The sequence below is a fragment of the Pseudochrobactrum albidum genome (assembly GCF_051851455.1).
In the GTDB taxonomy this organism is placed as follows: Bacteria; Pseudomonadota; Alphaproteobacteria; order Rhizobiales; family Rhizobiaceae; genus Pseudochrobactrum.
Genome location: NZ_JBPVTR010000020.1, coordinates 173,015 through 271,217 on the forward strand (window position 1 = coordinate 173,015; position 98,203 = coordinate 271,217).

83 protein-coding genes and 5 tRNA genes (1 of these 88 only partly in view) are annotated in these 98,203 nt (G+C 50.0%); 52 read left to right on the forward strand and 36 right to left on the reverse strand.

Annotated elements, in window-relative coordinates:
• Positions 1 to 851: the 3' portion of a DegQ family serine endoprotease gene (locus tag ACSTTO_RS05385; protein WP_439272192.1), read on the forward strand. The gene continues 631 nt to the left of window position 1, outside the view; the window shows 851 of its 1,482 coding nt (coding positions 632–1,482); the start codon falls outside the window, past its left edge; it ends in the stop codon at positions 849 to 851.
• Between the two features lie 83 nt (positions 852 to 934).
• On the opposite strand, the gene ACSTTO_RS05390 is transcribed toward ACSTTO_RS05385, so the two are convergent.
• Together ACSTTO_RS05390 and serB are read right to left on the reverse strand one after the other, a co-directional pair.
• Complete coding sequence (locus tag ACSTTO_RS05390) at positions 935 to 1,510, reverse strand: GNAT family N-acetyltransferase (protein ID WP_439272107.1); 576 nt, start codon at positions 1,508 to 1,510, stop codon at positions 935 to 937.
• A 31-nt stretch (positions 1,511 to 1,541) separates the two neighbouring features.
• Positions 1,542 to 2,444 (reverse strand): phosphoserine phosphatase SerB, encoded by a 903-nt coding sequence (gene serB, locus ACSTTO_RS05395; RefSeq protein ID WP_439272108.1) that lies wholly within the window; start codon positions 2,442 to 2,444, stop codon positions 1,542 to 1,544.
• A gap of 38 nt (positions 2,445 to 2,482) precedes the next feature.
• Between serB and miaA the strand changes: the two genes are divergently transcribed.
• The 13 genes from miaA (at position 2,483) to ACSTTO_RS05460 (ending at position 18,530) form a co-directional block, all read left to right on the forward strand.
• Complete coding sequence (miaA, locus tag ACSTTO_RS05400; RefSeq protein WP_439272109.1) at positions 2,483 to 3,406, forward strand: tRNA (adenosine(37)-N6)-dimethylallyltransferase MiaA; 924 nt, start codon at positions 2,483 to 2,485, stop codon at positions 3,404 to 3,406.
• A gap of 395 nt (positions 3,407 to 3,801) precedes the next feature.
• Entirely contained in the window at positions 3,802 to 5,556 is a 1,755-nt protein-coding gene (locus ACSTTO_RS05405; RefSeq protein WP_439272193.1) for an acetolactate synthase 3 large subunit, read from the forward strand.
• Between the two features lie 22 nt (positions 5,557 to 5,578).
• Entirely contained in the window at positions 5,579 to 6,151 is a 573-nt protein-coding gene (gene ilvN, locus ACSTTO_RS05410; RefSeq protein ID WP_439272194.1) for an acetolactate synthase small subunit, read from the forward strand.
• 213 nt (positions 6,152 to 6,364) lie between these two features.
• On the forward strand, positions 6,365 to 6,961 hold the full coding sequence (locus ACSTTO_RS05415; RefSeq protein ID WP_439272195.1) for a LysE family translocator: 597 nt from the start codon (positions 6,365 to 6,367) through the stop codon (positions 6,959 to 6,961).
• 43 nt (positions 6,962 to 7,004) lie between these two features.
• On the forward strand, positions 7,005 to 8,132 hold the full coding sequence (locus tag ACSTTO_RS05420; RefSeq protein ID WP_439272196.1) for an ATP-dependent DNA helicase: 1,128 nt from the start codon (positions 7,005 to 7,007) through the stop codon (positions 8,130 to 8,132).
• A gap of 34 nt (positions 8,133 to 8,166) precedes the next feature.
• Entirely contained in the window at positions 8,167 to 8,904 is a 738-nt protein-coding gene (locus ACSTTO_RS05425; protein ID WP_439272110.1) for a pyridoxine 5'-phosphate synthase, read from the forward strand.
• Between the two features lie 260 nt (positions 8,905 to 9,164).
• Complete coding sequence (locus tag ACSTTO_RS05430; protein WP_439272111.1) at positions 9,165 to 11,114, forward strand: potassium transporter Kup; 1,950 nt, start codon at positions 9,165 to 9,167, stop codon at positions 11,112 to 11,114.
• Positions 11,115 to 11,268: 154 nt separating this feature from the next.
• Positions 11,269 to 11,907 (forward strand): TetR/AcrR family transcriptional regulator, encoded by a 639-nt coding sequence (locus tag ACSTTO_RS05435; RefSeq protein WP_439272112.1) that lies wholly within the window; start codon positions 11,269 to 11,271, stop codon positions 11,905 to 11,907.
• A gap of 73 nt (positions 11,908 to 11,980) precedes the next feature.
• Positions 11,981 to 13,000: a ketol-acid reductoisomerase gene (ilvC, locus tag ACSTTO_RS05440; protein ID WP_439272113.1), complete on the forward strand. Its 1,020-nt coding sequence runs from the start codon at positions 11,981 to 11,983 to the stop codon at positions 12,998 to 13,000.
• 479 nt (positions 13,001 to 13,479) lie between these two features.
• Entirely contained in the window at positions 13,480 to 13,977 is a 498-nt protein-coding gene (locus ACSTTO_RS05445; RefSeq protein ID WP_439272114.1) for a GNAT family N-acetyltransferase, read from the forward strand.
• Positions 13,978 to 14,193: 216 nt separating this feature from the next.
• On the forward strand, positions 14,194 to 15,411 hold the full coding sequence (locus tag ACSTTO_RS05450; RefSeq protein ID WP_439272115.1) for an aminotransferase-like domain-containing protein: 1,218 nt from the start codon (positions 14,194 to 14,196) through the stop codon (positions 15,409 to 15,411).
• Positions 15,412 to 15,626: 215 nt separating this feature from the next.
• Positions 15,627 to 17,246 (forward strand): ABC transporter substrate-binding protein, encoded by a 1,620-nt coding sequence (locus tag ACSTTO_RS05455; protein WP_439272116.1) that lies wholly within the window; start codon positions 15,627 to 15,629, stop codon positions 17,244 to 17,246.
• A 333-nt stretch (positions 17,247 to 17,579) separates the two neighbouring features.
• Entirely contained in the window at positions 17,580 to 18,530 is a 951-nt protein-coding gene (locus ACSTTO_RS05460) for a PhzF family phenazine biosynthesis protein (protein WP_439272117.1), read from the forward strand.
• 142 nt (positions 18,531 to 18,672) lie between these two features.
• Here the strand turns inward: ACSTTO_RS05460 and ACSTTO_RS05465 are convergent.
• Positions 18,673 to 18,748, reverse strand: a tRNA-Lys gene (locus tag ACSTTO_RS05465).
• A gap of 493 nt (positions 18,749 to 19,241) precedes the next feature.
• Between ACSTTO_RS05465 and ACSTTO_RS05470 the strand changes: the two genes are divergently transcribed.
• The 4 genes from ACSTTO_RS05470 (at position 19,242) to ACSTTO_RS05485 (ending at position 23,305) form a co-directional block, all read left to right on the forward strand.
• The gene (locus ACSTTO_RS05470) at positions 19,242 to 19,919 is read left to right on the forward strand and encodes a DedA family protein (protein WP_439272118.1); all 678 of its coding nucleotides are present in this window, start codon (positions 19,242 to 19,244) and stop codon (positions 19,917 to 19,919) included.
• Between the two features lie 671 nt (positions 19,920 to 20,590).
• Positions 20,591 to 22,150 (forward strand): TerC family protein, encoded by a 1,560-nt coding sequence (locus ACSTTO_RS05475; RefSeq protein WP_439272119.1) that lies wholly within the window; start codon positions 20,591 to 20,593, stop codon positions 22,148 to 22,150.
• 275 nt (positions 22,151 to 22,425) lie between these two features.
• Positions 22,426 to 22,992, forward strand: a complete 567-nt coding sequence (locus ACSTTO_RS05480) for an NADPH-dependent FMN reductase (protein ID WP_439272120.1) — start codon at positions 22,426 to 22,428, stop codon at positions 22,990 to 22,992.
• A 151-nt stretch (positions 22,993 to 23,143) separates the two neighbouring features.
• A complete protein-coding gene (locus ACSTTO_RS05485; RefSeq protein WP_439272121.1) occupies positions 23,144 to 23,305 on the forward strand; it encodes a hypothetical protein in 162 nt (53 codons plus the stop codon).
• A gap of 55 nt (positions 23,306 to 23,360) precedes the next feature.
• Here the strand turns inward: ACSTTO_RS05485 and ACSTTO_RS05490 are convergent, their stop codons facing one another.
• From ACSTTO_RS05490 to ACSTTO_RS05505, 4 genes are all read right to left on the reverse strand, one after another.
• Positions 23,361 to 24,152 carry an ABC transporter permease gene (locus tag ACSTTO_RS05490; protein ID WP_439272122.1) on the reverse strand — a complete coding sequence of 264 codons (792 nt, stop codon included), beginning with the start codon at positions 24,150 to 24,152 and terminating at the stop codon, positions 23,361 to 23,363.
• The gene (locus ACSTTO_RS05495) at positions 24,149 to 25,342 is read right to left on the reverse strand and encodes an ABC transporter permease (RefSeq protein ID WP_439272123.1); all 1,194 of its coding nucleotides are present in this window, start codon (positions 25,340 to 25,342) and stop codon (positions 24,149 to 24,151) included. Before ACSTTO_RS05495 ends, ACSTTO_RS05490 begins: the two co-directional genes overlap by 4 nt.
• Positions 25,339 to 26,460: an ABC transporter ATP-binding protein gene (locus tag ACSTTO_RS05500; RefSeq protein ID WP_439272124.1), complete on the reverse strand. Its 1,122-nt coding sequence runs from the start codon at positions 26,458 to 26,460 to the stop codon at positions 25,339 to 25,341. Before ACSTTO_RS05500 ends, ACSTTO_RS05495 begins: the two co-directional genes overlap by 4 nt.
• A 249-nt stretch (positions 26,461 to 26,709) precedes the next feature.
• Positions 26,710 to 27,723 (reverse strand): ABC transporter substrate-binding protein, encoded by a 1,014-nt coding sequence (locus ACSTTO_RS05505; protein ID WP_439272197.1) that lies wholly within the window; start codon positions 27,721 to 27,723, stop codon positions 26,710 to 26,712.
• A 637-nt stretch (positions 27,724 to 28,360) separates the two neighbouring features.
• Here ACSTTO_RS05505 and ACSTTO_RS05510 point away from each other — a divergent pair.
• Together ACSTTO_RS05510 and ACSTTO_RS05515 are read left to right on the forward strand one after the other, a co-directional pair.
• Positions 28,361 to 29,215, forward strand: a complete 855-nt coding sequence (locus ACSTTO_RS05510) for a branched-chain amino acid aminotransferase (protein WP_439272125.1) — start codon at positions 28,361 to 28,363, stop codon at positions 29,213 to 29,215.
• A 197-nt stretch (positions 29,216 to 29,412) separates the two neighbouring features.
• The gene (locus tag ACSTTO_RS05515) at positions 29,413 to 29,772 is read left to right on the forward strand and encodes a NirD/YgiW/YdeI family stress tolerance protein (RefSeq protein WP_439272126.1); all 360 of its coding nucleotides are present in this window, start codon (positions 29,413 to 29,415) and stop codon (positions 29,770 to 29,772) included.
• A gap of 47 nt (positions 29,773 to 29,819) precedes the next feature.
• Here ACSTTO_RS05515 and ACSTTO_RS05520 read toward each other — a convergent pair whose 3' ends face one another.
• The 3 genes from ACSTTO_RS05520 to ACSTTO_RS05530 form a co-directional block, all read right to left on the reverse strand.
• On the reverse strand, positions 29,820 to 30,770 hold the full coding sequence (locus ACSTTO_RS05520) for a lysylphosphatidylglycerol synthase transmembrane domain-containing protein (RefSeq protein WP_439272127.1): 951 nt from the start codon (positions 30,768 to 30,770) through the stop codon (positions 29,820 to 29,822).
• A gap of 257 nt (positions 30,771 to 31,027) precedes the next feature.
• Positions 31,028 to 33,562, reverse strand: a complete 2,535-nt coding sequence (secD, locus tag ACSTTO_RS05525) for a protein translocase subunit SecD (RefSeq protein ID WP_439272128.1) — start codon at positions 33,560 to 33,562, stop codon at positions 31,028 to 31,030.
• A gap of 152 nt (positions 33,563 to 33,714) precedes the next feature.
• Positions 33,715 to 34,110: a hypothetical protein gene (locus ACSTTO_RS05530; protein WP_439272129.1), complete on the reverse strand. Its 396-nt coding sequence runs from the start codon at positions 34,108 to 34,110 to the stop codon at positions 33,715 to 33,717.
• Positions 34,111 to 34,601: 491 nt separating this feature from the next.
• On the opposite strand from ACSTTO_RS05530, the gene ACSTTO_RS05535 reads away from it, so the two are divergent.
• The 3 genes from ACSTTO_RS05535 (at position 34,602) to ACSTTO_RS05545 (ending at position 40,503) form a co-directional block, all read left to right on the forward strand.
• Positions 34,602 to 37,013, forward strand: a complete 2,412-nt coding sequence (locus tag ACSTTO_RS05535; RefSeq protein ID WP_439272130.1) for a mechanosensitive ion channel family protein — start codon at positions 34,602 to 34,604, stop codon at positions 37,011 to 37,013.
• Positions 37,014 to 37,294: 281 nt separating this feature from the next.
• On the forward strand, positions 37,295 to 37,579 hold the full coding sequence (locus tag ACSTTO_RS05540; RefSeq protein WP_439272131.1) for a hypothetical protein: 285 nt from the start codon (positions 37,295 to 37,297) through the stop codon (positions 37,577 to 37,579).
• A 413-nt stretch (positions 37,580 to 37,992) separates the two neighbouring features.
• Positions 37,993 to 40,503, forward strand: coding sequence for a GcvT family protein (locus tag ACSTTO_RS05545; RefSeq protein ID WP_439272132.1), 2,511 nt, complete (start codon positions 37,993 to 37,995; stop codon positions 40,501 to 40,503).
• Between the two features lie 138 nt (positions 40,504 to 40,641).
• Here ACSTTO_RS05545 and ACSTTO_RS05550 read toward each other — a convergent pair whose 3' ends face one another.
• Complete coding sequence (locus ACSTTO_RS05550) at positions 40,642 to 41,640, reverse strand: GlxA family transcriptional regulator (RefSeq protein ID WP_439272133.1); 999 nt, start codon at positions 41,638 to 41,640, stop codon at positions 40,642 to 40,644.
• Positions 41,641 to 42,104: 464 nt separating this feature from the next.
• Here ACSTTO_RS05550 and ACSTTO_RS05555 point away from each other — a divergent pair, with 464 nt between their 5' ends.
• Positions 42,105 to 42,239 (forward strand): entericidin A/B family lipoprotein, encoded by a 135-nt coding sequence (locus ACSTTO_RS05555; RefSeq protein ID WP_439272134.1) that lies wholly within the window; start codon positions 42,105 to 42,107, stop codon positions 42,237 to 42,239.
• Positions 42,240 to 42,304: 65 nt separating this feature from the next.
• On the opposite strand, the gene ACSTTO_RS05560 is transcribed toward ACSTTO_RS05555, so the two are convergent.
• The 3 genes from ACSTTO_RS05560 to ACSTTO_RS05570 all read right to left on the reverse strand — a co-directional run bounded on the left by ACSTTO_RS05560 (position 42,305) and on the right by ACSTTO_RS05570 (position 45,497).
• Positions 42,305 to 43,369 carry a quaternary amine ABC transporter ATP-binding protein gene (locus ACSTTO_RS05560; RefSeq protein ID WP_439272135.1) on the reverse strand — a complete coding sequence of 355 codons (1,065 nt, stop codon included), beginning with the start codon at positions 43,367 to 43,369 and terminating at the stop codon, positions 42,305 to 42,307.
• Positions 43,359 to 44,249: an ABC transporter permease gene (locus ACSTTO_RS05565; protein WP_439272136.1), complete on the reverse strand. Its 891-nt coding sequence runs from the start codon at positions 44,247 to 44,249 to the stop codon at positions 43,359 to 43,361. The genes ACSTTO_RS05560 and ACSTTO_RS05565 overlap by 11 nt, the downstream gene beginning before the upstream one ends.
• Positions 44,250 to 44,486: 237 nt before the next feature.
• Positions 44,487 to 45,497 (reverse strand): ABC transporter substrate-binding protein, encoded by a 1,011-nt coding sequence (locus ACSTTO_RS05570; RefSeq protein WP_439272137.1) that lies wholly within the window; start codon positions 45,495 to 45,497, stop codon positions 44,487 to 44,489.
• A 901-nt stretch (positions 45,498 to 46,398) separates the two neighbouring features.
• On the opposite strand from ACSTTO_RS05570, the gene ACSTTO_RS05575 reads away from it, so the two are divergent.
• Entirely contained in the window at positions 46,399 to 46,827 is a 429-nt protein-coding gene (locus ACSTTO_RS05575) for an EamA family transporter (protein WP_439272138.1), read from the forward strand.
• A 47-nt stretch (positions 46,828 to 46,874) separates the two neighbouring features.
• Here ACSTTO_RS05575 and ACSTTO_RS05580 read toward each other — a convergent pair whose 3' ends face one another.
• Entirely contained in the window at positions 46,875 to 47,660 is a 786-nt protein-coding gene (locus ACSTTO_RS05580; protein WP_439272139.1) for a TSUP family transporter, read from the reverse strand.
• Here ACSTTO_RS05580 and ACSTTO_RS05585 point away from each other — a divergent pair.
• Positions 47,659 to 47,811, forward strand: a complete 153-nt coding sequence (locus ACSTTO_RS05585; RefSeq protein ID WP_439272140.1) for a hypothetical protein — start codon at positions 47,659 to 47,661, stop codon at positions 47,809 to 47,811. The genes ACSTTO_RS05580 and ACSTTO_RS05585 overlap by 2 nt on opposite strands.
• A 69-nt stretch (positions 47,812 to 47,880) precedes the next feature.
• Positions 47,881 to 48,330: a tellurite resistance TerB family protein gene (locus ACSTTO_RS05590; RefSeq protein WP_439272141.1), complete on the forward strand. Its 450-nt coding sequence runs from the start codon at positions 47,881 to 47,883 to the stop codon at positions 48,328 to 48,330.
• 13 nt (positions 48,331 to 48,343) lie between these two features.
• Here ACSTTO_RS05590 and ACSTTO_RS05595 read toward each other — a convergent pair whose 3' ends face one another.
• Both ACSTTO_RS05595 and ACSTTO_RS05600 read right to left on the reverse strand, forming a co-directional pair.
• Positions 48,344 to 49,351 (reverse strand): P1 family peptidase, encoded by a 1,008-nt coding sequence (locus ACSTTO_RS05595; protein WP_439272142.1) that lies wholly within the window; start codon positions 49,349 to 49,351, stop codon positions 48,344 to 48,346.
• A gap of 48 nt (positions 49,352 to 49,399) precedes the next feature.
• Positions 49,400 to 50,500, reverse strand: a complete 1,101-nt coding sequence (locus ACSTTO_RS05600; protein ID WP_439272143.1) for an ABC transporter substrate-binding protein — start codon at positions 50,498 to 50,500, stop codon at positions 49,400 to 49,402.
• Positions 50,501 to 50,862: 362 nt separating this feature from the next.
• Here ACSTTO_RS05600 and ACSTTO_RS05605 point away from each other — a divergent pair, with 362 nt between their 5' ends.
• Both ACSTTO_RS05605 and ACSTTO_RS05610 read left to right on the forward strand, forming a co-directional pair.
• Entirely contained in the window at positions 50,863 to 51,405 is a 543-nt protein-coding gene (locus tag ACSTTO_RS05605; RefSeq protein WP_439272144.1) for a flavin reductase, read from the forward strand.
• A 219-nt stretch (positions 51,406 to 51,624) separates the two neighbouring features.
• A complete protein-coding gene (locus ACSTTO_RS05610; RefSeq protein WP_439272145.1) occupies positions 51,625 to 52,125 on the forward strand; it encodes a hypothetical protein in 501 nt (166 codons plus the stop codon).
• Between the two features lie 134 nt (positions 52,126 to 52,259).
• Here ACSTTO_RS05610 and ACSTTO_RS05615 read toward each other — a convergent pair whose 3' ends face one another.
• From ACSTTO_RS05615 to ACSTTO_RS05675, 13 genes are all read right to left on the reverse strand, one after another.
• On the reverse strand, positions 52,260 to 53,021 hold the full coding sequence (locus ACSTTO_RS05615) for an ABC transporter ATP-binding protein (RefSeq protein WP_439272146.1): 762 nt from the start codon (positions 53,019 to 53,021) through the stop codon (positions 52,260 to 52,262).
• The gene (locus ACSTTO_RS05620; protein ID WP_439272147.1) at positions 53,018 to 53,854 is read right to left on the reverse strand and encodes an ABC transporter ATP-binding protein; all 837 of its coding nucleotides are present in this window, start codon (positions 53,852 to 53,854) and stop codon (positions 53,018 to 53,020) included. The genes ACSTTO_RS05615 and ACSTTO_RS05620 overlap by 4 nt, the downstream gene beginning before the upstream one ends.
• A complete protein-coding gene (locus ACSTTO_RS05625) occupies positions 53,851 to 54,780 on the reverse strand; it encodes an ABC transporter permease (RefSeq protein ID WP_439272148.1) in 930 nt (309 codons plus the stop codon). The genes ACSTTO_RS05620 and ACSTTO_RS05625 overlap by 4 nt, the downstream gene beginning before the upstream one ends.
• Entirely contained in the window at positions 54,777 to 55,841 is a 1,065-nt protein-coding gene (locus tag ACSTTO_RS05630) for an ABC transporter permease (protein WP_439272149.1), read from the reverse strand. The genes ACSTTO_RS05625 and ACSTTO_RS05630 overlap by 4 nt, the downstream gene beginning before the upstream one ends.
• Before the next feature lie 6 nt (positions 55,842 to 55,847).
• Positions 55,848 to 57,473 (reverse strand): ABC transporter substrate-binding protein, encoded by a 1,626-nt coding sequence (locus ACSTTO_RS05635; RefSeq protein WP_439272198.1) that lies wholly within the window; start codon positions 57,471 to 57,473, stop codon positions 55,848 to 55,850.
• A 246-nt stretch (positions 57,474 to 57,719) separates the two neighbouring features.
• Positions 57,720 to 58,784: a dipeptidase gene (locus ACSTTO_RS05640; protein WP_439272150.1), complete on the reverse strand. Its 1,065-nt coding sequence runs from the start codon at positions 58,782 to 58,784 to the stop codon at positions 57,720 to 57,722.
• A 364-nt stretch (positions 58,785 to 59,148) separates the two neighbouring features.
• Complete coding sequence (locus tag ACSTTO_RS05645) at positions 59,149 to 59,793, reverse strand: outer membrane protein (protein ID WP_439272151.1); 645 nt, start codon at positions 59,791 to 59,793, stop codon at positions 59,149 to 59,151.
• 188 nt (positions 59,794 to 59,981) lie between these two features.
• On the reverse strand, positions 59,982 to 60,743 hold the full coding sequence (gene radC / locus ACSTTO_RS05650; RefSeq protein WP_439272199.1) for a RadC family protein: 762 nt from the start codon (positions 60,741 to 60,743) through the stop codon (positions 59,982 to 59,984).
• 371 nt (positions 60,744 to 61,114) lie between these two features.
• A complete protein-coding gene (map, locus tag ACSTTO_RS05655; RefSeq protein WP_439272152.1) occupies positions 61,115 to 61,948 on the reverse strand; it encodes a type I methionyl aminopeptidase in 834 nt (277 codons plus the stop codon).
• Between the two features lie 96 nt (positions 61,949 to 62,044).
• The gene (gene sfsA, locus ACSTTO_RS05660) at positions 62,045 to 62,749 is read right to left on the reverse strand and encodes a DNA/RNA nuclease SfsA (RefSeq protein ID WP_439272153.1); all 705 of its coding nucleotides are present in this window, start codon (positions 62,747 to 62,749) and stop codon (positions 62,045 to 62,047) included.
• Positions 62,750 to 62,854: 105 nt separating this feature from the next.
• A tRNA-Glu gene (locus ACSTTO_RS05665) sits at positions 62,855 to 62,929 on the reverse strand.
• A gap of 388 nt (positions 62,930 to 63,317) precedes the next feature.
• Positions 63,318 to 63,392, reverse strand: a tRNA-Glu gene (locus tag ACSTTO_RS05670).
• Between the two features lie 257 nt (positions 63,393 to 63,649).
• Entirely contained in the window at positions 63,650 to 64,879 is a 1,230-nt protein-coding gene (locus ACSTTO_RS05675; protein WP_439272154.1) for a YcbK family protein, read from the reverse strand.
• A 468-nt stretch (positions 64,880 to 65,347) separates the two neighbouring features.
• Here ACSTTO_RS05675 and ACSTTO_RS05680 point away from each other — a divergent pair, with 468 nt between their 5' ends.
• The 11 genes from ACSTTO_RS05680 (at position 65,348) to zigA (ending at position 77,440) form a co-directional block, all read left to right on the forward strand.
• Positions 65,348 to 65,692, forward strand: a complete 345-nt coding sequence (locus ACSTTO_RS05680; protein WP_439272155.1) for a hypothetical protein — start codon at positions 65,348 to 65,350, stop codon at positions 65,690 to 65,692.
• 188 nt (positions 65,693 to 65,880) lie between these two features.
• The gene (locus ACSTTO_RS05685; RefSeq protein ID WP_439272200.1) at positions 65,881 to 67,074 is read left to right on the forward strand and encodes an LL-diaminopimelate aminotransferase; all 1,194 of its coding nucleotides are present in this window, start codon (positions 65,881 to 65,883) and stop codon (positions 67,072 to 67,074) included.
• 94 nt (positions 67,075 to 67,168) lie between these two features.
• Positions 67,169 to 68,488, forward strand: a complete 1,320-nt coding sequence (locus tag ACSTTO_RS05690) for a homoserine dehydrogenase (protein ID WP_439272156.1) — start codon at positions 67,169 to 67,171, stop codon at positions 68,486 to 68,488.
• A gap of 380 nt (positions 68,489 to 68,868) precedes the next feature.
• Positions 68,869 to 69,858 (forward strand): class II fructose-bisphosphatase, encoded by a 990-nt coding sequence (gene glpX / locus ACSTTO_RS05695; RefSeq protein WP_439272157.1) that lies wholly within the window; start codon positions 68,869 to 68,871, stop codon positions 69,856 to 69,858.
• Between the two features lie 245 nt (positions 69,859 to 70,103).
• Positions 70,104 to 71,906 (forward strand): single-stranded-DNA-specific exonuclease RecJ, encoded by a 1,803-nt coding sequence (recJ, locus tag ACSTTO_RS05700; protein ID WP_439272201.1) that lies wholly within the window; start codon positions 70,104 to 70,106, stop codon positions 71,904 to 71,906.
• 352 nt (positions 71,907 to 72,258) lie between these two features.
• Positions 72,259 to 72,837, forward strand: coding sequence for a cold-shock protein (locus ACSTTO_RS05705; protein WP_439272158.1), 579 nt, complete (start codon positions 72,259 to 72,261; stop codon positions 72,835 to 72,837).
• 213 nt (positions 72,838 to 73,050) lie between these two features.
• Entirely contained in the window at positions 73,051 to 73,581 is a 531-nt protein-coding gene (locus ACSTTO_RS05710; RefSeq protein WP_439272159.1) for a DUF192 domain-containing protein, read from the forward strand.
• Between the two features lie 132 nt (positions 73,582 to 73,713).
• Positions 73,714 to 74,493 carry an alpha/beta fold hydrolase gene (locus ACSTTO_RS05715; protein ID WP_439272160.1) on the forward strand — a complete coding sequence of 260 codons (780 nt, stop codon included), beginning with the start codon at positions 73,714 to 73,716 and terminating at the stop codon, positions 74,491 to 74,493.
• A 279-nt stretch (positions 74,494 to 74,772) separates the two neighbouring features.
• Positions 74,773 to 75,597, forward strand: coding sequence for a serine O-acetyltransferase (gene cysE / locus ACSTTO_RS05720; protein ID WP_439272161.1), 825 nt, complete (start codon positions 74,773 to 74,775; stop codon positions 75,595 to 75,597).
• A gap of 178 nt (positions 75,598 to 75,775) precedes the next feature.
• Positions 75,776 to 75,982, forward strand: coding sequence for a DUF3126 family protein (locus ACSTTO_RS05725; RefSeq protein ID WP_439272162.1), 207 nt, complete (start codon positions 75,776 to 75,778; stop codon positions 75,980 to 75,982).
• Between the two features lie 255 nt (positions 75,983 to 76,237).
• On the forward strand, positions 76,238 to 77,440 hold the full coding sequence (gene zigA, locus ACSTTO_RS05730; RefSeq protein ID WP_439272163.1) for a zinc metallochaperone GTPase ZigA: 1,203 nt from the start codon (positions 76,238 to 76,240) through the stop codon (positions 77,438 to 77,440).
• Between the two features lie 80 nt (positions 77,441 to 77,520).
• On the opposite strand, the gene ACSTTO_RS05735 is transcribed toward zigA, so the two are convergent.
• Positions 77,521 to 77,982 (reverse strand): Lrp/AsnC ligand binding domain-containing protein, encoded by a 462-nt coding sequence (locus ACSTTO_RS05735; protein ID WP_439272164.1) that lies wholly within the window; start codon positions 77,980 to 77,982, stop codon positions 77,521 to 77,523.
• A 221-nt stretch (positions 77,983 to 78,203) separates the two neighbouring features.
• On the opposite strand from ACSTTO_RS05735, the gene putA reads away from it, so the two are divergent.
• Positions 78,204 to 81,350, forward strand: coding sequence for a bifunctional proline dehydrogenase/L-glutamate gamma-semialdehyde dehydrogenase PutA (putA, locus tag ACSTTO_RS05740; protein WP_439272165.1), 3,147 nt, complete (start codon positions 78,204 to 78,206; stop codon positions 81,348 to 81,350).
• Positions 81,351 to 82,255: 905 nt separating this feature from the next.
• On the forward strand, positions 82,256 to 84,427 hold the full coding sequence (locus ACSTTO_RS05745) for an anthranilate synthase (protein WP_439272202.1): 2,172 nt from the start codon (positions 82,256 to 82,258) through the stop codon (positions 84,425 to 84,427).
• A gap of 60 nt (positions 84,428 to 84,487) precedes the next feature.
• Here the strand turns inward: ACSTTO_RS05745 and ACSTTO_RS05750 are convergent, their stop codons facing one another.
• Positions 84,488 to 85,396, reverse strand: a complete 909-nt coding sequence (locus tag ACSTTO_RS05750) for a cation diffusion facilitator family transporter (protein WP_439272166.1) — start codon at positions 85,394 to 85,396, stop codon at positions 84,488 to 84,490.
• Between the two features lie 799 nt (positions 85,397 to 86,195).
• Between ACSTTO_RS05750 and ACSTTO_RS05755 the strand changes: the two genes are divergently transcribed.
• The 3 genes from ACSTTO_RS05755 to ACSTTO_RS05765 all read left to right on the forward strand — a co-directional run bounded on the left by ACSTTO_RS05755 (position 86,196) and on the right by ACSTTO_RS05765 (position 90,042).
• The gene (locus ACSTTO_RS05755) at positions 86,196 to 87,104 is read left to right on the forward strand and encodes a cation diffusion facilitator family transporter (RefSeq protein WP_439272167.1); all 909 of its coding nucleotides are present in this window, start codon (positions 86,196 to 86,198) and stop codon (positions 87,102 to 87,104) included.
• 447 nt (positions 87,105 to 87,551) lie between these two features.
• Complete coding sequence (gene leuA / locus ACSTTO_RS05760) at positions 87,552 to 89,258, forward strand: 2-isopropylmalate synthase (protein WP_439272168.1); 1,707 nt, start codon at positions 87,552 to 87,554, stop codon at positions 89,256 to 89,258.
• Positions 89,259 to 89,394: 136 nt separating this feature from the next.
• The gene (locus tag ACSTTO_RS05765) at positions 89,395 to 90,042 is read left to right on the forward strand and encodes a hypothetical protein (RefSeq protein WP_439272169.1); all 648 of its coding nucleotides are present in this window, start codon (positions 89,395 to 89,397) and stop codon (positions 90,040 to 90,042) included.
• Between the two features lie 6 nt (positions 90,043 to 90,048).
• On the opposite strand, the gene ACSTTO_RS05770 is transcribed toward ACSTTO_RS05765, so the two are convergent.
• The gene (locus ACSTTO_RS05770; protein WP_439272170.1) at positions 90,049 to 91,002 is read right to left on the reverse strand and encodes a metallophosphoesterase family protein; all 954 of its coding nucleotides are present in this window, start codon (positions 91,000 to 91,002) and stop codon (positions 90,049 to 90,051) included.
• A 115-nt stretch (positions 91,003 to 91,117) separates the two neighbouring features.
• Between ACSTTO_RS05770 and ACSTTO_RS05775 the strand changes: the two genes are divergently transcribed.
• Both ACSTTO_RS05775 and ACSTTO_RS05780 read left to right on the forward strand, forming a co-directional pair.
• A complete protein-coding gene (locus tag ACSTTO_RS05775) occupies positions 91,118 to 91,573 on the forward strand; it encodes an NUDIX domain-containing protein (protein ID WP_439272171.1) in 456 nt (151 codons plus the stop codon).
• Positions 91,574 to 91,612: 39 nt separating this feature from the next.
• Entirely contained in the window at positions 91,613 to 92,143 is a 531-nt protein-coding gene (locus tag ACSTTO_RS05780) for a gamma carbonic anhydrase family protein (RefSeq protein ID WP_439272172.1), read from the forward strand.
• Between the two features lie 110 nt (positions 92,144 to 92,253).
• On the opposite strand, the gene ACSTTO_RS05785 is transcribed toward ACSTTO_RS05780, so the two are convergent.
• Together ACSTTO_RS05785 and ACSTTO_RS05790 are read right to left on the reverse strand one after the other, a co-directional pair.
• On the reverse strand, positions 92,254 to 92,928 hold the full coding sequence (locus ACSTTO_RS05785; protein WP_439272173.1) for a transglutaminase-like cysteine peptidase: 675 nt from the start codon (positions 92,926 to 92,928) through the stop codon (positions 92,254 to 92,256).
• 555 nt (positions 92,929 to 93,483) lie between these two features.
• Entirely contained in the window at positions 93,484 to 94,512 is a 1,029-nt protein-coding gene (locus ACSTTO_RS05790) for a PAS domain-containing protein (RefSeq protein ID WP_439272174.1), read from the reverse strand.
• A 482-nt stretch (positions 94,513 to 94,994) separates the two neighbouring features.
• On the opposite strand from ACSTTO_RS05790, the gene ACSTTO_RS05795 reads away from it, so the two are divergent.
• Together ACSTTO_RS05795 and ACSTTO_RS05800 are read left to right on the forward strand one after the other, a co-directional pair.
• Entirely contained in the window at positions 94,995 to 95,726 is a 732-nt protein-coding gene (locus ACSTTO_RS05795; protein ID WP_439272175.1) for a rhomboid family intramembrane serine protease, read from the forward strand.
• A gap of 170 nt (positions 95,727 to 95,896) precedes the next feature.
• Complete coding sequence (locus tag ACSTTO_RS05800) at positions 95,897 to 96,331, forward strand: CBS domain-containing protein (RefSeq protein WP_439272176.1); 435 nt, start codon at positions 95,897 to 95,899, stop codon at positions 96,329 to 96,331.
• A 146-nt stretch (positions 96,332 to 96,477) separates the two neighbouring features.
• Here the strand turns inward: ACSTTO_RS05800 and ACSTTO_RS05805 are convergent, their stop codons facing one another.
• The gene (locus ACSTTO_RS05805) at positions 96,478 to 97,368 is read right to left on the reverse strand and encodes a TrmH family RNA methyltransferase (RefSeq protein WP_439272177.1); all 891 of its coding nucleotides are present in this window, start codon (positions 97,366 to 97,368) and stop codon (positions 96,478 to 96,480) included.
• A gap of 293 nt (positions 97,369 to 97,661) precedes the next feature.
• Between ACSTTO_RS05805 and ACSTTO_RS05810 the strand changes: the two genes are divergently transcribed.
• The 3 genes from ACSTTO_RS05810 to ACSTTO_RS05820 all read left to right on the forward strand — a co-directional run.
• Positions 97,662 to 97,746: transfer RNA gene (locus ACSTTO_RS05810), tRNA-Tyr, on the forward strand.
• A 26-nt stretch (positions 97,747 to 97,772) separates the two neighbouring features.
• Positions 97,773 to 97,846, forward strand: a tRNA-Gly gene (locus tag ACSTTO_RS05815).
• Positions 97,847 to 98,063: 217 nt separating this feature from the next.
• Positions 98,064 to 98,203, forward strand: a 140-nt coding sequence (locus ACSTTO_RS05820) for a GTP-binding protein (protein ID WP_439271153.1), incomplete at its 3' end; no start/stop codon positions are given.

Here is a 98,203-nt window from a genome sequence, read left to right on the forward strand (position 1 = left end):
AGACCGATGCTGCCATTAACCGCGGCAATTCCGGCGGCCCGCTTTTTGACATGCATGGCAAGGTGATCGGTATTAATACGGCGATTATCTCGCCAACCGGCGGTTCTATCGGTATTGGCTTTGCCATTCCGTCGGAACTTGCGGTTTCTGTTATCGATCAGCTTGAACAATTTGGCGAAACCCGCCGCGGCTGGCTTGGTGTGCGTATTCAGCCTGTTACGGATGATGTGGCGGAAAGTTTTGGCATGAAAGAGGCCAAAGGCGCATTGGTGGCGGGGCTTATTGCCAATAGCGGTGTTGATAATAAAGAGCTTAAGGCCGGCGATGTCATCCTTAAATTTGATGGCAAGGATGTGGAAAATGCCCGTGATCTGCCGCGCGTTGTGGCAGAAAGCCCTGTTGGGAAGGAAGTCAGTGTGGTGGTGTTGCGCAAGGGCAAGGAGCAGACTGTTAAAATCAAGCTCGGACGGCTGGAGGATTATGAGAATAAAGACAAGACCGCCGAGAGCAAGGCCGGTGACAAGGCTGGTGATAAGGGAAAGGCTCCTGATACTGTTGCCGTGCTTGGCATGTCGCTTGTTAAACTTGATGAAGCACAACGCGCAAAATATGAAATTGCTGATGAAGTGGACGGGGTGCTGATCAGTGCTGTTGCCGGGAAATCTGCTGCGGAAGAAAAGCGCATTCAGGCTGGTGATGTCATTGTGGAATTTGCGCAGGAGCAGGTTAAATCTCCGGCAGATATCCAGAAAAAGCTGGATAAATTGCGCCAGCAGGGGCGTAAAAATGCCTTGCTGATGCTGGCCGCGCCAAGTGGTGAATTGCGCTTTGTTACATTGCGTATTGATTAAGCTGATATTAAAAATGAAAAAGGCCGGAGGAGTATAAAAAGCTCCGGCCTTGGTATAAATAAAAACTTAATTAAATTAATAAATTAGTTATATATCTTGCCAAATTGATTCAACCATTGCTGCCTTGTTACGGAAAAGAGCACATGGCGTTTGAGATGCGGCTGGCTTTCCGGCACTTGCGGGTGGTCAAAATCCCGCTCCGGCTGGTGCATCATGCCAAGGCGGTGCATAACCGCTATTGAGCGGTGGTTGTTATGCACGGCAAAGGCAACCACTTCATCCTGATGGCACGTGTCAAAAGCATGGGCAAGGCAGGCTTGTGCTGCTTCTGTTACATAGCCTTGCCCCCAAAAGCGCCTTGCCAGCCGCCAGCCGATTTCCAGCGTATCTTTAGGGATAAAAGGTTCAAGATTTGTTTTTGCAAGGCCGGTAAAGCCGATTGTTTCGCCGTTTGCTTTGTCCTGTAAAGCATAGAAACCGAATCCGTCATCGCTGATCATTTTCTGAAGGCGATCCATCAGGGCATCAGATTCCTCACGGCTGCGCAGAGCCGGAAAGAACTCCATTACCACGGGATCAGAATTGATTTCGTGAAAAAACGGACGGTCATCCTCCTGCCAGTTGCGAATAATCAGGCGCGGTGTTTCCAATATTATCATAATCCTCTCCCATGCCTGATTATCTCAAAAATCAGGCTGTTATAAAATCTGTTTTCCGGTAGCCCTGAATATAGAGCAGGGCCGTAAGATCGCCATGATCTATGCGGATGCGCGCCTGTGCCGCTACTGACGGCTTGGCATGAAGCGCAACGCCGCTGCCGGCATGTTTGAGCATGGGCAGGTCATTAGCGCCATCGCCCACAGCCATAGCCTGTTGCGGGGTGATACCGCGCATGGTGCAGATTTCATCAAGGCTGGTTTTTTTGGCATCGGCGCCAAGAATTGGCTCTGCGACAAGGCCGCTAAGTTTGGTGCCGTCATCAAGCAGAATATTGGCGCGGTTTTCATCAAAGCCCAGTTTTGCAGCAATTTTTGCGGTAAAGCTGGTAAAACCTCCGGAGACAAGCGCAGTATAGGCACCGTGTTTTTTCATGGTGGCGATTAGCTCCTTGCCGCCCGGTGTCAGGGTAATGCGGCTGGCAATAACCTGGTCAATAATGCTGATTGGCAGACCTTTGAGCAGTGCCACACGTTCACGCAAAGCCGGTTCAAAGGCAATTTCGCCATTCATAGCGCGCGCGGTGATAGCGGCAATATGCTCACGCAGGCCAACCTCTTCTGCCAGTTCATCAATGCATTCCTGTTGAATCATGGTGGAGTCCATATCCGCAATCAGCAGTTTCTTGCGGCGGCTTTCCTGTTCCTGAATAACAATATCAACGGGTGCATCACCAAGTGCATTTCTGATTTTTTGTTCTGTTGCGGTATGATCTGTGCCGGTTTTCAATGGCAGATCACAGGCAATTCCGTCTGCCAGCCAGTAAAGGGCTTGCGTATCCGCTGCCGCGCAGGCTTTATGCCCCAATTCAGGAGTCAGAACCGGATTGGCAGGGTTGCAGATCAGTGTGGCAACATAGGATACAGGCTGGGACATGAAGGCGGGTTCCGCTTTGTATATTTGGAGAATGTTGAGTGGTAGAGCAGAGTGTTGAGCAAAAGGCAATTCTGATTGCAGGGCCGACTGCCAGCGGCAAATCGGCTTTGGCATTGCGCCTCGCACAACAATGCGGCGGCTATATCATAAACAGTGATTCCATGCAGGTCTATGATGTGCTGGAGCAATTAACCGCCCGCCCAACGGCACAGGATCTGTCTGTTGTGCCGCATTATCTTTATGGTCATATCTCTCCCTTGCAACATTATTCTGCAGGGCATTGGCTGGCAGAGGTGGAAAAATTGCTGGCACAACCCGCCTTGCAGGGGCGTGTTGCGGTTTTTACCGGCGGTACCGGGCTTTACTTCAAGGCGCTGCTTGGCGGGTTGTCGGCCATGCCGCAGGTTAAAGATGATGTGCGTGATTATTGGCGCCGATGTTTGAGCATAAAGGGCGCGCAATATCTGCATGAAGAGTTGCGGCAGCGTGATCCTGCAATGGCGCAACGCCTGAAGCCCGGTGACAGCCAGCGCATTGTGCGGGCATTGGAAGTGGTGGAGAGCACCGGCCGCTCCTTGCTGGAATGGCAGGCAGACAAGGGCAAGGCGCTGATTAATCCGCAAAATGCGCAAAAGCTGATTTTGGTGCCGGACAGACCATGGCTGCGTAAACGCATTGCGCAGCGTTTTGAACTGATGATGCAGGGCACTGCAATTGATGAGGTGAAGGCGTTGCTGGCCTTGCAGCCGGATGCGGCCTTGCCGGTGATGAAGGCTATTGGCGTGCGCGAGATTGAAAGTTGGCTGAAAGGCGGGATGACCCGCGAAGAGGCAATAGAGCGTGCGGTGATTGCCACATGCCAATATGCCAAGCGGCAGATGACGTGGTTTCGTAACCAGTTTGGCGATGACTGGCAGCGCCTGGAAATGCCGCAACAGGTCGAAAATGCTTCTTATGCATAATATTATGCGTTTTATGCAGGCAGGCAAAGAAAATAACAAGATTGCGTTTTTTGCCATTGACGGGAAAAAAACCGCTGTTTAATCTCACCCCATGCTTAAGAAAATTATTCTCGTGGTGGGTAAGCGTATGGGCAGGATGGTGTAACCATCCGGCATTAGCCACCCATGCGCGAAACACAGGCTCCTTCAGGGGGCCTTTTTTATTATCTTCACACGGAATAGAGCTAAACAATGCGAACCTTACAGTGATGACCGCAGATGAGCATCATAGATATGGATGTCAGGGGTTTTCATCAGTACAGCAGACGGGAAATCGGGAAACAATGAGTACAGACAGAAGCGGAACAGCCGGCAGCAAGGACACCGGAGCGCAGGGTGAAACCGGAAAATGGGAAATGACCGGTGCGGAAATGGTTGTGCAGGCGCTGATTGATCAGGGCGTGGAGCATATTTTTGGCTATCCGGGCGGTGCCGTGCTGCCGATTTATGACGAGTTGTTTCAACAGGACAAAGTGGAGCATATTCTGGTGCGCCATGAGCAGGGCGCAGGGCATGCGGCTGAAGGTTATGCCCGCTCCACAGGCAAAGTAGGCGTTATGCTGGTTACTTCCGGACCGGGCGCCACCAATGCGGTAACCCCTTTGCAGGATGCGCTGATGGATTCCATCCCGCTGGTATGCATCACCGGTCAGGTGCCAACCAGCCTTATTGGCACTGATGCCTTTCAGGAGGCAGACACGGTTGGCATTACCCGCCCTTGCACCAAGCATAACTGGCTGGTGAAAGATGTGAAGGATCTGGCGCGCATCCTGCATGAGGCATTTCATGTGGCGCGTACAGGCCGTCCGGGGCCAGTTGTTATTGATATTCCGAAAAATATCCAGTTTGCCACCGGCATTTATACACCACCGGCAACCAGTCCGCGCACCAGCTATAATCCGGTACTGAACGGCGATCAGAATGCTATCCGTGCGGCGGTTGAATTGTTGGCCGGTGCCAAAAAGCCGGTTATTTATTCTGGCGGCGGTGTTATCAATTCCGGTGTTGAGGCATCAAAATTATTGCGTGAACTGGTGGAGATTACCGGCTTTCCGATCACTTCCACATTGATGGGGCTTGGCGCTTATCCGGCATCGGGCAAAAACTGGCTGGGCATGCTTGGCATGCATGGCACATATGAAGCCAATATGACCATGCATGAATGTGATGTGATGTTGTGTATCGGTGCGCGTTTTGATGACCGTATCACCGGACGTCTGGATGGTTTTTCACCGCATTCCAAGAAGATTCATATTGATATTGATCCTTCATCCATCAACAAGACAGTGCGTGTTGATGTGCCGATTATTGGTGATGTTGCCCATGTTCTGGAAGATCTGGTGCGCCAGTATCGCGCTTCTTCCAAACGTCCTGAACAGGCTGATCTTGCCGCATGGTGGAACCAGATTGAAAAATGGCGCGCCCGCAATTCGCTGGCCTATAAGCACAGCCGCGATGTGATTATGCCGCAATATGCGCTGGAGCGTCTGCAGGAACTGACCAAAGACCGTGAAACTTATATTACCACGGAAGTGGGGCAGCATCAGATGTGGGCAGCCCAGTTTATGAAATTTGAAAAACCCAATCACTGGATGACTTCCGGCGGCCTTGGTACAATGGGCTATGGCCTGCCGGCGGCTCTGGGCGTGCAGATTGCGCATCCTGAGGCGCTGGTGATTGATATTGCCGGTGATGCCTCGGTGCAGATGTGTATTCAGGAAATGTCTGCGGCCATTCAGCATAATGCACCGATCAAGATTTTTATCCTCAATAATCAATATATGGGCATGGTGCGCCAGTGGCAGCAATTGCTGCATGGCAACCGTTTGTCGCATTCCTATACGGAAGCAATGCCGGATTTTGTTAAACTGGCAGAAGCCTATGGCGGTACCGGCATTCGTTGCTCAAAACCGGATGAGCTGGATGAGGCGATTATAAAAATGATTGAGACAGACGGGCCGGTTATTTTTGATTGCCATGTGGCCAATCTTACCAATTGCTTCCCGATGATTCCTTCCGGCAAGGCACATAATGAAATGTTGTTGCCGGATGAAGCAACGGATGAAGCTGTTGCCAATGCTATTGATGCCAAAGACCGCCATCTTGTCTAATACCGGAACAAGGATATTTATGATGAACGCACAAAATGCAGCTTCCGGTTCAGCCTATTTTCTGACCGAAGAAACTCAGCTCCCTGAAACCCACACTCTCTCTGTCTTGGTGGATAATGAGCCGGGGGTTCTTGCCCGCGTGATCGGCCTGTTTTCCGGCCGTGGCTATAATATCGAGAGCCTGACCGTCTCTGAAACCGAACATGAAAAGCACTTGTCGCGGATTACCATTGTGACGCGCGGTACGCCTAATGTGCTTGATCAGATCCGCCACTCTCTGGAGCGTATTGTGCCGGTGCACCGCGTGGTTGATCTGACCTATCATGCCCAGCAGCTTGGCCATGAACGGCCTGTGGAGCGGGAGCTGGCGCTGGTAAAAATGGCCGGAAAGGGCGAGGATCGCGCGGAAATGCTGCGCCTTGCGGATGCTTTTAAAGCAAAGGTGGTGGATGCAACGGTTGAGCATTTCATTTTCGAGATTACCGGCAAAGGTGCCAAGATTGATCAATTTATCGCGATCATGAAGCCTCTTGGCTTAATTGAGGTTTGCCGCACCGGTGTTGCTGCTATGATCCGCGGCGCGGAGGGGATGTGAATCCTGAATTTGAAATAGTGTTGAGCCGGCGCGGTTTACTGGCAATTTAACCGCAAATCGCTCCGGTTTTTGCATTTATCGCATTGCTGTGATTCTGGTTAAAACCGGTTACGCCAATGTAAGGCTCAACCAATGCTCAAGGCACCGCTGTTCTTTATTAAAAGACAGCGGTGTTTTTGATTGCCCAATAAAAAGCGGTTTGAAAAAATGTTGCTGTCCTATGATGTGTTTATGGCACTGGTGGTATTTGCCTTTGTAACCTCAATTACCCCGGGGCCGAATAATCTTATGCTGCTTGCCTCCGGCGTGAATTTTGGCTTCCGGCGCACAATCCCGCATATGCTGGGGATTGGTATGGGGTTTTTATCGCTGCTTCTGGGGGTGGGCTACGGGCTGGGTGCCGTTTTGGAGAGGGCGCCGCTGCTGTATCTGGCGCTAAAATTTGCCGGAGGCGCCTATATGCTCTATCTGGCCTATAAAATTGCCACATCCACTTCTGTCGGCACAGCGGATGATGAAAGTGCACGCCCGATGAGTTTTATGCAGGCTGTGCTTTTTCAATGGGTTAACCCGAAAGCCTGGGTCATGGCGGTTACGGCTATGGCCAGCTATACGGTGCATGATGCTTATGCGTTCTCTGTGTTGCTGATTGGCGGGGTTTTTGCAATTATCAATCTGCCAAGTGTTTCCACCTGGGCGGCTTTTGGCAGCCTTTTGCGCCAATGGCTGGAAGATCCGGTGCGGCTGAAATGGTTTAATCTGATAATGGCCGCCTTACTGATTGCCAGCCTGTGGCCGATGCTGAAGTGACAGACTTGCTCTTTGGCGGCGAATCCGGTCAATGGACATTATGATGGAATTTTCACCGGAACAGGAAAAGGCGCTGCAATCTGTAGCGCAATGGCTGAAACAAGGGCATTCGCCGATTTTTCGCCTTTTTGGTTATGCGGGAACGGGCAAGACAACGCTTGCCCGCTATTTTGCCGAACATGTGGATGGCGAGGTGCAGTTTGCCGCCTTTACCGGCAAGGCGGCACAGGTGCTGCGCTCCAAGGGTGCCAGCAATGCCCGCACATTGCACTCGCTGATCTACCGCCCGAAGGGGGAAGAGGCGATTGAGGATGAGGCAACCGGCAAGACCTCGATTTCGCCGACTTTTTCTCTCAACCGTCAGAGTCCGGTTGCAAGAGCCGCACTGATCATTGTGGATGAATGTTCCATGGTGGATGAGCAGCTTGGCCGTGATCTGATGACCTTTGGCACACCTATTCTGGTGTTGGGGGATCCGGGGCAATTGCCGCCGATCAGCGGCGGCGGTTTTTTTACTGAGCATGAGCCGGATTATCTTTTGACGGAAATTCATCGTCAGGCGCGTGATAATCCGATTATCCGGCTGGCGCTGGATGTGCGCGAGGGACGGGAGATCCCTTATGGTGATTTTGGTGCGGCGCGGGTGATCAGCAAGGCCGAAGTGACACAGGAGCTGGTGCTGGATGCTGATCAGGTATTGGTTGGCACCAATCGCACACGCCGGCGCTATAATCAGCGCCTGCGCGAGCTTAAAGGGTTTACCGCGGATTATCCGCAATCCGGTGACAAGCTGGTATGTTTGCGTAATGATCCGGCTAAAGGCCTGCTCAATGGCTCGCTGTGGAAGGTGATGACCTCATCCAGAGAAACGGTGAAGCCCGGCATTAATTTGCTGATTGCGCCGGAAGATGAAGAGCCCGGCCGCGGAGTTGCCAAGATCAAATTGCTCAAAGCCCAGTTTCAGGATCCGGACGCGGAAATTCCCTGGGCTACGAGAAAACGCTTTGACGATTTTGATTATGGCTATGCGCTGACCACCCATAAAGCACAGGGCTCACAATGGGATAATGTGGTATTGTTTGACGAGAGCTATGCTTTTCGCGATACGCGTGAACGCTGGCTTTATACGGCAATTACCCGTGCGGCGGAAAAACTGACTATTGTTCGTTAAAACAACGGAAAACAGGTTAAGGGAGTTTGGGATTATGGTTGCAACCTTGTCGGTCAATCTCAATGCTGTGGCTATGTTGCGCAACCGCCGTGATCTGCCCTGGCCAAGCGTGACAGGAATGGGGCGCATTGCCCTTGATGCCGGTGCCGCCGGCCTGACAGTGCATCCGCGCCCTGATCAGCGCCATATCCGGTTTTCTGATCTGGCGGATATTCGCGCCTTGATTGATGATGAGTTTCCGCAGGCTGAATTTAATATTGAAGGCTATCCGTCAGAAGCATTTTTGGCGCTGGTGGAGCGCCATGAACCCGAGCAGGTGACACTGGTGCCCGATGATCCGGCGCAAAATACTTCTGATCATGGCTGGGATTTTGGCAGGCATCGCGCAATGCTGACAGAGGTGGTCAAGCGCCTCAAAGGGCATGGTATGCGGGTCTCGCTGTTTGCAGATCCTGAAGCACAGGGGCTGGACATTGCCAAAGAGACCGGTGCAGACCGCGTGGAGTTTTTTACCGGGCCTTATGGCGGCGCCTATGCCGACCAGAAAGCACAGGCCTTTGAATTGGCGCGTTTGGAAAAAGCTGCTGCCAAAGCGGCAGAGCTCGGGCTTGGTATCAATGCGGGGCATGATCTTACAGTTGCCAATCTGCCGGCTTTGGTTAAGGTGATGCCAAATTTGTGTGAAGTTTCCATTGGTCACGGGCTTACGGCAGATGCGCTGGAATATGGAATGCGGCAGTCTGTTCAGCGGTTTATCAAGGCGCTTGGTTAATATGTATCTTTGTGCAATGATTTATTTTTGTTCTGTAAGTCTTTAATTTTTATATATTTTACCCGTTGAGCTATTTGAAATTCGTATGGCTTGGCGGGTTAGCTATGCAATCTTGTGCTCTTGTTTTTATAATAAATTGAGCATTTATATACGCCCCTCTATATTCGCCCTCCGGCCTTTTTTGCTGATTGATGCAGGGCATTGGCATCAGAAGAAAGGCCGGCTGACCGGCACAATATTTGTCATTAAAAAGGTTTTTTATGAACCAGGCGCAGCGTGAGGACAGTGTGGTGCAGGAAGCCCCTTTCAATACGGAAGAGGAGCTGAATGATCAGCAGCAGCAGGCTGGAAGCCTAAAATTGCTGATGCTTGGCGCGCTTGGTGTTGTTTATGGCGATATCGGCACCAGCCCGATCTATGCCTTTCGTGAGGCACTGCATGCGTCTGTAACTGACGGATCCTTGCTGCGCGGGGAAATTCTTGGTGTGATCTCGCTGATTGTCTGGGCGCTGGCGCTGATTGTAACCGTTAAATATGTGCTGTTTGTGTTACGCGCTGATAATAATGGCGAAGGGGGTATTTTATCCCTGATGGCGCTGGTGCGCTCCAGCTTTGCCAGCCGTCCGGATATTATTCTCGGTATCGGAATTATCGGCGCGTCGCTGTTTTTTGGCGATGCGGTGATTACGCCTGCGATTTCCGTGTTGTCGGCGGTTGAGGGGTTGGAAATTGTTGCCCCGCATATGACACCCTATGTAGTGCCGATCACAATTGCCATTCTTGTTGCGCTGTTTGTGGTGCAGCGCCATGGCACAGGACGCATGGCCAGTGTTTTCGGCCCTGTTATGCTGGTCTGGTTTCTGGCGCTCGGCCTGACCGGTTTTATCCATATTTTTGATGATCCGGGGATCTTGGCCGGCCTTAACCCTTATTATGCAATCGCATTTTTAAATGCCAATCCGGCGACATCCTTTGCAACAATCGGGGCTATTTTTCTGGCTGTTACCGGTGCCGAGGCGCTTTATGCCGATCTTGGCCATTTTGGCCGCACGCCGATTGTGCGCGCATGGTTGTGGATTGTGTTCCCAAGCCTGATCCTTAATTATTTCGGGCAGGGGGCGTTTATTCTCTCGCATAATATGGCGGGGAGCGCAGCGGTGCATAATCCGTTTTTTCAGATGATGCCGCAATGGGCGCTGCTGCCAATGGTGATTCTTGCAACCACAGCTACCGTTATCGCCAGTCAGGCCGTGTTAACGGGCACCTATTCACTGGCGCGGCAGGCTGTGCAGCTCAATATTCTGCCAAGGCTGGAAGTGCTGCACACATCCGAGACATTGCACGGGCAGATTTATATGCCGCGCATTAATATGTTGCTTGGCATTACAGTGATTTTGCTGGTGGTTACATTCCAGAAATCAAGCAATCTGGCTGCTGCTTATGGTATTGCCGTAACCGGTAATATGCTGGTGACAACGACATTGCTGTTTTTTGTGATGCATCGCTTGTGGAAATGGAGCCTGCCTGTGGTGATGGTGCCGGTGGCCGGTTTTGCCATTGTTGACCTGATGTTCTTCAGCGCCAATCTGGTGAAAGTGCATCAGGGGGGCTGGGCATCCATCGCGGTTGCGGCCCTGGTGCTGCTGGTGATGTGGACATGGGTGCGCGGCAGCCGCCATTTGTTCCAGAAAACCCGCAAGACGGAAGTGCCGCTGGATATTATTGTCAGCCAGATGGCGCGTAAGGAACCGGTGATTGTGCCGGGGACGGCGGTGTTTCTCACCGGTGATCCGGCAAGCGTGCCGACTGCGCTGATGCATAGTCTTAAACATTATAAGGTACTGCATGAGAATAATGTGATCCTCACTGTGGTAACAGCGCCGCGCCCGTGGGTGAGTGCGGATGACCGTGCACGTGTTTCGCAATATAGTGACCGTTTCATGCAGGTGACGCTGACTTTCGGCTATATGCAATCGCCCAATATTCCGCGTGCGCTTGGCATTTGCCGCCGGCTTGGCTGGAAATATGATATTATGACCACATCATTTTTTCTCTCGCGGCGGGTATTGCGCATTTCTCCGCGCTCACCAATGCCGCATTGGCAGGCCAAATTATTCATCTCGCTGGCCCGGAGCGCATCAGATGCAACGGAATATTTCCAAATTCCGACCGGCCGTGTGGTGGAGATCGGCACACAGGTTAATCTCTAGCGCGATTAGTATAATAAAATATAGTGCCGGATTAAAAATCCCTCTTGCATTGTCTCTTCAGGAACGGCATAGTCCGAACCGTAACGTACGGTACGCATAACAGCTATCTGTGATGCGGGCGTAAGAATCGGGACAGAAAACGGGGAGTGTGCAGTTGCAGCCTGACAATGTTGTAATCGGTGCAGAGCTGACAGATCGCCAGAAGGATGTGTTGAATGCCGCGCTGGAACTTCTGGTGGAGGGCGGTGACAGTCTGACAATGGCCGGAGTTGCCCGCCGCGCGAGCTGCTCCAAGGAAACACTCTATAAATGGTTTGGCGATCGTGACGGTTTGCTGACAGCTACCGTGCAATGGCAGGCATCCAAGGTGCGTGTTGTGCCGGTAACGCGGGAAGGGCTGGATGAGGAATCGCTTTTTACCAGCCTTGAGCATTTTGCACGGGACTGGCTGTTGGTGCTCTCCGGTGCCACCTCAGTGGCGCTGAACCGTTTGGCGGTGAGCCATGCGGGCTCCGGCAAATCAGCACTTGGTGTTATTGTGCTCAATAACGGGCCGAGTGCCATGGCGCGGCGCCTCAAGCCGGTGCTGGAAACCGGACGTGAGGCGGGGCTTTTGCGTTTTGATGATATTGATGAGGCTTTCTCCTCATTTTTCGGGCTGGTGGTGCGCGATATGCAGATTCGCCTGTTGCTTGGCGATAAGCATGAAGTGAGTGATGCGGAGATTATCCGTGATGCCAGAACGGCAACACGGCAGTTTTTTATACTTTACGGAAATAAATCCGGCCGCTGAGACAGCCGGGGTAATAAACCGGTTTTGAGGAAAACCGGTGCAGGCATAAAGCATAGAAGGAAGGGAATATCCTATGCGCGTATATTATGACAGTGATGCGGATGTAAATCTGATCAAGGACAAGAATGTTGTTATTGTTGGTTATGGTTCACAGGGGCGTGCCCATGCCCTGAATTTGAAAGATTCGGGTGCTAAAAATATCCGTATTGCACTGCGTGAAGGTTCAGCAACCATTGCTAAAGCCGAGGCAGACGGTTTTGAAGTAATGAGCGTTGCCGATGCGGCCAAATGGGCTGACCTGATGATGATGGCAACCCCTGACGAATTGCAGGCCGATATTTATAAAGACCATATCCACGCCAATCTGCGTGATGGTGCAGCCATTGCTTTTGCCCATGGCCTGAATGTGCATTTCGGCCTGATCGAGCCTAAAAAGACCGTTGATGTTGTGATGATTGCGCCAAAGGGCCCGGGCCACACCGTGCGCGGCGAATATCAGAAAGGCGGCGGCGTGCCTTGCCTGATTGCAATCCATCAGGATGCTTCCGGCAATGCCCATGATTTGGCGCTGTCTTATGCTTCCGGCGTTGGCGGCGGCCGTTCCGGTATTATTGAAACCACTTTCAAGGAAGAATGCGAAACCGACCTGTTTGGTGAACAGGCTGTGCTTTGCGGTGGTGTGGTTGAGCTTATTCGTACCGGTTTTGAAGTGCTGGTTGAAGCCGGTTACGCACCGGAAATGGCCTATTTTGAATGCCTGCACGAAATGAAGCTGATTGTGGATCTGATCTATGAAGGCGGTATCGCCAATATGAACTATTCGATCTCCAATACCGCTGAATGGGGCGAATATGTTTCCGGCCCGCGCGTGATTACCGCTGAAACCAAAGCGGAAATGAAGCGCATTCTCCGCGATATCCAGACCGGTAAATTCACCTCCGACTGGATGCAGGAATATAAAGCCGGCGCATCGCGCTTTAAAGGTATCCGCCGCATGAATGACGATCACCAGATCGAAGAAGTGGGTGAAAAACTGCGCGGCATGATGCCTTGGATCGCCAAGAACAAGCTTGTCGATAAGGCACGTAACTAATTGGCAAAATTCCTGGCAATCCAAGGCTTTTTTCGTTTTCTCGGCATAGCCGAGGGGGATCGCCAAGAACAAGCTTGTCGATAAGGCACGCAACTAATTGGCAAAATTCCTGGCGATCCAAGGCTTTTTTCGTTTTCTCGGCATAGCCGAGGGGGATCGCCAAGAACAAGCTTGTTGATAAGGCACGTAACTAATTGGTAAAATTCCTGGCGATCCAAGTTTTTTCGTTTTCTCGGCATAGCCGAGGGGGATCGCCAAGAACAAGCTTGTCGATAAAGCGCGCAACTAATTGGCAAAATTCCTGGCGATCCAAGGCTTTTTTCGGTTTCTCGGCATAGCCGAGGGGGATCGCCAAGAACAAGCTTGTCGATAAGGCATAAAATTAAAAATTCTCCCGTTTTGCCAATATCTTGTCCGCATAAATAATTAATTGTGCGGACACGATTATCTATGGCAAGAAGACAGCGGGAGGGAAAATTATGCCAAATATTATAATAAGGCAGTTGCTGCCGGATGATTTTGCTATTTTCAAGAAAATCAGGCTGGAAGCACTGCAATTACACCCTGAAGCCTATAGTTCAGCCTATGAGGATTGGGTAAAATTTTCAGATGAGGAATGGCGGCAAAAACTGAAAACGCCGGTCTTCGCCGCGTTTGATGGCGAAGAAGCCGTGGGGCTGATTGGTCTTTGGCCGCAGACAGGAGCGAGAACCGCACATCGTGCTGTTGTGGTGATGGTTTATGTCAAGAGTGCCATGCGCAGGCAGGGCATAGCGCAGAAATTGCTGCAGGTTGTTGAATCGCATGCGCGGGAAAACGGCATCAGCCAGCTTGAACTAAGTGTTCTTGCTGATAATCAAAATGCATGGCAGCTGTATCGCCGTGAAGGCTATAGAGAATTTGGCCGCAGGCCAAACTTGATATCGCTGAACGGGCAGATGTATGACGAAGTGATGATGCTGCGCACTATTTCCTGATTTGCAGGATTATTATTCTGTGTCGCGCTATTTTGTATGAAAATAACCAATTTTCTGCTCAACTCGCAAGAAAGTGAATAAAAGGTCAGTAATACTGACATATTTTGCTTGTCTTGTTGTGAAATAAGCATAAGGTGATAACCAAAGGCAGACAGCTTTTGATTAAGTTTTATGCTCTATTGCACAGCATCTTTTTGAATGTGATGAGGAACCCCCATGCTGGACTGGGAAAAAATATTTGCAACACGCTCCACGCGGATGCGGGCGTCTGAAATTCGTGAATTGCTAAAACTGCTTGAACGCCCGGATATTATTTCATTTGCGGGCGGGATTCCTGATCCGGCATTGTTTCCGGCGGAACAGTTTCAGGCGGCTTATGCGGATATTTTTGCTTCCGGCAAATCCGGCGCGGCTTTGCAATATTCAGTGAGCGAGGGTTATAAGCCGCTGCGTGAGTGGCTGCGGGGAGAAATGGCAAAAATCGGCGTGCCATGCACTGCGGATAATATTTTTATCACATCCGGCTCGCAGCAGGCGCTGGATTATCTGGGCAAATTATTTCTCTCTCCCAATGATACGGCGCTGGTTGTGCGCCCGACCTATCTTGGCGCCTTGCAGGCTTTCAATGCTTATGAACCGGCTTATGATGATTTGCAGCCAAACGGCAACCGCACGCCTCAGTCTTATGCGCAGGCTGCGGCATCAGCCGGCGGCAAGGTAAAATTCGCTTATTTTTCAGCGGATTTCAGCAATCCTACCGGCGAAACCATTGATCGTGAAGGACGTGAAAGGCTGATTGATCTTGGCGATGAAATGGATATCGCGCTGATTGAAGACGCAGCCTATCAATATTTGCGTTTTGACGGCACGCCCGTTCCGCCGGTGCTGGCACTGGAAATTGAGCGCAAAGGTTCAATTGAAAATACGCGTACAATTTATTGCGGCAGCTTTTCCAAAACTTTGGCACCAGGTCTGCGTATTGGCTATGTTGTGGCCAATTCTGCGGTTATTCGCAAGCTGGTTCTGATGAAGCAGGCTGCTGATCTGCATTCCTCAAGCATCAACCAGATTGTTGTGCATAGCGTGGCTTCAAGCGGTTTTGATGCCCAGATTGCCAAGCTCAAGGCCACTTATTCACATCGCCGCAATAAAATGCTGGAAGCGATGGAAAAATATATGCCAAAATCGGCACAATGGACAAAACCGGAAGGCGGGATGTTCATCTGGGTAACGCTGCCGGATTATATGAATGGCGCTGATCTGCTGGCTGCGGCTATTGAGACGGAAAAGGTGGCTTTTGTGCCGGGTAAGGCATTTCACGCCGATGGCAGCGGAGCCAATACGCTGCGCCTTGCTTATTCCTGCGCTAATGATGAGATGATTGATGAGGGTATCAGGCGTCTTGGCAATCTCATCCGCGCTCATGAAAAATAATTTTTATATATTTAAAATTACAAAAGCCGGAACCTGCTTCCGGCTTTTTTTATTTCAAGAAAAGGCTCTTTTTTGCAGCTAACTTACTGAAACTACGTATTTCCTTACAAATGAGGGGTTGGTTTTAACGGGCAATTATGTAGCTTGGAAGAGCAGAAATTTTATATATCTGAGTCTCATAATATGTGGCTCAGACGGAGAATGAGGGGAAACTCATGACATTTATGAAAAAACACATGCTTGCTCTGGCCTGTGCGTCCACTCTTGTTATGGCTGCGGGTGCTTATGCCGCAACACCCGCCGACACGCTGGTTGTGGCCATGGCTATTGATGATGTGATTTCTCTCGATCCGGCAGAAGTTTTTGAGATTACCACTTCGGAAATTTTGACCAATACCTATGAGCGGCTGGTTACAACCGATCCAAAAGATCCGACCAGAATTATTCCGCAGGTCGCATCAAGCTGGACAATTTCGGAAGATGGCAAAACCATTACCTTCAAGGTGAGGGAGGGGCTGAAATTTGCTTCCGGCAATCCATTGAGTGCAAAGGATGTTATTTATTCGCTGCATCGTGCAATCAAGCTTGATCTCAGCCCGGCATTTATCATCAGTCAGTTCGGCCTGAACAAGGATAATGCGGAAAAGCTGATTACCGCGCCGGATGATTATACGGTTGTGTTTTCTACGGAAGAAACCTTTGCACCGAGTTTTGTGCTGAATGCGCTGTCTTCCAGTGTGGCTTCGATTGTGGATAGCAAGCTGGTTGAAGAGCATGCAAAGAAGGTTGAAAAGACCGATGCAAAACCTTTTGATACAGATTTTGGCTATGACTGGCTGAAGCGTAATTATGCCGGATCGGGCGCCTATAGTTTGAAAGAATGGCGCCCTGGTGAAGTCATCCTGCTTGAGCGCAATGAAAATTACGCTGGCACAAAACCGGACGTAAAACGCGCGATTTACCGCCACGTGAAGGAAAGCATGTCGCAGCGTTTGTTGTTGCAGGCCGGTGATATTGATGTGGCGCGTAATCTGGAACCTGGTGATATTGCCGAATTTGCCGGTAAAAGCGATTTTAATATTTTAAGCACGCCAAAAGGGCGCACTTATTATCTGGCAGCCAATCAGAATGTGCCGGAGCTTGCCAGGCCGCAAGTGCGGCAGGCACTGAAATATCTGGTGGATTATGCCGCGATTGAAAATACGCTGATCAAAGGTATTGGCCGGATTCATCAGTCTTTCCTGCCTGTTGGTATGTTTGGCGCGATTGATGATAAGCCGTTTACTCTGGATGTTGAAAAGGCAAGACAATTGCTGGCGGATGCCGGATTGCAGAATGGTTTCAGCATTACGCTTGATGTGCGCAATACCCAGCCAAATGTTGGTATTGCTGAGAGTATTCAGCAGACTTTTGCCAAAGCCGGCATCAAGGTTGAGCTTATACAGGGCGATGGCAAGCTGACCACAACAAAAATTCGCGCGCGCAAACATCAGCTTGCATTGGGCATTTGGGGGCCTGATTATTGGGATCCGCACACCAATGCTTCCACTTTCTCCTATAATCCCAATAATGGGGAAAAGGTGGAAATGCGCACAACGGCGTGGCAGAACTCATGGGATATTCCGCAAATGTCCGAGGAGACTATGGCAGCCGCAAAGGAAACCGATACGGAAAAACGCGAGCAGATGTATCGCAAAATCCAGAAGGAGTTTCAGGACAGCAGCCCGTTTGTGATGCTCTATCAGCAGATTGAAACCGCTGTTGCTGCAAAAAATGTGAAAAACTTCAATATGGTTGCTGATGCCAATTATATAACGGAAGTCAGCAAGGACTGAAGATTGCTGTTTTTATAAATGAAATTATGCCCTTCAGATGAAAGTCTGAAGGGTATTTTTTAAACTGCCATTATGAAGCCGCAACTATGATCAGCAGTCTTGCGGAGAATGGGGCAGGCCGAAAGACATTGGTAAATGCAGCCCTGTTTATATAGGCAGTTATATTGACTGCTTATACAGACAGGAATACGACAAGGATGTTTTATGCCAGACATACCGGAGTTGATGAATCATTTGAACATTTTAGCAGGTAATGCAAAAGTGTTGAATCAACGGACGGATGACGACTATGCAAGCCGGCAGTGTATGGATTGATTTTGAGGGGCAAAAAATATGAACCGGAAGATTGCACAGGGGCGTTTCTATGAAATCTATGATGTTTTCACCGAAAAGCCGCTGACCGGTAACCCTCTTGCTATTGTTCATGATGCTGAAGGGCTGGATGATGTGGCCATGCAGGCCATTGCAAGGGAATTTAATCTTTCCGAGACGGTGTTTCTCTCAGCCGCGATCAATCCTGTGCATACGGCTGCCATGCGGATTTTTACCCCTGATTATGAGCTGGAATTTGCCGGTCACCCAACGGTTGGAACGGCAATTGCCCTTGCGTTTAAAAATGCGAATGGTCAGCCGCCTTCCACAGATCAGATTATGATTCTGGAAGAGAAAATCGGGCCGGTGCGCGTTGCAATTCATTGTAATGCGACCGGTGAGGGGGATCGTTTCTCTGCTTTTGCAGAATTTGATTTGCCGAAATTGCCGGAAAAACTGAAGATTACCGTTGAAAAAGAAATGGCTGCGGCGGCTTTGCGCCTGAATACACATGAAATTGGTTTTGAAAACCATGTTCCCACTGTGTGGAGCGGTGGCAAGCCTTTTGTGCTGGTGCCGGTAAAAAATATGATTGCTGCGGCTAAGGTGGTGGTTGATCCGGTATTTGTTGCAGATCATTTACAGGCTGTTGATGGCCGCGCTTTGCCATTTTACATCTATACCCGCGAAACGCGGCTTTATGAGAGTAACTACCATGCGCGCATGTTTACATCCGGCAAGCATGTTTATGAAGATCCGGCAACGGGTTCTGCCGTGGCCGCATTTGCAGGCGCCGTACATGAATTTGACCGCCCTGTGGATGGCCTGACACGCTTGTGGATTGAGCAGGGCATACAAATGGGCAGGCCGTCGCGTATTCAGCTGGAGCTGGATGTGGCAGCGAGAAAACTGACAGGTGCACGCATTGGCGGCAGTGCGGTGAAGGTGGCTGAGGGCTATCTGGCGCTATGACCTCCCGGAATGTATTGGTTTTTGCGCTTATAAATAAAACTCAAACAGATAGAGTAAAAACAGCTTCTCAGTAAGCCTGCAAACTAATTGCAAACTATGCTCAATGGTTTTGCCAATATATTATCTAAGTTATTGAAAATATTGGTGGGTGCGACAGGGATCGAACCTGTGACCCGCTGATTAAGAGTCAGCTGCTCTACCGACTGAGCTACGCACCCGATATACTGAGCGCAATGCTCAGTTAGTGAGCGGTTCTATAAAGTGGCGTTTCGAGTCTGTCCAGTCATGATTTGAAATTTTTTCAAAAAATGTGTGATTTTATAGCCTTGCCTGTAAAATGCCTGTTATATTTGTGTTTATAAACATTGTTCTTATAGTGCTAAATATACACATATCGGCTTGATGCGCGTTCAGAGAATGCGCATATAAAACCGGTTGCACCCTTTTTTGAGAGTACCTTGTCATCAGGGTTTTGTTTTTATGCCATAATTAGGCACAAAAAAACTGGCATAGGTGCAGTTATAAGGTTGGTTTAATTGTTTTTCAGGCAGTATTAACCTGTTAGAGGAATGATAACACAGTTCCGGGTTTTTTGCAGAAAATGCAGAAATGTTTCTGCCTGAAATTGCGAGAAAGCATAAAAGCGGATTTTGGGTTTGTGAAAAGGCTTTCTGGCGGAATTACCGCATTTTGGCGTGATCTGAGGGTTAAATGGACGGTTTTATAGGTGATATCGGGCATTTTATTTCTGATAATCAGGTTTGGGCCGGCCCGATTGTCGGACTGATAGCCTTCGGGGAATCGCTGGCGGTAATAGGGATGCTGATTCCGGCCACACCAATTATGCTGGCAATTGGCGGTCTGGTCGGCGCAGGCATTGTCGATCCGCTTCCGGTGATGATCGGCGCTGTGATCGGTGCTGTTATTGGCGATATTATCTCTTATTTTCTTGGCTGGTGGCTGGGGCGTCGTGTTATCCATCAATGGCCGTTGAATAAATACCGCCATCATATTGCGCAGGCGCGTTTGCTGTTTCGTAAATATGGTTTTGCAGCCGTATTTTTTGGCCGGTTTTTCGGGCCTGTCCGCTGCACCGTGCCGCTGGTTGCCGGCATGATGTCGATGGATCAGAAACGGTTTCAAACAGCGAATGTGCTTTCTGCTATTGTATGGGCGCCGGTTATGATTTTGCCGGGCTGGCTTGCAGGGCGCGGCGCTGGTTTTTTTGCCCGCCTGAATGGCTCAGATTGGGTCTGGGTGGCTGTGGGGCTGACAATCGCTGCAACACTTGTCAGTATTATCGGCATACGTTTTATGCGTGCCCGCCCTAAAAATGAACGCAAACGCACAAGCCGCAAAGGCAAAATGTCGGCAACTCCTGCCGAATAGCGGGTTTTGCGGCTGATTTATTCAGATTATCATATGAAAACAAAAAACAACCGGCTTCTTACCTGAGCAGAGCCTGAAAAAAATATTTTGCCAACGAACTTGATTGGTAAAGGGTTTATATCCATTATAGATCCAGATATAAATTGGTCTGCATGTTTTTGATGCAGATTTATTAAAACCGCGCTGTTGCGCCTAACGGAGTTTTTTAAAGCTCTTATGCCGGAAGATACGTCTGACGACTCGTCTATTCCGGATTGTTGCCTGTTAATCGCGGCAGCAATCCGAAACAAAAATTTAATGCAGGCCGGAGTGAAAATCAGCAATATCCGGCAATTATACCGGTGCCTTTGCCGGATATATGTTTTGCGATGCAACCGCAAAGCCGTATTGTCTTTTCATTACAAAAACAAAATGCTTTTTCGCACCTTTTGTCATCAGGCCGGGGGTGTGGCTGCACTTGTCTGCACAAGGGTATGGCAGGGTAAGCCAGAGGCATGGCAGAGGAAGCCAGCTTTTTATCAAGGCTTTAATCTGCACCGTCGCAAGCCGGCATTGTTGCGAGGTGCGGAGATGTAGGCATATCCGCTTATATGATTGCATCTCATTACCCTGCATTATTGGCAGGTAGCTAATATTATTTGAATGAAACGTGCTTCAGGACACGACAACCCATGGAATGGATTGCCGATCCCAATGCCTGGATAGGCTTGGTAACCTTGATTGTTCTTGAGATTGTTCTCGGGATTGATAATCTGGTTTTTATTTCGATTTTGGCAGGTAAATTGCCGCACAACCAGCGCAATAAAGCGCGTTTGCTTGGCCTTAGCCTTGCCTTGCTGATGCGGCTTGGCTTGCTTGCTTCAATTTCGTGGATTGTCACGCTTACCCGCCCGCTTTTTACTGTTTTTACGCTGGATTTTTCCGGCCGCGATCTCATCATGATTATTGGCGGTGTGTTTTTGCTCGCCAAAGGCACCATGGAGCTGCATGAGCGCCTCGAAGGGGAAAATCATGTAAAGGAAGGCAATCCGGTGCATGCGGTGTTCTGGCAGGTTATTGCCCAGATTGTGGTGCTGGATGCGGTTTTCTCACTTGATAGCGTGATAACGGCTGTGGGTATGGTGCAGCATCTGCCGGTTATGATGCTGGCCGTTATTATCGCCATGGGCGTGATGATGCTGGCCTCCAAACCGTTGATGACCTTTGTGAACAAACACCCCACTGTGGTTATTCTCTGCCTTGGCTTTTTGATGATGATCGGTTTCAGCCTGGTAATTGAGGGCTTTGGCTATCATGTGCCCAAGGGTTATCTTTATGCGGCAATCGGCTTCTCGATCCTTATCGAGGCAGCCAATCAGATTGGCCGCCATAATCGTGAAAAGCGCATTACCACCAATGATCTGCGTGAACGCACAGCCGGCGCGGTGTTGCGTTTGCTTGGTGGCGGGCGCGGCACTGATGATGCCCTGTCGGAAACGGTTGACGTGATTGCCGAACATACTGCCGCGGCCGATGTTTTCCGCCCGGAGGAAAAGGAAATGATCCGCGGTGTGCTTGATCTTGCCGATCGGCCGGTGCGCTCTATCATGACGCCGCGTAATGAGGTGGAGTGGCTGGATCTTGATGCGAGTGAAGAAGAATTGCGCGATGAGTTACGCCAGTTTGCCCATTCGCGCGTTATTCTGGCGCGCGGGCAGGTTGATGAATTTGCCGGCGTGGCATTGACCAAGGATCTGTTGCTGTATCTGGCAGATTCAAAACCGGTTGATTGGGAGGCTGCAATGAAGCAGCCGCTGGTTGTGCATGAGCACAGCAATGTGTTGCGTGTGATGGAACAGTTGCGCGGATCGCCGGTGCAAATGGCCATTATTGTTGATGAGCACGGCTCTTTTGAAGGGGTGGCTACGCCGACAGATATTCTTGAAGCGATTGCCGGTGAATTTCCGGATGATGAGGACGATGCAAAAAGCGTTGAAACTGTTGAGGAAGGCGTGTGGATTGCCGATGGCTTTACCGATATTCGCCGTCTCAGCGGTATACTGGATTGTGATCTGGTGGATGAGGATGACCGCTATACCACGCTTGCCGGTTTTGTGCTTTGGCATCTTGGCCATATTCCGCTTGGCGGAGAAAAGTTCACTGCAGATGGTTTTGAATTTGAGGTGCTGACAATGGAGCGGCGTAATATTGCCAAGGTTAAAATTACCGCGCTGCCGGTTCATGAAAAATAAGCTTTTCGTAAAATAATGCAGAGCCGGCACTGAGATAAGGTCATCACTGCTCAGGCTGTCAAGCTGGTAATACCTCGTTTTTTACATGGTATTGTCCTGTTTGGTGAACAGTGTGGTGCAGCCGTTTACTTGCAGTTTTGTGAGAAATTTTTAAATAAACTATATCCGGTTATGCGCTGCCTCGCGCTTTCGGATGTTGTCTTGATTATAACAGCGCCGGTGAAAGCCGGCGATGTTGCATTATGCTTGTCTTTTGATTTTACAGGAAATATCCGGTGCCAAAACTTTATACGATTATCTGCGCAACCCGCTCAGCCCGCCACGGTGATAAATTTGCCAGATGGTTTAATGAATTTGCTGCGGCAAATTCTGATTTTGATGCGGAACTGATTGACCTGGCAGAGATTCGTCTGCCTTTTTTTGACGAAACGACTCATCCGCGTGCGCAGAAATATGAGCATGAGCACACCAAAAAATGGAGCCGCCTGATCAGTGCCGGGGATGCTTTTGTGTTTGTTACTCCGGAATATAATTATGCGCCGCCGGCTGAGTTTTTTAATGCTGTCAATTATCTCAGTCTTGAATGGAATTACAAACCGGCTGCAATTTTAAGCTATGGCGGTGTTTCCGGAGGCTTGCGCGCGGCACAGATTGCCCGTTCGCATCTCACAACTTTGCGTATGGTGGCCTTGCCGGAAGTGATAGCCCTGCCGAATTATCAGCAGTTTCTTGATGAAAATGGTGCATTTGTTGCAAATGAAATGGTGGAGGCTGGTGCAAGGACGGTTCTTGACCAGCTGAAAATCTGGAATGAGGGCTTGCAGCATATTCGCAAGGGATAAATCCGCTTATAAATTGCTTTATCCGGCATGCCGGATAAAGCATGGATAAATTTATAATCTCATAAATTTGATGTTGTTATTGACACAGGGGCACAACCGGCGTTTGATTAACAAAATATTAATTTTGGTAATCTGAGAAGAGGAGTGCACCATGTCACCAGTCCGGATGCTGAAACTGACTGTCACACAGTTATTGCGAACTCTCAGCGCAATTTCTTATAAAGGCGAAGATTTGAAGCGCCGCCGTTATAACCGCCTTGCACCGCGTATGTCTGAAAAATTTGGCTGCTGGCCGCATCGCGGTATATGGTAAAGCCGCCATTTGAATATATTTCAAAAGGCGGCTTATGAATTTATAATATTTATATTTATTGTGGTTGTACCGCTGTTTTGCGGCGGGTTAAAATCATGATCAGCGCAATCATTACAGTGCCGGTGATGAAGACAAAGGCTGCAGCGGCAATGGCCGGGCTGATATTTTCACGGATGGTTGAGAACATTTGCCGCGCCAGCGTGCGCTGGTTGGGGCCGGCTACAAACAGGGTGAGCACCACCTCATCCAGCGAAGTCGCAAAGGCAAAAACCGCGCCGGAAATAATACCGGGCTTTGCCAGTGGCAGGGTTATTTTTTGAAGAACCACATAGGCGGGCGCGCCAAGGCTTGCCGCGGCCTGTTCAACACGCCGATCCACGCTTTGCAACACAGCCAGCACATTAATAACCACGAAAGGGACGGCCACAACCGTGTGGGCAATGATGACGCCGCTGTAGGAATTGAGCAGATCATAGCGGGCAAACATCAGTTGCATACCCACGCCAAGCACTACAGCAGGCACGACCATTGGCAGCAAAAACACGGTTTTGATCGAGTTGAATACAAAGGAATATTGATTGCCGCGCAGCCCCAGCGCCCCGATCGTGCCAAGAATTGTGGCAAGTGCCGTTGTGCCAGCGGAAATAATCAGGCTGTTAACGATTGAGCGCCGCCAGGCATCGGCCTGCACCAGCTCCTGAAACCAACGGGTGGAATAGCCTTCCATAGGATAGCCGAGCAAGGCTCCGCTGGTAAAAGCCAGCGGCAGGATAGCCACCAGCGGTGCCAGCAGAAAAAACACCACACTTGCACCAAACACTATTTTGAGAAGCCTGAAACTGGTCATGCGTGTGCCTCCTTCTCGGTGGAAAGGCGCATATAGATTGCATAAAGCAGGATAGTTGCAATAAGCAGCACCATTCCGAGCGCTCCGGCCATGCCCCAATTGGCAGCCCCCATGGCGTAGAAAGCAATCACCGAACTGATCAGCTGATCTTTGGCGCCGCCGATCAGGGCAGGGGTAATATAATAGCCAAGAGCTGTCATGAAGACGAGCAGCGAGCCGGATACAACCCCGCGCATGATCAGTGGCAACAGAATGGAAAAGAAAGAGCGCAAGGGGTGCGCACCGAGCGAAGCGGATGCGGGTATAAGATTTTTGGGTATTCCTATCAGCACGCTGAAGACCGGCAGCACCATGAATGGCAGCAAAACATGAGTCATGGCAATGATCACACCGGTGCGGTTGAAGATCAGCGCCAGCGGCTCACTTGTGATGCCAAGGGCAATGAGGGCATTATTGATCAGCCCCTGATCCTGCAATAGGATAAACCAGGCGGCTGTGCGCACCAGCAGCGATGTCCAGAGCGGTAACAACACGGCGCCGAGCAATAATTGGCGTTTCCAGCCCTCAACTGAAGCTGCAACCATAGCAAAGGGAATGCCGATGAGGATGCAGGCAATAGTAACGCTGAGCGCGGTGATGAATGTGCGCACCATAATTGTGACATTGGCCGAAGCATCAGCCGGCAAGGCGCGGATCTCGCCGGAAATATCGCGCTCCATATCAATGGCTGCCAGAAGATTGCGGTCGGTCATAGTGGAGGATGCCGCGCTGGCAATTGCCTGCCAATATGGCTGCTCGCCCCATTTTTTATCAATGGCGGTGAGATCGAGTTGCGTATAATCAACCGGCTCCTCCAGTTTTAAAAGCCGGTTGCGGGTCTTGCTCATTAATGTGCGAAAGCCGGGCTGGGCACTGTTAAGGCGGCGCACCAGATCGCCGAACATTTGTGCATCATTATTGTTGCGGATATCTTCCGCCAGTGCCGCCTGCATTGCCGCGGTTGGCGGTGTTTCCGGGTTCCAGCCGTGCACAGTCTGTGCGGTCAGGGGCAGAGCCTTTGCCGCCACCGGATCAGAGACAGCCTCTTTCATCATGGTGATCATCGGGATGATGAAAAAGACCAGCAGGAACAAACCGAGCGGTGCCACAAGCGCGAAAGATTTAAGCCGTTGCCATTGCGATTCACTCATGCCGCTGCCTTTACTGTTTGATGGGCAATGGCAATTGGCCAGCAATCTGCCGGGGCAAAAGAAAGCGTTACCTGATCACCAATATGCAGGGACTGGAAATTGCGATCGGCCTTGGCAATAAGGTTCTGGCCGGCCATATCCAGCGCCACACGCAGATGATCCCCGTGATAGACAATATCGCGGATGGAAGCTGTGAGGCTGTTTACAGCTTCGTCCGTATTGTTGAGACGCACGGGCTCATTCATAGTGTTTAGGCGCATGCGCTCAGGCCGCAATGAGAGGCGGATATTCTGCCCTGCATGCAAATGTGCCTGCGTATCCACACAGATATTCTGACCATTATTGAGGCGGATCTGCAGTTGGTTGCCATGGGTGGCGGCGACCTTGCCGTCAATAAGATTGGTCTCGCCGATAAATTCGGCAACAAATTGTGTGGCGGGGTGGTCGTAAATCTGTGACGGTGTGCCGATCTGCTCAATTTTGCCGCGATTAAATACCGCGATGCGGTCGCTCATGGTCAGGGCTTCTGACTGATCATGGGTGACAAAAACAATGGTTAATCCAAGGCGTTGATGCAGCTCACGAATATCGAGCTGCATACGTTCACGCAATTGCTTGTCGAGTGCGCCAAGCGGCTCATCCATCAGCACAACTTCCGGTTCAAACACCAAAGCACGTGCAAGCGCCACGCGTTGTTGCTGGCCGCCGGAGAGCTGGGAGGGCTTGCGTTCCAGCAAGGTGCCAAGTTGCACCATATCGAGCGCGCGTTTAACCCGATCCTGTATTTCTGCTTTTTGTATGCCGCGCATCCGCAGCGGAAAAGCGACATTCTCAGCAATGGTCATATGGGGAAACAAGGCGTAATTCTGAAACACAACGCCCATATTGCGCTTGTGCGGAGGGAGCTGGTCAATGCGCTTGCCACCCACACTGACCGTGCCGCCTGTGGGGCGTTCAAAACCGGCCAGCAGCATCAGCAATGTTGTTTTGCCGGAACCCGAAGGCCCGAGCATGCTGACAAATTCACCTTTGCTGATTGTCAGATCCAGATTGTCTACAACGGTCAGTGAGCCAAAGGCCTTGCTCACTTTATCAAAATGAATAAATGGTTGGTTCACGCCTGTAACCTCAAAATATTTCAGAGCTGCTCCGGCGGGAACATTGTTTTTTAACTGCTCTGATTATTGGCTTTGAGCATTATCCTTGTGCACAACCGATGGCGGTTTTTGCCGGATATGCTCGGGATAAGAATGGCGCCTGCCAAAAATCAGGGATGAGCAGGCGGCCGGAAAAATGCCGCTCCGGCATGTGGTGTGACCCACGGGGGAAGGCCACCGCACCGGAGCGGATGCCGTTACGGCATAGGGTTACTGTGCCAGCCAGGCATTGAAACGCTGGTTCAGGCTCTCTGAATTATCGGTCCAGAAATCAACGCCTATGGCCACAGCCTCGGTCATATTTTCAGGTGTTGTCGGCAGGTCTTTGCGGTATTTTTCATCCACAAATTTATCTGCTTCAATATTGGGCAGCCCGTAGGTGATATATTCCGGCAATTTGGCCTGATTATCGGCCTTGCTTGCAAAGGCGATGAAATCCATCGATTCTTTGGGGAAAGGCGTCCCCTTCATAATCGCCCAGCTATCGACCGCATAAATACTGCCCGGCCAGACAAAACCGAAATTCTTGTTCTCCGTGCGGTTGAGCGCATTGATACGGCCATTATAGACCGAGGCCATCACCACTTCTCCGGAAGAGAGCAATTGCACCGGTTGTGCGCCGGCTTCCCACCACACAATATGCGGTTTAATTTCATCCAGCTTTTTGAAAGCGCGATCCACACCTTCCGGTGTTGACAAGACGTCATATACATCTTTGGGGGCAACACCATCAGCAATCAGCGCAAATTCAAGCGCATATTTGGCGCTTTTGCGCAATGAACGTTTGCCCGGAAATTTTTCAACATCCCAGAAATCCGCCCATGATTTGGGTGCTTCTTTCATTGTATCGGCATTATAGGCAATGCCGGTTGACCAGACAATGGCGCCAACGCCGCATTCATGTACAGAAGCAGGGATGAATTTATCTTCACCGCCAAGGGCTTCCCAGTCAATTGTTTCATAAATGCCGTCTGCACAGCCAAGCTCCAGCTCTTCAGCCTCCACCTGCACGACATCCCAATTGGTCTCACCAGCCTTGACCTTGGCTTGCAATACGCCATAGCCGCCGTCCCAGCTTTCATCGAGCACCGGTTTGCCCAGTTGTTTGGCAAAGGGCTTGAAATAAATTTCCCGCTGACCGTCCTGATAACTGCCGCCCCAGGAAACAACAGTGAGGTCACGCGCCTGGGAAATACCGGTTGCGAAAGCCAGGCTGCTGAGCATTGTGCATGTGGCAAAAGCTATATGTTTAAGCTGCATTGATCATTCCCCAAAGTTTATTGTTATGAAATTTGATGTAACAACTTTTCACAGTAAATCCGATGGGGCAATAGCTGTTTGCGTGCCAGACTTGTAAAAAATGTCATATTAGATGGTTGCTAAAGTAGATTATTAGAAACAGTTATTTTGAAAATAATGGCTATATTCTGCATTCTGAGCATAGGGTTTTGAGGATCTTTTTTTAAAATAATGTGATTTTAAAATATTTTTATATCTGTGAATGGCGTTTGTTTTCCGGAACTTGAAACAATTTTATTCCGTTTACGTAAAATGAAAATTTAAATAAGGGCGCAGCCATACTTGATGCGGGTTGAGAATGATCTTGTGATTCAAATGTATGAAATGCTGATTTTTGTAATATTTTTGCGTTGTAAAATGCCGATAAAAAAATGTTCTGAATATTCCGCGGTTGCACTTGCTGCGCAGAGTTTTATGGTGATGCGGCATGGCCGGTTTTTATAAAAAACCGGAAAAATGGATAGGATTATCGGTTCTTCTGCCGCAAAGCATAGCAATATCATGAGCTTAACTTGCTACGACAAGAGCCGAATGAAAACTGATTCGCATATGGAGAATTCTCATGGGCCAGATCGGTCGCAGCTGGACATTTTATAAAGGCAAATGGTACGAGGGCGATGTGCGCATTCTCGGCGCTTCTTCGCAGGCTACATGGCTAGGCTCACTTGTCTTTGATGGTGCACGTGGTTTTGAGGGCGTTATTCCTGATCTCGACCGCCACAGTGCGCGTGTAAATCGTTCGGCAGAGGCGCTTGGTCTGAAGCCAACTTATACGGCTGAGGAAATTATGGAGCTGACCCGTCAGGGTATGGCCAAATTTGGTGAGAATGCCGCAGTTTACATTCGTCCGATGTATTGGGCGGAAGAGGGCGAGGCCAATGTTGTGCTGCCGGCTGCAGACAGCACGGATTTTGCCTTATGCCTTGAAGAAATTCCACTGGGCGAACCAACCGGTTTTACCATTACCACCACGCGTTTCCGTCGTCCGACTATTGAAACAATGCCGCTGGATGCAAAGGCTGCCTGCCTGTATCCCAATAATGCGCGCATGATCCGTGAAGCCCGTGCCAAAGGTTTTGGCAATGCGCTGGTATGCGATATGCTGGGCAATGTGGCCGAACTGGCTTCATCCAATGTGTTTATGGTGCGTGATGGTGAGGTTTTCACTCCTGCGCCCAATGGCACATTTCTCAATGGTATTACCCGTCAGCGTGTGATTGGCCTGCTGCGCGATAATGGTGTGACAGTGACAGAAACAACGCTGAAGGTTGAGGATTTCCGCGGGGCGGATGAAATCTTCTCCACAGGCAATCATTCCAAGGTTGTGCCGGTAATCGGTTTTGATGACAAGCAACTGAGCTATGGTCCGGTTGCACAAAAAGCCCGTAAACTCTACTGGGACTGGGCACATTCATAAGCCGGACAGATAATGGTCAAAAGCCGCGAAATATAAATCCCGCGGCTTTTGCTTTTTATAAATAGCCACAGTTTCTTCCGGCAGATTTACGAAGCCTATATAATTTGCTGATAATGAAGACTTGAAAAATCATAATTAAAATACTATTTAAGCTGTTGTTTTTACTTGATTTAATTAAACATTAAGGTGTTTATGTAATGCGTAATAAATTTATTTTAGTGCTGTCTATGCTGGCGGCAACTGTTTTTTCCGCCGGGCATTCTTATGCGCAATATGTGGGGCCGACCAATCAAAATAGCGGCCGCACGGTGGCAGATATTCTGAAAAGCCCGCTTGATGATCAGCGTGTTGTTCTTGATGGTTTTATCTCAAGAAAAATCGGCTATGAGAAATATATGTTTACCGATGAGACCGGAGAAATTCTTATCGATATTGATGCTGAAAAATTTCCCAATGTTTCAGTTGATGATAAAACAAAAGTGCAAATTCACGGCAATATAGATGTGGAGAGCTTTGGTGCTCCCTATATTGATGTTGATGCCGTTATCATAAAATAAATAAGAAAAGAGCGTTTTATAAGATAAACCGCTCTTTTTTAATTTTATCAGCTTGCATCCTGTGCTTTGCGCCTGCGGGAAAATTCGCTTTTCTCAAAAATCAGCACCACAATCAGTGAGATGGCAAAGGGGATCAGCAGATAGAGCAGGCGAAAGACAATCAGTGCTGCCAGCACATCGGCGGGATTGAGATCCGGCAGGCCGGTGATAAACAGAAATTCCAGCACGCCAAGCCCGCCCGGGGCATTGGAAATAAGGGCAGCGGAAAAGGAAATAAGAAAAATACCAAGGACAATCAAAAAGCTTGGATGATTGAGCTCAGGCAAGGCGAAGTAAATAATACCGGCAGCACCGATCAGCTCCAGAGGGCCGATAATGAGCTGGAGTGCCACGACCGGCAGACGCGGATAGGATAGCTGGAATTTGGAGCCAATGCGCAGCGGGCGCAGTTGCATCCAGCTGCCCAAAATATACAGCGCCACCAGAAGAAGAATGAACGCACCGGCTGCCAGTATCAGTTCCCTGGGGATGTCATCATTAAAGCGATGCAACAATTCCGGCTCAATCAGCATGACAAAGGCACTGAGGATTAAGGTGCCGAGTGCAAAGGTGAAAGAACAAAACCCGACAAGAACAGCCACTTCCGCGCCGCTTAATCCTTTGGAGGAATAGGCACGATAGCGCACAACAGCGCCGGAAATAACCGAGGCGCCGATATTGTGCGACAAGGCATAGGCTGTAAAGGAGCTCAGGCTGATAAAAAGCCAGGAGATTTTCTTGTTAAGATGTTTAAGCGCAATGCGGTCATAACCGGCCAGCGACATATAGGAGAGCAGGGCGCAACCAGCACTCAAAAGCCATTGTTTGAGTGTTATCGCGGTCATGCTGTCGATTACATCTTCAAGGGAAATGCTGCGCAGTTCTTTATAAAGAAGCCATACGGAAACAATAACCGCGCCGATGCCGATAACCGGCCAGATGTAATCTTTCCACTTCATCTATCAGATGACACCTTTTGTTTTAATATGGTTACGTGATCACAAAACACCGAATTCAGCCTTTTCAAGGCAGGGAGCGGGTGATTTGATTGCGCATCACCTATTTGTAACAGCTATTCATATTATGCCAGTTTAAAACACCAGACCATTAATGATTTATGTTTTTTATACGTGGATTTGGAAAAATATGAAGCTTTTCAGCAGGAGGTGGCACCCTCCGGAAATATGGCAGTCTTTCCGGAGGGTGCCTTGTTTGATTATTTTGCAGTAACCGTATCTTCCGTATCCCCCAGAGAGCGATCATGGGTGCGCTCCCACCAGGTGCCAAGCAGCATGAGAATTGGCGCTGCAATGAAGATTGATGATGTGGTGGCAATAAATACCCCGAACAGCATCGGTATCGCGAAATTTTCAACCGCGCTGCCGCCCCAGATCGCCATTGGCAGAACAGCAAGGAAGGTACAGGCTGATGTATAGATACAGCGGGCGAAAACCTGATTGATACTCATATCAATGATTTCACGCAGTGGTTTGGCTTTATACATACGCATATTCTCGCGCATGCGGTCATAGACCACCACTTTGTCATTAACAGAATAACCAACCAGCGTGAGCACTGCGGCAATGGCAGTCAGGTTGAAATCAAGCTGGGTCACTACAAAGAAACCGACCAGCTTGGTGGTATCCAGCACAAGGGTGGCAATCGCACCAACGGCAAAATACCATTCAAACCGCCACCACAGATAAATCAGCATAGCGACAGCCGCAAGCGCAAGGGCGATAAAGCCGGAACGTGCCAGTTCACCGCTGACTTTAGGTCCAACGACTTCAGTACGTTCAATTTTTACATCTTTATCAATGGTCTGAACAGCATTGCGCACCTTGTTAACCGCAATGGTTTGTGCCTCTTCACCGCCATCCTGACGCTGCACGCGGATCAGCACATTCCGGTCATTGCCGGCATTTTGCAGGGCAACCTCACCAAGGCCAAGGCCGCCGAGCGAGGAGCGCAATGCTGCAAGATCTGCCGGCTTGGATGTGGTGATTTCCACCTGAATACCACCGGTAAAATCGAGGCCGTAATTAAGCCCTGGTTTGAAAAACAGGAACAGCGAGGCAACGGAAAGTACGATAGAGACCAGAATCCCGAAATAGCGGGCTTTCATAAACTGGTAATTGGTGTTTTCCGGTGCAATGCGCACCATTGGCTCAATATGCAGGGTTTTAAGTTTACGGCGGCGCACGGACCAGGCCATGATCATGCGCACCACTGAAACAGCTGTGAACATGGAAATGGCAATGCCGAGCATCATGGTAATGGCAAAGCCGCGCACAGGGCCGGAGCCGAACATAAACAGAAGAATTGTTGCGATAACGGAAGTGACATTGGCATCCACAATGGTGGAATAGGCCGAGTTAAAGCCTTTATCGAGTGCCGGCATGGCGCTCAGGCCTTTTTTGGTCTCTTCGCGGATACGTTCATTAATAAGGATATTCGCATCCACAGCAATACCGATACTGAGAATGATACCGGCAATACCAGGCAGGGTCAGTGTCGCGCCGATCAGCGTGAGTGCCGCGAAGGTGAGAACCGTGTTGAGCAGCAGCGCAAAATTCGCAATCATGCCCCAGAAACCATAAAGCATGACAATGAACAGCGCCACAAGGGCAAAGCCGGCAAGGCCGGTATAGATACCCATTTTAATCGCATCGCCGCCAAGATCCGGGCCAACGGTGCGCTCTTCAATCACAGTGAGCGGGGCAGGCAGGGCACCGGCGCGCAGCAGGGCAGAGAGCACAACCGTGTCTTCCACAGTAAACTGACCGCTGATCTGTCCGGAACCGCCGGTAATCGGCTCACGAATGGTTGGTGCAGACAAAACCTTGTCATCCAGCACAATGGCAAAAGGACGGTTGACATTCTTGGTGGTGATATCGGCAAACTGGCGCGCGCCCTGACTGTCAAAGCGGAATGAAACAATCGGCTCATTGGTGCGCTGGTCAAAGCCGGCGCGGGCATCGGTGAGGCGTTCGCCGCTTAATGCAACCTGATCTTCAATCGGATATTTAATGGCTGGATTTTTGGCATCTTCCAAAATGCTGACGCCGGGAGGCGGCGGGCTGTTGGGATCCACATCAGCCACCATATGGAAGCTCATTTTGGCGGTGGAGCCAAGCAATTGGCGCAGTTGTGTGGGATCCTGCAAGCCTGGCAGCTGAACAACAATACGATCGCTGCCAACGCGCTGGATAGAGGGTTCAGCCACGCCAACCTGATCCACACGCTGGCGGATAATTTCAAGGCTTTGGGTGAGCGCGCTATCAAGGCGGTAGTTGAAACCGGCCTCGGTCAGGGTCAGGCGGATCTGATCATCAGCTTCGGTCACGTCAATATCATTAACGGGAGTGCCAAAGCCGCTGGTTGAAACCGGCGTGATCAGGGTTTTGAGCGCGGTGAGTGCGCGCGTGCGCTGTTGCGCATCGGCAATATTGACCAGAACCGCATCACCGGCCACGCGGATGGACTGTGCCTGAATGCGCTCGGAGCGCAATTTGCTGCGGGCATCATCCAGCAGGGAGCGTAAACGGTCTTTCTTGAGGGCGGCGGCATCAACTTCCAAAACCAGATAGGAGCCGCCGCGTAAATCAAGCCCGAGTGTTACCTGATTTTTAGGAAACCAGCCGGGCATATTTTCCAGCTGTTGCTTGGTAAAGAGATTGGGCAGGGCAATAAGCATGCCTGCCAGAATGATAAAGCTGTAAAGATATACAGCCCATTTGGGTGTACGCATGTGTGAAATCCGGTTTGGATGCTTTCAGTCATGATGTATTTTTGAAAATACAAGGATGACTATAAGTTAGAGAACAGGCTTTGCAGGACAAGTGGCCTGAGAAAGCCGTTGAAATACAAGGTTTAAATATATGCGCTGTCAGGCGGCATAATTTAATTTTGTGCGCCAGCCGGCGGCGCGCGGGAACGGGCGGCAAAAAACAGCCTTTGCCGCATAGTGTTGTTCTGACTATGCGCAAAATGCCGGGCGCAGAATGCTGCCAGCAATGTGAAAAGCACAGGAACAAGAAAATTGCTGTTGCCGTTAAAAGGCAGCGCTTTGCTGCTGAAATACAGGGCGGGCGTGAGAATAGCCCGCACCGGCGCTGTCAGATTATTATTCTGTGTGCCGGATTGGGAATCTTCAGGTTGTATATTGGCTTGCTCCTGCGGCAGGGCGGCTGCCTGATTTGCCGCATCGGAATAACCATCAGAAACAAGGGGTGTTTGCAGCGTTACGAGGCCGGAGAGAAACCACAGCAGGAAAAGAGAATATAATACAGTGCGCACCGGCCGTTGCTGCCGCTGCGTCCGGTCTTTCCCAGTGAATGCTGATTTTATCTGATTTATAATGGTTTTGGCCTATATTGGTTGTGATCGGATAAAATATTCGCTGCGGGGGACAGAAATGGCAGAATGTGACCATAGTTGAAGCCCGCATCTGCTTTTCTGCACTGGTTTGCCTATTTATTAACCATTCATCAAGGCAATCACAAGCGCAATAGCGCACAAGGCTTGCTTTATTCTGTTTTTAAAGGGGAAATAGTGCTGAAGCGGATATCGGGCAGTTTTGTTTTTTTTGCAAAATAATAAGGATGTTGGCCGGTTTTGCCCATCATCTTATTTGCGCCTCTATCCTGATTGATATCCGCGCGTGAAATCATCAGTTCTGCAATTTGCATTTGCGATATTGCCGGATGAATGGTTTTGAAAAATCCAATAAAATGAATCAGAAACAGTATTTTGTTGTGAGACAGATTTTGAAACATTTGCCGGTGATAATGTTGCGAGCTTTCCTTTGTGCAACCGTGCTTGCGGCCGCTCTGTTTGTTTCAGGCTTTGCGGTGGTGGAACGCGCTGCAATGCAGACGGAACCGGTTGGCGCGGGCTTAAGTATTGTTGCGCAGCAAAAACCGGTGATTGAGGACTTGCGCAAACAAACAGATGAGATTGCCAAATCCGTTGCCAAATCCCGCAAGAATGACGAGGCGCTGGCAAAAATAAAAATCAGGCTCGACGGCATTTCCAAAAAACTGCTTGATGCCGGCCTTGCGTTTCGTCCGCGACTTGGCGAGATCAATTCACGTCTGGAGCAAATGGGGCCCCCGCCTGCAGAGGGAAAGCCGGCAGAACCGGAAATTGTGGCCAGTGAACGTGCGCGGCTCATGGCTGAAAAATCTGAAATCAACACATTGCTTGGCGTTACTGAAGATGTTTCGGTGGAGGCAAACCGGCTGATTGAGGAGATCGGCTCTATCCGGCGTGATTTGTTTGCACAGACACTCTCTCAACGGGTGGATATTAATGCGGCGCTGGTGAGTGAGGTGGTTAATGCCGCAGGCTATGAAACCAGAACCTTTTATTATCTCTTGAAATCCTGGTGGGATTTTACGCTTTATCCGCGCCTTTGGATTTTGCTGGGGGTTATTGCGGTTTCAGTTGTGCCGGCCTTGCTTATTCATCTGAGTGCACGCCATTGGCTGGCAGATCTTTATGAACGCGATCTTTGGGAGGATAAGCCGAGCTATCTGAGCCGGTTGTCTGTGGCTTTCTGGTCAACGGTTATTCCATCACTTGCGATTGTGGTTTTTCTGGTTCTGGTCTATTTGCTGTTTCAGTATTTTGATCTGCTGCGGCCGGATATAGCGCAATTGCTGATCGCATTGTTCTCGCTGATCTGTGTGGTGATGCTGATCTACCGCCTTGCCTGCGGGGTGCTGAGCCCTGATATGCCAAACTGGCGCTTGCTGCCGATTGCGCCCAAGCCGGCGCGTATCCTGATATTGCTCCTTACTGCGGCGGCAGTTACCCAGAGCGTGGAATATTTCCTTGAAATTCTCAATGCGGTGATGTCTTCCCCGTTATCGCTGACTGTTGCCAAAAGTATTATCGGCACGGTGATGGTTGGCTCGCTTATGCTGTCGATTGCTTTTCTCAAACCCATACAGGATCCGGAAACGGGAACCCTGCGGCCCTGGCCGAAATTGGCCAAGGCCCTGCTTATATTGCTGGGCTTGATGCCAATAGTGGCGGCGGTGTTTGGCTATATCGGTTTTGCCCGCTTTGTTGCGCAGCAAATTGTGGTGACCGGCGCTTTTCTCGTCACTATGTATCTGGGTTTTTTGACAGCGCGCGCTATCACACACGAAAAAGCATTTGCCAATACAGCCGTTGGCCGCTCCCTGCGGGATAAATTCAATGCAACGGATGCAACGCTTGATCAGCTTGGCCTGATGGCGGGGATTGCAATCAATCTTATTGTGCTCTTTATCGGCGTGCCGCTGGTTTTGATGCAATTTGGCTTTCAGTGGCTGGAACTGCGCAATGCCTTTGTACGGGTTATGACGGGTTTTCAGGTTGGCAGTTTTTCAATCTCGCTGATTAATATTCTCACAGGTATTGTGCTGTTTGTGATCGGCTATTTTCTGACCCGCTTGTTTCAGAACTGGCTGGATGGCAGTGTTATGGCACGGGGGCGGGTTGATTCCGGCGTTCGTAATTCCATCAAAACAGTGGTTGGTTATGTGGGGCTGGCTGTTTCGGCTTTGCTGGCGATTTCTGCTGCCGGTATCAATCTTTCCAGCCTTGCGCTGGTGGCAGGGGGGCTTTCGCTTGGTATCGGTTTTGGCCTGCAGAATATTGTATCAAATTTCGTGTCGGGGCTGATCCTTCTGGCTGAGCGGCCGCTGAAAGTAGGTGATTGGGTGCAAACCGGCACAGTCAGCGGCTTTGTAAAGAAAATCAGTGTGCGCGCTACGGAAGTTGAGACGTTTCAGCGTGAGACGATTATCGTTCCGAACTCGACATTGATTAATGATAATGTTGGTAACTGGACGCATCGCAATAAGCTTGGCCGTTCCGATATGCAGATTTTGCTGCCCTATACGGATAATGCCCGTGCGGTACAGGTCCGGTTGCTGGAAATTGCCAAAGAGACGCCGATGGTTCTGAAAAATCCGGAACCGATGGTGTTTCTTATTAATATGACGGAACTGGTCGGCACCAATATGATGATGCGTTTTGAGATCCGCATTTTCCTTGCAGATATTACCAATGCATTAGGGGTGCGCAATGAATTGCAGTTTCGCATTGTGGAAAAATTTGCAGAAGAGGGCATTGCCGTTTCATTGCTGCCAAGCAGCACGCCTTTGCCGGGGTTTCATTACAGTTCTGAAGAAGAGGCGACAGGCTGAATATCGCGCATGTACGGCGGGGCATATCACAATCAGTTTAACCGGCAATTTAGCGGACATTCAGTTGCTGTTCATATGGAATGATTATAAATAAGGCTATGAAATGGTTCAGAGCATTTCCGGGGCAAAAGGATGAAGCGATATTGCGGCAGGATAATGCTTTAAAACAAACAATGAAAACACTTCAGTATTTTTCATAAACCGGGGTGTTTTTGTGCAGACAAGACATGACTTATATGGTTTGTGCAGTTTGTACCGCAGTTTTGATCAAGGGGATGGCTATGTTGAATGTGAAAAAAACCGGTTTTGGCAGTTTTGTCCTGATTGCCGGTCTTCTGGCAGGGGCGGGCTCATCTCTTGCTGCATCGGTGCTCAACAGCGACAATACTGCACAGACATTGGTGGTAACGGAAGGTTCTTCCAAGCAGCAGGTGACTATTCAGCCTGGTGAAAAAGTTACCATTTGCCCGAGCGGTTGCTTTATCACTTTTCCTAATGGTGATCGTGAAGCCCTGAGCGGTAATGAGGCAATTACAATTCTCAATGGCGGCGGCACACATAAATAACACTGCCGTTTGTGTTTTTTTAAAAAAAGGCTGTGATTGCGCGGGCAATTGCAGCTTTTTTTGCGCAAGCTTTCAGGTTAAGGGTTCCGGCTTTTGACAGGAAGGTTGCGTCTCTCTTTTTTGTTATCGGTGCATTTTGCATATGGACAGAAATGTGCAGCAAAATTACCGCGTCGCGGCGTTTTTCGACAGTGTCGCAAACAGACCTTACAAGGAACTGAACTGGCAGCATAGTAGCGTTAAAGGATCGGAGGAGGGGCCTGATTGCAGGCGCCTTGAAATGGTCTGATACGCCTTGGTGTGTTGGTTTGCAGGCAGGGGAACGCCTTGCAAATGATACGCTCTTGTAAACTGTTGCAGTGCTTATCCGTCTTTACAGAAAAGCGGTATTGCCGTTCAGAGGAAAAAATTTCATGAAAACCCATGCCCGTGCGGTTGTGATTGGTGGCGGTGTGGTAGGTGTTTCTACGCTCTACCATCTGGCAAAAAAAGGCTGGACAGATTCGGTGCTGATTGAGCGCAAGGAGCTGACTTCAGGTTCAACATGGCATGCGGCAGGTTTGTTGCCCTTGTTTAACCTGAGCTATTCTGTTGGCCAGATTCATAAATATTCGGTCAAATTCTATCAGGAGCTGGAAAAGGAAACCGGCCTTAATGTCGGCTTTAGCAATTGCACCAATATTCGCCTTGCACGCACCAAGGATCGCTGGGATGAATATATGTATTATGCAGGGGTGGCAGAGACGATTGGCGTGCCGGTGAAATTATTGACACCGGAAGAGGTCAAGGAAGTCTGGCCATTGGCCGAAACGGACGGCATTCTCGGTGCAATCCAGCATCCTGATGATGGTTATATTCAACCGGCAGATCTTACACAGGCATTGGCAAAGGGCGCGCGTGATATGGGCGCCACGATTTACCGTTACACCACAGTAACCGGTATTGAGCAATTGCCGGATGGCAAATGGCTTGTCAGGACAGACAAGGGCGATATTACGGCAGATCATGTGGTTTCGGCATCGGGCAGTTTTGCTGCCAAAACCGGCAAGATGGTTGGCCTGACTGTGCCGGTGGTGCCGGTTGAGCATCAATATATTGTCACCGAGCCGCATCCGGCCATTATGGAGCGTAAGGCCAAAGGTTTGCCGGAAATGGGTGTGCTGCGCGAGAGTGACAGCTCATGGTATATGCGCGAGGAAAATGGCGGCCTGTTGCTCGGGCCTTATGAAATCGGCGCACCGGTCTGTTATCAGGACGGGCCTTCGGATGATTGCGAATATGAGCTGTTTCAGGAAGATCTTGAGCGCCTGATGCCTTATATTGAAACAGCGATTGCGCGTGTTCCGGCCTTTGGCGAGGTGGGGATTAAAAAAGTCTATAATGGTGCAATTGCCTATACGCCGGATGGCAATCCTATTATCGGGCCTGCACCGGGGCTGAAAAACTTTTGGCTCAATGAGGGGCATTCCTTTGGTGTGACTGCTGCAGGCGGCGCCGGCTGGCAATTGGCGGAATGGATTGTGGAGGGCGAGCCATCCATTGATATGATGGGTGTCGATCCGCGTCGTTTTGGCCCTTATGTAACGGAGGGCTATCTTAAGGAAAAAGCCGAAGAAGCCTATGCCGATGTTTTCACAGTGCATTATCCTGATGAAGAACGCGCTGCGGCACGCCCGCTGAAGTGCTCGCCATCCTATGACCGGCAAAAGGCGCTTGGCGGTGTATTCGGCTCGGTTTATGGCTGGGAGCGAGCCAACTGGTTTGCGCCGGAGGGCTATGGCATTGACGTGGCTTCACTGGATAAGCCTGATGTGCTTCTTAACCAGAACCACCCCGCACCGGACAGCAACGGCAAGGTGCAGGAATTATGGTCATTCCGCCGCTCAAATTATTTTGAGCATGTTGGCAATGAGGTGAAGAATGTTGCCACAAATGTCGGCCTGCTGGATATGTCGCCATTTGCTAAAATGGAAGTGACAGGCCCTGGTGCGCGGCAGTGGCTGGATAGTATCCTTGCCAATCGTATCCCCAAAAAACAGGGGCGTGTTGCCTTGTGCCATATGCTGACCCCGCAAGGCGGTGTGCAAAGTGAATTCACGGTCTATGAATGGAAGCCCGGCAGTTTCTATCTGGTTTCTGCCGGTGCATATGAAAATATTGACCATGATTATCTCTTTAAACTGGCACCGAAAGACGGCTCGGTTATTTTGCGGCCGATCACACAGAAATATGGTGTGTTGGTGCTGGCAGGGCCAAACAGCCGCAAGGTGCTGCAGAAACTAACCCGCACCAGCCTTGCCAATGAGCATTTCCCGTGGCTGACAGGCAAGGAAATCAGCATTGGCACAGCAACGGCGCATGCCCTGCGGGTTAATTTTGTGGGTGAACTGGGCTGGGAGCTGCATCACCCGATTGAGCAGCAAAACACAATCTATGATCTGGTGATGGAAGCAGGTGAAGAATATGGCATCAAGCCGTTTGGCATCCGTGCTCTTCTGGCAATGGGGCTTGAAAAATCCTATCGCCTGATCCCGCGGGAAATGTCGGTGGAATATAATGCATTTGAATCCGGTCTGGATCGTTTTGTGCATCCGGATAAAGGTGCCTTTATTGGCCGTGATGCGGTTGTTGCTGCAAGGGAAAAAGGCCTGCGCTGGAACTTTGTGACAATGGAAGTTCATGGTGTTGAAGATGCGGATGCCCGCGGCTCTGAGGCAATCTATAAAGACGGCAAGCTGGTCGGGCGTGCAACCAATGGCGGTTTTGCCTGGCGGCTTGATAAGAGTATTGCTCTGGCAATGGTAAGGCCGGAACATGCAGAAATAGGCACAGAGCTGGAAATTAAAATTCTGGGCAAGCTGCATAAAGCAACAATTATTCCGGAATCGCCGTTTGATCCGGAGAATGAACGCCTGAGAGCATAAATTATACTCTTGCTAGCGGCTGTTTACATTGATCAGACACCGGAATTTCTAAGGAATTGCCGGTGTTTGATGTGAACAACAAAGCAGTTTAATTGCTATAGATATGATAAAGGCCGGTTGAACCGGCCTTTATATATTTTACGCAGCTATGAGCTGTTTTCTGTCGGCGCGCTCTTGTTGTGGTGAGCGGCCATAAAGCTCACGATAGCATTTGGAAAAATGTGAGGCGGAAACAAAGCCGCAGGCAACCGCCACCTCAACAATCGGCATCGAAGACTGAATAAGCAGATGACGGGCGCGGTCAAGGCGGATTTCCAGATAGTAACGGGCAGGTGAACGCCCCATTTCCTGACGGAACAGGCGTTCGATCTGGCGGCGCGACAGGCCGACATTGCCCGCCACATCCAGAAGGGATAATGGCTCGGTAAGGCAGTTTTCCATCATCTCAATAATGGACAGAACCTTGGAATTCTGCACGCCAAGGCGCGCACGCAGCGGCAGGCGCTGGCGGTCATGCGGTTTGCGCACGCGGTCTGTCAGCGCCTGTTCACAGATACGGTTGACCAGATTGTCATCAAAATCATCGCCGATCAGTTTCAGCATCATATCAAGGGCTGCAGTACCGCCGGCACAGGTATAGAGATTGCTGTCAATCTCAAACAGGTCTGCATAGACCTCAGCTTTAGGAAAAGTCTCGGAAAAGCCCGGCAAATTCTCCCAGTGGATGGCGCAGCGTTTGCCAGAAAGCAGCCCCGCCGAGGCAACAATATGTGCGCCTGTGCACAGGCCGCCAACTGAAATGCCGCGATTATAAGATTCACGCAGCCAGGCCAGAACAGATTTGTTCTGATAATTTTCCACATGCACACCAGAGCAGACAAAGACCATGCTCGGGCGGCTTTCACCGATAAGATGGCGGCGCTCATCATCAAGTGATGTGTTGACGGAAATTTCAATATCGCTGGAGGCTGTAACCGGCTTGCCGTCGGCAGAGGCCAAGCGCCAGCGATAGGCTTCATAACCGAGCATACGGTTGGCAATACGCAAGGGTTCAATGGCTGTGGCAAAGGCGATCATTGAGAAATCAGGCACCAGAAAAAACACAATAGACCGCTTGAGCCGTGCTTTATCATTCATGGCTATGTTCCCGCATTTTATTTTTTTATATTGGTTAATTCTATACTGAAAACGCCTGTTTTCTGTTCCCATACAGACGGCGCAATCAGGATATTTGTATTGAGACATATTCTTTGGATTTAGGGAAGTGCGGCCAAATGCCTGTCGTAAAATGGCAGTTTGTTAACGGATAATGGCGCGCAAAGGCAAAAAAATTTAGTTCAGAGAATTTCGCTGAATTGGCATATGTCGCGTATAGAGCGTAAATTTTTCTGTTTTTTCACTTTTTCTGCGTCAAGCTTGTCAGGCAAGGTTTGGCTTTGTCAGTCTGGTCTGACTTTTTGCACGGGACTGGGATATTTATTTATCTGTTATTGCATTGACTTTGCATGCACTTAAAAACAGATTATTGCGAATGCAGTGCTCCGGCGCATTGGTATATTCAAGCAAAGGTGCTGTTAATATAAAATCTGGGAGATATTCTGATGAAGTCCTCTGTCTTTGCTCCGCTTGTTATTGTGCTTTGTGCATTATCCCTTGCAGCCTGCGCCAATACTGTGCGTGGTGTGGGAAAAGACGTTAAAGATACTGGCCGTGCTTTGCAGCAGGCGGTTCAATAAAATATTCCGTCCGGAAATAACAAAGCCCGCCATAATGGCGGGCTTTGTTATCTGGAGGAGCTGCTTCAACGCCGTACCATGGCAGCCATAACAGAGCTTGCCGATGTCTGGCCGATGATCCTGCCCTGATCACAACAAATATTGATCTCTTCTGCATTCTCCTCAACCAGTTTGCGCATTACATCTTCCAGCAGACTGTCAAAACGAACAGTGGGCAGATTATTGCCGGATTGCGGCGCGGTCATAATTGTTTCTACGCGAATTACACGGCCGCGATTAACCTCCTGAACAAAGCTTTCAATATAAGAATCTGCCGGATTGAGCACAATATCCTGCCCTGTGCCTTGCTGAATAATCTCACCATCACGCAGGATGGCAATCCTGTCACCAAGCCTTAAGGCCTCATCAAGGTCGTGGGTGATAAAAACGATGGTTTTTTTGATTTCCTTCTGCAAATCCAGCAAGACGGTTTGCATATCCACGCGGATCAATGGATCAAGCGCGGAAAAAGCTTCATCCATCAGCAGGATGGGCGCATCATTGGTAAGCGCCCTCGCAAGGCCAACGCGCTGCTGCATGCCGCCGGAGAGCTGGTTCGGATATTTTTCCTCAAAACCCTTGAGGCCAACGCGCTCAATCCAGCGATGGGCTTCATCCAGCTGTCTGGTGCGAGACACGCCCTGAATTTCGAGCCCGTAAACTGTGTTTTCCAGCACTGTACGGTGCGGCAGCAGGGCAAATTTTTGAAATACCATTGCGGTTTTGTGTCGCCGGAACTGGCGCAATTGTGCCTGCGACATGGTTACAACATCTTCCCCGTCCACCAGCAACTGGCCGCTTGTCGGGTCGATCAGGCGGTTGATATGGCGGATGAGTGTGGATTTTCCCGAGCCGGACAACCCCATCACCACCTGAATACCGCCCGCCGGCATATTAATATTGATGTTGCGCAAGCCCAGAATATGACCATGCTTGTCGTTGAGCTCGGCTTTGGTCATTCCGCTTTTAACAAGCGGTACAAAGGCTTGCGGATCGTGGCCAAAAATCTTGTAAAGATTGCGGATTGAAATGCCGGCGGCTTTTGATACAGGCTCCGGTGTTGACATATGTGATTGAGAATTACTGGCCATGGGTGATCTCCAGATGCTTTTGCAAGCGTGCGCCATAAGCCTGACTGATACGGTCGAAGATGATAGCAATGCCGACAATGGCCATGCCGTTGAAAATGCCCAGTGTAAAATATTGGTTGGAAATGGCTTTCAGCACTGGCTGGCCAAGCCCCTGCACACCGATCATTGAGGCGATTACCACCATGGCCAGCGCCATCATAATGGTCTGATTGATGCCGGCCATGATTGTGGGCAGCGCCAGCGGCAATTGTACATTTTTAAGTTTTTGCCACGGAGAGGAACCAAAGGCATCTGCGGCTTCGAGCACATCACGGTCAACCTGCCGGATGCCAAGATTGGTGAGGCGGATAATGGGCGGAATGGCATAGATAACCACCGCAATCAGCCCCGGCACGCGGCCTATGCCAAGCAGCATGACAACGGGGATGAGATAAACAAAGCTTGGCATGGTTTGCATAATATCCAGAACAGGGCTGACAATGCTTTGCAAACGGTTGGAACGCGCCATAAGAATGCCAATGGGAATGCCGACCAGAATGGCCAGAACCGTACAGACGAAAATCATCGAGATTGTTTTCATCGTGTCATCCCACATGCCAAGATAGCCAATGATAAACAGGGTGATGACAGTGCCGATGGTAATTTTGAGGCTGCGACTGGAAAACCATGCAATGGCAGCAATAAGCAACAGAATAATCGGCCAGGGTGTGCCGGTCATAAAACGCTCTGCCTTGATGAGAAAATATTGCAACGGATCGAAAAAGCCTTCAATGGCATCGCCATAGCTGCGGGTGAAACTGCGGAAGGCCTCGTCAATGCTTTTCTTAAGATTGGTCAGAATAGCATTATCAAGGTTGGGAAAACGGTACAGCCAGTCCATAAAATGTCTGTCTCCTGTTATTTTCATGGGGTGCGGCCTTGCCTGCAAAGCATGAAAATATCTGCCTTTACGCGGCCGGTATTGTTGTGCCGGAAAGCGATAAAAAGTGCCGGCAGGCATTTTTGCTGCCGGTTTTCGCTGCAGGCGGCCTTGCTGGTTATTCAAAGCCGCCTTCAGACCGGGTTTGACGGGATAAGTACGCTTTTTAGCGCGCTTTTTTAGCGGACAGAGCCTGTATCAGATGGCAGCCTTAACCTTTTCCGCCACATCTGCCGGCACCCATTTTGTCCACATATCCTCGTAGTTTTTAAGGAAATAGATGGCAGCCTGCTCACCCGTTGCCTGATTATCGGTCATCCATGCGAGCAGCTTGTTCAATGTTGCATTCGACCATGAACGGTTTTTAAGATAATCAAGGGCAGGGCCTGCGCGCTTGGAAAATTTATCGGTTACCAGTGTTTCCACGCGGTCTTTCGGCCAGCCGTTTTTCTTCGGGTCAGGGCAGTCAAGCACAGTGTTGCAGCGTTTCCATTCGGCTTCATCAATCTCATAGCCGGTTTTAAGCATAACCATGTCATATTTGCCGAGCAGGGCCGTTGGCGCCCAGTAAAAAGCCACAATCGGTTCCTTGCGTTCATTCGCCTTGGAAATTGCGCCATCAAGCCCTGCGGCAGAACCGGTATCAATAAGATTGAAGCCGGCTTTTTCAAAACCAAAAGCCTTGAAAAACTGGCTGGTTACAACTGTGCCGCCCCAGCCTGGCGCACCATTGTAAATAGCGCCTTTGGATGGATTTTCCGGATCAGGAAACAATTCCGGATGTTTGAGAAGATCATCAAAGGTTTTAATATCCGGATGCTTTTCTGCAATATATCTGGGGATCCACCAGCCCTGTTCACCACCGTCGGGCAGGGATTGGGACAAGGCAATGATCTTGCCATCGTCAAAGCCTTTTTTGACAATATCCGGTAAAAGATCCACCCAGCCCTCCGGTGCAATATCCGGCTGGCCTTTCTCAACCATTGAGGTAATGGTTGGCACAGTATCGCCAACCACAATTTCAGCATTGCAGCCATAGCCCGCATTGAGAATAATCTTGTCGAGATTGGACAGTAATTCTGCGGATTGCCAGTTCATATTGGAGATGGTGACATCACCGCATTCGGCAGCCTGAGCAGTAACCGGCATCAGGGCTGTAGCGGCCAAAACACCGGCAGCCAGAATTGTTGAGGCAAGCAGCTTCTTCATTCTATTTTCTCCTATTCCCCGTGGTACTGTTTTTATCTGTTCCGGTGGTACCGGTGCCGGAGCAGTTCTGTTGTGCTATGCAATATTTTAAGAGGCAGTGTGAGCGGTTCGCCAACGACGAACTGTAACTTATTAACGACATCAGCAGAAAAAGCCCGAAAAAATCGGAATTTTTTATTTTTTATTCAATAAATACTATAATTATAGTGTTATTAAGGATGCATTCGTTGTGATTTTATAAGTAAATAAAATTTTATAAAATATTTTTTGCCTGACAGTTCTTCACTGCAGGTTCAGTTTAAGCCGCAGGTTCAGCTAAGACCACAGGCGCAATCAGGATTATAGCCGGTTTTATTTGCAAAGGCAGCCCAACAGGCCTTATCCGGCATTTTTTGAGAATTTTACGAAGAGAAATTGTGACCAACCGGCCTGTATGCGGCATGGTTTGTTAAGATAGCGACGGCAAAAACCGCGCTGGTGCTGAAAGCTGCGCGGTCATTGCCAAAATACGCCGGCACATCTGCCATACTCAAACTGGCAGATTTGAGAAACAACTCCGGTACGCAGTACCTGATCCGGAGTAAGAGGCTTGATGTCTCTTACTCACTTTTTTAAACGGACATTGTTACTGTTCGGTTAGCAAGAGTTTAACGTGCGGTAAATATTGCCTGTTTTTTGCATTTTTATGCTGCAGCTGCCTATTATTTTCCATGCGTTATTTTAATGCTGCAAGAAGTGAAATTAATATGTGCTGATAGCTTGCAATTCAAAATATGAAGTATTTTTATTGTGCAGGATAAAACAAAACGGCGGGATTGTTCTTATCCTTCGTTCATCGCATGCATGGCGAGCAAGGCCGCTTCATACCTTTGGTTCGCAAATGTTCTGGAAGGGTATAATAATGACAGAGAGCTGGCAGTTCTGGGCTCTGGTTTCCGCAGCTTTTGCGGCATTAACAGCGATTTTTGCCAAGATAGGTATTTCCGGTATTAACTCTGATTTTGCTACTTTTATTCGCACATTGGTGATTATTGCCGCGCTCTGCCTGTTTCTTACCATCAGCGGGCAATGGCAGAAAACTTCCGAGATTTCTGCCAAAAGCTGGTTATTTCTTGTTCTTTCCGGTCTTGCGACCGGAGCCTCATGGATTGCCTATTTTCGTGCATTGAAAATTGGGGATGCATCGCGCGTGGCACCGGTTGATAAATTATCCATTATTATGGTGGCGATTTTTGGTGTGGTTTTTCTGGGGGAAAAGCTCTCAGCAATCAATTGGTTAGGGGTAATAATGATTGGCAGCGGTGTGATCTTGTTGACATTAAAGATGTGAATGGCTGAAGCGGTGTGCCCAGCCGGTTTCCTGCCTTTTAAAAAGATCTAAAATCCCATCCACTGGCGCAGCGGATTGGCCGGATCAATCAACAGGCGGATTGTCAGGATAATACAGGTGATGATCAGAAGTGGCTTGATCAGCTTGGCGCCGACACGCATGGCAAGATGTGCGCCGGCTGTTGCGCCAAACATTTGTGCCGCTCCCATGATCAAACCAACTTTCCAGTTGATCACGCCGACCGCCGCAAAAGCCAGAAAACTGCCGAAATTTGAGGCGAAATTCAGCAATTTGGTGTGTGCGGTTGCCTTGAGCAGGCTGAAGCCGGCGAGCGATACAAAACACAGCATGAAAAATGAGCCGGTACCCGGGCCAAACAACCCGTCATAAAAACCGATCAGCGGCACAATGGTAATGCCGAAAAGAAAAGGTTTTATACGCTGGGCACGGCTCACATCGCCGATATTGGGCTTGATTGCAAAATAAATGGCAATGGCAATCAAAAGAACCGGCAGCAAACCATAGAGAATATCTCCGGGAATATAGGTGGCGAGCAGGGCGCCAAGCACCGCGCCAAAGCCTGACATGAGAGCTGTTGGCAATTGCTCTCTGATATTCACATGGCCGTTGCGGGCATAGGCAAGGGTTGCCGATGAGGAGCCAAACAGGGATTGCAGCTTGTTGGTGCCAAGGGCTTCCACCGGCGGAATTCCTGCCAGCATCAGCGCAGGCACGGTAATCATGCCGCCTCCGCCGGCAATTGCGTCAATAAAACCGGCAATAAAGCCGGCAAATGCCAGCAGCAGAAGCATAGAATCAATGGAGGCTAACATGAAAACCATCGGAATTGGGGTGAGGTATGAAACAAAGGCGCGCACAGGGCATGCCCCTATCCGCACTGATAAGCAGTGCCGCGCGGGCTTGCAAGATATTTTAAATGATACAGAAATTGTTTATTGCCCTTTATTTATTATGAAAGCATAAAACAGGGCTTGTCATTTGCCCTGTGTGTTGCCAACACTATATGGTGTTACAGCTGTTTTGGGGTTTTGCATGAGTGACACAATTTTTGAGCGGATCAGCAATTATTTAAGTAAAAAAACGGCAGTGCAGCGCCTGTCGGAAGATCCGGCTCTGGTCTCTGAATTGTTGTTGCTGGTGCGGCTTGTTTTTGCAGACGGGCAAAAACATCAGGCCGAGATGAACGCGCTTTTGCATATTATGCAGCATGATTTTGGCATTAAGCCGGAAGAATTGCCGGAAGTGGCCGATTATCTGAAAACCTTTGCCTATGAGACGAGTAACGCGCAGGCCGCCGCCCTGTTCAGTGAAATGGCACCGGAGCGGCGCCAGTCGCTGATCAATCATCTGGTTGCAATTGCACAGGCAGATCATGAGATTCATCCGGCGGAAAGCGCTTTGATTGCCCGTGTGATTGCGCAATTGAATGTTGATCCGGAAGAATTATTTATCCGCCGGCAGGGCGGCGGACAGCCGCAATAGTGCTGTAATGTGCCTATGAGCCAAAACGCTGTTGCCAGCAGGGGAACAGATCATTTTCCTCAGGGCTTGCAAGATAAATGCCGCGTGCAACCGCGCGCGCCATTGTGGCAGCGGCAGAGGCGCAAAGATCAATAAAATCATCAATCGAAGGCTCAATGCCGCTTGCGCCGGTTGCAAGGGCAAAAATAAGATCGCCGTCAAAAGGGGTATGCGCCGGCCAGATTGCCCGGGCATAGCCATCATGGGCGGCAATAGCCAATCTTTTGGCCTGTGCCTTGGTTAATTGGGCGTCGGTGGCAATGGTGCCGATCGTGGTATTGGCCTGTGGTGAGGCGTTGCGGAATTTGATGCGCAATTCCACAGCATCAGCCGGAAGCGGAGACGGATAACCAAGCCCGCCAAATTCGTTGTGATGCTCAAAAGGCGCAGCCCAGAAATGCGCGTTATCACCAATTGTCACAGAGCCAACCGCATTGACCGCAACCAAAGCGCCGGTGGTAATGCCATTTTGCAATTTATGGGAGGCAGAGCCAAGCCCGCCTTTAAGCCCTGCCACAAGGGCGCCTGCACCGGCGCCATGGCTGCCAAGGGCAAATTCAGCCGCAGCATTTTGCGCAGCCTCATAGCCAAGCTCACGATAGGGCGGATATTGATCCCAGTTTTTATCACCGCCATTATGCATATCAAACAGGATTGCCGAGGGCACAATCGGGATCGTGTGACCGGCCGCCTCAAAGCCGATTTTACGCTCGCGCAGCCACGCCTGCACACCGGAGGCGGCATCCAGCCCATAGGCCGAGCCGCCGGACAGCACAATGGCATTAACCTGCTGCACCGTATTATGAGGTTCCAGCAAATCTGTCTCCCGTGCGCCCGGTGCGCCGCCAAGCACCTGCACCGCGGCAACCGTAGGGTGCTCACATAATATGGCGGTAACGCCGGTTTTTATCGTTTTATTCTGCGCGTTACCCACACGCAAACCGGAAACATCGGTGATAAGATTGCGTGATCCTGTCTGCATTTTCTCCCCCCCCTCGGGATAATGTTACAGCCGCCTTTTTCAGGCTGTTTACTGAACCGGCACAAAAATTTTACCGTCAAAGCGCATGAGGCGATAAGGGTTTTCACGCCTTAGCCCCTCATCGGTAAAACTGATCGGCCCTGAAGCGGTTTCAAAATGATTTTTCAATAAATAATCTGTCAGTGAGAGCTGCGGTTCTGCCGGCCTTGTCAGTGCCTGATAGGCAATTTGCATGGCAGAATAGGCAAGCAGGGCATAACCTTCTGCCTGCATGTCGCCGGTGCTGTCTTCCTTACGGGCAAGCGCATTGATTGCTTTGATAGCGGTTTGCGTATCAGTTGTTATGCCGGGCATTAAAGTTACATCAGGCAAGGCACTCATCAGCAGCCCCACCGGCAGGGGATTTGCCGGATCATCATGAAGCAGCATGTCATTGCCGGCTATTGTCAGCGGCAATCCGGCAGCAGCGGCGCTGCGGGCGATAACAGAGGCGTCTGCGCCTTCACCGCCGAGCAATATATGGTTAATACCGGCGCGCTTCAGCCTTGCTATCAGTGCGTTTTGTGCGGTTTGCGCAGGGCGGTAAGTGTCGGTTAATGCCGGTTCAAGCCCGCGTGCTTTCAGCACGGCTAAAACCTGACGTGCAAAATCGCGTCCCTGTACAGTGCCGTCTTCAATCAGGGCAAAGGGCAGGTTGCGCCATGTGGGCAACAGCTGATCCAGCAACAGCTCAATTGCACGATTGCGTTCTGCCTGAAGGCGAAAAATGCCAAAATTGTTTTTTACCTGTAATTCCGCAATATTGGGCTGGCGGCTGCCAAGGCTCAGGACGGCAATATTATCCCGCGCCAGTATTGGTGCTGCCCGCATAAGTGATTCACTGCACAAATATCCGATGACCAGCTGAATTTTTGCTGTTTTTGCACCAAGGCGAATTTTCTCTGCAACGGCTGTATCTTCCTTTGCTTTGCAATGTTCCGGCATAAAAACCAGGCTGACAGGATACTGGTTCTGAATTTTGGCTGCCTCCGCACCAAGCCGGATTTGTTTGCCAAGCAGGGCATAAGGGCCATCAAGCGGTGTGATAATGCCGATATGCAGGGCTGATGCCGTTTGTTCCTGTTGGGCACGGGCAAAATCTGTTGTCAATGCAGAGCTGAATAAAGACAGGCACAGGCAGCAAAATATGGCGGCATATCTCATGAGGTTCGGTTAAACCCTTAACTGAAAAATTATCTCTTTAAGAGGTAAAGTGTTCTGCGCCGGCTTGCAATCATTTGTATAAAAACAGGGCATTTGTATAAAAACGGGGCATTTGTATAAAAAGAGGGCATTTGTATAAAAGGGGGATATTGGTGCAAACAGGGGGCGATCCGGCATTGTCCGGCATCTTCACTGTCATTTGATCATGAATTTATACAGACAGGTGGTGTACAATATGTCGCATAAGTGTATTGAGGATATGAAATTCCGATATGTCTCGTAAATAATGACGTTGCAGAGCAAAGCAGATGAATATGGTAAAACCTTTAGTAACAACAGGTCAGGCGGTTGAGCCGCTGGCCTATCGCAATGCCATGAGCCAGTTTGCCGGCGCGGTTAATATTGTTACGACAGATGGTTCTGCCGGACGGCGCGGCGTGACGCTCTCTGCCGGTTGCTCGGTTTCAGATAATCCGGCAACGATTCTGATCTGCCTGCAGCGTATTCATACAGACAATATGATGTTTATTGAGAATGGTGTTTTTGCCTTCAATGTGCTGCATGCGGGGCAGAAGCAACTGGCAGAGGCCTTTGCCGGCCGCAATCAGCTTTCAACCGAAGAGCGTTTTGCACTGGGGCAGTGGGATAAAATGGCAACCGGCGCGCCGGTTTTGCGCGGTGCATTGGCCAGTCTCGATTGCAGAATTATCTCCAGACAGGATCACACCACACATCATGTATTATTCGGGGAAGTGCTGGCCTTGCGTCAGGCTGCGCCTGATCTGACACAGGAAGGCAGCGGCGAGGCGCTGATTTATCTCAACCGCGCTTATCATCAGCTTAAGATTTGAGACAGGCAAGCGCCGCATATTATCCGCCGTTGTATTTGCTGTTGTTTCACATCTATACGGGCAGGGCATTTAAACAGCCATTGTTTGTGGAGCATGGCGGATTGTGTGCCGGTGTTACCCTGCTGCCACTCGACATTTGAGAAAAAGTGAATAGTTTCAGTTTTGAAACGTGAAGATTTTCACGAATATTATTTATCGAATCTATGAATGAGGGTAGTAATGCGCACCAGTACCGGTACCGCAAAACGCTTTGTACTTCTGGCAATGTTTGCTCCTCTGGTTGCCGCCTGTACCACAACTTCCGGAACAACTCCTGCACAAAATGGTGCGAGCGCCCAGACACAGACACAGGCACCGACGTCTGCTGCCGTGCAGATGCCAAACTTTGCGCCGCTGGTGCGCAAGAATGTTGCGCCGGAACTGGCCAATCCGTGCATTACAGCGGCAGCCAACCGTTACTTTATTCCTGAACGTGTGGTAACTGCGGTGGATAGCCGTCCGGCCGGCGGTGGCAATACAGACGTGATCTTGAAAGTGGATTCACGCGATGCCCGCTGCACAATCAGCGCCAACGGGACTGTGCGATCGGTTGTGGATACCAGCCCGATGAGTGCTGATCAGCGTGCTGCCAATGAAGCCGCCGCAAGAGCTGCAAGCGCACCGGCCAAGGCTGCCGCTCCGGTGAAAAAAGCCCCGGCAAAGCAGAAAAAGGCCGGCTGATCTGAAAAATGACTCATGAAAATAAAAAAGGCCGCGTGTCATAAGACACGCGGCCTTATATGTTATAAGGCATATATTGCAAGGTCGGTGCATTGTTATGATGCACCGGTTTTTTATTTTTTACTGTGTGAATTTCAGCGTTTGAAACCTTCACTCGCAACCATGAGATTGCGGGTATAATCTTCCTTGAAAACACCCTTGGCCAGATCATCAGTCCTGAGCTTTTCAACGATCACACCATTTTGCATCACGGCCAGTTCATCGCACATATGGTTGATCACTGCCAGATCGTGGCTGACCATTACAAAGGTGAGCTTGCGGTCACGGCGCACCTGTTCCAGCAGGTTAAGCACTTCCGCCTGCACGGAAGCATCAAGTGCCGAGGTTGGCTCATCAAGCAATAAAATGCTTGGCTCAACGATCAGCGCACGGGCAATAGCAATGCGCTGGCGCTGCCCGCCGGAAAGCTGGTGCGGATAGCGGAAGCGGAAACCGGAGCCAAGGCCGACTTCATCCAGTGCCCGCACAATGCGCTTTTCTGTATCCCTTATACCATGAATGGCCAGCGGCTCGAGCAGCAGCCGGTCAATGGTCTGGCGCGGGTGCAGGGAGCCATAAGGATCCTGAAACACCATTTGCACAGTGTTGTAGAACTCCTTGTTGCGCGGGCTTGGCACCGGTTTGCCGTTGATTTCCACCTTGCCTGAGCTTGTGGGCGCAAGGCCTGCGACAGCGCGCAATAATGTGGATTTTCCCGAGCCCGATTCCCCCACCAGACCAAAGGATGAGCCGCTTTGCACGGTGATGGAGGCATTTTTTAAAGCATGGAATTCATTGAACATCACATTGAGATTTTCAATGAAAAGAGCCGGAGTTTTGTGATTGTCGGTTGTCATGTACGCCACTCCGCCTGACGCTGCAATGTGGGCAGGGGGTGCCGGTCATGGCCGATTTTCGGCATGCAGTTCAGCAATCCCTGTGTATAGGGGTGTTTGGCATTGGCGAGATCGCTTGCCGCAATTTCTTCAACAATACGCCCCGCATACATAACAATTACACGGTCGCAGAAGGAAGAAACCAGACGAAGATCATGGCTGATAAAGATCAGCCCCATGCCGCGCTCACGCACCAGCTTGTCAAGAATGCCGAGTACTTCAAGCTGAACGGTTACATCCAGAGCCGAGGTTGGCTCATCGGCAATCAGCATTTCCGGCTGGGCAATCAGCATCATGGCAATCATCACGCGCTGCCCCATGCCGCCGGATACTTCATGCGGGTAAAGGTCAAACACACGTTCAGGATCACGGATCTGCACGGCTTCCAGCATTTTCAGAGCTTGTTTGCGTGCTTCCGCTTTTTTTATTGAGCCATGGGCTGAAAGCGTTTCAATGATCTGGCGGCCTATGGTCATCACCGGATTGAGCGAATATTTCGGATCCTGCAGAACCATGGCTACGCGGCTGCCACGCAATGCGCGACGCTCTTTTGGGGAAATGCCGAGTAGGTTAATGCCGTCAAACTCCAGACGTTTGGCGGTAATTTTTGCATGAGAGGGTGTAAGCCCCATGATGGCGCGGCCGGTCTGGGATTTGCCCGAGCCGGATTCTCCCACAATGCCAAGCCTTTCACGGCCGAGCGAGAAGGAAACACCGCGAACGGCCTCAACCGCACCGGTGCGGGTAGGAAATGATACCCGCAGATCATCAACATGAAGAAGTTTATCGCTCATTGGTTGTTGCCTCGCGGATCAAGAGCGTCACGCAGGCCGTCACCAAGCAGGTTAAAGCCAAGGCTGACAACAAGAATGGCCATGCCCGGAACAGCGGCAACCCACCACTGGTCGAGAATGAAGCGGCGTCCGGAGGCAATCATTGCCCCCCATTCAGGCAGCGGCGGCTGCGCACCAAGCCCCAGAAAGCCAAGACCTGCTGCTGTCAGAATAATACCGGCCATATCCAGTGTGACGCGAACAATCAGCGAGGACAGGCAAAGCGGCATAATGTGACGGATAACGATGCGGGCAGGGGATGCTCCCATCAATTTGACTGCGGAAATATAATCGGAATTGCGTAATGTCAGCGTTTCTGCCCGCGCTATTCGGGCATAGGGCGGCCATGAGGTGATGGCAATGGCGATAACCGCATTTTCAATGCCGGGCCCAAGAGCTGCGACAAAGGCAAGTGCCAGAATAAGCTTTGGAAAGGCAAGGAAAATATCGGTGATACGCATCAAGAGCGCATCAAGCCAGCCGCCGGCATAACCGGCAACCGTGCCCACAAGAAGCCCCACCGGTGCCGAGAGAATGGCAACCAGAAGAACCACATAGAGCGTCCAGCGGGAGCCGTAGATCAGACGGGAGAGAATATCGCGCCCCTGATCATCCGTGCCAAGCAGATGCCCGGGCGAGCCCATGGGCAGCAGGCGGGAACCCGCCAGATCGCCGGTTACCGGCGAATAGGGAGCAAGCCATGGGGCAAAGGCGGCAACAATCACCAGCAGGCCGATAATTGTCAGGCCAAGTACGGCCAGCTTGTTGGCGGCAAAACGACGCCAGATCATATAGGAACGGCCAAGTTTTGCCTGTGCGCGGGATTGAGGGCGCTCAGAGAGCAGCCATTCGCGCCATGTTTCTTTAGGTAATGTCGTCTCACTCATCGTGCGCGCGTCCGTGGGTCGAGTGTCCGATAGAGCAGATCGGAAAGCAGATTAAGGGCGATAAACACAGAGCCGATGATAATGGTGCCGCCGAGAACGGCATTCATATCGGCACTTTGCAGGGAGTTGGTAATGTAGAGGCCAAGACCCGGCCATGAGAATACGGTTTCTGTCAGCACCGATCCTTCAAGCATGCCGGCATAGGAGAGCGCAATCACGGTGACGAGCGGCACTGCGGCATTGCGCAGCGCGTGCCCCCAGATGATGCGTGTTTCACTCAAGCCTTTGGCACGTGCAGCAACAATATATTCCTGATCCAGTTCATTGAGCATGAAGGAACGGGTCATGCGGCTGATATAGGCCAGCGAGAAATAGCCAAGCAGTGACGCCGGCAGGATAATATGGGAGAAAATATTACCCAGTGCATCCCATTGGCGCTGAATGATTGCATCCAGCATATAAAGGCCGGTAATCGGCGTGAATGTATATTCATAGGCCACATCAATACGGCCGGGGCCGGCGACAAGGCCCAGTTTGGCATAAAAAATCAACAGGCAGATCATACCTAGCCAGAAAATCGGCACAGAATAGCCAAACAGGCCGATAACGCGCACCAACTGATCAATAAAACTGCCGCGCTTGACCGCCGCAAGCACACCAAGCGGAATGCCAAGCACCGCGCCGATAAGTGTGCCGATGGTTGCAAGCTCCATTGTCGCGGGGAAAACGCGCCTGATATCTGTCATCACCGGATTGGAGGTGAGAACCGACATGCCGAAATCGCCCGACAGTGCTTTTTGAACATAAATGATAAATTGCTGCCAGACAGGCAGGTTAAAGCCCAGCTCCTCACGGGTGCGCTCAATCACATGAGCCGGTGCGCGGTCTCCTAGAATAGCCAGTACCGGATCAATCGGAATAACGCGGCCGATGAAAAAGGTTACGGCGAGCAGGCCGAGATAGGTGGTGATGACGACCAGCAAAAAGCTGCCCACATTGAGAGCCCATTTGCTGATCCGGGCGTTTTTGCGCCCGGATGCTGTTACTGCGGTTACACTCATATCGGTTTATTTCTTCGATACGTTGTAGACGTAATTGTTTGAGAAGGTTGCACCCAGCTTGTAATTTTCAACATTGTTGCGATAGGCGGCAACTTCTGTCTGCTGGAACAAAATAACAAACGGCCCTTCATCCAGAAGTTTCTTTTGCAGGTCGAGATACATCTGCTCACGTTTTGCCGTGTCACGCTCCAGAACAGCTGCTTTGGTTTCTTTGGTCAGCTCCGGAATGTCCCAGGTATTGCGCCATGCAAGGGTTTTGGCCGATGCATTATCACTATTATCAGGATTGCTGGCAAAAGTATCGGCATTGGTGTTTGGATCCCAATAATCCGTACCCCAGTTACCAATATAGAGATCATGCTTGCGGGCGCGGTATTTGGTGAGTGTCTGCTTGCCATCGCCGGGGATGATTTCCATCTTGATGCCGGCCTTGGCAAAGGTTTGCTGAATGGATTCTGCAATGCCGGTTACAGGTTGAGCAGAGCGCACATCCATAGTGATGGAGAAACCATCTTTCAGGCCTGCCTTTTCCAGCAGTTCCTTGGCTTTTTCCACATCCAGCTTGTATGGTTTTTCGTCAGATGCACCGAGCAGGCCTTTAGGCAGGAATGTCTGATGCTGCACGCCAATATGTTTAATCAGTGTTGAGCTGATTGCATCATAATCGACGAGGTATTTCATTGCTTCACGAACTTCCGGCTTTGCCAGAATTTCGTTTTTTTGGTTGAGTGAGAAATAGAGAACCGTACCTTTAGCAGCCGAAGTCAGGGAAACATCCTTGCTATCGGTAAGTGCATCAATATCGCCCGGCTCAAGGTTGCGGGCAACATCAATATCACCTTTTTCAAGCATTAGGCGCTGGGTGGAGCTTTCCGTGACATAGCGGTAAATCACACGTTTGAGCGGAGATTTTTCGCCGCGGTAATTATCGTTACGTTCCAGAACAACAATTTCATTGGCGCGCCAGTCGCGTATGGTCATTGGTCCGGAGCCGGCATAATTGGTTTTCAGCCAGGCATAGCCGTAATCACCATCTTTGGCATTTTCTTCAACCAGTTTTTTATCAACCACAGAGGCAACATCTGCGGTCAGGCAATTGAGCACAAAGCTTGGTGCGTAAGGCTGATCAACAGTGATGACGAGCGTGTTTGCATCAGTTGCCCTGATCTTTTCTTCCACATTATCGGGCTTGAAACCAAACTGGCTGAGGATGAAGGACGGGCTCTTATCCAGTTTGACGGCGCGTACGAGCGAGTAGACCACATCTTCAGCTGTCAACGGATTGCCGGAGGCAAATTTCTGCCCTTCGCGGATTTTGAAAGTATAGGTCAGGCCGTCTTCCGAAACTTCCCAGCTTTCGGCAATATCGCCGATAACCTTGGACGGGTCATTCGGGTCAAGGCGCAGCAGGCGATCATAAGTATTGCCGAGAATTTCTCCCGGAGAAAACTCAAAAGATTCCGCCGGATCCAGCGTGATGATGTCATCGAACATCCACGCCTGGATCAGTGTATCAGCCGGTGTTGCTGCCTGAACAGCCGCCACACTGACAAATGCACCAAGCGCAGCGCCTGCGGCCAGATAGCCTAAACGATTTAAAGCCTTAAGTTTATTCGTTTTATTCGTCATCATATACCCCATATTTATATCCTGATATGTTTGGCTAAAACGATATGGCGATTGTATTTTCACACCGTGTTTACTTTATATAAAACGGAAAATTACTTTCCGTATTGTAGGCCGGTTTATCTTTGCTTCACAAGCGGGCGCAGTTTGTTTTCAGAACAGGTTTGAAAACTGTATGCCTGATTGCTTTTCCTTTGCCTTTATGTGTAATCTGTTTGATCAAAACTGCAATAAAGTGTCTGACAGATAATTTCAGTGATGCTCATGCCAGGCTGAACGCAAAACACGCAGCCAGTTTTCACGGCAGATTTTGGCCAGTTCTTCCTCCCCGTAGCCTGCCTTGCGCAGCGCATTGACCAGGTTTTGTGTGCCTGCAGCATCTGCAATATCATCGGGTATCGGCCCGCCGTCAAAATCCGAGCCGAGCGCCACACCGTTAATTCCCAGTTTCTCAACCAGATAATCAATATGGCGTATCATATCGTCCAGCGGTGTTTGCGTATTCACTTGCCCGTCTTCACGCAGCATGGTGGTTACGTAATTAAGGCCGACAAGGCCGTTGCTCTCACGGATTGCCGCAAGCTGTTTATCTGTGAGATTGCGCGCTACCGGTGTGAGCGCATGGGCATTGGAATGGCTTGCAACCAGTGGCTGATCGGTGATTGCCGCCACATCCCAGAACCCTTTTTCTGTAATATGCGAAAGGTCAATCAGAATACCGAGCCTGTTGCAGACTTTGATCAGCTCTTTGCCTGCATCAGTCAGGCCGGGTGCGGTATCAGGGCTCATCGGATAGGAAAAAGGAACCCCATGACCAAAAATATTATGGCGGCTCCATACAGGGCCGAGTGAGCGTAAACCAGCCTGATAAAACAATTCAAGCGCCTTGAGGTCTTTATCCAGCGGCTCACAGCCTTCCATATGCAGCACTGCAGCAAAATCGCCATCGGTTATGGCATTATCAATATCTTGCCCGCTGCGGCAGATTTTCCAGCCGCCTGCACGTTCCAGCCCGTATGCAATATCGATAAATTCGCTGGCAATATCCAGAGAATAAAGACGCTCCACAGGTTCTGCCAGCGGTGTGTTGTAATGGCCATTATGATCAGGCGCATCAAATGTGGTTTCACCCGTTGCGGGATTGGGAATGTAAATGGCGCAGAGGCCGCCGGCAAGGCCGCCCTTGCGCGCACGTGGCAGGTCGATATGCCCTTGTGTTGTCCCTCCGATAAATTCCTCTACCGGATCTTCACCTTTATTGCGGCTCTCCCAAAGGCGAAGCAGAACATCATTGTGCCCATCGAATACTGCTTGCATTTTCCAATTCCCAATTTCCTCACCCTAACTTAAAATCATGTGACATATTTAAGTCAATATACCGGCAGGAGGGCTTTGTTGATGAGGGCGGGTTTGTGTATCTCAACTCTCTAAACTATGGGCGAAATTAAGCAGGTTAAGCGGAAATTGCGTTAAAATTCTCACAAAACCAGCTTTGATATGCGTAATTTGCATAAGGATATGCATAAAAAACAAAGCATATTGAAAATGGATTCCCTTATTCAGGGTAGTTGATTTTTTAATAAAATCAATATCTTAATATGATTTTTGGTGAAATACATAAAAAGCGTCATATCCACGAAGATATGACGCTTTGAGATTTAAGGTTCAGATTATCGCAGAATCAGAAGCGGTAATTAACGCCTGCCTTGAGGCTGTGGGTCTTGAGATTATTTTCAAAACGTACATTATTTACGTCAGTTTTAACACCATTATGGCGCATATAGTCATATTCGGCCTTAACTGAAAAAGGCCCGGAAAGCTGCTGCTCCACACCTGCGCCAAGCAACACGCCGCCTGCCCATTGGCTGCCGGAGGTGATATTATCCTTAGGCTTGAATTTGGTGACGCCATAACCAACCGTGCCGTAAATGAGCGTTGTATCCATGGCATAACCAAGCTTGGCCTTGGCAACGGTATTCCATGATTGCTGCAAACGGCCGCCATTCTGGATTTTGTGCTCTGCCTCACCAAAATTCAGTTCTGCTTCACCGCCATAGACAAAATTGCCGGACTGGAAATTTTTACCGGCTACAATGCCGCCCAATGCCGAAGTGCGGCTGGAGAACGGGCTTGGTGTTTTGGAGGAAGTGGTGCCAAGCTGTGCGCCGATATAATTACCTTCCCATGTTGCCGGAGCACTATAGTTGGTTGTTGTATCGCTATAGCTGTAATCATTGTTAAAAGCATCGGCAGCAAGGGCTGGCGCAAGTGACTGGGCAAAAGCAATGGTAAAGGCTGCAGTGGCAAAAAGTTTGAAGTGACGCATGATCGGCTCCGTTATACCCGGGAAGAGGTCATTTTTTAAAACTGATGGCGCTTGAATCCTGAAATAACGCGCCTTGAGCCGGTTATGACGTCTAATTGTGACCAATTTGGTTTATGACAGGCAAAATCCCTGCCATAAGGTCTTATTGTTTTGTTTATCATTAACAAAGGGTTAAATCTAATTCGTTGTCATATTAATCCGGCACCGCGCATACTGATATGGCCGGCTTTGCCGATAATAATATGATCATGCACGGTGATGCTCATCGGGGCGGCGATGGATATAATGAGCTTTGTCATATCAATATCCGCGCGCGAGGGGGTTGCATCGCCCGACGGATGGTTGTGAAACAAAATCAAGGCTGTTGCTGAGAGCTCCAATGCCCGCCTGATCACTTCTCGCGGGTAAACCGGTGTATGATCAACGGTGCCGATCTGCTGCACTTCATCGGCAATCAGCCGGTTCTTTTTGTCCAGAAAAAGAATCCGGAATTGTTCCCGGTTTTCATAGGCCATTGCCGTCATACAATAGGCAATAACCTTGCTCCATGAATCCAGTATGTTTTTATTGAGAATTTCACTTTTGCCAAGGCGTCTGGCGCAAGCTTCCAGCAGCTTGATATCCTGTGCCACAGCCTCGCCGCAGCCGCTCACCTCGCGCAATAAATGCGGCTCAGCGCCAAGCACACCGGCAAAACTGCCAAAACGGTTGAGCAAAGCCTTGGCAAGCGGCTTGGTATCGGCACGGGCAATGGTGCGGAATAAAAGCAGTTCCAGCAATTCATAATCTGCAAGAACCTGATCGCCATGTTCGGCAAAACGCTGACGCAAACGCTGCCGGTGTCCGCTATAATGGGGCTTGGCAGATTTGGTTTTTGCGGCAGTTGCCGCGCGTTGTCTGTTATTCTTTTTGTTGTTGCCGGATGGCTGATTTGATGCTGCATCCGGCATTACCGGTGCGGAACTGGCCGGCGCGGCTTTGACAGACTGATCTTCCTGCAGAAACAAGCGGGTTTCATCAATCTCAAGCTGATATGTGGCATCTGCCGTATTTGTTATCCGTGCCATTGCCCAAAACGCCCCTGATATGCCGGTACCCGCAGCCTTTGCTTTGCTTACCTGCGAGGGTTCCTGAATAATAAAAACGCCGGATCCGCCCCGCATATTTTCTTTTTACATTACATGCACATAAAACAATTTTATATTTTTCCGGTTCCAGATTAAGCGGAATAATAAATCTGGTCTATTATAAAATATAAAAAGCTGCCTCCTGTGCGTAAGGCAGCTTTTTATTTTAAATAACTAAATTATCAATTTACCAGTCAGGCGGCATTATTATTCGTTGTGTAGAATATATTCTTTGGTGACAGGGTGAAAATCTCACATCCGTCTTTTGTTACGCCCACAGTGTGCTCATATTGGGCGGTCAGGGAGCGGTCACGCGTGACAGCTGTCCAGCCGTCTTTCAGTATTTTTACATCCGGCCTGCCAAGATTGATCATTGGTTCAATGGTGAAAATCATACCTTCACGGATTTCCACGCCATCATCCGGTTTGCCGTAATGGAGAATATTCGGTGCATCATGAAACAACTGCCCCACACCATGCCCGCAAAAATCGCGCACTGCCGAGCAACGCTGCGATTCAACATAAGTTTGAATGGCTGCGCCGATTGCACCGGTTTTTGCGCCGGGTTTTACGGCGGCAATGCCGCGCAGCAGGCTCTCATAGGTTACTTCCATCAGGCGCTCGGCCGCACGTTTGATGTGGCCTACGGCATACATGCGGCTTGAATCGCCATACCAGCCATCCTGCAGAAACGTGATATCAATATTTACAATATCGCCTTCACGCAGAGGTTTGTCATCGGGAATGCCGTGGCAGACAACATGATTGATGGATGTGCAGGAGCTTTTTGTGTAACCACGATAATTGAGTGTCGCAGGCACCACGCCGCGATCCGCGCCGAATTCAAACACAAAACGGTCAATCTCATTGGTGGTGACGCCGGGTTTAACAATATCATTGAGCGCATCCAGACATTCTGCTGTAATTGCACAAACCTTGCGCATTGCTGCAAAACCCTCAGGGCCATAGAGTCTGATCTGGCCTGTATATTTGAGCGGAGCAGTTGCTGCATCGATATAGGTAACCATGATAATCCGTTATTTATATGTTGTGGCCGGCATATTTGTTATGCGGCTTCGCTTTAGATGCGTAAGCCGGTTTGCGCTATGCTGGCACTTGTTGTGTTACAGGGTCAGAACGGGAACCGTCTGATCTGCGAAAATTGCTTCAGGGCTTATGTGGCACCGAATTGCATAAGCCTCAACCCCGTGTTGGCGCGCTTTTGTAAAAGCTGCAGCATAAACCGGATCAAGGTCGGCACAGACAGACATGGAATCACAATCATTGCGCTGGATGACAAACAGCATAACACCACGATGCCCAGCCTGCACCATTGCGCCAAGTTCGGCAAGGTGACGTGCACCGCGAGCGGTTACACTGTCAGGAAATTCTGCCAGCGTGTCTGTGCGTTTGAAATGCACATTTTTAACTTCCACATAAGTTTTCTGTCCGTTTCCGGTGGTTAGCAAAATATCTATACGGGAATTGCGGCCGTATTTTTGTTCGCGTTTCAGCGTTGAAAAACCGGTGAGTTCAGGAATCATACCGGCGAGAATGGCTTCTTCGGCGATTTTGTTCGGCAGGCCGGTATTGATTCCGACCAATGTGTTTTCAGCCTCAACAATCTGCAGCATATATTCATATTTGCGCGTGGTATTGGCGCTGTGGCTGAGCCATACGGGGGAGCCGGGCGTGGTTAATCCGCGCATGGAGCCGGTATTGGGCACAGAGGCTGTTATCTCTTCGCCGGAAGAGAGGCGGATATCTGCAAGAAAGCGTTTGTAACGTTGCAGCAATGTGCCGCGAATAAGAGGCGAGGGGAAAAGCATAAGCCTGATTAAAGGATAAATGCAGCAAATGCAAAACAGATTTATCCGCACCCGGAATGTATAACTACAATATAACGTGAAAGAAATGATGGAGTAGTAAAGAAATGGTACGCCCAAGGGGAATCGAACCCCTGTCTGCGCCGTGAAAGGGCGCTGTCCTGACCGCTAGACGATGGGCGCCTGTTGGTGAAGCGGCTTATAGCCAAGGCGGCTGTGATGCGCAAGAGGAAAAGTTGGAAAAATATATAAAATATACGAAAAAAATCCGAGACTTATGAAAACGGCAATGGCATGGCTGCCAAATATGCATTTTTAAAAATATGTGCCGTATCGGTATATGGCTGGTTTGCCAGTTTATTTGCTTTATTTTGTAAGGCCGCCAGATGCGGGGCAGTAAAAAAATATCATTGTTATGATGATTCTTTTTGAGGCAGATTTATTGCAAATAAATAAAGGATAAAATTGCAGATACTGAAAGCAAGGAGTTGCAACTCAAATATAGTTACAGAATAAAGAGGAGATTTAAACTGTTCTCATTCCTGATGAAAAAGATAATTTGAATGAGAAGTGGTACGCCCAAGGGGAATCGAACCCCTGTCTGCGCCGTGAAAGGGCGCTGTCCTGACCGCTAGACGATGGGCGCCTGTTGGTGAACCGGCTTATAGCGGTATGACATTTATCCTGCAAGTGGGTAAAACAGGAAATTCGCAAAAAATGCATATTTTTTCATTCGCCCTGTCACGGGTTGTGTATAAAATGCTCAAAAACCGGATATTTGCCGGATATTACTGCGTTTGATTTAATTTTGCTGCTGAATATGCCCGTGCTGGCGCAATGACGCAGGCATCAACGGCAGAAAAAGCGTTGATGCTGTGCGGTAAAGGTGATGGCTAAAAATGATCAGCCGCGGCGGCAGCGCCAGTTCCAGTCGCGTTCCGGCCCGATGTCAATATGCACCGATTCTGTATGGCAATAGGTGCCAACGCCACCCCGTACCGGCCATGAACGGACATGGCGGGCAATTTCCCATTTGGATACGCCCGGAATTTGCAAATCAGCAGCCGCACAGGACATATGCAGCGAGCGTTTTGCACCGCGCACAGAACGGTTATGAGCGGGGCTGCGATAACCGGATGTGATAACCACCGGTTTGCGATAATGGCTCTCAAGGCGCTTGATCATGGCAACAAGCTGCGGTTTGAGGCAGGAGACCTGAACCTTATCATGCTGCGGGCGCAAACCATTGGGCGCAAGGCGTGCCATACCGCCGGCTGAGGCAAGGGTTACCGGTGCGCTGAAATCATCCTCATCCAGATCAATATCATTTTCGTCAAAAATTTTGTTGCTGTGACGAATTTCCACGCCGCCATTGGCGCGCACCCCCGGCAAGGTGTAATTATAATTTTTGGTGCTTTTGGGAGTGGCGGCGGCAGTGATGACCGCTTCTTGCCTGCCACTGCCGCGGACACTGTTTTTGCCGGGAGAAAACAACCTTGCTGCGGCGCCGGCACTTTGGCTGGTGCGATCTGCAGCGGGAGTATCCTGATACTGTTTACCGGTTGTGGTTGTTGTGGTTTGTGCGGCTGCGCCTTCAGGTGTTGTTGTCTTAACTGCTGCGGGATCCGTTGCAGCGGGCGCTGTTGTGGTGTTTTCTGCTTTTTTTTCAGCATTTGCGGCTGATGCAGCGGCAGGCTCAGCGGCAGCAGCCTCGGCAAGGGCTGCGGTTGGTTTGCTGCGCGTGCCAAAAAGTGCGGCCAGAGTGCTTGGTTGCTCAGGAGCGGCGGGAGCTTTATCCCGCACAACCTGATTGGTAGCCGCAAGGGCACTATCTGCTGAAACAGTATTTGCTGCTGCAACGGATGCCGGTTTTTCCGGTGCTGTTTCTTCCGGTTTATCGTTTAATGTTGCGGATGATTGCGCTGCGGTTTTATCTTTTGTCAGATCCGCAGATGCAGAGGCAGACTGCGCTTGTGTTTTATTATCTTCGGCCAGAGATGTATCCTGCGCCACATTTTCCAGCAGAGAAGTGCCGGATGTGGTGCAGCCGCTGATTGTCAGGGCGAGAAGAATTGCCGATCCGCAAAAAAGCTGAGCGTTTTTTCCTCGTATACGTTTTATCGTACCGGACAAAGCAACCCCTTATTGATACTGCATCTTTGGCAGGATATCTGCGCAAACAGAAGAAAAAGATCAAATTACCTGTTATATTTTGATCTGAAAAAGTTCTGCTGGTGCGTTTTGCAGATAAATCACTGAATGATTATAGCTTAAGAATGCAGAAAATGGCTGTTCCTGCACCAAAAAATTGTTAATTCTTTATTAATTAGGGTGCAAGTTACGCATTGTAACAATTCATTTCAACTTTGTAACAAGTGTTGTTCATCTGTGACCCGGCTGATCAGGGGTGCCATTGCGCATAATCGTGTTTTTCGTGCCTTGCCATGCAGCTTCCTGTTGCGAAATGCAGCTATATGTTTATTGTCCGTATAGCGGTTGAAATTATTCTGTAAAAAAACGGTTTCAGCCTTGTCGGGATGAGACGCGGTATCCGTCTTCGGATTTGCGTCTTCAGGTTGCCAGTTGCAGGGAATGTTTTTGATGAGCGCACAACAGACATCACCGATTACAGCATTGCGTTTTGCTTTGCTTGCCGTGGCGGCGGTGGCGCTTGGCGCTTGTGCTTCAGGGGCATCAGACGCGGTGCCGCAGGAGGGGGCGTTGCGTACCGGCACTTACCCTTCCTTTGGCCGGATGCCGCGCGGTGAAACGGCGCAACTGACCTTTGAGCAAAAAGACCAGATCGCCAATAATCTGAATGCTGCCAAGGCGCAGCAGGGGCATGTTGCGCCAGCCGGCACAAGCCGCGCAGATATTGAGGCGCGCAAGCGCGCGCTGCTGGCGGAAACGGACGCCACATTAAAAGCAATTGAGGCAGGCCAGTAGATCTGCCGTTTCATGCACAGCCATTTTGTGCGGGTGCAATGCGGGTCTGGTCTGCTCTTGCATCTGCCGCAATTTTCATAACAAATTAGTGAATATCCCGGTTTTACGGATTTCCTGAACGGGAGCCGCCCGTGAGCCTGACGGTTCACACATTCTGCACTTTATTTTTAACCAGCGAAAGAAAGACTATGTCGGAAGAATTCCATAAAATCCGCCGCCTGCCACCCTATGTCTTCGAACAGGTTAACCGCCTGAAGGCCGGTGCGCGAGCGGCAGGTGCCGACATTATTGATCTTGGCATGGGTAATCCTGATCTGCCCACACCGCAGGGTATTGTTGATAAACTATGCGAGGCGGTGCAGGATCCGCGCAGCCACCGCTATTCCTCTTCTAAAGGGATACCGGGATTGCGCAAGGCACAGGCAAATTATTATGCCCGCCGTTTTGGTGTAAAACTCAATCCGGATACACAGATTGTGGCAACACTTGGCTCCAAAGAGGGCTTTGCCAATATGGCGCAGGCCATTACCGCACCGGGCGATGTGGTGCTGTGCCCTGATCCCACTTATCCTATCCATTCTTTTGGATTTATCATGTCTGGCGGGGTGATCCGTTCGATCAGTGCGGCACCGGATGATCAGTTTATTCCGGCGCTGGAGCGCGGGGTGAAACACTCTATCCCGAGCCCGATTGCGATGATTTTGAATTTTCCGTCCAATCCGACCGCTCATGTGGCCAGTCTGGATTTTTACAAGGATGTGGTCGCTTTTGCCCGCAAACATAATATTATCATCCTGTCGGATCTTGCCTATGCGGAAATCTATTTTGATGAGAATAATCCGCCGCCTTCGGTTTTGCAGGTGGAGGGCGCAATGGATGTGGCTGTGGAATTTACCTCCATGTCCAAGACATTTTCCATGCCGGGCTGGCGCATGGGCTTTGCCGTTGGTAATGAGCGGCTGATTGCGGCGCTCACCCGTGTAAAATCCTATCTGGATTATGGTGCCTTTACGCCGATTCAGGTAGCGGCAACGGCGGCATTGAACGGTGATGGCAGCGATATTGAATATGTGCGCAATATATATAAAGCGCGCCGTGATGTGCTGGTGGATAGTTTTGGCCGTGCGGGCTGGGATATTCCTGCGCCTGAGGCAACAATGTTTGCCTGGGTTCCGATTCCTGAGCGGTTTTGTGCGCTTGGCTCGTTAAATTTTTCCAAATTATTGATCGAAAAAGCAGATGTGGCTGTTGCGCCCGGCCTTGGTTTCGGTGAACATGGGGATGATTTTGTGCGCATTGCGCTGGTAGAGAATGAACATCGCATCCGTCAGGCCGCGCGTAATATCAGGCGGTTTCTCGGCAATGCGGATCCATCTTCCTGAAGCAAAAGGCATTGAAAAACTGCATGCGGGGGCATTGCGCCCTCCGCATAGCCGGATAGCAGCTGATTATATATGATATTTCTGAGGCACGATAATGAGTAATGCATTGCGGATCGGTGTCGCCGGACTTGGCACCGTAGGAGCATCGGTTGTGCGCATTTTGCGCGACAAGGCCGAAATGATGACAAGGCAATGCGGACGCGAAATTGTCGTAACTGCGGTCAGCGCCCGCGACCGCAGCCGTGACCGTGGCCTTGATCTGAGCAATGTGACATGGTTTGACGATCCTGTTGCACTGGCCAAATCAGATAATATAGATGTTTTTGTTGAATTAATCGGCGGATCTGAAGGTACCGCCCGTGCTGCCGTGGAGGCGGCGCTCAATGCCGGGCGCCATGTGGTTACGGCCAATAAGGCCTTGCTTGCCTGCCATGGTGTGGAACTTGCTAAAATTGCCGAGGCGAAGGGGCTGCTTCTTAATTTTGAGGCTGCGGTTGCCGGTGGTATTCCGGTAATCAAGGCAATGCGTGAATCGCTGACCGGCAATAGCGTGTCACGCGTTTATGGTATTATGAACGGCACTTGCAATTATATTCTCACCCGCATGGGGGAAGAGGGGATTTCTTTTGCCGATTGCCTGAAAGATGCCCAGCGCCTTGGCTATGCGGAAGCTGATCCGACCTTTGATATTGAGGGCAATGATACGGCGCACAAGCTGGCATTGCTCACCAGTATTGCTTTTGGCACGCAGATTGCGGCTGACGATATTTATCTAGAGGGTATCAGCAATATTTCGCTGGCCGATATCCGTGCGGCGGAAGAGCTTGGCTATAAAATCAAGCTGCTTGGCGTGGCGCAGAAAACCGAAACCGGAGTGGAGCAGCGTGTGCATCCAACATTGGTGCCGACATCTTCGGTGATTGCGCAGGTGCATGGCGTAACCAATGCGGTGGCGATTGAAACGGATTTGCTGGGTGAATTGCTGTTATCCGGCCCTGGTGCAGGCGGCAATGCCACGGCTTCGGCCGTGATCGGGGATATTGCCGATATTGGCAAGAGCCGTCCGGGTTTCCAGCACGGGCCTGTTTTTGGCACGCCTGCCAAGGATCTTAAGCCGACAGCAAGGGCAAAAATGCGCTCTCATGCGGGCGGCTATTTTATCCGGCTCAATGTGCATGACCGTGCGGGAGTTTTTGCAACCATCGCCAAACGCATGGCGGAAAATGATATCTCGCTGGAATCTATCGTGCAGCGCGGCAATGGCGCGCATATTGAAAGCACAGTGGTAAAAACCGTGGTTCTGGTCACCCATGCCACTACGGAAGCTGCCGTTAAACAGGCTTTGAAGGCAATTACCGAGGATGGCGACCTTTATGACAAGCCGCAGATGATCCGCATTGAACGTGCGGGGTAAATAGAGTTTTCCTGATACGAAGCCGCCGGAGAATTTCCGGCGGCTTTTTTGTTTCTGCAAGAAATCGGCAAATCATATTGTATAGAGGGAAGGGGGGGGGGGCAGCGCAGATCAAAAATGAGGGGCTGCGGGAGCTCAAAATACACTGCCGGTGTCATTGGTTTTCAAATGTGATGGTTTTTTACCTGAGTATAATCGATTTACTTTTTATCCCCGCGCTTTGTCTCTTGCGATGTGTGTCTGACTTTGCCAAAAGGTGGCGAACATGCCTGATAATCTCTTGTCATTAATTCCGGCTACCGGTTAGGCTGTAATAATGGCGCCTTGACCTGAATAAGATTGCAGGCATATCTTTCGAAAACGAATTTAGGACTGTTTAAATGGCCAATTCTGCAGAGCAGACCCCGCATGGGCTCGATCGTATTCTGACACTTGAGCTGGTTCGCGTGACGGAACGCGCGGCTGTGGCTGCTGCCCGCCTGCGCGGTCGCGGTGATGAAAAGGCTGCCGATCAGGTTGCCGTTGATGCAATGCGTCAGGAGCTGAACCGCCTGCCGATTACCGGTACGGTTGTGATCGGTGAGGGCGAGCGCGATGAAGCGCCGATGCTCTATATCGGCGAAGAAGTGGGCACCCGTAACGGCCCTGAAGTGGATATTGCGCTTGATCCGCTGGAAGGCACCACAATTTGCGCCAAAAACCTGCCAAATTCGCTGGCTGTTGTGGCGATTGCTGAAAAAGGCAATCTGCTTTATGCGCCGGATGTGTATATGCAGAAAATCGCCGTTGGCCCGGGCTATCCGCGCGGCGTTGTGGATATTGATGCATCCGCAACTGAAAACCTGCATGCTTTGGCCAAGGCCAAGGGTGTTAAGGTGAATGAAATCACCGCTTGTATTATGGATCGTCCGCGCCATGCCCGCTTGATTGAAGAAGTGCGCTCAACCGGTGCTGCCATTTGCCTGATCGGCGATGGTGATGTGGCTGGTGTGATGCATACCACCAATCCGGATGAGACCGGAATTGATATTTATCTCGGCATTGGCGGCGCGCCGGAGGGTGTTCTTGCTGCTGCGGCGCTTCGCTGCATTGGCGGGCAGATGCAGGGGCGTTTGCAGTTCAACTCCGATGAGCAAATTGCCCGCGCCATGAAAATGGGCATCACGGATCCAAACAAGGTCTATCTCATGGAAGAAATGGCCAAAGGTGATGTGTTGTTTGCGGCAACCGGTGTGACCGATGGCAATATGCTCTCCGGTGTTAAATTTGCCCGTGATTATATCCAGACCCACACAATTGTTATGCGTGCCCATTCACAGACAGTGCGTGAGATCAAGGCGCGCCATCAGGATCTCTCCAAGTTTTCCTGATAAAAACTGCCAGCTTGGTCTGCAAATGACAATTTCTGCGCTTCCGGTGTGCACATACTATCCGTACGCTCCGCTCCGGTTCTCAGAACAGCCATTTTCGCCGCAAGCTGACGGTTTTTAGCCCGGCGTTGGTTTGCCTGTTACAGCAGAGACCAGACAGTGGCACGATGATTAAATTCTGCTATAAGGCGGCATTGGAAAATGTCGCCTTTATTGTTTGAGATACAGGAGTTGCCCGCGTGGATATGAGTGAGCGTTTGTTTCTCGGAATACGTTCTTCTGCAACGGGCATGAAATGGGTGGATCGCCTCAACCTGCGCGAGGCCAATATTGCGCTGGCCATTGCGCAGAATTATGGCATTCCTGATCTGGTTTCCCGCGTTATGGCCGGCCGTGGCGTTGGTCTGGATGAGGCGGGGGAGTTTCTTAATCCGAGTATCCGCACCCTTATGCCTGATCCGCTGACCTTAACAGATATGAAAAAGGCGGCTATGCGAATTGCCGATGCCATTGAGCGGCGCGAGAATGTTGCCATTTTTGGCGATTATGATGTGGACGGCGCCTGTTCTTCCGCGCTTTTATCGCGCTTTCTCAATGCCTATGGCATTAAAAACCTGATTTATATTCCTGATCGTATTTTTGAAGGTTATGGCCCGAATCCCGATGCCATGCGGGAACTGGTGGCAAAAGGCGCTTCGCTGATTGTGACTGTGGATTGCGGCACCAATAGCGCCGCTTCAATCAGTGCGGCAAAGCAGGCCGGTGCTGATGTAATCGTGCTTGATCACCATCAGCTAGGCGGCGCTTTGCCGGAAGATGCGGTGGCAATTGTTAATCCTAATCGTGATGATGATATTTCCGGCCAGGGGCATTTGTGTGCTGCCGGCGTGGTGTTTTTGACTTTGGTGCAGGTGGCGCGGGAATTACGTGAGCGCGGAACCAAAGCCGCGCAGGGCACGCCGGATTTGCTGATGTTTCTGGATCTTGTCGGGCTGGCAACGGTTTGCGATGTGGTGCCGCTGATTGGTGTGAACCGTGCTTTTGTGGTCAAGGGGCTGCTTGCAGCCCGCAACCAGACCAATGCGGGGCTGGCGGCATTGGCGCGGGTTTCACGTATTGGGGAGCCGCTTAACAGTTTCCATTTCGGTTTTCTTATCGGGCCGCGCATCAATGCGGGCGGGCGTATTGGCAATGCTGCCTTGGGCAGCCGTTTGTTAACGCTTGATGATCCGGTGGAGGCAAATGAAATTGCACAAGAGCTTGACCGGTTAAATGCCGAGCGGCAGGCGATGGAATCCATTATGCTGCAGCAGGCAGAGGCTGAAACCGCTGCTGAGCTTTCAGGCCGGTCTGCGCCTGCGGTTTTGGTCACTGCCAGCGATGAATGGCATCCGGGCATTGTTGGCCTGTTGGCCTCACGCTTGAAGGAACGTGCGAGAAGGCCGGTTTTTGCCATTGCCTTTAATGCAAATGGTGTGGGCACCGGATCCGGCCGCTCAATCAGTGGCTTTGATTTGGGCAAGCTGGTGCGCAAGGCTGTTGAACAGGGGTTGCTGGTTAAGGGCGGTGGTCACGCCATGGCGGCGGGGATTACGGTGGAAAAATCCAAACTTGGCGCTTTGCGAGCATTTTTTGAAGAGCATGCTGCCGAGCAGGTGGATGAATTGCGCGCAGAACAAAGTCTGGAAATTGATGGTGCGGTTTCTGCCGCCGGTGCCACGGTTGCCCTTTATCAGGCGCTGGAAAAAGCGGGGCCTTATGGTGCAGGGCATGTTCAGCCGCTATTGGCATTGCCCAATCATATGATTGATGATGTGCGCATTGTGGGGCGTGATCATGTGAAGGTTGCGCTGAAAGGACTGGATGGCAAAAGAGTGAATGCGATTGCCTTTCGCGCGGCAGAGACTGATCTGGGGCGCTTTTTGTTCGATCAGGCCGGACATATGGTGCATATTGCCGGCCATTTATCGCTCAATCACTGGAATGGCTCTGTTTCCACGCAAATCCGCATTGCCGATGCGGCCAAGGTTGATCTTTCCCGCCAATAATATTTGTGCTGAAAAACACCTGTAATCAGTCTTTTAATGTGAGCCGGTATTGCTTCATTGCCGGTTATTTTAAACTATGCTGCAGTCAAAACAAAATGGCTTGTTTTAAAAGCCTGCATTGTTGTGTGCGGTATTTTCAATATGTGATTTGCGGTTGTTTATTCGTTGTTATTCTTTGTTGATACTCAGGCATAAGGGCAACACTTTCCTGACATTTTTACAGATGTTCACATAAAGTCTGTGACCGAAGCAGTAATAATGCAAGTTTGCTCTTGCCGGACATGGTTAAGGAAGTGTTATCTTTGAAGCGAGAATCAACCTGATTTGCCGGAAGATGAAAGGAGGAGCGTGCATGACCGACAAGCCTTTGTCCCCGGAGACTGCGGGTGGTGCCAGCTCCGCTGAAACGCCGGATATTATTGAGATTGCCGGTGTTATCAAATGGTTTGATGTTGCCAAAGGTTACGGGTTTATTGTGCCCGAAAGCCATGGCTATGGCGATATTCTTGTTCATGTAACAACCTTGCGCCGTGATGGTTTTCAGACCGCGCAGGAAGGTGCGCGTGTTGTATGTGAGATACGGCAGGGCGAGCGCGGCTGGCAGTGTTTCCGTGTTTTATCGCTTGATCTTTCAGATGTTGCGCATCCTGCAACCTTGCCGCCGGCGCGCACCCATGTGGTGGTTACCCCGTCAAGCGGGCTGGAACGCGCCATTGTTAAATGGTTCAACCGTACCAAAGGCTTTGGTTTTTTAAGTCGCGGCGAGGGAACTGAAGATATTTTTGTGCATATGGAAACCCTGCGCCGTTTCGGCATGACGGAACTGCGTCCCGGTCAGGTGGTTCTGGTGCGTTTTGGCAGTGGTGAAAAAGGATTGATGGCGGCAGAAATTCATCCGGATATCGGCTCGCCTTTCACTATGCCACATTAACCGGCTTTGCTAATTTGAAGATGCTTATCCGGGCATGTTCATAATATCCGGCCGTGCGGGGTTTGTTCTCTGACTCATATGAATATCTGACGAATAAGAAATATGCGTGGTTGACCGGTCGCCGGCCGGTTTTTTTATTGCCCTGATTGCCCGGCAGGTAAGAAATTAAACATGCGGCTATGAGGGCTGCAGATTTTATTGACGGATAATCTGATGAAGCAATGGCTTGGTTTTTTCGGCGGAGATATTCTGAAAGTTTGTGGAGATATTCTGAAAGTTTGTATTGTGGCCATTGCGGCTGTGCTGGTTTTGGGGCAGGGCTTTGCGGCTGCACAAGTGCCGTTGCCTATGCCGGAAGATGCGCAAAAACTGGAAATCATAACCGGCTCAGGCAAAAAACTGTTTGTGCTTGAGATTGCCGATACGGATGAGAAGCGCAGTGCAGGGCTGATGTATCGCACGGATTTTGCTGCAAATCGTGCAATGATTTTTGTGTTTGATGATGAGCGTCCGGTGATGATGTGGATGGCCAATACACCATTGCCGCTGGATATGCTGTTTGTGCGTAAAGATGGCACAATTGCGCGGATTGCAGAAAATACAAAACCTTTCTCCAAAGATATTATTGCCTCCGGTGAGCCAGTTGCCTTTGTGATTGAGGTGAATGCGGGCACGGCTGCAAGGCTTGGCATAAATCCGGGTGATAAGGTGCGCCACCGCATAATATGCGGACAATGTGAATAAGGGGCATTGCAATCAGCCTGTTGAGGGGCGCGGTTTTGGTGCGGGGTTTGCAAATGCCGATAAGCACTTTAAATAGACCGGTAAATCCTGCTTGTTTTTAGCGGCGCGGAATATGAATTTTGGAAGTGAAGAATGGTCGTGAATGTGAATGCGGTTCAATATTTTGAACATGACGGATTAAAGCTCGCTTATCGGGATGAGGGGCAGGGCGAGCCGGTTTTGCTGATTCACGGCTTTGCCTCTTCCGGCATGGTCAATTGGCTTAATCCGGGTTGGATCAAGACGCTGAATGAGGCTGGCTATCGCGCTATTGCAATTGATAATCGCGGCCATGGCCGCTCCGACAAACCGCATGATCGCGCGCTTTATTACCCTTCCATGATGGCGGCTGATGCGGTGGCGCTGCTTGATCATCTGGGAATTGATAAGGCTCATGTGATGGGTTATTCCATGGGCGCGCGGATTACGGCTTTTGCCGCGCTTGAATATCCGCAGCGTGTGCATAGTGTGATTTTTGGCGGGCTGGGGATCGGCATGGTAACAGGTGCCGGTGATTGGGATCCTATCTATGAGGCATTGCTGGCGGAAGATGCGGGCAGTATCACGCATCCGCGCGGGCTGATGTTTCGTAAATTTGCCGATCAGACCAAAAGTGATCGTTTTGCATTGGCTGCTTGTGTGATTACCTCAAAAGAGCTGATACCGGCACAGGCTATGGCGCTGATTAACCAGCCGGCGCTGGTTGCTGTGGGCACCAAGGATGATATTGCCGGTGACGGACAGGAACTGGCTGATCTTATGCCAAATGCGGTTGCGGTGGATATTCCGGGGCGTGATCATATGCTGGCCGTGGGGGATAAGGTTTATAAGCAGGCTGTGCTGGCATTTCTGAAAAAATATCCGCTGGTATAGCCTGGAGCTTATAAAGCCTGAAGCTGATGATACATCGGCGGGCTTTGCTCACGGATTCTCAGCTAAAACCGGCAGGGGGATTTTCATCCTCTGTAATGAAGGGTAAACTGGCGGGTATGATTGCCGGAAAAAATGGCAGGAAATACGGATAAAACATTTTCATTCGCTTCAGTTTTTTGAATTTTTATTCGTATTTCAATATGTTGTTGTTTCCGATTGGTTAAGCGAACTTATAATCATTAAGCGAATTTACAATATTGTAATGCCAGGAGTAATGTAATGGCTGCTCAAAGTTCTGTTCCGGCGAGCAAGGTCGTCGATCATATGGATCCGATCTGGTATTCCGTGCGGGCAGAGGCGCAGACCGCTGCATTGCAGGAGCCTTTGCTTGCAGCGTTTCTTCATTCCACTGTGCTTAATCAAAACAGTCTTGAAGATGTGGTGATGCATCGCATTTCCGAGCGTTTGGGTCATGCTGATGTGGCGGCTGATCTCTTGCGCCAGACTTTTGTAACCATGAGCAAGGCTTCGCCTGAATGGTCGCAGACTTTGCGTATTGATCTGCAGGCGGTTTATGACCGCGATCCGGCGGCAAACCGCTTTCTCGATCCGCTGCTTTATATGAAGGGTTTTCACGCTATTCAGACGCATCGTCTGGCGCATTGGCTGTGGAAAGAGGGGCGCAAAGATTTTGCCTATTATCTGCAAAGCCGTTCGTCATCAATTTTTCAGACAGATATTCATCCGGCCGCCAAATTCGGCACGGGGATTTTTCTTGACCATGCGACTGGTCTGGTGGTGGGGGAAACTGCAGAAATTGCGGATAATGTGTCGATTTTGCACGAGGTGACACTTGGCGGCACAGGCAAGGCAGGCGGCGACCGCCATCCTAAGATTGGTTCCGGCGTTTTGATTGGTGCCGGCGCCAAAATCCTCGGCAATATTACAGTGGGCGCCTGTTCTAAAATTGCCGCCGGATCAGTGGTGCTGAAAGCGGTTCCGGAGAATGTGACAGTTGCCGGTGTTCCGGCCAGAGTTATCGGCAGTTGTGATTGTGCAGAGCCTTCACGCGCTATGGATCAGCTGATCAATGCTGCTGAATAATTTTGCAAGCAGGAAGCCGGCGCTATTGCCATGACAGCAGGCATTGGTGCTGCATCTTCCGGCAGCATATCCGGTGTTTTGCCTGAATATAAAATACACCAGCGACATGTTGCCTCTTTACATCCATGCAACAGGGGCGCATGAGACAGCCCCTTTAAATTGAGACAGGAGAATCCGTTTGAAACCCGAAGAAATTAAAAAACTGGACGCCTATTTCAAGCGGACTTTTGATAATCAGAGCCTTAGCGTGAAGGCACGTCCGCGCAAGGATGACTCTTGCGAAGTCTATATGGGCGATGAATTTTTAGGCATCATCTATAAGGATGAGGATGAGGGCGAATTGTCCTATAATTTTTCTATGGCCATTCTGGATATGGATCTGTAATTTACAGAAAATTTATTCTGCAATATAATATATATTTCAGATATTTACGGCGGCTTGTGCAGGAAGAGATTCATCTGCGCAGGTCGCTGTTTTATATGTGGTGAGGACAATGACCATATGCGGCATAAAAGCCGCAGCCTGCAGGCTGAATTATACTTGCATTACGTTATATTATAACATATCAAGTCGTTTTCCGGTGAGGCCGGCAATTTTTATATGTTTCATTGGTGCAATGTGTGATTTTCAGGAGCTGTTATGGATCAAAGATTACCTGTTACGGTGCTGTGGGGATTTTTGGGTGCGGGCAAAACAACATTGCTCAATCATATTCTGAATAATCGCGAGCAATGCCGTGTGGCGCTGATTGTCAATGATATGAGTGAGGTTAATATTGATGCCGCTTTGTTGCGCGACGGCGGCGCCAATTTATCACGCACACAGGAGCAACTGGTGGAGCTTACCAATGGCTGCATCTGCTGCACATTGCGTGATGATTTGCTGCAGGAAGTGACAAGTCTCGCCAGACAGGGGCGTTTTGATTATCTGCTGATTGAATCAACCGGAATTTCTGAGCCTTTGCCGGTGGCCTCCACTTTTGAATTTCGGGATGAGCAGGGCTTCAGCCTTTCTGATGTGGCACGGCTGGATACGATGGTTACTGTGGTGGACAGTGCCAATTTGCTGCGTGACTATGCCTCGCAGGATTTTTTGCGTGACCGCGGCGAGATTGCCGGTGAGGGCGATGAGCGCGGTCTGGTTGATCTGCTGGTGGAGCAAATTGAATTTGCTGATGTGGTGGTGTTGAACAAAATCAGCGAAGTGTCGTCTGCGCAAAAGCAGGATATTTACAAGATTGTCCGTGCGCTTAATCCGGATTGCGATGTGGTTGAAGCGGATTTCGGGCAGGTGCCGCTGACAAAAATCATGAATACCGGCCGGTTCAGTTTTGAAAAAGCCGAGCAACATCCATTATGGTTTAAAGAGCTCTATGGTTTTAAGGATCATGTGCCGGAGACGGAGGAATATGGTATCCGCTCTTTTGTCTATCGTGAGCGCCGCCCGTTTGATCCGGCGAAGCTGTATGATTTTATACAACAAAGCTGGACAGGATTGATACGCTCCAAGGGGTTTTTCTGGCTGGCGACACGTCCGCGCTATGTGGGGGAGCTGAGCCAGGCCGGAGCCTTGCTGCGAACGGGAAAACGGGGGCTGTGGTGGGCTTCTATTCCAAAACAATATTGGCCGGAGGATGAGGCATGGCGTAAATCCATGCAGCCTTATCTTGATCCGTTCTGGGGTGACAGGCGGCAGGAACTGGTTTTTATCGGTACGGAATATATGGATGAGCAAGCCATTCGGGCAGCACTTGATGCCTGCCTTGTAGAAGCGCAAAATTTTGCTCCCGATGAATGGACGGCGCTTTATGATCCGTTTGAGCCCTGGGACAGGGCAGCATAAAAATATTATAAAACAATAATTTGCGGCGATATGCTTGGAAATGGATTCACATATCGCCGTATATTTTGAAGTTTATGATTTTAAATGCCGATTGCTGAGGTTTCTTTTACCTCTTCCATCACCGGATAGGTGTGGGTCTCACGCACGCCGGGCAGTGAGAGAAGGGAATCGGCGAGGAAACGGCGATATTGCTCCATATCTGCCACGCGGGCCTTGACGAGATAGTCAAAACCGCCGGCCACCATATGGCATTCCATCACCACCGGATTTTTGCGTGTGGCCTCAGCAAAGGTTTCAAAGACATCCGGCGTGGTGCGGTCAAGCTTGATTTCCACAAAAACCAGCATCGAGCGATTGAGCATTTTGGGCGATAATTTTGCAGTATAGCCGAGTACATAGCCATCACGGGTCAGGCGCTTGACACGCTCGGCTGTTGCGGTCTGTGACAGGCTGATTTTTTCGGCCAGTTCGGCATTGGTAAGCCTGCCGTCCTCCTGCAAGGCGCGGAGGATCTTTTTATCCATAGTGTCAATTGGCTTCATTTTATCCAAAAATCCGGTTTTTATAGTGATAATCACTAAATATTGCAATTTAATTGGTGAGATAAACTATTTGAGATAAAATATACAGTTAAAAACGCGTCGCAAGACTCTCGGGCATTATTTGCTGCAACAGCCTTCAGCAATCCTGCCCTTATTCATTGCTATATGCATGTTCTCCTGTGCTGTAGGGCGCGGGAAACCATGTTTCGGGGAGCCTTTTCATGACTGTATCTTCTGCCGTAATTACTAAAAGAGCTGCTGATAAAACAGCGCCTGATTTGCCTCTGCCGCCATTTTCCGCGCCTTATGCGCCGCAGGATGATGCGCTGGTCAATTCGCTTCTGGCGGGTGTGACATTTGATGAGGCTGCCCGGCGGCGGATTGATGCGCGGGCAACGGAACTGATTGAAAATATCCGCAAACAGGCCAAAGGCATTGGCGGCGTTGAAGATTTTTTGCGTGAATATGGCCTTTCCACCCGTGAGGGGCTGGCGCTGATGGTGCTGGCAGAGGCATTGCTGCGCGTGCCGGACAGCGCCACGCAGGATAAGCTTATTGAAGACAAGCTGAAGCAGGGCAATTGGTCGGGGCATCGTGCGCAGGGCGATACGTGGTTTGTGTCTGCCTCTGCCTGGGGGCTTGGGCTTGCCGCCAAGGTGATCCGCCCCGGAGAGACGCCGGAAGGTGTTTTGGCGGCTTTGATGAAACGTGTCGGATTGCCGACTGTGCGCAGTGCCACGAGGCAGGCCATGCGTTTTCTTGGCTCGCATTTTGTGCTTGGAGAAAATATTCATGATGCCCTGAAGCGTGCAAAAACGGCGGAGAAAAAAGGCTATCGTCATTCTTTTGATATGCTGGGTGAGGGTGCACGCACGGCGGAAGATGCCAAACGTTATTATAAATCCTATTCCGATGCGATTGATGAGATCGGCAAGGCTGCTGGTAATGGCAAATTGCCTGAGCGCATGGGCATATCCGTTAAACTTTCTGCATTGCATCCGCGTTATCTGGCGACACATCATGAGCGGGTGATGCGTGAACTGGTGCCGGATGTTCTGGCCTTGGCGCAAAAGGCCAAATCCTATGATCTTAATTTTACCATTGATGCGGAAGAGGCAGATCGTCTGGAATTGTCGCTTGATCTGATTGACCGTGTTTTTGCTGATCCTTCCCTTGCCGGCTGGGATGGTTTTGGTCTGGCTGTGCAGGCTTATCAAAAACGCGCTTTGCCGGTGCTCAAACATATTGTGGCTTTGTGCGAAAATACCGGCCGCCGCATGATGGTGCGGCTGGTGAAAGGCGCTTACTGGGATACAGAGATAAAACGCACACAGGAGCGCGGGCTGGAAGATTATCCGGTTTTCACCCGCAAGGCGGCAACAGACGCCTCTTATATTGCCTGTGCACGCTATATGCTTGATCAGCGCAAGCATATTTTTCCGCAATTTGCCGGACATAATGCCCTGACCGTATCAATGATTTTGGAAATGGCGGGGCAGGATAAAAGCGGTTTTGAATTCCAGCGCCTGCACGGCATGGGCGAAAGCCTGTTCAGGCAGATCACGGAAGCCGGTGAGAAGATTGCCTGCCGTGTTTATGCGCCTGTGGGCGGTTATCGCGATTTGCTGGCCTATCTGGTGCGCCGCCTTTTGGAAAATGGCGCCAATTCATCCTTTGTTTCGGTTGTGGGTGATGAAAATGTGCCGGTAGCAAGCCTGTTAAAGCGTCCGGAAGATATTTTGAAAGATGGCCGGGGCATGCGAAATGCCAATATTCCTTATCCGGCAGATATGTACGGACAGCGTCGCAATTCAGCCGGACTTGAATTTGGCGACAGAACAATTTTGGGGGGCTTTATGGACGGGGTCGTTAAAGCGCGCACAAATGTGGATGCGGCGCCATTATTTGCAGGTTTTGTGAAAAAGAACAGCGGCAGGCCGGTTCTCTCGCCGGTAGATGGCTCGCCGGTCGGCACTATTGTTGAGGCAACAGCGGAAGATGCGGCAAAGGCCGTTGAAGCCGCTCGCAAGGGTTTTGCCATCTGGTCGCGCGAGAGTGCGGAAACGCGTGCCTCAGTGCTGGAGCGTGCCGGTGATCTTCTGGAGAAAAACCGCGATCATTTCATTGATCTTTTATCGCGCGAAGCCGGTAAAACACTGGATGACGGCCTTGCGGAAATTCGGGAGGCGGTTGATTTCTGCCGTTATTACGCCGCAGAAGCCCGCCGCCATTTTGCCAATGAAACTATTATGCCGGGGCCGACGGGTGAAGATAACCGTCTGCGCTATCGTGGCCGCGGTGTTTTTGTGTGTATCAGTCCGTGGAATTTTCCGCTGGCGATTTTTCTGGGTCAGATTACCGCTGCACTTGCTGCAGGCAATGCGGTTGTTGCCAAGCCTGCAGAACAAACCCCGTTGATTGCCTATGAGGCTGTGCGCTTGCTGCATGAGGCAGGAATACCGCAAAATACTGTGCTTTATGTGCCGGGAGATGGTTCTGTCGGTGCTGCGCTGACGACGCATCCACGCATTGATGGCGTGTGCTTTACCGGTTCTACTGATACGGCATGGGCAATCAATCGCACATTGGCTGCCAAAAAAGGCCCGATTGTGCCGTTGATTGCAGAGACCGGCGGTTTGAATGCTATGATTGTGGATGCCACCGCTTTGCCGGAACAGGTGGCGGATGATGTGGTGATGTCTGCCTTCCGCTCTGCCGGCCAGCGTTGCTCTGCCTTGCGCATTCTCTACCTTCAGGAAGATGTTGCTGACGGCATGCTGAAAATGATTGAGGGGGCTGCGCGTGAAATGCAGCTTGGCAATCCGGCGCTTGAAACAACAGATATCGGCCCGATCATCGATAGCGAACAGCTCGGCATGTTGAATGACTATGTTGAGGAGATGAAGAGCAAGGCAAAAGTGACCAGGGTTGGCGAGACACCTAAAGGTGCGCTTGTATCGGGACATTTCTTTGCGCCTCATATTATTGAACTGAATAATGCTGCGGACCTGACCCGCGAAATTTTTGGGCCGGTGCTGCATGTGGTACGTTGGAAAGCCGCTGATCTTGATAAGGTCCTCGATCAGGTTGCTAATTCCGGCTATGGTCTCACCTTTGGAATGCATAGCCGTATTGAGGCGGTTGTTGCCCGCGCTGTGGAGCGTTTGGATGTGGGTAATATTTATATTAACCGCAATACGATCGGTGCGGTTGTGGGCACGCAACCATTCGGCGGTTCCGGCCTGTCCGGCACAGGCCCCAAGGCGGGTGGTCCGAATTATCTGCTGCGTTTTGCATTGGAGCAGGTGGTGTCGGTTAATACGGCGGCTGCCGGCGGTAATGCTTCATTGATTGCAATGGGTGAATAAAACCGAAAACTTATTATTTTTTATGCCGGCTTTTTTATGTGAGACATAAAGGCCGGCATTTTTATTTTCGCAGTAAAGATTTTGGTTGACGAGACATGCAACCTAGGGTAGCTTTATACTTGTACTTAAAAGCATATTTTACCTAGTTATATTTGATCTAAGCATAATATTTTTCTTAAATTAATTGCTTATAAAGATCAGGACGGAAAATATTCAGAGATTTTATAACCCGCCTGACAATTTTTTTAAAAGCTATTATGGAGCCCGCATCTGGTTCAGATACGGGCTTTTTCTTGTGTAAGTTTATTTGTTAAATGATTGTAATATAATTATATTTTTATAATATATATTATTTGCAGTGAAGAAGCTGAAAGATGCTTTTTGACTGGTGTCGCTTTATGCGGGGCAGGGTGGATTACATGGTGGGGCGGAATTCGGCGGGGGTAATTGCGCCATCGAATATATTTAAAAGTTTACGATTTTTAAATACATCTTAAGATTGTATTTTTAAAGGATAGGAATAATTTTTTATATGCTCACAGGCGGTGTGAAATTTTTGTTGCAACAAGCGCTCAGTCGCGTTAACACTGGCAGCATGATGACATTGCGCTTTACATCTCTGATTTGGTGGTGGGCTCGCTCCTAGCGGCCTTATCGGCATTTGTGTAAGTGTCATCTCGGGTCGCTCAGGGTTTTACCGGGCGGCTTTTTTATTATCTGCCCGTAAAATCCTGAAAACCTGATCACGGCGCATTATGTGTTTGCGCTGCCATATATTCCGGCCTGCGGCTTAAGCCGGACGGAATATGAATGAAAAATACAGGGAGCCACCGGCAAACTGGTGAAATATGGGTGCGAAACCAGCCATTTGGCGCTATAGGGGACGCAATAACAGGAGCAGGGCGATTATGGCAAAGGCTGGCGAGCACGAACAGCAGACATACAGGACGCAAGGCGGCGTAATAATCAGCAGGTGCCGCCGTCCGGCGGATTATAAAACCGCGATTGATACATGTATTGATGCGCTGGATACACGGCGCGGCGCGGTTTTCTCTTCCAATTATGAATATCCGGGGCGCTATACGCGCTGGGATACGGCCATTATTGATCCGCCGCTGGTGATCACGTCCAAAGGGCGCAATATGCGCATTGAGGCGCTGAATGAGCGCGGCCGGATTTTGCTTGGTGCGGTTTTGCCTGCGGTTAATGCGCTGCAGGATGTGGCTGTTACCGGCGAGACGGATGCTGCGCTCACTCTGAAAATTGCCGAACCGGCGCGCCAATATATGGAGGAAGAACGCTCGCGTATGCCATCGGTCTTTACGGTGCTGCGCGCAATTGTTGCCCTGTTCTATTCAGAAGATGACAGCAATCTTGGCCTCTATGGTGCTTTTGGCTATGACCTTGCTTTCCAGTTTGAACCAATTACCTATAAATTGAAGCGTCCGGAAGATCAGCGTGATCTTGTGCTGTTTTTGCCGGATGAAATTCTGGTTGTTGACCATTATTCCGCCAAGGCCTGGATTGATGCCTATGATTTTCAGGTTGGCAATAAAAAAACAGATGATTTGCAGCGAGAAACGCCGGCAGATATTTTTAAGGCTGCGAAAACACTGGCGGCCAGAGGCGATCACCAGAAAGGCGAATATGCCGCTTTGGTTGAGCGTGCCAAGGCGAGCTTTCGCTGCGGCGATCTTTTTGAAGTGGTGCCGGGGCAGATTTTCTATGAAAAATGCGAAAATCAGCCATCAGCTATTTCCCGCAAACTGAAGAGCATTAATCCATCGCCTTATTCTTTCTTTATTAATCTGGGCGAACAGGAATATCTTATTGGCGCATCACCGGAAATGTTTGTGCGTGTGAACGGGCGGCGCATTGAAACCTGCCCGATCTCCGGCACGATCAAACGCGGTGAAGACGCGATTTCTGATTCCGAACAGATTTTGAAATTGCTCAATTCCAAAAAAGATGAATCTGAACTCACTATGTGTTCCGATGTGGACCGCAATGATAAAAGCCGCGTCTGCGAGCCGGGATCGGTGCGGGTGATCGGCCGCCGCCAGATCGAAATGTATTCCCGTCTGATCCACACGGTGGATCATATTGAAGGCCGTCTGCGTGACGGGATGGATGCTTTTGACGGGTTTTTAAGCCATGCATGGGCGGTAACGGTAACAGGTGCGCCCAAATTATGGGCTATGCGCTTTATTGAGGAAAATGAGCGCAGCCCGCGTGCATGGTATGGCGGCGCAATCGGCATGGTGCATTTTAACGGTGATATGAATACCGGCCTGACCTTGCGCACCATCCGCATCAAGGATGGTGTGGCGCAGGTGCGGGCAGGGGCAACATTGCTATATGATTCAAATCCGCAGGAAGAAGAAGCAGAAACCGAACTGAAAGCCTCGGCCATGCTGACAGCGATCCGCGAGGCGCATATCAGGCCGGCGCAAAAAGAGAAGGCACAGGCGATGAAAACGGAAAACGGAATTTCTGTTTTGCTGGTGGATCACGAAGATTCCTTTGTGCATACGCTTGCCAATTATTTTCGCCAGACCGGCGCCAATGTTGCAACAGTGCGCTCGCCGGTGAGCGATGAGATTTTTGACCGCGTTAAACCTGATCTGGTGGTTTTGTCGCCAGGCCCCGGTACGCCCAAGGATTTTGATTGTGCGGGCACAATCGCCAAGGCGCGTAGCCGCAACCTGCCGGTTTTTGGCGTGTGTCTTGGCCTGCAGGCACTGACAGAGGCCTATGGCGGCTCATTGAAGCAACTGGATGTTCCGATGCATGGCAAGCCATCCCGCATTAAAATATTAGAAAATGGCGTGGTGTTTGACGGGCTCGGGCAGGAGGTGACGGTGGGGCGCTATCATTCGCTTTATGCGGATAAAGCCACATTGCCGGCAGGTTTTATTATCACGGCGCAGACAGATGACGGCGTGATTATGGGGATAGAACATAAAAACGAGCCGGTGGCAGCCGTGCAGTTTCACCCTGAATCAATCATGACACTTGGCGGCAATGCCGGCATGCAGATGATAGAAAATGTGGTATCAAAACTGGTGAGAAAGTAAGTTTTCAATGCCTGCTTGATAAAGATGCCGCAGAGCAAATCTGCGGCATCTTTATTCAGATTATATCCAGGCCTCATCACCGGTAAAGCTCACAGTAATCCACCGCTGAGGGCCTGCGCCGCCGATCTCCTCGCCAATCTCTTCACGGATAGCATCCAATGTTGCAATGGATGCTATGGGGAATTCTGCGGGTAAAACAATGTGGATCTCGATAAAACGCGCACGGCCGACCTTGGCAACATAGCTGGCATATTTTTTAAAACCGTGTTTGATTTTCATGGCATCCATTATTGTGCGCACACGCAAATCCATACGCTCCGGCGTAACCAGCAAAATCTCACGAAAGGCAGCAGCAACGGTTCTCACCGGTACAAATACCAGACCGGCGGAGAGGAAAAGCAAAATGGCCGGATCGGTATAAACTGTCCATGGTGCAAGGCTTGTGCCTTGTAACAGCCAGGCGGCGCTGAAAGCAATCAGCAAGGCCAGTGTGATCAGGGCTGTCATCAGCCAGCTTTGTGTATCCAGCAGGATGAAGCTGGATTTAAGCCGTTTATTGATGCGATGCTGATAGCCCATCATTATAAAACAGATGATGCAGACAATGGCTGCATAGATGATTGCCCAGTCAAAATTAAGCTCTGATCCGCCATGCAGCAGGGTGCTGACGGCATTGATAAATGCATAAAGGCAAAACAGGATCAGCACCACGCCGTTAAAAGCGAGCACCAGCGGCTCAATATGCCAGAAACCATGCTGAAAACGCCGCGTGCCTTCACTGGTGAGCAGGCGTGCCACAAACAAGGCAAGGATCGACATCACGGCATCGGTGGAGGAAAACAGACCATCAAAAATAACGGCGCTTGAGCCCGACAACAGCCCGATAATAATGCCGAAAAGGCCGATGAAAATCGTGACAAGAATAGAGCGTCGTAAAATTAGTTGTTTAAAACGTGCAAGACGTTGCATTTTAACTTAACAGCCTTTCAGTTGCTGTTCTGTCAGCGCGCCGCCGCATTGGGCGCAGGGGCTGAATTGTTTTTATTGCCGCATTGGCATGGCTGAAAACGCATATTGCCGCCTGAAAAATGCGCTGATCCTTACGCTAATTTTGCAGGGTAAAGGCCGCAGATTGTGGTGACAAAGCCGTGAAGCACGCAGGAAGCGCACAGCATTGCCGGTTCAAGTGAACCGGAATACAAAAATCCGGGCCGATAATGCGAGCCAAGCTGATGATGCGTGGATGATTACAAGCTGCTTATAACCCAAATTTAAGGATATTTAAAGCCGCAGCTTTTCACGGCTTTTTCCCGGGTTTCCGGAAGATGCGGGTTTGTGTTTCGAGCAGGCAAAACCTAAAGTAATCAATGCAAATGATTTGCAACACGCTTTATTTTAAACCTCTGAATTCATTTATATAATGTGGATTTGACGCTAACTGGAAAGCAGTTGCATCCGGAGCAAAAAACAGCCTGCAAATGCATGTTTTCTGTTTCCGGCATTGGGAATTGGCAATAATTGGTTTAAAAAGCATAGTCACAGCCTGTGCTTGATCAGAGGCTGATTTCAAGGTGGTTTTGAATGCCGCTATGTGCGTTGTGCCCGTTATTGTGCATTCACCACCTGCAAAACAGACAGGATATTGAATGGATATGGGCGGATTGAATGGTTGGAACCGGCTCTGCCGCCATATTTGCTGTAAACGCATTTATATCAAAAATTTGAGCCTGAACTGCGGCATTTATTATTGAACTAAAAAGGTTTGGATATGGACGCTAATATAAAAATCCGGCGGCTTGCTGCCTGGACAATCCCTGTGGCCATCGGGGTTATGGCGCTTAAATATCTGGCCTATCTTCTGACCGGTTCTGTTGCGCTTTATTCTGATGCGCTTGAATCAATTGTCAATGTGATTGCCTCTGTAGGCGCATGGTGGGCGATCAGTGTCAGTATTATGCCGGCTGACGGCAATCATCCCTATGGTCACCATAAAGCGGAATATCTCTCGGCGGTGGTGGAGGGCGTGCTGATTGTTGTCGCTGCATTGCTGATTTGCCGCGAGGCATGGAATGCGTTTGCACATCCGCGCACAATGGATGAGCCGTGGATTGGTCTGGGCATTAACTTGCTGGCGGCATTTATCAATATGTTATGGGCGGGGTTGCTGATCCGCACCGGACGGGCGCATAAGTCTCCCGCACTGTTGGCCGATGGCAAACATATTATGACAGATGTAATAACATCTGCAGGCGTGCTGGCAGGGTTAATTGCTGCCATTATCACCGGCTGGACAATTCTTGATCCGTTACTGGCAATGATTGTGGCGCTGAATATTCTCTGGCAGGGCTGGCATGTTATCAATTCCTCTGTTCAGGGGCTGATGGATGTGGGCGTGGAGCCGCAGGAGGAAATGCAAATCCGTGATATTATTTCCACCAATGCAGAAGGCGCGCTGGAGGTACATGACCTGAAAACCCGCATTGCCGGACGGGTGATATTTATTGAATTTCATCTGGTGGTGGCAGCGGATATGACGGTTGGCGACTCACATATTATTTGTGACCGGATTGAAGATGCCTTGCAGGAAAAATTTGAAAACTGCCGTATTGTTATTCATGTAGAGCCGGAAAATGAGGCCAAGCTGCCCCCGGGAACTGCCGCAGTGCCTTTTGCGTGACGTGAAAATAACCTGCTGATTTCATTAACAAAACGCCGTATTTTATTTTGCGGCGTTTTTGGGTGGCTGATTGGTGTTGTGCGAATATGTTTTTAGATTAAATCTCTTGCAAGTTGATTTCAGGCCGTATAGCATTTGCCGTATGAACAACGCGCATCACTATATCAGCTCTTGTCAGAGCTTTGGAGCAGATCAGGCCTTTACCGGCGCTGGTGTCTGTGCGCGTGAATTCTCGCTTCTACTTCTCCTCGGCCTTAGCGGCGATCGCCGGGCTCGTTGATTGGAGCGTCCGGCGGTCGTAAAGAGCCGTCAGACTCATGCTCCGGTCAGAAAACCCGTTTTAATAGCGCCCTTATTGCAGCTGTAAACATCATTTCAGAATTGCACGACAGGGTCTGTTACAGCAGGATATAAACAAGCTGCTGTTTTGCTGATGAGATTTAAAAGATGACCAATATGACTTCCGCACAAAAATCCTCCCGCAAGGGCATGCCGATTGCCGCTGAAAAATATGTACCATTCAGAACAACGGTGCTGCATGATCGCCAGTGGCCTTCTAAAATGATAGAAAAAGCGCCGATCTGGTGTTCGGTTGATCTGCGTGATGGCAATCAGGCGCTGATTGATCCGATGGGGCATGACCGCAAGGCGCGGATGTTCCGCCTGTTGCTGGATATGGGATTTCCGGAAATTGAAATTGGCTTTCCATCTGCTTCCCAGACCGATTTTGATTTCTGCCGCTGGGCGATTGAACATGGCGATGTGCCGGATGATGTGGATTTGCAGGTGCTGGTGCAGTGCCGTCCGGAGCTGATTACCCGCACTTTTGAGGCACTGGAAGGCGCAAAGTCGCCAATTATCCATTTCTATAATTCCACCAGTGAATTGCAGCGTCGTGTGGTATTTGGCAAGGATGTTGCAGGCATTAAACAAATTGCCACCGATGCCGCCAAGATGATTATGGATATGGCTGCCAAGGCCGGCGGCGGCTATCGTTTTCAATATTCTCCGGAGAGCTTTACCGGTACCGAGCTGGAGGTGGCGCTGGAAATCTGTAACGCGGTGACAGAAATTATCAGGCCAACAGCTGAAAACAAGCTGATCCTCAACCTGCCTTCCACCGTGGAAATGAATACGCCGAATGTGTATGCCGATCAGATTGAATGGATGTGCCGCAATCTCGATAATCGCGAAAATCTGATTATCTCGCTGCATCCGCATAATGACCGCGGCACCGGTATTGCGGCCACTGAACTGGGGTTGATGGCGGGTGCGGACCGCGTGGAGGGCACTCTGTTTGGCAATGGCGAGCGCACCGGCAATGTGGATATTGTGACGCTGGCGCTGAATATGTTTACGCAAGGCATTGATCCGGAGCTGGATTGCTCGGATATCAACCGCATGAAGGAAGTTTACGAATATTCCAATCAATTGGTTATTCCGGAGCGTCATCCTTATGTGGGCGAACTGGTTTATACGGCCTTTTCCGGCTCGCATCAGGATGCCATCAATAAGGGGATGAAAGCCAAGAAAGGCGCCAATACACCGGTTTGGGAAGTGCCTTATCTGCCGATTGATCCGCAGGATGTGGGACGCTCTTATGAAGCGATTATCCGCATCAATTCCCAATCGGGCAAGGGCGGCATTGCTTATATTCTGCAGCAGGATTACGGCCTGAATCTGCCGCGTAAAATGCAGGTGGAATTCCGCGAGATTATTCAGCAGATTACGGATGATGAAGGCAAGGAGCTGCAGGCACAGCGCATTTATGAGGAATTCAAGAAAACCTATGTGAGCCAGCCGGGTTCACGTCTGGAATTTGTTGATCATCACACCTATGCCGATCCGGATAATAAGGCCATGCGTATTATGCAGGCTGATATTATTGATAATGGTGTGACAAAGACCATTGAAGGGCGCGGCACCGGCCCTGTGGATGGCTTTATTGATGCCTTGTCCAAACATATCGGCATTCATATTTCTGTGGCTGATTATTCAGAACATTCCTTGCAGCGGGGATCTGATGCTTCTGCCATCAGCTATGTGGAGCTTGCCCATCCCGGCGGATCGGTCTTTGGTGTTGGGGTTAACCATAATATTGTGACCTCATCTTTGGCGGCAATTGTTTCTGCTGCTAACCGCCTTTTGAAATAAATCCGGCTGCAATTTAATGAAAAAGACCCGAAATCAGATGATTTCGGGTCTTTTTTATGATTCATAGCTTTATAGTCATAAAATCGTCATGCAAGTTAATGCCATTATACCGGAGGATTGAGCAAAGGCGGTGAGCATGAATAAGGACAATCAGCAAATCATGGTGCAGCCAGAAGGAGCAGATCATATGCCGCAACACTCTGTTGCCGGACATGAGCGCCTTAAAGCCGCCATTCGACAGATGCGGGCGGATGAGGCTGACCGGCTGGATAGTGTGACAGATATACGTGTGGCCTCTATTGCTCGCCTTGAACTTTTGCTGGAGGAATTGCAACCGGTTTTTGATGCTGTGCCGGATGATGATGCGCAGTGGGATTTTTGCCTGGGGAGGGGGATGCGCCCGCGACTTTGGCTTGATGCCAGTGCTTTTGTGATGATTGGCCGGGATTTGCGCAGCTATCAATTTGTGCGTGATAGCCGTTGCGGCCGTGTGATCTTGGCGGAAGATACAGATAAAAGCCGGATTGCCGATGCGGTAACCCGTTATATTGCCGCGCGGATATTGGAGCGCCAGCGGCAAATGGATGAGCCGCTAACCGCTATAACTGAACCAAAAGCGCAGCAAGACGGGCAAAAGGCCGAACCCGCGCCTTTGCAGACAGAGGTGCATAAAGAACCGTTTTGGGGCGGTGTTTTCTGGTTTTTAATGGGGGCTTTTCTGGGATGTGCGGCTTTGGCGCTGATATTTCGCTATTATGGAATCAGACTGTCCCTGCCGGTATAAAATGTGTCAGACAGCCTGTATCTGTCTGGCTTGGCCAAGTTTTAGCATGCGCTCATCAAGCAGTTTTATCTGAATGCTTTCGCCGGAAAGGCCGTATTGCTGCCACAGGCAGTGCCAGCTTTGCGGCTCCTGTGTTTTTTCAATGGAAAAAAGATTGTAGCGCGCTGGCGGTTTATGCCCTTCCTGCCCTTGCGGATAAGGCGCCTGACTGGCGGAAGGCACACAAATGACCGGCACAATGGTGCCGTTTATGCCTGTTATTTCATTATAGGTAGCCAGATGGGTATGTCCGTGCAGGATGAGTTCGGCACCGGCCTCGCGGATAATTTTTTGAAAGCGTGCAATACCAAACAGCCGTTTATAGGCAGGGGTTGCATTGCGCACCGGCGGATGATGGATAAGAACCACACGGCACAGGCCTTTTTGACCGGCTTCAAGCAATAATTGCTTCAGGCGTGCAGCCTGCGGGGGCAAAAAATCGCCGCTGGCCATGAAGGGGCCTGTGGCACGTGCCGAGCTGACGCCGATGATTGCCACGCCATCACGCTCTCTCATATAGGGAAATTGCGGGCGCTTGCCGTGATTGTCGATATGATCGCCGCGCATCCACGGCTCCCATTTGCGGCAGGCTTTGTCCAATGCGCCGGGCACATAGGCATCGTGATTGCCGGGCACAAAGGAAACATCTTCCGCTGCGCCAAGCTGTTGCAGCCATGCATAGCCGTTATCAATTTCCAGATTGAGTGCGAGATTGACCAGATCACCGGTTATGGCAATATGATCGGGCTGGCGGCTCTGCATATCCTGAATAAGATTTTCCAGCACGCGGTCATGCATTGCGCTTTTGCGATGGCGTTTCCAGTTGATATAACCGGTAATACGCTTGGATGCCAGTTCGTGCAGGCGCACCTGCGGAAGGGGCGCCAGATGAATATCTGAAATATGAGCCAGTCTGAACATCGGAGAATGATTTAGCTTTCAGCCTTGTATAGTCAATCAAAAAAGCTCACAAAGAACAGGCTGAGAGTGGAATATCCTGTGATTTATTGCCTGTTATTTTTAGTAAAGACAATTGATGAAACTTAAAAGCCGGTTGTTTCATATTTATTTTTTATTGCGCCGCCCGATGACACTTGGTGTGCGCGCAGTGGTGCTGGATGAGGCGCGCGGACAGGTTTTTCTTGTGCGGCACACTTATGTTAAAGGCTGGCATTTGCCCGGCGGAGGCGTGGAGCGCGGCGAAACCTTTGAACAAGCGCTGATAAAGGAGCTGCGGGAAGAGGGGAATATTGCATTGAGCGCGCCGCCGCAGCTTTTTGGCTTGTATAAAAATCAACAAGTTACCAATCGCGATCATGTGGCGCTTTATGTTTGCCGTTCGTTTTTGCAGGCAAAGCCGCGCCTGCCGGATAAGGAGATTGCAGAGGCGCGGTTTTTTCCGCTTGATGCCCTGCCGGAAGGGATAACAACAGCCACGCAGCGCCGCCTGAATGAAGTGATGCACAACAGCGCGCCGGATGCCTATTGGTGATCAGCAGGGCAACAGAATTTGTGTTAAAAGGAGATAACCATGCCTGTTTATGTTCTTGACGGCCATGCCCCGCAATTTGACCATCGGCCAAGCAACTGGATTGCGCCGGATGCCACATTGATCGGCAAGGTGCGGCTTGGTGAAAATGCCGGTCTGTGGTTTGGTGTGGTGGCGCGTGGTGATAATGAGCTTATCCATATCGGTAAAAACAGCAATGTGCAGGAACATTGTGTGCTGCATACGGATATTGGTTTTCCGCTGACAATTGGTGAGGGGTGTACGATTGGTCACCGCGCCATGCTGCATGGCTGTATCATAGGTGATAACAGCCTGATCGGGATTGGAGCGATTATTTTGAACGGCGCTAAAATCGGCAGAAACTCGCTGGTTGGCGCCGGTACCCTGGTAACAGAGGGCAAGGAATTTCCGGATAATTCGTTGATTATCGGTTCCCCCGCCCGTGTAATGCGTGAACTTTCAGATGATGAGATTGAAAAATTGCGCGCTTCTGCCCAAAGCTATGTGGCCAATGGTCAACGTTTTCGGCGCGGTATGGAAATAGCGCCTTAAAACATTTGCTGCCATGTTTTAAAAAAACGGATAAAGTTCTAAAAAACGGATAAAAAGCGCGGCTTTGGGGTGAAAAGCCGCGTTTTTTATATGTATGGCGAATATGGCTTTTATTTACCAAGCGCAGAGGTGGGAATATTGCTCATCAGCATGTGCGGATCATGGCGAATATCAACCCATTGGCCGCTGTGGCGGGCAGATTGGCGTTTGAGAAAAGTATAGCTGGTCTGGTGCCAGGGTTTTACACTATCTTCAAGATTATCGAGAATGAAGTCACCGCGATCTGTGCGGATGGTCAGCACGGCATGGCCTTCACCATTTTGCTGACGCACCACAGTGATCAGCAATGTGTTTACCGGCAGGCCGGCCTCGATCAGCATACGGCGCTTGAGCAAAACGTAATCTTCACAATCACCATATTGCGTCGGATATGACCAGACTTCTTCTTTGCCCCATATTTCCATATCTGTACGCGGTTCAATGGTTGTGTTGACGGCCATATTAACCTGCTGGATTTTTGCCCATACGGGCTGTGTCAATCTGAGCGGGTTTTGTGTGAGGCTGATCTGGTTACATTCATTTTTATAGATTTTGCAGAAATCATAATGCCCGACGGGTTGGGTTGTGCGACCTGTCGTCTTCATCCACGGATCGGCAGCCTGTTCGGCAAAAGAGGCCGGGGCGGTGCTAAAAAATGTTGTTGTAAGCAGCAAAAGCGCAATGGCCAGCTTCTTGTGAGCTGTTGTGCCATTGGCGCTCTTTTTATGTGCTGTCTTGTTATACATTGTGACGCTCCTTGTTGAGGGCACAATGGCAGTGAGATATTGACGGGTTGCAAAGGGATATGAATAAGACAAAGTAAATGAAGATGTGTGTTTTCATAAACCTTAACTGCTTGTAAAATCAGTGATTTAATGAAAATCAAGACTTATTGAACACAAAATTCACTTCCATTGCCATTTTGTGAAATCTTGCGGTTAACAGAAAGTGTTGCGGTTAATCGAGGGTTGAAAATGCATGGTTTTGCACAGGCGCTGGTTAACAGCCGGTATCAGGGCGCTATGCATTGTAAAGCTTATATTTACCTGAATATTTTGTAACGCTTAATAATTATGGTGCTGATCATTCAGCCTTTGATAACTATAAAAGGCTTCTGTTGATAAAAAACGTGCAATCGGTGTGTTTTGTTTTGAAAAATCAAAAAATTACCGGCTTGAGCCGATGCTGAGCCTGATATTGGCGCAGAAATGGCTGTCTTGAACAGCTTTTACACGCAGAACACCGGCGCTGATCTTGAGCATTTTAAAAAGTGAATGACCGGATATAATATTGCCACCGGTTCAGGCTTTATCCTTGCCGCCGCTTATAAGCGTTAAATGCGCAGGTTTGCGTTGTTGGCGGGCGGTTTCAGCCTGAGGCTTGGCTTCATGAATGCTGCGGATGAGATCGGCAACAGTTAATGGCATTGCCGGATTGTGCCCGCCCGTGTGGGAAGTGCTGACAGAGGCCGCCGGTTCTGACGCCTGCTGACGCCCTGCCGGATGCGCCGGCGGCATTAATGCACCAAGCTGGGGCAGCAATGCACGGGAAAAGGCCGTATCCGCAACGGGAATATTGGCGCTGCCTGTTGCTGCAGGGCGCGGATTATCCCGGGTTTGGCAGAGTGTTGTCTGCAGTGTGTTTTCTTCCTGTGCTGCCATATTTGCCCGGGCGGTCATATTTGCCTTCGTAGCCACGGCTGCTTGTTGCGGCACAAAGTCATGATGGCGCTCCAGCAATATCTGCAAGACGGATTTTATTCCCGCTTCCTGTGAGCCTGCCCGCGAATTGATATGATCTTCTTGTGTTTCAAGGCCGATAAGATTGCTGATCAGGGGTTCACTGCCAAGCCAGAGCGGTTGTTCCAGCGGAATCATGCTGCCGATCCATGCCAGTGTTCCGTCCGCCTCATGCAGCGGGAGCAGCAGGGTTTCAAAATGACAGGTCTTTTCAGCAAGTGTTATGCCGGTATGCTCCAGCCGCAGCGGGCGATAATCCAGCCCTGAGAGATGCAGTTGTTCAGCAAGCCATGGGCGGATATCATCATGCCAGAGCGAGAGAAAGCGCATATTACGCAATTCCCGCCCGTAAAATGTGCAAAGGCGGGTGCCCGCAAGGCGGAACTGCCATTGGCGGGCAGGGGGAATATCGGGCATATGCGCGGCTGAGGCTGATGACAGCGCCTGTTCATCACCGCTGCGCAGAATAAAAATATTGGGCAATTTGCTGCCAAGTGCACGAGGGCTGATGTCACACCGATCCGGTGCTGCGCGGCTGCCGCGCAACTTGTCCCAATAAGTGAGCAGATCAGTTGTCCAATCATGTTTCATGATCTGACTATTATCCTCATTATGCTGTGTTCTTGTGCAGTTATGCACGCAAAACCGCTTCGCACTTTTGGGCATCGCAAATGCCAGACGCCTGAGTTACGGCAGAATAATGGCTTTTGTCTTCCAAAAACCTGTGCCCGGCTTTTTTAAAAAAACCGCTATGGCGATATTTCATACTCTCTGCCGCATCTGCAGCTATAGGCTTGTTACATATGTACCGGCCATGCCTTGTGCATGTGTGGTAATATGCGCAGATGAATGTAAACAAGCCATGTTCGCGGCGATAACATCCACGAACAATAAAATTTATGGTTAATGCTTTGCTTCCGTTTCAGCCGTTTCCTGCATGGTTTTGCACTTGATTTTGCCTTAATAGCCGCCCACACAGGAGATGTTGATTTTCTGCCAGCATTATAATTATGACGGGAATATGAAATTTGCGTCCTTTTCGGTGCGTGATGGCAAAATAATAAGAGGAAAGAATGCAGAATCCGGATTATGAAACGTATCCGAGGCCAAGGCAGCAACAATCTCAGCCTGTTTTTAATATGCCGCCGGTGGTGGTGGCACTGATCGGGCTATGTGCAGCGGTTTATGTGATTCAAACTTATCTGGTCAGCGTTTCGCAATATATCTGGATGCTGGTCAATCTGGCTTTTATTCCGGCGCGTTTCAGCCTTGGCAACGGTTTTTCAGATCCTTCTGCATGGTTTACGGCACTGAGCTATTCTTTCATGCATGGCGGTTTTGCGCATCTGGCGGTAAATTGTGTGTGGCTTGCGGCATTCGGCTCGCCGCTGGCGGGGCGCACAGGCACCAAAATCTTTCTGATTTTCTGGGGTGTTACAGCTATTATCGCTGCTTTTACCCATTTTGCCCTGCATCCGCAGAGCAATATTCCATTGGTGGGGGCATCAGGTGCTATATCGGGCATGATGGGAGCTGCGGCACGCTTCGGTTTTCGTCGCGTGATATATTATAATGAAAGCGGCCGGCAGATTCCTGCTTTTGGCGGGCCGATACTTTCAATTGCACAGACATTGCAAAACCGCAGCGTGCTGATATTTGTCGGTTTCTGGATGATTATCAATGTGGTGACAGGGCTTTATTCGGTAGCACCTGGTGGCGTTTCGGGAATTGCGTGGGAAGCGCATATAGGCGGTTTTGCTGCCGGATTTTTTGGTATCGCCTTATTATTGCGCCGCCGCGGTTAAAGACCGGCCGGAATTTTCCGGTTTATTCCGGACATGCATGCCTGATACATATCCCTTATGGCTTTATATATTTATGTGTTATCCTGTGATCGGGATTATCAAAAACAATTGGTCAGGGTATTTCTTAAATTAAAATAATTTGAACAGGAGATGCTCTGCGGGAGGAGATAATGACTGTAAGGGCGATTCTGGAACAAAAGGGCAGCACAGTTTTTACTGTCAGAGCAGAAGACAGCCTGGAAACTGCGGCAAGGCAGCTTTCCAAACACCGTATTGGTGCATTGCTGGTAAAAGACGGGCAGGGCAAATTTACCGGAATTCTCTCCGAGCGCGATATTGTGCGGGCCTGTGCCAATCATGGCGTGCAGGCACTGCAAATGCCCGTTTTAAAAGCCATGACCACCAAGGTGTTGCATTGCAAGCCACAGGATACGGTGCATTATGTGATGGAAATGATGACGCGCCATCGTTTTCGCCATTTGCCTGTTGTGGATGATGCAGGCGAGCTGGCAGGTATTATATCAATCGGTGACGTTGTTAAACGCCGTATTGAGCAGGCTGAGCAGGAAGCTGAAGAGATCAAACATTATATCGCAACGGCCTGAGTGTTTTATGCATTTTGTAAAAATGCGGCTAGCATAATTGATAGCCTCATAAAGAAACGGAGTATCGTTACAGATACTCCGCAATTATTTTTAAAAGCCTGATCTTTATGGTGCGGGCATTTTGCCGGTTTGCGGCGGCAGGCGCGTTATCTGGCCAGAAAACGCTGTGCCGCATAAAGGGAGATTGCCGCAGCATTGGAGACATTGAGCGATTTAATTGCGCCCGGCATATCAAGCCGTGCCAAGGCGCTCACTGTTTCGCGGGTTTTCTGGCGCAGACCTTTACCCTCAGCACCCAGCACCAAGGCAATTTTTTCACCTTTGAGTGTTTGTTCCATTTCCAGCGGGCCTTCAGAATCAAGGCCTATTGTCATATAGCCCAGTTCATGCAGCTCAAGAATCGCCTCGGCGAGATTGCGCACTTCGATCTGATCAATCATTTCCAATGCGCCGGAGGCTGATTTGGCCAATACGCCTGATTCCATCGGGCTGTGACGCGAAGTGGTAATCAGCGCATCCGCGCCAAAAGCTACGGCTGAACGCAAAATGGCGCCGACATTATGCGGATCTGTAACCTGATCCAGAATCAGAATCAGTTTTCCTTGCTGAAGATCGTGCAATTTGCGTGGTTTTAACGGTGCGGCTTCAATCATGACGCCCTGATGTACGGCCTCAGAACCGGTTAAGGCATCAATATCGCGCGGCTCTGCAATTTCCGGCGCAAGGCGGGCAAGCGTTGCATCATCCAGTTCAAGGCGGGATAATGCATTTTTTGTCACCATCATGCGTAAAATCTGCCGGCGCGGGTTTTCAATGGCTGCTTTTACCGTGTGCAATCCGTAAAGGCGCACAGTACCATTTTCCGGAGCTATGCCTTTGACAGGCTTGCCTCTGGAAAATTGCCGCGTGGCACCAGATTGCTGATTGCCGCCTGATTTATGATCACGAAACTGGCGCCGCAGACGCGCATAATGCGAATCTTTAGGGCTGCCGGAGGAGGGGCCGGATGCGTCCGGTGGCGATTTTTTATCTTTCATGGGCTTTTTATACCGGTTTTCATGGTTGCGCGGTAGCATGTTTCCCTCATTGGCGGATGAAATTTTTTAAGCAGCGCCGTATCCTGTTAAAAAACTGCTGCCCCGAAATGGCTGATATTGTGGATGAATGACAGGTGACAAAAATTTTGTGCATTTTTTTCGAAAAGACCTGTTGACTTATCAGGGTGTTATCGGCATAACCCGCCTCGTTCACAGTGACAAACGAGCCAAAGGCTACGGGGTTGCAGTGAATGGAATGCCTAGTCGCTCAACTCTGCTTGCAGTGAGTTTCCGGAGGAGTGCCCGAGTGGTTAAAGGGGGCGGACTGTAAATCCGCTGGCTTAGCCTACGTTGGTTCGAAACCAACCTCCTCCACCACTGCCAGAGCAGGAGTTTATGAGTGCGCGGGTATAGCTCAATGGTAGAGCAGCAGCCTTCCAAGCTGAATACGCGGGTTCGATTCCCGCTACCCGCTCCAGTTTATTTTCAGAGCGGTATGGCGTGTAGTAACTTGGCGGGCTTTGAATAAAGCTTAAGCCGGAAGCGAGTTGAAGAGTTCCGGTCCGGAGACGGTGCGGGGCTTTAGTTCTACTATATAATATCCTGTGGCAATAGCCTACGGGATTGGTTATATGGCAATTAAAATTGTTGCAGCGCGTTTAGTTTTAGCGTTGTGGTGAAAGAGAGCGACAGCGATGGCAAAGAGCAAATTTGAACGTACCAAACCGCACGTCAATATCGGCACTATCGGTCACGTTGACCATGGTAAGACCTCGTTGACAGCTGCTATCACCAAGTTCTTTGGTGATTTCCGTGCCTATGATCAGATTGATAA

What these genes read in the sequence shown, in the direction of transcription:
- ACSTTO_RS05390 (WP_439272107.1), bottom strand. Translation starts at nt 1,510, where the DNA reads ATGATAATATTGGAAACACCGCGCCTGATTATTCGCAACTGGCAGGAG.
- serB (WP_439272108.1), bottom strand. Translation starts at nt 2,444, where the DNA reads ATGTCCCAGCCTGTATCCTATGTTGCCACACTGATCTGCAACCCTGCC.
- ACSTTO_RS05405 (WP_439272193.1), top strand. Translation starts at nt 3,802, where the DNA reads ATGACCGGTGCGGAAATGGTTGTGCAGGCGCTGATTGATCAGGGCGTG.
- ilvN (WP_439272194.1), top strand. Translation starts at nt 5,579, where the DNA reads ATGAACGCACAAAATGCAGCTTCCGGTTCAGCCTATTTTCTGACCGAA.
- ACSTTO_RS05420 (WP_439272196.1), top strand. Translation starts at nt 7,005, where the DNA reads ATGGAATTTTCACCGGAACAGGAAAAGGCGCTGCAATCTGTAGCGCAA.
- ACSTTO_RS05425 (WP_439272110.1), top strand. Translation starts at nt 8,167, where the DNA reads ATGGTTGCAACCTTGTCGGTCAATCTCAATGCTGTGGCTATGTTGCGC.
- ACSTTO_RS05430 (WP_439272111.1), top strand. Translation starts at nt 9,165, where the DNA reads ATGAACCAGGCGCAGCGTGAGGACAGTGTGGTGCAGGAAGCCCCTTTC.
- ilvC (WP_439272113.1), top strand. Translation starts at nt 11,981, where the DNA reads ATGCGCGTATATTATGACAGTGATGCGGATGTAAATCTGATCAAGGAC.
- ACSTTO_RS05445 (WP_439272114.1), top strand. Translation starts at nt 13,480, where the DNA reads ATGCCAAATATTATAATAAGGCAGTTGCTGCCGGATGATTTTGCTATT.
- ACSTTO_RS05450 (WP_439272115.1), top strand. Translation starts at nt 14,194, where the DNA reads ATGCTGGACTGGGAAAAAATATTTGCAACACGCTCCACGCGGATGCGG.
- ACSTTO_RS05455 (WP_439272116.1), top strand. Translation starts at nt 15,627, where the DNA reads ATGACATTTATGAAAAAACACATGCTTGCTCTGGCCTGTGCGTCCACT.
- ACSTTO_RS05460 (WP_439272117.1), top strand. Translation starts at nt 17,580, where the DNA reads ATGAACCGGAAGATTGCACAGGGGCGTTTCTATGAAATCTATGATGTT.
- ACSTTO_RS05470 (WP_439272118.1), top strand. Translation starts at nt 19,242, where the DNA reads ATGGACGGTTTTATAGGTGATATCGGGCATTTTATTTCTGATAATCAG.
- ACSTTO_RS05475 (WP_439272119.1), top strand. Translation starts at nt 20,591, where the DNA reads ATGGAATGGATTGCCGATCCCAATGCCTGGATAGGCTTGGTAACCTTG.
- ACSTTO_RS05485 (WP_439272121.1), top strand. Translation starts at nt 23,144, where the DNA reads ATGTCACCAGTCCGGATGCTGAAACTGACTGTCACACAGTTATTGCGA.
- ACSTTO_RS05490 (WP_439272122.1), bottom strand. Translation starts at nt 24,152, where the DNA reads ATGACCAGTTTCAGGCTTCTCAAAATAGTGTTTGGTGCAAGTGTGGTG.
- ACSTTO_RS05495 (WP_439272123.1), bottom strand. Translation starts at nt 25,342, where the DNA reads ATGAGTGAATCGCAATGGCAACGGCTTAAATCTTTCGCGCTTGTGGCA.
- ACSTTO_RS05505 (WP_439272197.1), bottom strand. Translation starts at nt 27,723, where the DNA reads ATGCTCAGCAGCCTGGCTTTCGCAACCGGTATTTCCCAGGCGCGTGAC.
- ACSTTO_RS05510 (WP_439272125.1), top strand. Translation starts at nt 28,361, where the DNA reads ATGGGCCAGATCGGTCGCAGCTGGACATTTTATAAAGGCAAATGGTAC.
- ACSTTO_RS05515 (WP_439272126.1), top strand. Translation starts at nt 29,413, where the DNA reads ATGCGTAATAAATTTATTTTAGTGCTGTCTATGCTGGCGGCAACTGTT.
- ACSTTO_RS05520 (WP_439272127.1), bottom strand. Translation starts at nt 30,770, where the DNA reads ATGAAGTGGAAAGATTACATCTGGCCGGTTATCGGCATCGGCGCGGTT.
- secD (WP_439272128.1), bottom strand. Translation starts at nt 33,562, where the DNA reads ATGCGTACACCCAAATGGGCTGTATATCTTTACAGCTTTATCATTCTG.
- ACSTTO_RS05535 (WP_439272130.1), top strand. Translation starts at nt 34,602, where the DNA reads ATGTTGCGAGCTTTCCTTTGTGCAACCGTGCTTGCGGCCGCTCTGTTT.
- ACSTTO_RS05540 (WP_439272131.1), top strand. Translation starts at nt 37,295, where the DNA reads ATGTTGAATGTGAAAAAAACCGGTTTTGGCAGTTTTGTCCTGATTGCC.
- ACSTTO_RS05545 (WP_439272132.1), top strand. Translation starts at nt 37,993, where the DNA reads ATGAAAACCCATGCCCGTGCGGTTGTGATTGGTGGCGGTGTGGTAGGT.
- ACSTTO_RS05550 (WP_439272133.1), bottom strand. Translation starts at nt 41,640, where the DNA reads ATGAATGATAAAGCACGGCTCAAGCGGTCTATTGTGTTTTTTCTGGTG.
- ACSTTO_RS05555 (WP_439272134.1), top strand. Translation starts at nt 42,105, where the DNA reads ATGAAGTCCTCTGTCTTTGCTCCGCTTGTTATTGTGCTTTGTGCATTA.
- ACSTTO_RS05560 (WP_439272135.1), bottom strand. Translation starts at nt 43,369, where the DNA reads ATGGCCAGTAATTCTCAATCACATATGTCAACACCGGAGCCTGTATCA.
- ACSTTO_RS05565 (WP_439272136.1), bottom strand. Translation starts at nt 44,249, where the DNA reads ATGGACTGGCTGTACCGTTTTCCCAACCTTGATAATGCTATTCTGACC.
- ACSTTO_RS05570 (WP_439272137.1), bottom strand. Translation starts at nt 45,497, where the DNA reads ATGAAGAAGCTGCTTGCCTCAACAATTCTGGCTGCCGGTGTTTTGGCC.
- ACSTTO_RS05575 (WP_439272138.1), top strand. Translation starts at nt 46,399, where the DNA reads ATGACAGAGAGCTGGCAGTTCTGGGCTCTGGTTTCCGCAGCTTTTGCG.
- ACSTTO_RS05585 (WP_439272140.1), top strand. Translation starts at nt 47,659, where the DNA reads ATGAAAACCATCGGAATTGGGGTGAGGTATGAAACAAAGGCGCGCACA.
- ACSTTO_RS05580 (WP_439272139.1), bottom strand. Translation starts at nt 47,660, where the DNA reads ATGTTAGCCTCCATTGATTCTATGCTTCTGCTGCTGGCATTTGCCGGC.
- ACSTTO_RS05590 (WP_439272141.1), top strand. Translation starts at nt 47,881, where the DNA reads ATGAGTGACACAATTTTTGAGCGGATCAGCAATTATTTAAGTAAAAAA.
- ACSTTO_RS05595 (WP_439272142.1), bottom strand. Translation starts at nt 49,351, where the DNA reads ATGCAGACAGGATCACGCAATCTTATCACCGATGTTTCCGGTTTGCGT.
- ACSTTO_RS05605 (WP_439272144.1), top strand. Translation starts at nt 50,863, where the DNA reads ATGAATATGGTAAAACCTTTAGTAACAACAGGTCAGGCGGTTGAGCCG.
- ACSTTO_RS05610 (WP_439272145.1), top strand. Translation starts at nt 51,625, where the DNA reads ATGCGCACCAGTACCGGTACCGCAAAACGCTTTGTACTTCTGGCAATG.
- ACSTTO_RS05615 (WP_439272146.1), bottom strand. Translation starts at nt 53,021, where the DNA reads ATGACAACCGACAATCACAAAACTCCGGCTCTTTTCATTGAAAATCTC.
- ACSTTO_RS05620 (WP_439272147.1), bottom strand. Translation starts at nt 53,854, where the DNA reads ATGAGCGATAAACTTCTTCATGTTGATGATCTGCGGGTATCATTTCCT.
- ACSTTO_RS05625 (WP_439272148.1), bottom strand. Translation starts at nt 54,780, where the DNA reads ATGAGTGAGACGACATTACCTAAAGAAACATGGCGCGAATGGCTGCTC.
- ACSTTO_RS05630 (WP_439272149.1), bottom strand. Translation starts at nt 55,841, where the DNA reads ATGAGTGTAACCGCAGTAACAGCATCCGGGCGCAAAAACGCCCGGATC.
- ACSTTO_RS05635 (WP_439272198.1), bottom strand. Translation starts at nt 57,473, where the DNA reads ATGATGACGAATAAAACGAATAAACTTAAGGCTTTAAATCGTTTAGGC.
- ACSTTO_RS05640 (WP_439272150.1), bottom strand. Translation starts at nt 58,784, where the DNA reads ATGCAAGCAGTATTCGATGGGCACAATGATGTTCTGCTTCGCCTTTGG.
- ACSTTO_RS05645 (WP_439272151.1), bottom strand. Translation starts at nt 59,793, where the DNA reads ATGCGTCACTTCAAACTTTTTGCCACTGCAGCCTTTACCATTGCTTTT.
- radC (WP_439272199.1), bottom strand. Translation starts at nt 60,743, where the DNA reads ATGCCGGATGCAGCATCAAATCAGCCATCCGGCAACAACAAAAAGAAT.
- map (WP_439272152.1), bottom strand. Translation starts at nt 61,948, where the DNA reads ATGGTTACCTATATCGATGCAGCAACTGCTCCGCTCAAATATACAGGC.
- sfsA (WP_439272153.1), bottom strand. Translation starts at nt 62,749, where the DNA reads ATGCTTTTCCCCTCGCCTCTTATTCGCGGCACATTGCTGCAACGTTAC.
- ACSTTO_RS05680 (WP_439272155.1), top strand. Translation starts at nt 65,348, where the DNA reads ATGAGCGCACAACAGACATCACCGATTACAGCATTGCGTTTTGCTTTG.
- ACSTTO_RS05685 (WP_439272200.1), top strand. Translation starts at nt 65,881, where the DNA reads ATGTCGGAAGAATTCCATAAAATCCGCCGCCTGCCACCCTATGTCTTC.
- ACSTTO_RS05690 (WP_439272156.1), top strand. Translation starts at nt 67,169, where the DNA reads ATGAGTAATGCATTGCGGATCGGTGTCGCCGGACTTGGCACCGTAGGA.
- glpX (WP_439272157.1), top strand. Translation starts at nt 68,869, where the DNA reads ATGGCCAATTCTGCAGAGCAGACCCCGCATGGGCTCGATCGTATTCTG.
- recJ (WP_439272201.1), top strand. Translation starts at nt 70,104, where the DNA reads ATGAGTGAGCGTTTGTTTCTCGGAATACGTTCTTCTGCAACGGGCATG.
- ACSTTO_RS05705 (WP_439272158.1), top strand. Translation starts at nt 72,259, where the DNA reads ATGACCGACAAGCCTTTGTCCCCGGAGACTGCGGGTGGTGCCAGCTCC.
- ACSTTO_RS05710 (WP_439272159.1), top strand. Translation starts at nt 73,051, where the DNA reads ATGAAGCAATGGCTTGGTTTTTTCGGCGGAGATATTCTGAAAGTTTGT.
- ACSTTO_RS05715 (WP_439272160.1), top strand. Translation starts at nt 73,714, where the DNA reads ATGGTCGTGAATGTGAATGCGGTTCAATATTTTGAACATGACGGATTA.
- cysE (WP_439272161.1), top strand. Translation starts at nt 74,773, where the DNA reads ATGGCTGCTCAAAGTTCTGTTCCGGCGAGCAAGGTCGTCGATCATATG.
- zigA (WP_439272163.1), top strand. Translation starts at nt 76,238, where the DNA reads ATGGATCAAAGATTACCTGTTACGGTGCTGTGGGGATTTTTGGGTGCG.
- ACSTTO_RS05735 (WP_439272164.1), bottom strand. Translation starts at nt 77,982, where the DNA reads ATGAAGCCAATTGACACTATGGATAAAAAGATCCTCCGCGCCTTGCAG.
- putA (WP_439272165.1), top strand. Translation starts at nt 78,204, where the DNA reads ATGACTGTATCTTCTGCCGTAATTACTAAAAGAGCTGCTGATAAAACA.
- ACSTTO_RS05750 (WP_439272166.1), bottom strand. Translation starts at nt 85,396, where the DNA reads ATGCAACGTCTTGCACGTTTTAAACAACTAATTTTACGACGCTCTATT.
- ACSTTO_RS05755 (WP_439272167.1), top strand. Translation starts at nt 86,196, where the DNA reads ATGGACGCTAATATAAAAATCCGGCGGCTTGCTGCCTGGACAATCCCT.
- leuA (WP_439272168.1), top strand. Translation starts at nt 87,552, where the DNA reads ATGACCAATATGACTTCCGCACAAAAATCCTCCCGCAAGGGCATGCCG.
- ACSTTO_RS05765 (WP_439272169.1), top strand. Translation starts at nt 89,395, where the DNA reads ATGAATAAGGACAATCAGCAAATCATGGTGCAGCCAGAAGGAGCAGAT.
- ACSTTO_RS05770 (WP_439272170.1), bottom strand. Translation starts at nt 91,002, where the DNA reads ATGTTCAGACTGGCTCATATTTCAGATATTCATCTGGCGCCCCTTCCG.
- ACSTTO_RS05775 (WP_439272171.1), top strand. Translation starts at nt 91,118, where the DNA reads ATGAAACTTAAAAGCCGGTTGTTTCATATTTATTTTTTATTGCGCCGC.
- ACSTTO_RS05780 (WP_439272172.1), top strand. Translation starts at nt 91,613, where the DNA reads ATGCCTGTTTATGTTCTTGACGGCCATGCCCCGCAATTTGACCATCGG.
- ACSTTO_RS05785 (WP_439272173.1), bottom strand. Translation starts at nt 92,928, where the DNA reads ATGTATAACAAGACAGCACATAAAAAGAGCGCCAATGGCACAACAGCT.
- ACSTTO_RS05790 (WP_439272174.1), bottom strand. Translation starts at nt 94,512, where the DNA reads ATGAAACATGATTGGACAACTGATCTGCTCACTTATTGGGACAAGTTG.
- ACSTTO_RS05795 (WP_439272175.1), top strand. Translation starts at nt 94,995, where the DNA reads ATGCAGAATCCGGATTATGAAACGTATCCGAGGCCAAGGCAGCAACAA.
- ACSTTO_RS05800 (WP_439272176.1), top strand. Translation starts at nt 95,897, where the DNA reads ATGACTGTAAGGGCGATTCTGGAACAAAAGGGCAGCACAGTTTTTACT.
- ACSTTO_RS05805 (WP_439272177.1), bottom strand. Translation starts at nt 97,368, where the DNA reads ATGAAAGATAAAAAATCGCCACCGGACGCATCCGGCCCCTCCTCCGGC.